General features: G+C 62.4%; 89 protein-coding genes, 1 tRNA gene and 1 riboswitch (2 of these 91 cut by a window edge). Of the genes, 47 read left to right on the forward strand and 43 right to left on the reverse strand.

Annotated elements, in window-relative coordinates:
- The 3 genes from H7C86_RS08420 to H7C86_RS08430 form a co-directional block, all read left to right on the forward strand.
- Positions 1-15,726: the 3' portion of a non-ribosomal peptide synthetase gene (locus H7C86_RS08420; RefSeq protein ID WP_182261396.1), read on the forward strand. The gene continues 963 nt to the left of window position 1, outside the view; only the last 15,726 of its 16,689 coding nucleotides appear in the window; its start codon lies beyond the left edge, outside the window; its stop codon occupies positions 15,724-15,726.
- 150 nt (positions 15,727-15,876) lie between these two features.
- Positions 15,877-17,223, forward strand: a complete 1,347-nt coding sequence (locus tag H7C86_RS08425; RefSeq protein ID WP_019747015.1) for a lysine N(6)-hydroxylase/L-ornithine N(5)-oxygenase family protein — start codon at positions 15,877-15,879, stop codon at positions 17,221-17,223.
- Entirely contained in the window at positions 17,220-17,468 is a 249-nt protein-coding gene (locus tag H7C86_RS08430) for an MbtH family protein (protein ID WP_003945538.1), read from the forward strand. Before H7C86_RS08425 ends, H7C86_RS08430 begins: the two co-directional genes overlap by 4 nt.
- 83 nt (positions 17,469-17,551) lie before the next feature.
- Here H7C86_RS08430 and H7C86_RS08435 read toward each other — a convergent pair whose 3' ends face one another.
- Positions 17,552-18,979, reverse strand: a complete 1,428-nt coding sequence (locus tag H7C86_RS08435; RefSeq protein ID WP_019747016.1) for a threonine/serine exporter ThrE family protein — start codon at positions 18,977-18,979, stop codon at positions 17,552-17,554.
- 122 nt (positions 18,980-19,101) lie between these two features.
- Between H7C86_RS08435 and H7C86_RS08440 the strand changes: the two genes are divergently transcribed.
- Positions 19,102-19,173, forward strand: a tRNA-Thr gene (locus H7C86_RS08440).
- A gap of 106 nt (positions 19,174-19,279) precedes the next feature.
- On the opposite strand, the gene H7C86_RS08445 is transcribed toward H7C86_RS08440, so the two are convergent.
- From H7C86_RS08445 to H7C86_RS37180, 4 genes are all read right to left on the reverse strand, one after another.
- Positions 19,280-20,077 (reverse strand): GAF and ANTAR domain-containing protein, encoded by a 798-nt coding sequence (locus H7C86_RS08445; RefSeq protein WP_020968516.1) that lies wholly within the window; start codon positions 20,075-20,077, stop codon positions 19,280-19,282.
- A 477-nt stretch (positions 20,078-20,554) separates the two neighbouring features.
- Entirely contained in the window at positions 20,555-21,370 is an 816-nt protein-coding gene (locus H7C86_RS08450; protein WP_182261397.1) for an ABC transporter, read from the reverse strand.
- A 47-nt stretch (positions 21,371-21,417) separates the two neighbouring features.
- Positions 21,418-21,732 carry a multidrug efflux SMR transporter gene (locus tag H7C86_RS08455; RefSeq protein WP_020906330.1) on the reverse strand — a complete coding sequence of 105 codons (315 nt, stop codon included), beginning with the start codon at positions 21,730-21,732 and terminating at the stop codon, positions 21,418-21,420.
- Between the two features lie 14 nt (positions 21,733-21,746).
- Positions 21,747-21,812, reverse strand: a riboswitch (guanidine-III (ykkC-III) riboswitch).
- Positions 21,813-21,855: 43 nt separating this feature from the next.
- The gene (locus tag H7C86_RS37180; protein ID WP_259349068.1) at positions 21,856-22,203 is read right to left on the reverse strand and encodes a hypothetical protein; all 348 of its coding nucleotides are present in this window, start codon (positions 22,201-22,203) and stop codon (positions 21,856-21,858) included.
- 650 nt (positions 22,204-22,853) lie between these two features.
- Here H7C86_RS37180 and H7C86_RS37185 point away from each other — a divergent pair.
- Complete coding sequence (locus H7C86_RS37185; RefSeq protein ID WP_259349069.1) at positions 22,854-23,087, forward strand: hypothetical protein; 234 nt, start codon at positions 22,854-22,856, stop codon at positions 23,085-23,087.
- A gap of 21 nt (positions 23,088-23,108) precedes the next feature.
- Here H7C86_RS37185 and H7C86_RS08465 read toward each other — a convergent pair whose 3' ends face one another.
- Positions 23,109-23,609, reverse strand: coding sequence for a hypothetical protein (locus H7C86_RS08465; RefSeq protein WP_070796339.1), 501 nt, complete (start codon positions 23,607-23,609; stop codon positions 23,109-23,111).
- 147 nt (positions 23,610-23,756) lie between these two features.
- On the opposite strand from H7C86_RS08465, the gene H7C86_RS08470 reads away from it, so the two are divergent.
- Together H7C86_RS08470 and H7C86_RS08475 are read left to right on the forward strand one after the other, a co-directional pair.
- The gene (locus H7C86_RS08470) at positions 23,757-24,473 is read left to right on the forward strand and encodes a response regulator transcription factor (RefSeq protein WP_007734368.1); all 717 of its coding nucleotides are present in this window, start codon (positions 23,757-23,759) and stop codon (positions 24,471-24,473) included.
- A complete protein-coding gene (locus H7C86_RS08475; protein WP_182261398.1) occupies positions 24,470-25,921 on the forward strand; it encodes a cell wall metabolism sensor histidine kinase WalK in 1,452 nt (483 codons plus the stop codon). The genes H7C86_RS08470 and H7C86_RS08475 overlap by 4 nt, the downstream gene beginning before the upstream one ends.
- A gap of 23 nt (positions 25,922-25,944) precedes the next feature.
- Here the strand turns inward: H7C86_RS08475 and H7C86_RS08480 are convergent, their stop codons facing one another.
- Together H7C86_RS08480 and H7C86_RS08485 are read right to left on the reverse strand one after the other, a co-directional pair.
- Positions 25,945-27,255: an alanine racemase gene (locus H7C86_RS08480; protein WP_182261399.1), complete on the reverse strand. Its 1,311-nt coding sequence runs from the start codon at positions 27,253-27,255 to the stop codon at positions 25,945-25,947.
- Positions 27,256-27,302: 47 nt separating this feature from the next.
- Complete coding sequence (locus tag H7C86_RS08485; protein WP_182261400.1) at positions 27,303-28,778, reverse strand: amidohydrolase family protein; 1,476 nt, start codon at positions 28,776-28,778, stop codon at positions 27,303-27,305.
- Between the two features lie 203 nt (positions 28,779-28,981).
- Here H7C86_RS08485 and H7C86_RS08490 point away from each other — a divergent pair, with 203 nt between their 5' ends.
- From H7C86_RS08490 to H7C86_RS08520, 7 genes are all read left to right on the forward strand, one after another.
- Positions 28,982-29,827: a M55 family metallopeptidase gene (locus H7C86_RS08490; RefSeq protein WP_019747026.1), complete on the forward strand. Its 846-nt coding sequence runs from the start codon at positions 28,982-28,984 to the stop codon at positions 29,825-29,827.
- A gap of 208 nt (positions 29,828-30,035) precedes the next feature.
- Positions 30,036-31,316 carry an MFS transporter gene (locus tag H7C86_RS08495; RefSeq protein ID WP_182261401.1) on the forward strand — a complete coding sequence of 427 codons (1,281 nt, stop codon included), beginning with the start codon at positions 30,036-30,038 and terminating at the stop codon, positions 31,314-31,316.
- Positions 31,317-31,330: 14 nt separating this feature from the next.
- The gene (locus H7C86_RS08500) at positions 31,331-32,188 is read left to right on the forward strand and encodes a tryptophan 2,3-dioxygenase (RefSeq protein WP_019747028.1); all 858 of its coding nucleotides are present in this window, start codon (positions 31,331-31,333) and stop codon (positions 32,186-32,188) included.
- Between the two features lie 160 nt (positions 32,189-32,348).
- Complete coding sequence (locus H7C86_RS08505; protein ID WP_020968524.1) at positions 32,349-33,443, forward strand: M20 family metallopeptidase; 1,095 nt, start codon at positions 32,349-32,351, stop codon at positions 33,441-33,443.
- A 2-nt stretch (positions 33,444-33,445) separates the two neighbouring features.
- Complete coding sequence (locus H7C86_RS08510) at positions 33,446-34,384, forward strand: GNAT family N-acetyltransferase (RefSeq protein ID WP_003945514.1); 939 nt, start codon at positions 33,446-33,448, stop codon at positions 34,382-34,384.
- Positions 34,381-35,496: an o-succinylbenzoate synthase gene (gene menC, locus H7C86_RS08515; RefSeq protein ID WP_020968526.1), complete on the forward strand. Its 1,116-nt coding sequence runs from the start codon at positions 34,381-34,383 to the stop codon at positions 35,494-35,496. Before H7C86_RS08510 ends, menC begins: the two co-directional genes overlap by 4 nt.
- A gap of 47 nt (positions 35,497-35,543) precedes the next feature.
- Positions 35,544-37,163 (forward strand): CdaR family transcriptional regulator, encoded by a 1,620-nt coding sequence (locus H7C86_RS08520; RefSeq protein WP_020968527.1) that lies wholly within the window; start codon positions 35,544-35,546, stop codon positions 37,161-37,163.
- 71 nt (positions 37,164-37,234) lie between these two features.
- Here H7C86_RS08520 and H7C86_RS08525 read toward each other — a convergent pair whose 3' ends face one another.
- From H7C86_RS08525 to H7C86_RS08535, 3 genes are all read right to left on the reverse strand, one after another.
- Positions 37,235-38,131 carry a serine hydrolase gene (locus H7C86_RS08525; protein ID WP_020906342.1) on the reverse strand — a complete coding sequence of 299 codons (897 nt, stop codon included), beginning with the start codon at positions 38,129-38,131 and terminating at the stop codon, positions 37,235-37,237.
- Between the two features lie 173 nt (positions 38,132-38,304).
- Positions 38,305-38,940 (reverse strand): ScbR family autoregulator-binding transcription factor, encoded by a 636-nt coding sequence (locus H7C86_RS08530; protein WP_019747034.1) that lies wholly within the window; start codon positions 38,938-38,940, stop codon positions 38,305-38,307.
- Positions 38,941-39,178: 238 nt separating this feature from the next.
- Positions 39,179-39,607, reverse strand: coding sequence for an HIT family protein (locus H7C86_RS08535; RefSeq protein ID WP_019747035.1), 429 nt, complete (start codon positions 39,605-39,607; stop codon positions 39,179-39,181).
- 87 nt (positions 39,608-39,694) lie between these two features.
- Between H7C86_RS08535 and H7C86_RS08540 the strand changes: the two genes are divergently transcribed.
- Both H7C86_RS08540 and H7C86_RS08545 read left to right on the forward strand, forming a co-directional pair.
- Positions 39,695-40,936, forward strand: coding sequence for a glycosyltransferase (locus H7C86_RS08540; protein WP_020968529.1), 1,242 nt, complete (start codon positions 39,695-39,697; stop codon positions 40,934-40,936).
- The gene (locus H7C86_RS08545) at positions 40,933-43,083 is read left to right on the forward strand and encodes a glycosyltransferase family 39 protein (protein ID WP_182261402.1); all 2,151 of its coding nucleotides are present in this window, start codon (positions 40,933-40,935) and stop codon (positions 43,081-43,083) included. The genes H7C86_RS08540 and H7C86_RS08545 overlap by 4 nt, the downstream gene beginning before the upstream one ends.
- Positions 43,084-43,168: 85 nt before the next feature.
- Here H7C86_RS08545 and H7C86_RS08550 read toward each other — a convergent pair whose 3' ends face one another.
- The 6 genes from H7C86_RS08550 to H7C86_RS08575 all read right to left on the reverse strand — a co-directional run bounded on the left by H7C86_RS08550 (position 43,169) and on the right by H7C86_RS08575 (position 49,581).
- Positions 43,169-44,479 (reverse strand): HNH endonuclease signature motif containing protein, encoded by a 1,311-nt coding sequence (locus H7C86_RS08550; protein ID WP_182261403.1) that lies wholly within the window; start codon positions 44,477-44,479, stop codon positions 43,169-43,171.
- 71 nt (positions 44,480-44,550) lie between these two features.
- Positions 44,551-45,198, reverse strand: a complete 648-nt coding sequence (locus tag H7C86_RS08555; RefSeq protein ID WP_182261404.1) for an ABC transporter ATP-binding protein — start codon at positions 45,196-45,198, stop codon at positions 44,551-44,553.
- A gap of 1 nt (position 45,199) precedes the next feature.
- Positions 45,200-46,117, reverse strand: a complete 918-nt coding sequence (locus tag H7C86_RS08560; protein ID WP_182261405.1) for an ABC transporter ATP-binding protein — start codon at positions 46,115-46,117, stop codon at positions 45,200-45,202.
- Positions 46,114-46,935, reverse strand: a complete 822-nt coding sequence (locus tag H7C86_RS08565) for an ABC transporter permease (protein WP_020906350.1) — start codon at positions 46,933-46,935, stop codon at positions 46,114-46,116. Before H7C86_RS08565 ends, H7C86_RS08560 begins: the two co-directional genes overlap by 4 nt.
- On the reverse strand, positions 46,928-47,962 hold the full coding sequence (locus H7C86_RS08570) for an ABC transporter permease (protein WP_020968536.1): 1,035 nt from the start codon (positions 47,960-47,962) through the stop codon (positions 46,928-46,930). Before H7C86_RS08570 ends, H7C86_RS08565 begins: the two co-directional genes overlap by 8 nt.
- The gene (locus H7C86_RS08575; RefSeq protein WP_182261406.1) at positions 47,959-49,581 is read right to left on the reverse strand and encodes an ABC transporter substrate-binding protein; all 1,623 of its coding nucleotides are present in this window, start codon (positions 49,579-49,581) and stop codon (positions 47,959-47,961) included. Before H7C86_RS08575 ends, H7C86_RS08570 begins: the two co-directional genes overlap by 4 nt.
- A 171-nt stretch (positions 49,582-49,752) precedes the next feature.
- Between H7C86_RS08575 and purD the strand changes: the two genes are divergently transcribed.
- The 4 genes from purD (at position 49,753) to H7C86_RS08595 (ending at position 54,897) form a co-directional block, all read left to right on the forward strand.
- A complete protein-coding gene (purD, locus tag H7C86_RS08580) occupies positions 49,753-51,009 on the forward strand; it encodes a phosphoribosylamine--glycine ligase (protein WP_021333105.1) in 1,257 nt (418 codons plus the stop codon).
- Between the two features lie 242 nt (positions 51,010-51,251).
- Positions 51,252-52,820: a GMC oxidoreductase gene (locus tag H7C86_RS08585; protein WP_201026968.1), complete on the forward strand. Its 1,569-nt coding sequence runs from the start codon at positions 51,252-51,254 to the stop codon at positions 52,818-52,820.
- Positions 52,821-52,930: 110 nt separating this feature from the next.
- Complete coding sequence (locus H7C86_RS08590) at positions 52,931-53,764, forward strand: AraC family transcriptional regulator (protein WP_050768575.1); 834 nt, start codon at positions 52,931-52,933, stop codon at positions 53,762-53,764.
- Positions 53,765-53,955: 191 nt separating this feature from the next.
- Positions 53,956-54,897 (forward strand): ABC transporter substrate-binding protein, encoded by a 942-nt coding sequence (locus tag H7C86_RS08595; protein WP_182261407.1) that lies wholly within the window; start codon positions 53,956-53,958, stop codon positions 54,895-54,897.
- 6 nt (positions 54,898-54,903) lie between these two features.
- Here H7C86_RS08595 and H7C86_RS08600 read toward each other — a convergent pair whose 3' ends face one another.
- Positions 54,904-55,359, reverse strand: coding sequence for a MarR family winged helix-turn-helix transcriptional regulator (locus tag H7C86_RS08600; RefSeq protein WP_021342974.1), 456 nt, complete (start codon positions 55,357-55,359; stop codon positions 54,904-54,906).
- A gap of 99 nt (positions 55,360-55,458) precedes the next feature.
- Between H7C86_RS08600 and H7C86_RS08605 the strand changes: the two genes are divergently transcribed.
- Positions 55,459-56,538 (forward strand): ABC transporter substrate-binding protein, encoded by a 1,080-nt coding sequence (locus tag H7C86_RS08605; RefSeq protein WP_228118248.1) that lies wholly within the window; start codon positions 55,459-55,461, stop codon positions 56,536-56,538.
- On the opposite strand, the gene H7C86_RS08610 is transcribed toward H7C86_RS08605, so the two are convergent.
- Positions 56,474-57,307, reverse strand: coding sequence for a phosphatase PAP2 family protein (locus tag H7C86_RS08610; protein WP_020968544.1), 834 nt, complete (start codon positions 57,305-57,307; stop codon positions 56,474-56,476). The two genes, H7C86_RS08605 and H7C86_RS08610, sit on opposite strands and share 65 nt — an antisense overlap.
- Positions 57,308-57,424: 117 nt before the next feature.
- Between H7C86_RS08610 and H7C86_RS08615 the strand changes: the two genes are divergently transcribed.
- Positions 57,425-58,099 carry a response regulator transcription factor gene (locus tag H7C86_RS08615; protein ID WP_024487527.1) on the forward strand — a complete coding sequence of 225 codons (675 nt, stop codon included), beginning with the start codon at positions 57,425-57,427 and terminating at the stop codon, positions 58,097-58,099.
- Between the two features lie 3 nt (positions 58,100-58,102).
- Here the strand turns inward: H7C86_RS08615 and H7C86_RS08620 are convergent, their stop codons facing one another.
- The 4 genes from H7C86_RS08620 to H7C86_RS08635 all read right to left on the reverse strand — a co-directional run bounded on the left by H7C86_RS08620 (position 58,103) and on the right by H7C86_RS08635 (position 66,049).
- Positions 58,103-59,491 carry a HAMP domain-containing sensor histidine kinase gene (locus tag H7C86_RS08620; protein WP_020968546.1) on the reverse strand — a complete coding sequence of 463 codons (1,389 nt, stop codon included), beginning with the start codon at positions 59,489-59,491 and terminating at the stop codon, positions 58,103-58,105.
- A gap of 106 nt (positions 59,492-59,597) precedes the next feature.
- Entirely contained in the window at positions 59,598-60,995 is a 1,398-nt protein-coding gene (locus H7C86_RS08625; protein WP_021342978.1) for a serine hydrolase, read from the reverse strand.
- A 20-nt stretch (positions 60,996-61,015) separates the two neighbouring features.
- Positions 61,016-64,384, reverse strand: coding sequence for a serine hydrolase (locus tag H7C86_RS08630; RefSeq protein ID WP_182261408.1), 3,369 nt, complete (start codon positions 64,382-64,384; stop codon positions 61,016-61,018).
- A 54-nt stretch (positions 64,385-64,438) separates the two neighbouring features.
- On the reverse strand, positions 64,439-66,049 hold the full coding sequence (locus H7C86_RS08635; protein WP_182261409.1) for an ABC transporter substrate-binding protein: 1,611 nt from the start codon (positions 66,047-66,049) through the stop codon (positions 64,439-64,441).
- A 207-nt stretch (positions 66,050-66,256) separates the two neighbouring features.
- Between H7C86_RS08635 and H7C86_RS08640 the strand changes: the two genes are divergently transcribed.
- From H7C86_RS08640 to H7C86_RS08655, 4 genes are all read left to right on the forward strand, one after another.
- Positions 66,257-67,372, forward strand: a complete 1,116-nt coding sequence (locus H7C86_RS08640; protein ID WP_179154745.1) for a pyridoxal phosphate-dependent aminotransferase — start codon at positions 66,257-66,259, stop codon at positions 67,370-67,372.
- Between the two features lie 64 nt (positions 67,373-67,436).
- On the forward strand, positions 67,437-68,045 hold the full coding sequence (locus H7C86_RS08645; RefSeq protein ID WP_024487531.1) for a TetR/AcrR family transcriptional regulator: 609 nt from the start codon (positions 67,437-67,439) through the stop codon (positions 68,043-68,045).
- Positions 68,046-68,136: 91 nt separating this feature from the next.
- Positions 68,137-69,558, forward strand: coding sequence for an adenylosuccinate lyase (purB, locus tag H7C86_RS08650; RefSeq protein WP_019747059.1), 1,422 nt, complete (start codon positions 68,137-68,139; stop codon positions 69,556-69,558).
- Between the two features lie 66 nt (positions 69,559-69,624).
- Positions 69,625-70,038 (forward strand): HIT family protein, encoded by a 414-nt coding sequence (locus H7C86_RS08655; protein WP_182261410.1) that lies wholly within the window; start codon positions 69,625-69,627, stop codon positions 70,036-70,038.
- A 15-nt stretch (positions 70,039-70,053) separates the two neighbouring features.
- On the opposite strand, the gene fes is transcribed toward H7C86_RS08655, so the two are convergent.
- A complete protein-coding gene (gene fes, locus H7C86_RS08660) occupies positions 70,054-71,289 on the reverse strand; it encodes an enterochelin esterase (protein WP_182261411.1) in 1,236 nt (411 codons plus the stop codon).
- Positions 71,290-71,355: 66 nt separating this feature from the next.
- Between fes and fepB the strand changes: the two genes are divergently transcribed.
- The 3 genes from fepB (at position 71,356) to H7C86_RS08675 (ending at position 74,435) form a co-directional block, all read left to right on the forward strand.
- Positions 71,356-72,351 (forward strand): Fe2+-enterobactin ABC transporter substrate-binding protein, encoded by a 996-nt coding sequence (fepB, locus tag H7C86_RS08665; protein WP_259349070.1) that lies wholly within the window; start codon positions 71,356-71,358, stop codon positions 72,349-72,351.
- Positions 72,352-72,498: 147 nt separating this feature from the next.
- Complete coding sequence (locus H7C86_RS08670; RefSeq protein ID WP_019747063.1) at positions 72,499-73,776, forward strand: sensor histidine kinase; 1,278 nt, start codon at positions 72,499-72,501, stop codon at positions 73,774-73,776.
- Complete coding sequence (locus H7C86_RS08675; protein WP_019747064.1) at positions 73,773-74,435, forward strand: response regulator transcription factor; 663 nt, start codon at positions 73,773-73,775, stop codon at positions 74,433-74,435. The genes H7C86_RS08670 and H7C86_RS08675 overlap by 4 nt, the downstream gene beginning before the upstream one ends.
- A 96-nt stretch (positions 74,436-74,531) precedes the next feature.
- Here the strand turns inward: H7C86_RS08675 and H7C86_RS08680 are convergent, their stop codons facing one another.
- The gene (locus H7C86_RS08680; protein WP_182261413.1) at positions 74,532-75,464 is read right to left on the reverse strand and encodes a tyrosine-protein phosphatase; all 933 of its coding nucleotides are present in this window, start codon (positions 75,462-75,464) and stop codon (positions 74,532-74,534) included.
- 250 nt (positions 75,465-75,714) lie between these two features.
- Between H7C86_RS08680 and H7C86_RS08685 the strand changes: the two genes are divergently transcribed.
- From H7C86_RS08685 to H7C86_RS08695, 3 genes are all read left to right on the forward strand, one after another.
- On the forward strand, positions 75,715-76,749 hold the full coding sequence (locus tag H7C86_RS08685; RefSeq protein WP_020906369.1) for an ABC transporter substrate-binding protein: 1,035 nt from the start codon (positions 75,715-75,717) through the stop codon (positions 76,747-76,749).
- Positions 76,750-76,904: 155 nt separating this feature from the next.
- Positions 76,905-77,798: a phosphoribosylaminoimidazolesuccinocarboxamide synthase gene (locus H7C86_RS08690; protein WP_019747067.1), complete on the forward strand. Its 894-nt coding sequence runs from the start codon at positions 76,905-76,907 to the stop codon at positions 77,796-77,798.
- A complete protein-coding gene (locus tag H7C86_RS08695) occupies positions 77,795-79,909 on the forward strand; it encodes a S9 family peptidase (protein ID WP_182261414.1) in 2,115 nt (704 codons plus the stop codon). The genes H7C86_RS08690 and H7C86_RS08695 overlap by 4 nt, the downstream gene beginning before the upstream one ends.
- A gap of 12 nt (positions 79,910-79,921) precedes the next feature.
- Here the strand turns inward: H7C86_RS08695 and H7C86_RS08700 are convergent, their stop codons facing one another.
- Positions 79,922-80,611, reverse strand: coding sequence for a response regulator (locus H7C86_RS08700; RefSeq protein WP_003945570.1), 690 nt, complete (start codon positions 80,609-80,611; stop codon positions 79,922-79,924).
- Positions 80,608-82,194 (reverse strand): sensor histidine kinase, encoded by a 1,587-nt coding sequence (locus H7C86_RS08705; RefSeq protein ID WP_019747069.1) that lies wholly within the window; start codon positions 82,192-82,194, stop codon positions 80,608-80,610. Before H7C86_RS08705 ends, H7C86_RS08700 begins: the two co-directional genes overlap by 4 nt.
- 119 nt (positions 82,195-82,313) lie before the next feature.
- Here H7C86_RS08705 and H7C86_RS08710 point away from each other — a divergent pair, with 119 nt between their 5' ends.
- Positions 82,314-83,726, forward strand: a complete 1,413-nt coding sequence (locus tag H7C86_RS08710; RefSeq protein WP_003945501.1) for a C4-dicarboxylate transporter DctA — start codon at positions 82,314-82,316, stop codon at positions 83,724-83,726.
- Positions 83,727-83,857: 131 nt separating this feature from the next.
- On the opposite strand, the gene H7C86_RS08715 is transcribed toward H7C86_RS08710, so the two are convergent.
- From H7C86_RS08715 to H7C86_RS08725, 3 genes are all read right to left on the reverse strand, one after another.
- The gene (locus tag H7C86_RS08715; RefSeq protein ID WP_021342993.1) at positions 83,858-85,081 is read right to left on the reverse strand and encodes an acyl-CoA dehydrogenase family protein; all 1,224 of its coding nucleotides are present in this window, start codon (positions 85,079-85,081) and stop codon (positions 83,858-83,860) included.
- Positions 85,078-86,355, reverse strand: coding sequence for an acyl-CoA dehydrogenase family protein (locus H7C86_RS08720; protein ID WP_020968556.1), 1,278 nt, complete (start codon positions 86,353-86,355; stop codon positions 85,078-85,080). The genes H7C86_RS08715 and H7C86_RS08720 overlap by 4 nt, the downstream gene beginning before the upstream one ends.
- A gap of 125 nt (positions 86,356-86,480) precedes the next feature.
- Positions 86,481-87,467 carry a sucrase ferredoxin gene (locus H7C86_RS08725; protein WP_259349071.1) on the reverse strand — a complete coding sequence of 329 codons (987 nt, stop codon included), beginning with the start codon at positions 87,465-87,467 and terminating at the stop codon, positions 86,481-86,483.
- Positions 87,468-87,589: 122 nt separating this feature from the next.
- On the opposite strand from H7C86_RS08725, the gene H7C86_RS08730 reads away from it, so the two are divergent.
- The 4 genes from H7C86_RS08730 to H7C86_RS08745 all read left to right on the forward strand — a co-directional run bounded on the left by H7C86_RS08730 (position 87,590) and on the right by H7C86_RS08745 (position 91,522).
- Positions 87,590-88,528, forward strand: a complete 939-nt coding sequence (locus H7C86_RS08730) for an ABC transporter substrate-binding protein (RefSeq protein ID WP_182261415.1) — start codon at positions 87,590-87,592, stop codon at positions 88,526-88,528.
- Between the two features lie 80 nt (positions 88,529-88,608).
- Positions 88,609-89,106: a glutathione peroxidase gene (locus H7C86_RS08735; RefSeq protein ID WP_003945816.1), complete on the forward strand. Its 498-nt coding sequence runs from the start codon at positions 88,609-88,611 to the stop codon at positions 89,104-89,106.
- Positions 89,107-89,229: 123 nt separating this feature from the next.
- A complete protein-coding gene (locus H7C86_RS08740) occupies positions 89,230-89,934 on the forward strand; it encodes a DUF2334 domain-containing protein (protein ID WP_019747074.1) in 705 nt (234 codons plus the stop codon).
- 226 nt (positions 89,935-90,160) lie between these two features.
- Entirely contained in the window at positions 90,161-91,522 is a 1,362-nt protein-coding gene (locus H7C86_RS08745) for an Ig-like domain-containing protein (RefSeq protein WP_182261416.1), read from the forward strand.
- Between the two features lie 8 nt (positions 91,523-91,530).
- Here H7C86_RS08745 and H7C86_RS08750 read toward each other — a convergent pair whose 3' ends face one another.
- Entirely contained in the window at positions 91,531-92,178 is a 648-nt protein-coding gene (locus H7C86_RS08750) for an MBL fold metallo-hydrolase (RefSeq protein WP_182261417.1), read from the reverse strand.
- A 165-nt stretch (positions 92,179-92,343) separates the two neighbouring features.
- On the opposite strand from H7C86_RS08750, the gene purS reads away from it, so the two are divergent.
- Positions 92,344-92,583: a phosphoribosylformylglycinamidine synthase subunit PurS gene (purS, locus tag H7C86_RS08755; RefSeq protein ID WP_003945817.1), complete on the forward strand. Its 240-nt coding sequence runs from the start codon at positions 92,344-92,346 to the stop codon at positions 92,581-92,583.
- Positions 92,580-93,257, forward strand: a complete 678-nt coding sequence (gene purQ / locus H7C86_RS08760) for a phosphoribosylformylglycinamidine synthase subunit PurQ (protein ID WP_019747077.1) — start codon at positions 92,580-92,582, stop codon at positions 93,255-93,257. Before purS ends, purQ begins: the two co-directional genes overlap by 4 nt.
- A gap of 82 nt (positions 93,258-93,339) precedes the next feature.
- Here purQ and H7C86_RS08765 read toward each other — a convergent pair whose 3' ends face one another.
- Complete coding sequence (locus H7C86_RS08765) at positions 93,340-94,560, reverse strand: pyridoxal phosphate-dependent aminotransferase (RefSeq protein ID WP_182261418.1); 1,221 nt, start codon at positions 94,558-94,560, stop codon at positions 93,340-93,342.
- A 138-nt stretch (positions 94,561-94,698) separates the two neighbouring features.
- Here H7C86_RS08765 and H7C86_RS08770 point away from each other — a divergent pair, with 138 nt between their 5' ends.
- Together H7C86_RS08770 and H7C86_RS08775 are read left to right on the forward strand one after the other, a co-directional pair.
- Positions 94,699-96,105: a PLP-dependent aminotransferase family protein gene (locus H7C86_RS08770; RefSeq protein ID WP_019747079.1), complete on the forward strand. Its 1,407-nt coding sequence runs from the start codon at positions 94,699-94,701 to the stop codon at positions 96,103-96,105.
- Between the two features lie 57 nt (positions 96,106-96,162).
- Positions 96,163-96,609 carry a hypothetical protein gene (locus H7C86_RS08775; RefSeq protein WP_097387819.1) on the forward strand — a complete coding sequence of 149 codons (447 nt, stop codon included), beginning with the start codon at positions 96,163-96,165 and terminating at the stop codon, positions 96,607-96,609.
- Positions 96,610-96,615: 6 nt separating this feature from the next.
- On the opposite strand, the gene H7C86_RS08780 is transcribed toward H7C86_RS08775, so the two are convergent.
- Positions 96,616-97,824: a macrolide family glycosyltransferase gene (locus H7C86_RS08780; protein WP_182261419.1), complete on the reverse strand. Its 1,209-nt coding sequence runs from the start codon at positions 97,822-97,824 to the stop codon at positions 96,616-96,618.
- 180 nt (positions 97,825-98,004) lie between these two features.
- Between H7C86_RS08780 and H7C86_RS08785 the strand changes: the two genes are divergently transcribed.
- Positions 98,005-98,295 (forward strand): YiaA/YiaB family inner membrane protein, encoded by a 291-nt coding sequence (locus H7C86_RS08785; RefSeq protein WP_003945505.1) that lies wholly within the window; start codon positions 98,005-98,007, stop codon positions 98,293-98,295.
- On the opposite strand, the gene H7C86_RS08790 is transcribed toward H7C86_RS08785, so the two are convergent.
- On the reverse strand, positions 98,279-99,400 hold the full coding sequence (locus H7C86_RS08790) for a cell wall metabolism sensor histidine kinase WalK (protein ID WP_134998375.1): 1,122 nt from the start codon (positions 99,398-99,400) through the stop codon (positions 98,279-98,281). The genes H7C86_RS08785 and H7C86_RS08790 overlap by 17 nt on opposite strands.
- On the reverse strand, positions 99,397-100,110 hold the full coding sequence (locus H7C86_RS08795) for a response regulator transcription factor (RefSeq protein ID WP_080908998.1): 714 nt from the start codon (positions 100,108-100,110) through the stop codon (positions 99,397-99,399). The genes H7C86_RS08790 and H7C86_RS08795 overlap by 4 nt, the downstream gene beginning before the upstream one ends.
- 215 nt (positions 100,111-100,325) lie before the next feature.
- Between H7C86_RS08795 and H7C86_RS08800 the strand changes: the two genes are divergently transcribed.
- A complete protein-coding gene (locus H7C86_RS08800) occupies positions 100,326-100,976 on the forward strand; it encodes a DUF305 domain-containing protein (protein ID WP_080908999.1) in 651 nt (216 codons plus the stop codon).
- Positions 100,977-101,088: 112 nt separating this feature from the next.
- Positions 101,089-103,167, forward strand: coding sequence for a heavy metal translocating P-type ATPase (locus H7C86_RS08805; protein ID WP_166501894.1), 2,079 nt, complete (start codon positions 101,089-101,091; stop codon positions 103,165-103,167).
- Between the two features lie 18 nt (positions 103,168-103,185).
- Here H7C86_RS08805 and H7C86_RS08810 read toward each other — a convergent pair whose 3' ends face one another.
- The 4 genes from H7C86_RS08810 to H7C86_RS08825 form a co-directional block, all read right to left on the reverse strand.
- Positions 103,186-103,956 (reverse strand): alpha/beta fold hydrolase, encoded by a 771-nt coding sequence (locus tag H7C86_RS08810; protein WP_024487536.1) that lies wholly within the window; start codon positions 103,954-103,956, stop codon positions 103,186-103,188.
- A gap of 143 nt (positions 103,957-104,099) precedes the next feature.
- Positions 104,100-104,639, reverse strand: a complete 540-nt coding sequence (locus H7C86_RS08815; RefSeq protein WP_182261420.1) for a hypothetical protein — start codon at positions 104,637-104,639, stop codon at positions 104,100-104,102.
- A 51-nt stretch (positions 104,640-104,690) separates the two neighbouring features.
- Complete coding sequence (locus H7C86_RS08820) at positions 104,691-106,292, reverse strand: ABC-F family ATP-binding cassette domain-containing protein (RefSeq protein ID WP_182261421.1); 1,602 nt, start codon at positions 106,290-106,292, stop codon at positions 104,691-104,693.
- Positions 106,293-106,510: 218 nt separating this feature from the next.
- The gene (locus H7C86_RS08825) at positions 106,511-107,065 is read right to left on the reverse strand and encodes a hypothetical protein (RefSeq protein ID WP_029254565.1); all 555 of its coding nucleotides are present in this window, start codon (positions 107,063-107,065) and stop codon (positions 106,511-106,513) included.
- Positions 107,066-107,161: 96 nt separating this feature from the next.
- Between H7C86_RS08825 and H7C86_RS08830 the strand changes: the two genes are divergently transcribed.
- From H7C86_RS08830 to H7C86_RS08840, 3 genes are all read left to right on the forward strand, one after another.
- A complete protein-coding gene (locus H7C86_RS08830) occupies positions 107,162-108,979 on the forward strand; it encodes a penicillin-binding transpeptidase domain-containing protein (protein ID WP_182261422.1) in 1,818 nt (605 codons plus the stop codon).
- Between the two features lie 107 nt (positions 108,980-109,086).
- Positions 109,087-110,766, forward strand: a complete 1,680-nt coding sequence (locus H7C86_RS08835; RefSeq protein ID WP_019747094.1) for an NTF2-like N-terminal transpeptidase domain-containing protein — start codon at positions 109,087-109,089, stop codon at positions 110,764-110,766.
- Positions 110,767-110,796: 30 nt separating this feature from the next.
- Positions 110,797-111,534: a sulfite exporter TauE/SafE family protein gene (locus H7C86_RS08840; protein ID WP_003945554.1), complete on the forward strand. Its 738-nt coding sequence runs from the start codon at positions 110,797-110,799 to the stop codon at positions 111,532-111,534.
- Positions 111,535-111,540: 6 nt separating this feature from the next.
- Here H7C86_RS08840 and H7C86_RS08845 read toward each other — a convergent pair whose 3' ends face one another.
- The 4 genes from H7C86_RS08845 to H7C86_RS08860 form a co-directional block, all read right to left on the reverse strand.
- Positions 111,541-113,013 carry a peptide MFS transporter gene (locus tag H7C86_RS08845; RefSeq protein WP_019747095.1) on the reverse strand — a complete coding sequence of 491 codons (1,473 nt, stop codon included), beginning with the start codon at positions 113,011-113,013 and terminating at the stop codon, positions 111,541-111,543.
- A 57-nt stretch (positions 113,014-113,070) separates the two neighbouring features.
- Complete coding sequence (locus H7C86_RS08850) at positions 113,071-113,448, reverse strand: DUF3054 domain-containing protein (RefSeq protein WP_021343014.1); 378 nt, start codon at positions 113,446-113,448, stop codon at positions 113,071-113,073.
- Positions 113,449-113,512: 64 nt separating this feature from the next.
- The gene (locus tag H7C86_RS08855; protein WP_019747097.1) at positions 113,513-114,061 is read right to left on the reverse strand and encodes a YceI family protein; all 549 of its coding nucleotides are present in this window, start codon (positions 114,059-114,061) and stop codon (positions 113,513-113,515) included.
- A 78-nt stretch (positions 114,062-114,139) separates the two neighbouring features.
- Positions 114,140-115,343 carry the 3' portion of a 2-isopropylmalate synthase gene (locus H7C86_RS08860; protein ID WP_182261423.1) on the reverse strand. 533 nt of this gene lie beyond the right edge of the window, so the window shows 1,204 of its 1,737 coding nt (coding positions 534-1,737); the start codon falls outside the window, past its right edge; its stop codon occupies positions 114,140-114,142.

The following is a 115,343-nucleotide window of genomic DNA, read 5'->3' on the forward strand; positions in this document are numbered from 1 at the left end:
ACTCGTCTCGATACCGCCTTGATCTCGATACTCAAGCACGGGCGGTACCGGGGAGAGGATCTCGCACGCGACGTGCGAGCAATCGATCCCGACCGCCAGGTCTTCGGTCCCGGCATCAACTCGATGATGTTCGAACACACACTCACCTTCGGCGGCTGCCCGGTGCGCGTGCGTAATTCGGTGACCGGTCGAGTCAGTGACCTGGATCTGAGTGTGCGCGGTGGTCAGGACGGGGAACCGATCGAGATCGACGTCCGCGCCCCGGCCGGATTCGACAGGGAGTTGGCCGATCACACCGCCAGAATCGAACAGTTCCTCGATCGATTCGTGGCCGAGCCGCAGCTTCCGATCTCGGCACTCGACCCCATGTCGCTCGCGGAGCGTGAACTCGTGCTCCACGGGTGGAACGACACCGCAGAACCGCAGCCCGTGACGACGGTGCCGGATTTGTTGCGCAGCAGCTTCTCGGCCGATCGGGGCGCTGTCGCCGTGGTCGACGGCAACGTTCGGCTGACCTACGGCGAGCTCGAAAGTCGGGTATCGCAGCTCGCCGCGCACTTGATCTCGCGCGGTGTCGCATCCGAAACCGTTGTGGCGATCGGCCTTCCGAGATCCGCCGAGATGGTGGTGGGGTTGTTGGCCGTCATGTGCGCCGGCGGCGCCTTCGTGCCACTGGATCCGTCCTGGCCCGCAGAGCGCCGCGAATCGGTCCTCGCCGATGCCGGTGCCACATTGGTGCTCACCTCGGACGGCGTAGACGACTCCGTATTGGTCGATCTCTCCGCGTGGGCATACGAGGACGGGCCTTCGGACCTGTCCGAGATAATGACCTCTGGCATTCGTATTCACGGTGCCCAACTCGCGTACGTCATCTTCACGTCCGGTTCGACCGGACGTCCGAAGGGCGCCATGATCCGCCACGAGGCAATCTGCGCAAGGTTGCTGTGGCAGCGGGAGCGGATTCTCGGGTTCGGGTCCGGCGATGCCTCTCTGTTCAAAGCCCCACTCTCGTTCGACATCTCGATCAACGAGATCCTGCTCCCGCTCGTCTCCGGCGGTCGATTGGTGATCGCGAAGCCAGAGGGGGAACGCGACCCGCAATACCTGCTCGACCTGATCGCCGGAGAATCGGTCACCTTCGTCTACCTGGTCTCGTCCATGCTCGACATCCTTCTGGACCTGGCGAACGAGACCGATCAGCTCGATTCGTTGAAGCACGTGTGGTGCGGCGGTGAGGTTCTCACGCCTGAACTCTTCGATCGGTTCCGTGCCCAACTGTCCACGACGCTGTATCACGGCTACGGGCCGGCGGAAGCGACTATCGGTGTCTCCCATGTGATCTACCGCGAGGACGCGGAACGAATTGCCACATCCATCGGGCGCCCGAACCCCAACACTCGCCTGTACGTGTTGGACGGCGACCTGCAGCCGGTTCCGGTCGGCACCGGCGGCGAACTCTACGCAGCGGGCTTCTTACTGGGGCGCGGATATGTGGGCGCGTCGGCGTTGACCGCGTCTCGTTTTCTCGCAGATCCCTTTGTTTCCGGTGATTTGGCCGGATCCCGGATGTATCGCACCGGTGACTTGGCTCGATGGACCGCCGACGGCACCCTCGACTTCCTGGGGCGCACGGACAATCAGGTGAAGATTCGTGGCATGCGTCTCGAACTCGAAGACGTCGAAGCCGCCGTGATCTCACACCCCGGAGTGCGCCACGTGGCAGTTCTGGTGCGTCAAGCACCCACAGGTGCAAAGTATCTCGCCGCGTACGTGAGTGCAGCGTCGGGGACGAACCTTGCGGTCGACTCACAGGACATTCGCGAGTGGGCGGCGAGCAAGCTGCCCGACTACATGGTCCCGACCACCGTCACTGTCCTCGACGAGTTTCCGCTCACGGCCAACGGCAAGCTCGACCGTCGAGCCCTACCTGAGCCCGATCTCGCCGAACTGAGTGCACACGTCGCCGCGAGAAACGAAGTCGAACAACAATTCTGCAACTTGATCGCGTCGGCGGTAGGTCTCGAATCGGTTGGCGTGACCGACGATTTCTTTGCACTGGGCGGTGACAGCATCGTCGCGATCTCGCTCGTGACCGCGGCTCGTGCAGCCGGTTTGTCGATCAGTCCACGCGAGGTGTTTCAGCTGCGCACCGCCGAGGCGATGGCGCGCGCCCAATCCGGCCGAACGGCTGAGATCGTCGATCATTCGGACGAACCGATCGGTCACGTAGCCACGACGCCCATCGCTGCCAGGGCCCTCGGGACGCCGGACGTAGCACGAACCTTCCATCAGCGAGCGCTGATTCAGACTCCGTCAGCCTTGACGTCCGAGCATGTCGAGGCGGCGCTCGATGCCCTGGTGGCACGCCACGATGGACTTCGTGCGAAGTTGACTTCCGAAGGATCGCTGCTTGTTCCGGCCACCAACGAATTGGCTGTGGTTTTCGAGACCCGTGCATTACCGGTGCCGCTCGAAGAATGCGGACCGCTGATCGTCGCCGAGACCGAGCGAGCCGTCAGGCGTCTGAACCCGGCAGACGGCACGATGGTCAGTGCTGTTCTTTTCACCACTGCGACCGGTCCCGGACGACTGTTGCTTGTCATCCACCACGCGGTCGTCGACGGTGTCTCCTGGCGCATCATCCTCGAAGACCTTGCGCGCGCGGGTATCGCAGCGATACAGGGCGACGAACCCTCACTCGCTCCGGTCGGCACGTCGGTGAGAAGGTACGCCGAACTCGTTTCGGAGGCGGTCGGAGCCGGGCGACTGGACTCGGAGATCGAGTTCTGGGACTCGGTGACTTCCGCACAACAGTCACCTCTCGGCCGTCGGGCACTCGACCCGACAGTTGACCTCGCGCGCACCGCCGCGGCGCGATCGATCACCCTGCCTCCGGAATTCGCCGATCGGTTGTTGGGCAGTGTCCCACGGGCATTCGGGGCCGACGTGAGCGAAGTGCTGATCACCGCATTGGCCGTTGCGCTGAGCAAGTGGAGCGGTGCCTCATCGGTGACGATCGACTTGGAAGGGCACGGACGCGACGAAGACATCGTTCGCGGTGACGGCGCTGCGCACGTCGACCTGACACGTACTGTCGGATGGTTCACCACGGTATTCCCGGTTGTACTCGAAATCGATACAGCCGCTCCGGATCTCGAAGCGAGCGGTGAGTTGGCGGTGGTTCTCAAGAGCGTCAAGGAGCAACTTCGACGCGTCCCGAACGCAGGCTTCGGGTACGGCGCATTGCGATACCTCGGCAGCTCGGATCAGTTGCGCAGCGTCGCAGCACCCGAGGTGGTGCTCAACTATCTGGGGCGCACTGCAGTTGCAGAGGGGGACTGGTTCCCGGTGTCGATGGACGGCGCTGCCGATCCGTCCATGCCGTTGGGTCACGCGTTGTCTGTCGACGTCGTAGCCGAGGAAGCGGCCGGTGGGCCACGACTGAGGGCCACTCTGACCTGGGCGTCGAATATCTTCCTGCGTAGCGATATCGACAGGTTTGCGCGGTTGTGGCTGGACTCGCTCAAGGCCGTGTCCGGGCTCGCAGCCTTCGGCGGCGCGACACCGTCCGACTACCCTCTGGTGGCGCTCACTCAGGCCGATGTGGACGGGTTGCCGAAGGCAGAAGAGATTCTCCCGCTCACTCCGTTGCAGGAAGGGATCTACTTCCATTCGGCTTTTGCCGATCCGGGGGCTGATCAGTATGTCGTGCAACAGGTCGTGGAGCTGACCGGCGCCGTGGACAGCGCGGCTCTGCGCCGTGCGCTGCAATCCGTCGTGGATCGACACGAGGCGCTGCGCACCGGATTCTCGGTCCTGGGCGACGGCCGGGTCGTGCAGGTGGTGCACCCGAGCGTCGTCGTGGAGATGGCAGTAGTCACGGATGCCGGCGCCGACGTGGATGAACTGCTTTCCGCCGACCGCGCGCGCGGGTTCGACGTCGCGCAGCCGCCGCTCGTCCGTTACACACTGCTCCGTGCCTCTTCGGAGAAGTACCTTCTGCTGCAGTCGATTCACCATGCGGTTGCAGACGGATGGTCGGTCCCGGTGATGCTGCGGGAGCTGATGGCGTCGTACAGCGTTGCCGATTCCGGCGTCGTGCTCCCGAACCCGGCGCCGTACCGCAGCTACCTCGAATGGTTGGCCGGCCACGATCACGAGGCTTCGACAGCGGTGTGGAGAAAAGCACTGAACTCTCCCGGGCCCGCGGTCGAACTTCCCGCGCCGAGCGCGGGCAGCAGCGGTGTCCATGCTACCCGAGTCGGGCTGTCCGACAGTGATACTCGCGCGCTGTCGACCACCGGACGCTCCTACGGTTTGACGCTGAGCACGCTCGTGCACGGCGCCTGGGGACTGGTGCTCGGCCGAATGACCGGCCGAACAGACGTGCTGTTCGGATCAACCGTATCGGGACGCGGTGGAGACCTGCCCGGCATCGAGTCCATGGTGGGCTTGTTCATCAACACTGTGCCGGCTCGGTTGCGGTTCGATCCGGCAGAGACAGCCGCGCAAGCACTTTCTCGTTGGCAGAGGGAACAATCGGAACTACTCGACCATCAGTACCTGGGGCTACCGGAACTGCGGCGGACCGGCGGACTGGAGCAGAACTTCGAATCACTGGTCGTGTTCGAGAACTATCCACTCGGTGACACGGCAATCGCTGATCCGACGAACTCGGTGAGACTGACGGGAATTCGATTCGACGAGCGACCGGCCTACCCGCTGACCCTGATCGTCGTCCCCGGCGATCAATTGGCGTTGGAGCTCAAGTACGACACTGCTCAGGTGGACGGCGATGCCGCTGCGTCGCTGGCGGAAGCTCTCGCAGTCGTGCTAGCAGAACTCTCTCGGGATCTCGACCAGGTCATCGGCCGGATCGCGCTGGCACCCGCACAGCCCGGGAGCGTCGGCAAGGCCTTGGATCGGCCGCGCGCAACGCTGACCGAGCTGCTGCAGGATCAAGCCGGGCGTACGCCCGAAGCCACCGCAGTGATTTTCCGTGAAGAGTCGTTGACCTACGCCGAACTTCACTCTCGCGCTGATCGTTTTGCGCATCTGCTGCACGAACGTGGCGTCGGACGCGAATCATTGGTGGCGGTTGCCTTGCCGCGCTCGGTCGATCTGATGGTTGCGATACTCGGCATCGGGAAGGCCGGGGGAGCATACGTTCCGCTCGACACCGGCTATCCGGCGGAGCGGCTGACGTACATGCTGGACGACGCCGATCCGGTGTGCGTCGTGGTGTCGGAAGATTCTTCACTCGATTCGGGTTCGGTTCCGCGGGTGACGGTATCGGAGTCGGCGCAGTTCCCAGCCGAACCGCTGAGCGTCCCAGGATCGCCCGCGGATGCCGCGTACATGATCTACACCTCGGGTTCGACCGGTCGTCCCAAAGGCGTTGTGGTCACCAACGAGGGTGTGGTCAACCGATTGCTCTGGGCACAGCAGATACGTCCGCTGGACTTCTCCGACCGGATGCTGCAGAAGACCCCGTCGAGTTTTGACGTCTCCGTCCCCGAATTCTTCTGGCCGTTCCTGGTGGGGGCAACTCTGGTGATGGCCGAGCCGGACGGGCACAAGGATCCGGGCTATCTGGCCGACGTCATCGTCGAACATTCCGTGACCCGAGTGCATTTTGTTCCGTCGATGCTGGAAGTTTTTCTTGCGGAGCCAAAAGCAGCACTGTGCTCTTCCCTGGAGATCGTCAACTGCAGCGGTGAGGCACTGCCCGTTCACGTTGCACGCAAGGTTGCCGAGATCCTGCCGAACGTTCTGGTGGACAACCTCTACGGCCCCACCGAGGCCGCCGTCGACGTCAGTTGGCAGCCGTCGGTGCAGGAAACTCCGGCAGACGCGGTCAGTGTCCCGATCGGCGAACCCGCCGCCAATACCGGCCTGTTCGTTCTCGATCCGTATCTGCAGAACGTTCCGGCCGGTGCCACCGGTGAGCTGTATCTGGCTGGACCACAACTGGCGCGTGGTTACAACGGACGTGGGGGATTGACCTCCGAAAGATTTGTGGCGAATCCGTACAGCGACGGCGGCTCGCGGATGTACCGGACCGGTGACATCGTGCGGTGGAATGCCGACGGCGTTCTCGAGTACCTCGGCCGTGTCGACGAGCAGGTGAAGGTTCGTGGATTCCGCATCGAGCTCGGTGAAATCGAAGCGCAGTTGGCATTGTGCCCCGGAGTCTCGGCAAGTGCCGTGATCGTCCGAACCGACGGTCCGAGTAACCGCGCACAGGTGGTCGCCTATCTGGTCGGAGATGCTGATGACGCTGCGGTTCGAGGGCAGTTGTTGTCGGTGCTGCCGGAGTTCATGGTGCCAAGCGCGTTCGTGCGGCTCGAGTCGTTGCCGCTGAGCCCGAGTGGCAAGCTCGACCGAAAAGCCCTACCGGCACCGGATTTCGCGGCACAGGTGGGCGAAACGACGGGAGTAGTTTCCTCGGGCGTTGCCGACCTGCTCGCCAGGCATTTCGCGACAGTTCTCGGCCTGCCACGCGTCGGGGCACGCGACGACTTCTTCACTCTCGGCGGCGACAGTATCCTGGCGATCCGACTGGTCAACCTGGCTCGTCGTGATTCGGTAGTACTGACCCCGCGTCAGATCTTCGAATTGCGCACTCCCGCTGCGATCGCCGCAGCGGTGGGTGATGTCGCCACGTCGGTTGCCACCGTCACGGCCGACATCGGCGTGGGTGAGCTGGTTCCGCTGCCGGTGGTGCACCGCTTGTCCGAATGGACGGGTGGTACCGATCGCTTCAACCAGGCAGTTCTGATCCACTCTCCGGCAACATCTCTCGATTCGATCACCGGCGCATTGCAGGCCGTGCTCGATCACCACGACGGACTTCGCCAAACCTTGATCCGACATGACCGCGGAATGTGGTCGGCGCGGATCGAGGAACCCGGCAGTATCCGGGCAGCGAACCTTGTCGAACGCGTTGATGCTCGGGGACTGGATGACACCGAGTTGCGGACGCTCATCACCGAACGTTCCGAGTGTGCGACCAGTCGTTTGGATCCGTCTGCAGGACGGATGGTCTCGGTGGTCTGGTTCGATTGTGGCGCTGATAATCTGGGCCGACTCGCGATAGTCGCGCACCATCTGGTCGTGGACGGGGTTTCGTGGGGAACCCTGCTCGAGGATCTCGCGATGGCCTGGGTGGCCGTCGAGGCCGGAGAGCCCGCAGCATTGGACGCCGTCGGAACTTCGCTGCGTACCTTCTCCCGCACGGTGGCCGAACACGCAAGCAGTGCTCATCGATTTGCCGAACTCGATCACTGGTTGACCGTGACCGCTCCGGGCGCGGAGTTGATCCCCGGTACCGCGAGCTATGCCGTTGTATCCGGAGGCGCGAGGCGCACGGTCACGGTGGACGGAGCAATCTCCGAGGCGGCACTCGGAACGGTTGCGGCAATGCTGGGTGCCGAGGGAACGGATGTTCTGTTGGCTGCGTTGGTGATGTCGGTCGAGCGCTGGCGTCGTTCCACCGGTCGCAGTGAGCGCGAACTGCTGGTCGATCTCGAAAGGCACGGCCGCGAGGAATTGGTACCCGGGACCGATCTGTCGCGAACAGTCGGCTGGTTCACCACGATTGCCCCGATGCGACTGCTCGGCGGAACCGACCCGGTGGACACGCTGCGCGAGGTGAAGGAGAGCCTGCGGGCGGCTCCGGACGGCGGTATCGGCTACGGGATGTTGCGGTACGTGAATGCACGTACGGCATCGAGATTGGCGGGGCGCTCCGAATCTCAGATCCTGTTCAATTATCTCGGACGTACGACGACAGCTGGATCGACAGCATGGTCCCTGGCAGCGGAATCCGAAGCCATGTCCACCGATCCCGACGCAGACATGGGAGGTCCGTATCGGCTGATCGTGAATGTCGTCAGCGTGGATTCGGAACTCCGTGCCGACTTCGCCTGGGCAAGTGAAGATTTGTCCGAGGAGGATGCGCAGTCACTCTCCGACGGCTGGGTTTCGGCGCTCGGCGATCTGGCGGCTGCGGCCGCGGAGCATGACGGGCCTCCCATCCTGACCCCGTCCGATGTGCCGTTGCTCGACCTGAGTCAGGCCGAGATCGACGCGATATCCGATGCGAGCCCGGCGGGTGTCAGTAGCATCCTCCCACTCTCACCGTTGCAGGAAGGCCTGTACTTCCAAGCCGGCTACGCAGGCAGCAGCGACAGCCGCAGTGGTATCTACACGGCACAGTTCTCGATGGACTTCGGGCACACCCTCGATGTCGACAGGTTGGCTGCGGCCGCCCGGACACTTCAACGACGAAATCCCACGTTGCGAGCGGGATTCGTGAGCGAAGGACTGAACGAGCCTGCGCAGTTCTTCAGTGCGGGACTCGATGTTCCCGTCGCCGTCCACGATCTCCGTGAACTCGACGACTCGGCTGCTCGTGAGCGCGCCGAGGCCGTCGCCGCCCAAGACAGAGTGACTCCATTCGACCTGACCGCGCCGCCGCTGTGGCGTATGAGCGTGCTGCATCTGCCCGGCGGACATGATCGACTGGTGATCAACCGGCAGTTCCTGTTGTGGGACGGCTGGTCCAACGGCCTTGTCGTCAGCCAGCTTCTGGCGCTGTACGACACCGGCGGGGACGACAGCGCATTCGGCGAACCCGAGGGGTCGTTCGAGGCCTACCTCGCCTGGTTGGCCGACCGCGACGGTGCAGCCGCCGACGCGGGGTGGCGCGGAGCGCTCGCAGGACTCGAGGAGCCGACGCTTGTTGCCGAGCCTGCGCCCGGCGTCGAACCTCAGCTTCCGGATCGCCGCGATGCGGTTCTGTCGGAATCGCTTTCGCGTGCATTGCGTGAGCGCGCTGCCGCGTCCGGCGTCACGTTCAATACGGTACTGAACGCAGCGCTGGCTCTGGTGCTGGCGTCGGCCACCGGTCGACAGGACGTCGTCTTCGGCTCCACGGTTGCCGGAAGGCCACCGGAGGTGCCGGGAATCGACACCGTGGTGGGCATGTTCCTCAACACCGTTCCCGTTCGGCTGCAACTGGATCCGAACGAGAGCGTCGAGGAACTTCTTCGCCGAACGCAGGCGGATCGTCTTTCGCTGATGCCATTTGACTACCTCGGATTGGCCTCGATCCAACGTGTTTCCGAGCATCGTCAACTGTTCGACGTGCTGATGGTCCTGCAGAACTTCGTGGACGAGAAGCAGGTCGACGCACTCAATGCCGCACACGACGTGAGCGGCAGCGACAGTATCGATCACACGCACTATCCGCTGACCGTGGTTGTCACCCCGGGTACCACCGTCAACGTCAAGTTCGAGTTCCATCCGCATCTGGTGACCGCGCGCCGAGCCGAGGACCTGCTCGGTCACTTCGTCGACCTGCTCCAGAGTTGGTCGCAGGATATGACAGGTTCGGTCGTTGCGACGCCGATTCCCGCGGTAGCGCAGCAGACGCAGATCCGAGAGTTGCCGGAGCGCACCATTGCCGACCTGTTCGAAGAGGTGGCGTCGGCGCAACCGAACGACACGGCACTCGTGTTCGGGAAGCGTCGGATGACCTACGCCGATCTCGACGGCGAGATCAATCGGATGGCGCGGTTGCTGATCAACTACGGCGCCGGGCCGGAAAAGATCGTGGCTCTTGGTCTGCCGCGCTCGGTGGACATGGTCGTCGCGCTCTTCGCCGTATTGCGCACGGGCGCTGCCTACCTACCCCTCGAACTCGACCATCCGGCCGAACGGTTGGCCGTGATGATCGACGACGCGGATCCGGTCGTGTTGCTGACAACCGTTGCCGCCGCATCGAAATTCGAAGGCGCGGACGTCCGCACCGCGGACATTCGGACCATCGTGCTCGACGAGCCGGACACTGCGGCAAGGCGACTGACGATCTCGGCGCGGGCACTCTCCGCGGCGGAACTCGGAGCATTCGCCCCGGGAGCACCGCATCGGCTCGACCACCCCGCGTACGTCATCTACACCTCCGGTTCGACCGGCAAGCCCAAGGGCGTGGTCACCGGTTACCGCGGCTTGACGAACATGCAGTTCAACCACCGCGAGGCGATCTTCGAACCGGTGATCGCCGCGACGGGCCGGCGCCTGCGGATCGCGCACACCGTGTCCTTCGCCTTCGACATGTCGTGGGAGGAACTTCTGTGGCTCGTGGAAGGTCACGAGGTCCACATCTGTGACGAGGATCTGCGTCGTGATGCCGAGGCGCTCGTTGCTTACTGCGACGCACAGGAAATCGACGTCGTCAACGTGACACCGACCTACGCGACGCACCTGATCGACAGCGGGCTGCTCGACGACGCTGTGGGACAACACCGTCCGCCGCTGGTCCTGCTCGGTGGTGAAGCCGTTCCGGATTCGGTGTGGAACAGGCTGCGCGAGACCGAGGGAACCGTGGGCTACAACCTCTACGGTCCGACGGAATACACGATCAACACTCTCGGCGGCGGAACGGCCGACAGTGACACCCCGACGGTCGGCAAGCCGATCTGGAACACCGCCGCGCACATTCTCGACGGCTGGCTGCGACCGGTCCCCGATGGAGTTGCCGGCGAACTGTACATTGCCGGAGCCGGTTTGGCTCGCGGCTACCTCGGACGCTTTGCGCTCACGTCCGAGCGCTTTGTCGCAGAACCGGCCGGGACCGGAGAACGTATGTACCGCACCGGGGATCTGGTGCGGCGACGCGCTGACGGCAACCTGGACTTCCTGGGCCGCACCGACGACCAGGTGAAGATCAGAGGTCACCGCATCGAGCCGAGCGAAATCGTCTCCGTTCTCGAATCCGACGAGCACGTGCGGCAAGCAGCGGTCGTGGTCGACGTCGGGGCGGGCGGAGTCAAGAGACTCGTCGGCTACGTGACGCCCGTGCAGCTCGGCGCCGCGCACGACTACCGCGCGCAGGCGCGAGTTCTCCTACCCGACTACATGGTTCCGGCCGTGGTGATCGAGGTGGAGTCTCTACCGATGACCGTCAACGGCAAGCTCGACGTCAAGGCACTGCCCACGGCCGATTCGGTGCTGGGGGAGCGGAGTGGGGAGTCGATTGCACCGCGTAACCACACGGAAGAGGTTCTCTGTGAGCTCTTCTCCGACGTACTCGATGTGGACGACATCGGTGTCGACGACAACTTCTTCGACCTCGGTGGGCACTCGCTTCTGGCCACCAAACTGATCAGTCGAGCTCGGATCGCCATTCCGAACAGTCTGACCATGCGTGATCTCTTCGAAGCGCCCACCGTCGCGGAACTCGCGGAACGGATTGTGGCCGAGCAGGGATCGACGCGACCGATGCTGGTAGCGAAGCCGCGGCCGGACCACCTTCCACTTTCTGCCGCTCAACAGCGTTTGTGGCTGATCGGACAGATGGAAGAGAACTCCGCGGCCTACAACTTCCCGATCGTGCTCCGCTTGGACAGTGCATTGGACGCGGACGTCTTCGCCGCGGCGCTGGGTGACGTCGTTGGACGACACGAATCCTTGCGTACGGTGTTCCGGTTGGTGGACGGAACACCGGAACAGATAATTCTCGAATCGGCGAAGGTTCCGGTCGAGACAGTTCTTTCACGGGAATCCGGTGTCGCCGGCGAAGTTGCAGTGGCAGTGGGCCGTCCGTTCGACCTTTCGAACGAGATTCCGATTCGCGCCCGTCTGATCCGAGTAGACGGTGCCGTAATCGTCGTGATCGTCCTGCATCACATCACAACGGACGAATGGTCCGATCGGCCGTTCCTGCGCGATCTGATGTCTGCCTACTCCTCTCGGATTCAGGGCGAGGAGCCAGCGTTCGAACCGCTACCGGTTCAGTACGCGGACTACACCCTGTGGCAACGGGAATTACTCGGCAGCGCCGACGATCCGTCGAGTGTCCTGAGCACGCAGTTGGACTTCTGGGCGAAGAGTTTGGACGGAGCCCCCGAAGAACTGCTGCTTCCCACCGACCGGAGCCGACCGGCCAGACCGAGTTTCTCCGGTGGCGCAGTGGTAACGCGGTTGGGTGTGGACACAACTGCCGCACTGCGAGACCTGGCGCGCGAGAGCCAGAGTTCGATGTTCATGGTCCTGCACGCGGCGTCGGCGGCGTTGCTGACTGCGCTCGGAGCGGGTGAGGACCTTCCCCTCGGCGCTCCCGTAGCCGGACGTAGTGAACAGGGGCTTGACGACTTGGTCGGCTTCTTCGTCAATACGATTGTGCTGCGCACGGATACGTCGGGTAACCCGACGTTCCGGGAGTTGGTGGAACGCGTTCGCGAGGGAGACCTCGAGGCCTTCGCCAACGCCGATGTTCCCTTCGAAACTGTGGTGGAACGCCTCAATCCGTCGCGCACCTTGGCACGCAACCCGCTATTCCAGGTCATGGTCGGCTATCACAGCCGCGAGGAGATGGGCGGGGATCCGTTCGAACTCGAGGAGTACACAGCCAAGTTCGATCTGGTGTTCAACTTCACCGAGTACCTCGCCGACGAAGGCTGCATCGACGTCCGACTCGAGTACGGCAGCGACCTCTTCGATCGCGAAACAGCACAGCGCATTTCGAACCGATTGGAATCGGTGATCGCGGCAGTCGTGGAATCGGCCGACATTGAGATCGGCGACATCGACATCTTCTTGCCAGGCGAACTCGAGCAAGTTGTCACCTCGTTCAACGACACCGCCGTCGACGTGCCGGAGGAAACGTTCTACGACGCCTTCGCGCGTGGGGTCGCTGATACACCCGAGGCGATTGCGGTGCGCGACGAGGCGGGGCAGGCCACGTACCGCGAGCTCTCCGAGCAATGTGATCGGATAGCCGGCGTGCTGTATCGGCGCGGGGTCTCGGTCGAAGACGTGGTGGGACTTGCCGTCCCGCGTTCGGTGGAGATGGTCGCCTCGGTCCTCGCCGTGCTCAAGCTGGGGGCAGCGTATCTACCCCTGGATCTGAGCCACCCGAGCGAGCGCATCGCCTACATGCTCACCGATTCTCGCACGTCGGTACTACTGTCCACCTCGGAGGAAAGCTCTCGGATCGAGGATGTGGCCGGCGTCGAGCGAATCCTCTTGGACGGTCCGCTGATACGTGCGGAACTGGAAGAGGCAGCGATCGTCGAAACTCCCAGGCCACCAGTTGGCGTCAACCACGCGGCCTATGTCATCTACACATCGGGATCGACCGGCAAGCCGAAGGGCGCCGTCCTTTCTCATGACGGTATTCCGAGTCTTGTTGCGACAGCCGAGGTTCGGATGCGACTGGTACCGGGTTCGGTGGTGATGCAGTTCGCTTCGGTCGGCTTCGACGTTGCGGTATTCGAATTGGCGATGGCTCTGTGCACGAGCAGCACCCTGGTGATCGTGCCGCAGAGCGCACGAGTGGCCGGCCCGGCGTTGACCGATTTCATGACGAGCAATCGCGTGACTCATGCAATCATCCCTCCCTCGTTGCTGGCCGCCCTGCCGGCGGGATGTGAAGTACCGCAGGGTTGCACGGTGTTGGTCGGAACCGAGACGGTTCCGCCCGAGCTGATCGGGCGATGGGCGGAGCGGCTGAATTTGCTTGCCGCATACGGACTCACCGAAGCCACGGTGAACAACACACTGTGGCAGGCGGAACCCGGTTGGAACGGTGCTGTGCCCATCGGAGTCCCAGACCCCAACGAACAGGCGTACGTGCTCGACGATCAACTGCGTCCGGTTCCGCCGGGAGTATCCGGCGAGCTGTACATCGCGGGACGCGGCCTGGCGAGAGGCTACCTGGGCCGATTCGATCTGACGGCACAGAGATTCATCGCCGATCCCTTCACCGCGGGCGATCGCATGTATCGCACCGGCGACCGAGCGCGGTGGCGCTCGGACGGAAACATCGACTTCCTCGGCCGCGTGGACGATCAGGTCAAGATTCGCGGTTTCCGAATCGAATTGGGTGAAATCATCGGAGCTCTCAGTGCCCATCCTTCGGTGAAGCAGGCAACGGTCGTCGCGGATCGGCAGGGCGAAATCACGCGCCTGGTCGGTTACGTGTCACCCGCACCCGGTGCTGTGGTGGACACGACGGCAGTGCGAAATCTCGCTGCAATGTCGTTGCCCGACTACATGGTCCCGACCATGGTTGTCGCTCTCGATGGTCCGCTGCCGTTGACGCCCAACGGAAAGCTCGACCGTAAGGCGTTGCCCGCTCCGGACTGGTCGGAGTTGGCGGGTGATGTTGCTCCTCGCTCTGCCGTGGAGTCCACGGTTGCAACTGCCTTCGCGGAGATATTGCAACTCCCGAGCGTCGGAGTCCACGACAGTTTCTTCGAACTCGGTGGGCATTCGATGGCTTCGATGAAACTGGTCGGTCGCATTCGTGAAGCGTTCGGCGTGGACGTCAGTATTCGAGACGTGTTCGACGCACCGAGCGTTGCGGAGTTGGCGGCAGTCGTTGCGCGTTCGGAGGGTGGACGCCCGGTCCTGGCGCCGGCGGCGAGGCGTCCGGAGACTATGGGTCTGTCTGCGCCGCAACGTCGTCAGTGGGAGTTGTTCCGCGCAGCCGGCGAGCACCCGCAAGCAAGCCACGCTCTGGCGCTGACCCTGAAATCGAAGATCGATCCGGAGATTCTCGGGCATGCCTTGGACGATGCGACGTCGCGGCACGAACCCCTGCGGACCACCTTCGTCGAGGTCGACGGCATCGTCGTGGCAAGAGAATCGGTGCGGCCGACTGTCGATGTGGTCGATGTCGGCGCCGGCGATGTGGGTCGAGTGGTGTTCGAACTGGCTCAACTTCCGATGGATCTGCGTGAGCAATCGCCGTTGCGGGTTCATCTGGTGCTCGGTGAAGACGGCTCTCGGACACTGCTTCTCGTCATGCACTACATCGCCGTCGACGAGTGGTCCGTAGTGCCGCTGCTGGGAGATCTGGTCTCTGCTTATGCAGCCAGGTCGCAGGGAGATCAACCGGTCTGGGACGAGCTTGCGTTGACGTACGCCGACTACACCGTGTGGTCGGACGAGCTGTTGGGAGACCCCCTGGACGTCGACAGCCGTGCGTCGAAGCAACTTGCGTACTGGCAGGATGCGCTCGACGGAATACCGACCAGTGTGAATCTTCCGTTGCCGGAAGATGACTCGGAACCTCGGGGTGACGTGGTCTCTGTCGACATCGACGCGGATCTGCACGCCAGAATCGACGCGCTGGCTGCGCGCACCGGGACGAGCATGTTCATGGTCCTTCAGGCTGCGCTGGCAGCCGTTCTCACGAAGGCTGGGGCGGGTACCGATCTTCCGATCGGTTCATTGGTTGCGGGCAGGTCGGATCCCCGTCTCGAACCGATGATCGGATCCTTCTTCAATGTTGTTCTCCTGCGCACGGATACGTCCGGTAGTCCGACGTTTGCAGAATTGCTCGGTCGGGTGAGGGAAGGCAACCTGGAAGCGCTGAGCAATCAGGACGTCTCATATGTGTATGTCGAGCAGGCTCTGGGTAATCCGGCGTCCATGAGACCTCAGGTGATGGTGATCCATCACCAACAGGCGGATTTGGACGGGCTCGGCGACTTCGGTTCTCTCGTACCGATTCCGGTGGGAGTGCCCGATGCGGATTTGACGTTGAGTTTTTACGAGCCGGTGGGCGAAGGGCCTGTTTTTGCAACTCTCGGGTTCCGCGCCGACCGCGTCGATGCGGGCGCGGTCCGTGAATGGGCAGGTCAGCTGGTCGACGTGATCGAGGCTGCGGCCATCGCCGAAGGGGATGACGTGAGTGAAGGGGCGAAACTATGACATACGTCGCATCGCTCCGCGGGGTCGACCGCTATACGGGGGCTCACAGTATTGATACCCTCACCTCATTAAGGGTAGCCTTTGCTACTTACTTCGGGACATCGATTGGCGACCTTATCAGGTCGTCCCGTCGGGGATGGACTACCTGTAATGAGTGAATCACCGAGAGACTCCAGCGCCGAACCCGCCGTGGTCGACATCGTCGGCGTCGGGTTCGGTCCGGCCAACCTCGCGTTGGCCATCGCTGTCGAAGAACACAATGCAAATTGTGCAGCCGTTGATCGGGTGAATGCGCGGTTCTTCGAAAAGCAGTCTCAGTTCGCGTGGCATCCCGGGATGCTGCTCGACGGTGCCACGATGCAGATCGCGTTTCCGAAGGACCTGGTGACGTTCCGTAACCCACAGAGCGGATACAGCTTCTTCTCGTATCTGTTCGAGCAGGGGCGGCTGGTCGACTTCGTCAACCACCAGACCTTCTTTCCCACGCGCCACGAGTTCAACGACTATCTGTGCTGGGCAGCTCGACGAGTCGACGCGGATGTGCAGTTCGGTACAACCGTCGACGGGGTCGAGGGCATCAAGAACTCCGACGGCGTTGTCGATCGCTTTGCGGTCCGCACAGCCGACGGTGAAACGGTGATCGCGCGCAACATCGTCGTCGGAGCCGGACTGAAAGAGCGGATCCCGGAATGGGCAACGCCGTCGTCCCGGTGCTTCCACAATCACCAGTTCCTCTTCCACCTCGAAGCGATGCCCGAGCCCGTGCACAACAGGTTCGTTGTTCTCGGCGCCGGTCAGAGTGCCGCGGAGATCGTCGACTACCTGCACGCGAACTACCCGAACGCCGAAGTCCACAGTGTTTTTGCCCGGTACGGCTACAGCCCGGCAGACGACAGCCCGTACGCCAATCGCATCTTCGATCCCGAAGCCGTCGATCAACTGCACGGCGCCGACGCCGCGGAACGACGTCGACTTCTCGATCTGCACCGCAGTACCAATTACTCGGTCGTCGACATCGAACTGATCAACAAGCTCTATGCCACCGAGTATCAGGAGATGGTTCGCGGGCCGCGGCGACTGTTCATGCGTCGGGCTTCGGAGATCACGAGTGCCGTGGAGACCGAATCCGGCATCGAACTGGCCGTCCGCAGCAACCTCGACGGCTTGACCGACACGCTGTCGTGCGACGCACTCATTCTGGCCACGGGTTTCACCCCGGCGCCGCTGGACAATTTGTTGGGTGAACTCGTGCCGGATTCGTCCGTTCCGCGTAACGTCAGTCGGGATTATCGACTGGCTGTAACGGAGGACGTGACAGGCGGTATCTATCTGCAGGGTGGGACAGAACAGACTCACGGATTGACGTCGTCGCTGCTGTCGAACGTGGCAGTGCGGGCGGGGGAGATTCTGGCGTCGGTGCTGAGCCACCAGAACCGAACTGGTGCGCTTGCTAGTCTGGGCGCACAAGACACGTACGTAACGAGTGAGGCGAGATGAGCACTAACCCTTTCGATGACGAAGACGGCCGCTTCTACGTGCTGGTGAACGACGAGGACCAGCACTCGCTGTGGCCCACGTTTTCCGAGGTCCCCGCCGGCTGGCGCGTGGTGTTCGGTGAAGACAGCCGCAAGGCGTGCCTCGAATACGTCGAGGCGAACTGGACCGACATGCGTCCGAAGAGCCTGCGCGAGGCAATGGAAGCCGATCAGGCTGCCGGCGGAAAGCACGCAGTCGAGAGCTGATTCTCTCGCTGCTCGGAAACCCCCGAGTGAACCGAAAGAGCTGGGCACCGTCAGGTGCCCAGCTCTTTCTGCTTGAAACTCTCTTACTTCTCGGTGACGGGAACCCGGCGCTTGCGCTTGCGGACCATCGGTCGGCGTAGCGAGTCCACGCGCATCAGGATTCGTGGACGACGCAGAGTTCGCGCTCCCCATTCGCCGAGCGTCACGCCAGCGGCCAGAGCGCAGCCGATGCCGAATGCCGACAGCAAGGCAGTCAGACCGATCAGTACCTGGTCGTTGAGCAGCGCGTACAGGCCTCGGTACAGCGACAGACCGGGGAGCAGGGGAGTGATGCCTGCGACCGCGACGACCAGTGGAGGCGTCAGGGCGCGGCGAGCCATCAGACCACCGGCAAGACCGACGACGGTCGCCGCGATCGCTGCGGCGATCACGGGGCCGACGTCGAGTGTTTGCACGAAGATCGACACACCGCTGCCGGCCGCGCCGCCCAGGAATGCCGCGGTGAGTGCACGCCGCTCGGCGTAGCAGGCAAGAGCGTAGAAGACCGACGCACACGCGCCGGAGAGCATGAGGATCGGCAACTGCGTGATGGTCGATACTTCCACGTTGATCGGTGGAAGCGTCGAACCCAGCATCCCGGTCATTCGCAGTGAGATCGCGACACCCGCGATGATGCCGCCCGTCATCATCACCACTTCGAAGAACCGCGCTACAGCCGTGATCGGAGCGCCCATGATCGCGTCCTGGACCGAGCCCACCAGCGACAGCCCGGACAGCAGAACGACCACTCCGGCCGCGATCACTAGCGACGGCCGGATACTGATCCCCAGCTGATCCTGAAAGGTATAGAGCGTCGCGGCGGGCGCAGCCGCGATGAGACCACCGACAACCTGCTGGAAGAAGAACGGCAACCCGAACCGGTTCAGTACGCGGTTGACCCGATCGATAACCATCGTCGTCAGAAACGCGACTGTGGCAACAAGGAACCCGCCGCCGAGCAGGACGGAGACCGAAGCCGCCATCGCTGCCCAGGCCATGGTTGCGGTCCATCGGTTGTACGGGTGCGGCGCCGTCGTGATGGCTGTGAGTGCGTCGTGCGCTTGGTCCGGTGTGATCGCCTCACGGCGGATACGACGCGTCAGACGGTCGACAGCCGCCAGTCGCGTGAAGTCCATCGAGCGGTAGTGGACGATGCGCATCGTGCTCGCCGGCGGTCGCGTCGGGCCACGATAGGCAGAGAGCACAATCGAGTTGTAAGTGACGTCGACGTCACACTGAGCAAGGCCGTAGGTGGCGGCGATGAACTGCACCTGCTCCGCCGTGTCCATGGCCGCGGTCCCGGAGGCGAGGAGGACTTCGCCGACCCGAACCGCCAGGTCCAGAACTTCTGCGACGACGGCGTCGTCTGTGAGGTCGATCGGTTGTAGCGGCGCGGGAGCCGACGTGACCGTGTCGACGGTGGCTTGGCGGTTTCCCGTCAGGCGTGTGAGTGCTTCGGTGAATTTCGCCATCAGGGGGCGGAGTGGGAGTTGCGCATGGGGCCCACGCTATCTAACGTGACCCGGGCGCGGCCACCGTGACGGCTTGGATATGATGGCTCCGCAAAGTCAGTCGCGGCAACGCGTCGGTCTTCGCCTCCTTAGCTCAGTGGTAGAGCACTCGCCTTGTAAGCGAAAGGTCGTCGGTTCAATCCCGACAGGAGGCTCCGAAAGTAGAGGCACTCACCTAGATTCTGGTGGGTGCCTCTGTGTTTGCCGAAGCGCTGTGGTTGCCGAAGCACTGTGTTTGCGGAGATGCTGTGTTTGCCGGGTTCAGTTGGTCTCAGGCTTGTTCGTGGCCTGGCGCGGATCGATCGCGCCGTCGATGTACTGCTGGGCGATCACTCGCAGTTTGACGTTGCTGCGCTGTGAGTCCTGGATGAGGATGCGGAAGGCGCGGTCGGCGTCGACGCGGTGGGTGCCCATGATGATGCCCTTGGCCTGTTCGATGACGCCTCTCGATTCGAGTGCACGCTCGAGGTCCATCGCGTGCTTTCTGGCGATGTCGAGGCGCTGCGAGCTGTGCAGTGCGTAGGACGAGGTGACGGCGAACAGTTGGAGCAATGCCACGTCGGCGCCGGTGAAGCCTCGGAGGTCATGGCTGTAGAGATTGAGGGTTCCCAGTGGGCGATCTCTACCGGGCAATGGCATCGACAGAAAGCTGACGGCGCCGACTGCTTTTGCCGCGCTTGCGAATTGAGGCCACCGGCTGTGGGCTTCGCTGGCATGCGCACGTACAACCGTGCCCGTGCGTGACGACGTCACACTCGGTCCGTAGTCCAGTCGGAATTGGATCGAGTCGACGGTGCGAACGAGTTGATGGGTGGCGGCTACGGTTCGGAATGTCGAATCCGAACCGCCGATGGTAATTCCGGCCATGTCGGCGTCGGCGATGAGATCGACGGCGTGTTTGCAGACCTGTTCGAGAAATTGCTCGGCCTGGGCATGTGGATCGAGGTGCGCGTACAGCGATTGCAGGGCGTCCGAGGCGGCGTCCAGGCTGTCCTGCGACGCAGAATTTCGGCCCCCGGTAGGGCCGCGGTGTTCTCTGGCAATGCGCGGCGCCGTCATTGTCTCAACCACCCTTCCCCATCACGTCGCAGGCATGTCCGATTCGTCTTATTGTTGCACCGGACTAACTGTTGTGCACTCTGTTTGGGTGGACAAGTGTCTGGTGGGGCAGACGGTTATGCGGGTGGGATACGTATGCCTAATCGTGATGTTTGGTTCAGTCATTTGCGGGTAGTGCGCCGAGTATGGAATTGCGTTGTCCTGCAACAGTTAACGCGGAAACTGCGACCGCGGTACAAGTTTTCTCCGCAATGGCGCGCAGGTCGCGAACTTGGCCTATTGTCAGCGCCAGCGCACAATCTTGTACGCGTAACCCGCAGACAGTGAAGGGGATACGACGATGAACGGACTGATCGCGGCTCTGAACAGTGGAATGACCGTTGGCTTGGCCAACACGATTCTGACTTTCGGCGGAATCATCATCAATCTCAACATCGTGATCAACAACTGACCGCGTAATCGGCGAGTAACCGTTTGTTATGCCGATTCGATCGGAAGGTCCGGCCCTGGGCGCTCGCCCTTGCTCTTGAGCCAGCGATTGGGAAGCTTGCCGGCCAGTTCTCCGAGTGGACCGACTGCAGCACTGAGGATTCCGACTGTTTCCTGCAGTACCTCGATGCTGGCGCTCATTCTCTCGAGGTTGGGGGCGAGCGAAGTCAAGGTATCGGACAGTGCAACGATCTGGTCAAGCGGGCCGCCTTCGGCGATGAGCCGTTCGAAGGCGCCGTTCTCCGCCAAGAGCGTTTCGAGGATGCCGTTCTCGGCCAGTGCGCGATCGATGACACCGTCCTTGGCAGTCAGGCGTTCGACGGCACCGTCCTGTGCGGTCAGGCGTTCCAGCGGACCGTCCTCCGCCATCATTCGGTCGAGGAGACCGTCCGGAGCGAGCAACCGTTCCAAGGCGCCGTTCTCGGCGAGCACCCGATCCAGCGGTCCGCCGGGAGCAAGAAGTCTTTCGAGTGGTCCGCCAGGAGCGAGAAGTCGTTCGAGAGTGCCGTCGGGTGCAGTCAGTTTGTCGACCGGGCCGCCGGGTGAGAGAAGGCGATCGAGCGGCCCACCGGGGGCCAAGGCTTGCCCGATGGGCCGATTGTCTGCAGTAAGCGATGACAACTGCTGGATCATCTGCATGGGTCCGCGAGGGCTGGCCAAGCCTGCTGCACCCGCCGTCACGGCACCGGTATTACCGACGGCGATACGAACTGTCGTGACCGTCAGCTCGGCGATACCCAAACTGATCTCTGCGGCTGCAATGCCCGCGCGTAGGGGAAGCGTGAGCATCTCCAGCAGTTTCATTCGTTAACTGTAACCGGTAACACACAAACACTCATCAGGATCGCCGGTCAGTGAAGGACCTTCAGACCGACCACACAACCGACGATGCCAAGGATCAGCAGAATCTTGACGACTGACGTGGACTCCGCGCCGGTGATCATCGCGTATCCGACGGTCAGGGCGGCGCCGATGCCGACCCAGACCGCGTACGCAGTTCCGATGGGAAGGGTGCGCATTGCATACGCGAGGCCGGCCATACTGACGATCAGGCCGAGGATGAAGACAACGGTGGGTGACATCTTGCTGAATCCGTCGGACTTACCCAGCGCGGTAGCCCAGACAGCTTCGAAAAGTCCGGAAATGACGAGCACGATCCATGCCATGGTGAACAACTCCCAAGGCACCGTCTTTTCGCTGGCCGGGTACGGTGCGCTCGTCCGGATGTCGTCGTTGACCACCCAACCATAGCAACAGAATTCTGCGTTCCGACCCGATCAGCTGGCGATTTAGGTCACCACAGCCGTTCGAACTCTCTTCAGATGGATGGTCGACATGGCCACCACAATCGTCGCCGTCGCAGCGAGAACAGTCAAAGGAATCGGCGTGGTCACGGCGGCCGGTCCGTGTTCCTCGAGCGGAGCGGTCGACCACCCGAATTCCTGCGAGACAGGGTCCAGGAAGGTCGCTGAAACCGAGAACAAGGTAAGAGTGAAGGGAAGTACGGACCCGCTCGCGACTGCTCCGACGGCAACAGGCATGCATGACGCGACGGCCAGTCCCAGCGCAAGCGGGAGGACGAAGACATAGGCGACCGTGGTCAGGGCGGCATCCAGCAATCCCGAGAGTGCGGTCACGGCAAGCAGTCCCAGGGGGCATTGGTCTTTTCCAGCCGACGGCGACGCCCAGCGCCAGCGCAGCACCCACCGTGGGCACCGCCCAAGTCCAGTCGGATGAAAAGGAAATCGAGCTGATCGAAACCGCGCCGATTGCGAGTCCGGCGAGTATGAAGCGGCCGTCGTGTTGCGGCAAACGCCAAGCCAGTGCGACGGTAATGGCAACTGCGATCACCACCGCCGTCACCCAGGACCCATGCGATGTCGACGTCGAGCCCAACCACGCATACAGGGCCGTGAATGCCAGGGGCAGAACAACTCCCAAAGTCGCCAGGCGTGTGTCGACGTCGTCCGTCTCTTGACCTGATCGTGCGACCGAGGCGACTCCGGCTACCAGAAGGGTTGCAGCGAGCAGTATCCAGACGGGAACCGTGGACGGCACGGGGTAGGTATCGCCCGGAAGTGTGAGCGACCACCTTGCGACGCGATCGCGCCACAAGTCTGCGCCGCCGAAGTACAGGGTCGTCGCGGTCACCCCGAGTGCGAGAGCAATTTGTGCTGCGCGGTGACTCTTCGTCGGATATGCCGCCGCCGCGAGGAAAGTGCCGGCTCCCATTGCGTTCAGGGTCACCGATATCGAGGCGGAGACAGGGACGAATGCTGGTAGCGCGATGACGAGGGCGCCAACGGCAGCGAAGACACTCGCGAGTCCGCCACGTCCCCAGCGATGTAGTAGCGCAACACCGACCGCCGCAACCACAGCGGCAGTTGCTCCCGCCCACTGCGGTGTGATCACCACCGAGGTGAGGCCGTCGTCGGAGAACGAGAAGTCGTCAACTCGGGACTCGGCCACTGCGTACGCAGCCACCACACCGCCGACCAGCGCGGACGCCACCGAACCGTAGAGCTGAGCGATTTGAACTGGGCTACGTTGCTGCATAATTCGTCGAATTTTTGCACAACTCGCCGATACGACTGATCGTCGCATCGCCGTGTGGATCCATCCACACCGGTTCCCCGTCTCGAAGTCGAGGAACAAGCAGATGGCGCCCTCGGCTCGGCCACTGAACGAAGTCGTACCCGGCCAATTTGGTCTGAACGATATCGGCGACCCACACCGCAGCGTCCGCGAATGCAGTATCCATCGACAGTGCGTTGAAGTGGCTGAATCCGCCGATGTCACGTGCGCCTTGCCAGCCGATCGTGACGTTGTAGTCGCTGTTGATCGAAAATTCCCAGATCAGACGATCGACAACAACTTCAGCTCCGAATCGCAGGCAACGCAGATCTTGGGCTACAGCCGCGAGGGCTTGTGCCCAAGACTCCGGTGGCGCGAAGCCGGGATCCTCGCCGGGATCGGAGTTGTTGGTGAACAGAGGAATACGCCAGGTCAAGCATTCCATGTTCCACAGTGGAGGAAGTGACATGCCGCATCCTTCCGGTTCGTGGGCCTGTACCCCAGCTTTTCGCCTGTACCCCAGCTTTTCACCTGCACCCGGCTTTTCACCTGCACTCAGCCGTTCACAGGAAGCTCCCAGGGAACATACAGCGAGAATCCAGTGGCAGGGGAGAAGATGGTTCTCGTGACCGACAAGACCCCCGAAGCCCGCATCCTCGTCGTCGACGACGAACCCACCATCGTGGAGTTGCTCTCCGTGAGCCTCCGATTCCAGGGCTTCGAGGTGGCAACTGCTTCGAGCGGAGCCCAAGGCCTGGACGTCGCACGGACATTTCGTCCCGACGCGATTGTTCTCGACGTCATGATGCCCGGGATGGACGGCTTCGGTCTGCTTCGACGCCTCCGTGCCGACGGTGTGGACGCACCGGTCCTGTTTCTGACGGCGAAGGATTCGCTCGACGACAAGATCAGCGGCCTGACCCTCGGCGCGGACGACTACGTGACCAAGCCGTTCAGCCTCGAAGAGGTCGTGACGAGGTTGCGGGTCATCCTGCGCCGCGCCGGCCGCGGGGTCGCACCGGAGCAGTCGCCGCGGGTGAAGTTCGCCGACATCGAACTCGACGACGACACCCGCGAGGTCTGGAAGAAGGGCGAGTTGGTTGCACTCTCACCCACCGAGTTCACACTGCTCCGATACTTCATGGTCAATGCCGGGACGGTTCTCAGTAAGCCTCGAATTCTCGACCACGTCTGGAACTACGACTTCGGCGGGGAGGTCGGAGTTGTCGAGTCCTACGTGTCCTACCTGCGGCGCAAGGTGGATACGGGGGAGACACCGCTGATTCACACATTGCGTGGGGTCGGCTACGTGATGCGTGAACCGCGGCAATGATCGCCGCCGCGGAAAACGATCAGCTTCCGAAGCGGGGTCGTTTCCGTCTCCATTCACTGCCGCTGCGCTTCACCCTGGTTGCGGCCTTGCTGGTGTTGGCGGCACTGGGTCTGTTGGCGTCTGGCGTCGCGGTCACTTCTGCTCTCGAGAATTCACTGACCCAGCGAACCGACAAAACGCTGTACGAGGCGGTCGAGGGCTGGGCAAAGCCGCACACCAGAGATTTGCAGCCACCCAGCGATGTCGGTCCGCAAACTCGTCCGCCCAGTCCCTTCTTCGTTCGGACGGTGACCCCGGACGGGAAGGTGTTCACTCTCAACGACAAGTCGACGACAACCGAACCCGACCTGTCGAAAGATTCCACCAACGGCCCGATCACCGTCGGATCGAGCGACGGTTCGGACGTGAACTGGCGAGTTCTCACGACGGTTCGCGACGACACGACCACGACTATCGGTGTGCGACTGACGGATATCGAACAGACCGTCGACGACCTGGTCGGCCTGCAACTCGGCATCGGCCTGGTTGTCCTGCTGATCCTCGGCGGCGGAGCGTATTTCGTGGTTCGTCGGAGCCTTCGTCCGCTGGTCGAGGTTGAGGAAACTGCCGCTGCCATTGCCGCCGGCGACCTTCATCGACGGGTCCCGGAGCGTGACGACCGCACCGAGGTCGGCCGATTGTCGGTGGCGCTCAACGGAATGCTCGCGCAGATTCAACACGCATTTGCCGCGACCGAGGCTTCGGAGGAATCAGCACGGCGTTCTGAGGAGAAGATGCGTAGGTTTGTCGGCGACGCGAGCCACGAGTTGCGCACACCCTTGACGACTATTCGTGGGTTCGCCGAGTTGTATCGCCAAGGCGCCATGACGGATACGGAAACGCTGATGAACCGGATCGAGGGCGAGGCGTCGAGGATGGGACTTCTGGTCGAAGATCTGCTCATGCTGGCAAGACTCGACGAACAGCGTCCACTCGAGAACAAGCCGGTGGATCTGCTTGCAGTTGCGGCGGATTCGGTACAGGCGGCACGAGCGATCGCACCGGATCGAACTGTCGAACTTCAGATGACCGGCGGCCCGGGCCTGCCCGAAGTGCAGGGTGACGAGGCCAGGCTGCGTCAGGTAGTCGCCAATCTGGTGGGCAACGCGATCAAACACACTCCGCCGGATGCGCAGGTCACCGTTCGTGTCGGTACGACCGAGAACTCCGCGGTGGTCGAGGTTTCGGATACCGGTCAGGGTTTGAGTGACGAGGATGCCGCGCGGATCTTCGAGCGTTTCTACCGCGCCGACACCTCTCGCACCCGTGAGACCGGGGGCGCCGGTCTCGGCCTGTCCATCGTTTCGGCTTTGGTTGCAGCGCACGACGGAACCGTCAGCGTCGAGACCTCCCTCGGGCAGGGGACGACGTTCCGCGTCGAATTGCCGCGTGACCCGAAGGACGACTGACGCGGATTACCGCAACCGGCTCCTCAGAAGTAGGTGTGCACCGTGCCGACGACGCGGTAATCCGAATCGACCTCGGGAATCAGTGACCACTTGTCGAACGTGGTGCAGGGATGCGAGATTCCGCAACCGAGCAGATCGCCGACCTTCACGTCGAAGTCAGCTGGAACTTCGACGTACGCGTGCTGGTCGTTGAGTGCGGTGATCGTCAGCTCTCGCGCTGATCGGTTGGATCCGTCGCGTCGGCGCCACAGGACTATGGGAAAGCCTGCGTCGGAGCCGACGTCGCGACGACCGAAACCCAGGATCGCGCGGCCGGGTTCAGGAATGGAGAGCACTACGCCCCAGACCTCTGCGGCTCCCTGCAGAGTTCGCGGACCGTCAGCCCACGGCGAAGTTTCGGCATAGAGACCGTGATCGTGAGTGATGTAGCAACCGCTGCGCAGCACGACGCGTACACCGTTGTCGAGTGCCCACCGTCCGGCCAGTTCGCGTACAACGAGATCGTGAAATGCACTGCCGCCGAAAGTGGCCAGTGGCCGGGGAGCCTTCGCGGAGTTGTTCTCGAACAGGTTCTCGGCAACACAGATTTCCGTGAAAACCCGCGCGGATTTGAGATACGAATCGACGGAGATACGGCGGGCTGCTACCGAGGCTCCGGGCATCATGCCCTCGAACCCCTCGACTCCGGTGAGAATCAACGAAGGAGCCTGCGATGCTGCGCGTGCGACGTCGAGTGCTTGCTCGACAGTGCGAGCGCCCGCGCGTCCGCTGTCGTAGCCGAGTTCGACGAGAACCCGGATACGGCTGGCTGGTGAGACTTTCGCGATCAACTGTTCCATCAGGCGGACGCTCTCGACCGAGTCCACGAGGGTGGTGACGAAGAAATCGGGGTCGGTGGCCTGGGCGTCGCAGATCCACCGAATGCCGGCGGGATCGAGCACCTGACTGGCGATGATGATGGTGTCCACACCGAACTCACGCAGAATGCGTGCCTGCGCAACGGTTGCCGCCGTCATCGCCCAAGCCCCGGCGTCGAGTTGCCGACGAACCAGTTCGGGGCTCATCGTGGTCTTCGCGTGGGGCGCCAGATCCACATCGTGATCGGAGCAGAACTGCGCCATGAGGTCGACATTGTGCGCGATCGCTGCACGATCGAGTGTCATCACGGGTAGCAGGAGGTTGCCGTCGAGCGCAGAGATCCCCAGTGGCTCCAGGTCGGAGCCGTCGCGACCTTCGAGGTCGGTGCCGAATGCCTTGTGCTGCCAACCGATCGGGGGGTTCGCGAAATCCGTCATGGCATCGATTGTGCCGTTGATTGCAGACGATGTGTTCATGTGTGGTGACTTTCTGTCAGAACTATGCAGGTCAGAACGAGATCCGGCTATGAGCGGCGTACCGGGCGACCGGGCAACGCGTCCTGGACCACGGCACCGCCTTCGACGACGGGTACGCCGCCGACCAGCACGCGGCTGATTCCGGTGGAGGGACGGATGCCGTCGATGTAGGTGGCGTTGTCGGTGATTCGCTCGGGGTCGAAAACGAGGATGTCCGCGTCGCTACCGGGGCTGATCCGACCTTTCGTCGCCATCGAGGGAACCGACTCCTCCAGAATCTGCGCGGGGATCAACGAGCAGCGCGCGATGATCTCCGACAGCGACAGCAGTTGACGCTCGCGGTACAGCGTACGAATCGCACGTGCATAGGTGCCGGCGCCGCGGGGATGGCCGAGCGCCTTCTCCGGCAGTGGCCACTGCAACGCGTCCGCTGCGGTACGACCGGGCCAGGTCAGTGGCATCGCGTCGCTCGCGATGGCGGCGCGGTCGAAAGTCATCGCTCGTTCGAGGAATTCGCGCTGCACGGTGTCGTTCTCGTCGAGGAACTCCACCAGTACCAGTCCGCCGGGGTCCGTTGCCCGAAGATGTTCCAGCTGCTTGCGGTCCGCGATACGTTCACCGGTGGGCACGAAAGTCAGCGATCGTGGTGTCAGATTCATCAGATGCAGCTTGTCTGGATCGAGAAACGCAGCTCCGACGGCCGTTGACCCTGACCCGTACGGATACGCCTCTGTCGTGACGCGAGATCCGGCTGCCTGGACCTGAGCCACCACGGACAGTGCATGGTCGACGTGCATTCCCGAGGTGCTGTTGACGTGGCAGTAGTGCATGTGCGCGCCGGTTTCGGCTGCTGCACGGGCGATTTCGACGGCGCCGTCCACCGGGCTCGACGGGTCGGCCGAGATGAGTGGGCGCGCATGGGTGTAAGTGGGAACTCCGGCTCGGGCCGCGAGATCCGCCACCTGCAGGTACTCGGCCGGATCGGATTTCGGGGCGTACCCGACCACCACGCCGATGCCGAGAGCGCCTGCAGCGAGATCGTTTTCGAGGAGTTCGAGAATGTGGGCGCGCTGGGAGGCGGTCGGTTCTCCCTGCCAGCTCGGGGAACCGACATGGTGCAGGAGAGTCCTGATGTCGCCATCGGGATCGGCGCCCGAGAGTTCGATCATGCGGGCGTGCGCCCACGACGTCGCGTAGCCGTAGTTGATCGGGCGCCCCTCGGCACCGGCACGCGCATATGCCTTCGCAACAGGAATGACGCCTGCCTCCAGTTCTAGGGCCGTCGTCACTCCGTCCAACGCCTGAAGTCGCTGCTCGGCGATTTCCTGTCCGTGGCTGTGCAGGTCGATGAATCCGGGGCAGATCACGTGACCGGTCACGTCGATCGTCTGCCGAGCCTCGATCGCGTCGTGACCCCACGCCGAGACCTTGCCGTCGGTGATCGCGATGCCCCGAACCTCGTCGGTCCCCGATGCGGGATCGACGACGCGGCCGCCGGTGAACACGATGTCGTGGACCTGCATCAGCGCTGCACTCCTGTCGTTGGTCGAACCGCCTGGCCCGGCGAATGTCCCGATGGTTTCACGGCTCGGGTATCGGATTCTGGTGTGAACGTCCCAAATGGAGGCCGACTCACCGTTCGACCGGACAAGAAACGAATGCAGTCGAGTGTGAAGGTGAAAGCGAAGTTATCAATTCAGCCGATTGAGATCGATGGAGGACAGGAATGCACGTCTATATTTCGGTGGACATGGAGGGTATCGCGGGTATCGCGACGCTCGATCAGACGATCCGCGGCGGTGGCGGCTACCACCGTGCGCAGATGCTCATGACTGCCGAGACCAATGCTGCGATCGCCGGTGCGTTCGACGCCGGTGCGACGAGCGTCCTGGTCAACGACAGCCACGGAACGATGGACAACCTGCTTCACGCCGATCTGGATCCACGGGCGCGCCTGATCTTCGGATCACCCAAGATGCAGTGCATGGCCGAAGGAATGACGTCGGATCACGACGTCGCCCTGTTTGTCGGCTATCACGCACCAGCTGGTGGACCCGGCGTCCTGGCGCACACGTTCTCGAGTTTGTTCGCCGACGTCCGCCTCGACGGCAAGTCCGTCTCCGAGACCGACGTCAACACCCTCTACGCTGCCACCCAGGGCGTTCCCGTCGGTCTCGTGACGGGTGACGACATCATCTGTGGCTTGGTGGACGCGGCCTCGCCGACAACCGAGACCGTCGAGGTCAAGAAGGCACACGGATGGTCGGCAACCAATTCGCTGCCGCCGTCGCTGGCGTGCGAGCAGATCCGAGCAGGCGCCGAGCGCGCAGTGCGCAAGGCTGACACGCTGAAGCCGGTCGAGCTGCGTGACGAATGGACCCTCGAGATCGTTCACCCCACCACGACGGGAGCTGAACTCGCCGAGGCTGTTCCCGGCTCACGACGGATTTCGGATCGTACGATTTCGCACACACTCGGCAGCGTCGACGACATTCTCGGCCTGATCACTGTCAATGCTCGGCTTGCAGCCGCAGGCGTCTCGACGATCGTGGCAGTCGCCAATCGCACGTGATGAAGTAGCGACTCTATCTCGAAATGCCGCCGACGCCGTGTGCGTCGGCGGCATTTGTCATCTACTGGGGCAGAACATGTTCCGACCGACCAAACGTTGCTTCAGGTATTGGTGAAACGGACCAATGCGGTAGACGTGTTCGCTGTCACACTTCATCAGTCTTTTCAATGTTCTAGTCCATGCGGCACAAGACAATTCGGGAGGCTTGATGAAGGCGGAACGCGTCACAGTGGAAGAACCATCGCGGGGGACCGGCGGTTCGGTTCGAAACATGTTGGACAACAAGTCGATTCGTCGCACGAGCACCGTTACGGTGGGGCTGCTCAGTACTATCTGGTTGATCGACATGGTGGATCGCGTCATGATCGGGCTTGCGCTTCCGATGATCGGCGACGAATTCTCGCTCAGCAGTACGCAGTTGGGTGGTGTGGTTTCGGTCTTCGCGATCTTCTACATGCTCGGGCAGGTTCCCGGCGGAATGTTGGCCGACCGCTTCGGACCCAGGCCACTGTTGATCGTTGCTTTGATCCTGTGGTCGGTGTTCACCGCGTTGACAGGGTTCGCGTGGGGTCTCATCTCGCTGATGGTCATGCGTGCGATGTTCGGTATCAGCCAGGGGCTCTTTCCGGCGGCGTCGTTCAAGGCTTTGGCTGAGCGGACGCGTCCGAAAACCAGAGCGACCGCGATGGGTTTCATGCTCGGCGCCAACAACCTCGGCCCCGGCGTCGCACCGCTGATCATCGCGCCGGTCCTCATGGCCGTGGGGTGGCGTGACGCGTTCTGGCTGGTGGCCATCGTCGGCGCTGTGATCGGCACGGTGGTGTGGTTGGTGCTGCCGGCACCGTTGGACACGGAAATCTCGGAAGATCCGGAGGCTGCGCTGCAACCTCTGGCGAGCGAGCACTCTCGCGCCGCGGTGTTCAAGTCCGCGTCGGTGTGGAAGTTCGCAATTCTGTTCTGCCTGGCCAACATGTCCGCGTACGGTCTGATGACCTGGGTGCCGAGTTATCTGCTCAACGACAAGGGACTCTCGCTGATCGACACGGGAATCTTTGCCGCGATCCCTTTCATCGTCACGGCGCTGGCCACGATCGTGGGCGGGCGGTTGGTGGACAAGTACTTCCACGACCGGGCTCGGATTCTTCTGGTTCCGTGTATGGCCACGTCGGCAGTCCTGTTGTTCCTGATGACCACCGCTGACACCGTCGCGATGTTCACGTTCTACGAGACGTTGGCTCTAGGCATCAGCGGTCTGTGTTCGATGTCGATCTTCGCGATGCCGTTGCGGGCACTTCCTTCCGAATTCCTCGGTTCCGGAATGGGTTTGATCAACGGTTGTGGTCAGTTCGCCGGTTTCATCACCCCGCTCGTGATGGGATGGATGGTGGACCAGTTCTCGTACATGGCTGCATTCGGAGTCCTGGTCGGAGCGACGAGCGCTGCCGCATTGGTGGCCATGATCGTTCCGCAGACCCCGGCGAAATTCTGAGAAGGAGACTGAAGATGTCGGCAACGGACGGCACACGAAAGATCGAAGACGACGTCGTCACCGATTTTTCCGAGAAGATGAGTTACGGGGCCTACCTCGGACTCGATACCCTCCTGGATTCGCAGCATCCGGTGAGTGAGCCGGAACACCACGACGAACTCTTGTTCATCATTCAGCACCAGACCAGCGAGTTGTGGCTCAAGCTGTTTCTCCACGAGATACGGGCGGCCAGAGCAGCGATCGCTGCCGACGACATTCGGGTCGCATTCAAGCGGATCGCACGCGTCAAACACATCCAAGCCACTCTGACCGAACAGTGGTCCGTGTTGGCGACACTGACGCCGGCGGAGTATGCGGAGTTCAGGGGCGTTCTCGGCAACTCGTCGGGGTTCCAGTCGTACCAGTACCGCGCCGTGGAATTCGTGCTCGGGAACAAGAACGCCGGCATGCTGAAGGTGTTCGAATCGGATCCGTCCGCCCATCGATTGTTGGAGACCCTGCTCGGAGAGCCGACGCTGTACGACGAGTTCTGGCGGTACCTGTCCCGGCAGGGTTACGACGTTCCGGCGTCGGCTCTCGAACGAGACGTCAGCGCGCCCTACGTGCGCAACGACGAGCTGATTCCGCTGGTCAAGGCAATCTACGAGAACGTCGAACAGCACTGGACGGCGTACGAGGCATTCGAGGAGTTGGTCGACCTCGAGGAGAGCTTTCAGCTGTGGCGGTTCCGGCATCTTCGGACCGTGCTGCGGGTGATCGGCATGAAGAAGGGGACCGGCGGTTCGAGTGGTGGTGCCGGGTTCCTGCAACGTGCGCTGGAGTTGAGCTTCTTCCCTGAGCTGTTTGCCGCCCGAACCGAGATCGGTACCTGACACACCTGCTTGATGACACACAGTTGCTTGTCACACCCAGCTGTTCGTGACACACGACGAATCCGAGCCCGAAGGACAGGAGTCTTGGACAAGATCCGACAGGGTCGCTTCGACCAAGCTTGACTGCGAAGTTGCAAGTCGGTGACAGGAGAGCGTCGGAGTGGACAAGAAATCAATGGTGGCGGACCTGGCGGCGCTGGTAACCGCCGAGTCGCCCAGTTCCGACCTCGGCGCAGTCGATGCATGTGCGGACGTGGTGGCCGACATCGGCGAACGCCATCTCGGAAGCGCCCCCGAACGTATCCGTATCGACGGACGCCAGCACTTGCGTTGGTCGTTCGGCGCGGAGCCGAAGGTGATGCTCCTGGGCCATTTCGACACCGTCTGGCCGCTCGGAACGCTCGCGGAGTTGCCCTGGTCGGTCACCGACAACATCGCCACCGGACCCGGAGTCTTCGACATGAAGGCCGGCATCGTCCAGCTCTTCCATGCGCTCGCATCGCTTCCGTCGCTCGACGGGGTGGTCGTGCTCCTCAATTCCGACGAGGAAATCGGCTCCCCGACCTCACGCGCACTGATCGAGGAGCAAGCCCGTCAGGTCGACGCTGTGCTGGTCCTCGAGGCCGCCGCCGACGGCGCGGTGAAGACCGCGCGCAAGGGTATGTCGCTGTACTGCGTCGACATCGAGGGACGCGCTGCACACGCCGGACTGGAACCGGAGCGAGGTGTGAACGCTGTAGTTGAGCTCGCACATCAGATTCAGGCCGTGGTGGAGCTCGCGGACCCGGCGGCGGGAACGTCGGTGGTGCCGTCCGTGATCAGTGGCGGAACCACGACCAATACCGTTGCAGCGCAAGCGCAACTGTGGTGTGACGTTCGCATGTGGTCCGCGAAGGAACAGGAACGCATCGACCGTTCGATCCGTGCACTGACACCGGCGTTGGCCGAAAGTCGAATTTCGGTGTCCGGAGGCCCCAACCGTGGACCACTGGAATCAGTGTCTTCGGAGAAGCTGTACTTTCTCGCTCACCAGGTCAGCAGTGAGAGCGGCTTGGGGATGCTTCGCGACTGCGCCGTCGGCGGTGCGTCGGACGGAAATTTCACTGCGGCAGTCGGAACTCCCACATTGGACGGCCTCGGTGCCGTCGGCGGTGGTGCCCACGCAGCGACAGAACACGTAGAGATAGATCAGATGATCCCGCGCGCCACCTTGTTGGCCGGTCTGGTGACTCGAATCCTGGAGGGAGGACTGTGACGATGACGTCGCCGAACAATGTCCAACGCAAGACCGTTCAACCATTCGGAGGTGTATCGCCTTCACGGATGCGGCAAGCAATCAGCCAGGCCGAGCAAGCCGCTCTGCTTGCATGTGTGACTATCGAAACCGTCACCGGGCATGCCGAGTTGGAACAGGTATTCGGTCTGTTCGAGAAGGTATGGCAACCGGAGAGCGGCAACCCTCCCGTCCATCGGGACATGATGAAAGCGCTCGCGCACTCCGGTAACTACGTCGCCGGCGCTTTTCGTGGCGGAGATCTGATCGGCGGCTCGGTTGCATTCTTCGAGGAACCGCAACATCGTTCGTTGCATTCACACATCACGGGGATCCTGCCGAACGTGCAGAACGGGCACATCGGCCTCGCGTTGAAACTGTTCCAGCGAGCGTGGGCACTGGAACGAGGAATTCTCCACGTGCGGTGGACTTTCGACCCGCTCGTCGCTCGCAATGCCTACTTCAACGTCTCGAAACTCGGTGCGTTCCCGATCCAGTATCTGCCGCGTTTCTACGCGCCGATGAACGACAGTCTCAACGGCGGCGCAGACAGCGACCGATTGCTGATCGACTGGGAAATCGGTAGCAGCAAGGTTTCCGACGTCGTCGCCGGTTCGGGAGAGGTCCCGACTCCCGAGTCGTTGGGAGCGAGCGAACTGTTGTCGATCTCCGAAGCCGGCCTGCCCGTGTTGAAGTCGACCAAGAATCGATTCGTCACGGTGGCTACACCGAATGACGTGTACACACTGCGTAAGTCGGACCCGGCGGCAGCGAACGACTGGCGCCTGGCAGTCCGCGAGACTCTCGGGGGTGTGCTCGCCGAGAACGGAGTGGTTCTCGCAGTCACCAGGACCGGAAAATATGTACTGGACCGTGCGCCGGGAACACAGGCAGGCAGGACAACAGCGGAGGTTACATCGTGAAGATCGACGGAGTTGAATTACGCCGGGCAGCAATGCCGTTGAAGGCGCCGTTCCGAACCTCGTTCGGCACGGAGACCACCAAGGACGTGTTGTTCGTCAAGGTCGTCACCTCGGAGTCGGCGGGCTGGGGCGAGTGCGTTGCGATGTCCGAGCCTCGCTACTGCTCCGAATACACGGACGGCGCCGCCGAAGTCCTTCGTAAGTTCCTGATTCCGTCTCTGGGTGAACTCACCGATCCCGATGTGCACGCACTGAGCGCGACGATGGAACAGTTCGCCGGACACCCCATGGCCAAAGCGGCACTGGAAACCGCATTTCTCGACGCCGAGTTACGGGCTGCCGGGACGAGCATGTCTTCGTACCTGGGTGCAGTAGTCGATCGCGTACCCGCGGGTGTTTCGGTGGGTATCAAGAATTCGATCGACGAACTGCTCGAAGAGGTAGGCGGGTTCCTCGAGGCCGGATACCTGCGCATCAAACTGAAGATCGAACCGGGCTGGGACATCGAGCCGGTTCGCGCAGTCCGCGAGAGGTTCGGCGACGACGTACTCCTCCAGGTCGACGCGAACACCGCGTACACCCTGGCTGACGCGCGCCATCTCCAGCGGCTCGACGACTTCGACCTCCTGCTGATCGAGCAGCCGCTTCCCGAAGAGGAACTGCGTGGCCACGCCAGGCTGGCCGAGATGATGCGGACGCCGGTCTGCCTCGACGAGTCGATCACCTCCGCGAAGGTCACCGCCGACGCTCTGGCAATCGGTGCGTGCAGCGTGGTGAACATCAAACCGGGACGTGTGGGCGGTTATCTGGAATCGCGTCGTATCCACGACGTCTGCAAGGCCAACGGAATTGCCGTGTGGTGCGGCGGAATGCTCGAGACCGGAATCGGCAGGGCTGCCAACGTCGCCCTTGCCGCGCTCCCCGGATTTGTCCTACCAGGCGATACGTCGGCTTCCGACCGGTACTTCGCCGAAGACATCACCGAGCCGTTCGTACTCGACAACGGTTACGTGAAGGTTCCGGAAGGGCCGGGCATCGGCGTCGAACCGATCCCTGACCTGCTCGAAGCAATCACCACGTCGGTCGAATGGATCGGCATGGATCGGCTTTGACGAATCACTATGACACACTTCGTTCACAGGACGAAGGAGTGATAGACGTGGGCACCGTACGACCTCGCATCAGTTTGGTGCGGCTTCTCGAAGACGTGGGAACTACGGTGCTGAACCCGGTTGTCGGCGACCCGGAGGCGGTCCAGGAGATCGCCTCGGTGGTCATTCACGACCCCGACGACGACTCACCCTCGACACCGGACTCCATGGTGCTGCTCGTCGGCATCACCGGAGGCGAACGTATCGCGGAGTCCGTGGCCGGCCTGGCCGAGCGCGGAGTACGCGTGGTGGTCGCGCGAGTGACCACCGAGGTCAGCGATGCCGACCGTGAATCCATCATCTCCTCCGGCGTTGTCGTATTGACCTTGGCGCGTGGAGTTTCGTGGGTTCAGCTCACAAGCCTGCTTCATTCGGTGCTCTCGGCACGGAACGAAGTCGGGCACATCCACTCGCGCGGAGGTGGACCGGCCGGCGATCTGTTCGCTTTCGCCAACGCCGTCAGCGCACTTCTGGATGCGCCGATCACGATCGAGGACCGAAGCTCACGGGTCATCGCCTTCTCCGGACGTCAGGAAGAAGGTGACGGCCCACGTATCGCGACCGTGCTGGAGCGCCAAGTTCCTGACCAGTACATTCGCGTGCTCGAAGAAGCGGGAGTCTTCGACCGGCTCTATCGCAGCGATGATCCGGTGTGGGTTTCGGCCGAGACCCTCGGTACAAAAATGGGTCGTATCGCCGTGTCCATCAGAGCCGGCGACGAGTTCCTCGGCTCCATGTGGGTGGCAACCGGTGAGCCGATGTCCGAGGACCGGATGCGTGCACTGCGCGATTCGGCCGGGTTGATTGCACTGCAGATGTTGCGGTTGCGCGGCGGCGCCGACGCCGAGCGTCGACTGCGCGCAGACCTGATCGCAACCCTTCTCGACGGTGGATCCGGTGCGGTCGACGCGATGAATCGCCTCGGCCTCGGGACCGGTCCCGCACTCGTGATGGCATTGGGCCGCAGGTCTTTCGAAGGATCGTCGAAGCCGGACGACGCAGCCCATGTGGTGCGGCTGACCGACGCTCTGGCCATGCACCTGGGCGCGGTCCATTCGCAGTCGGCTGCGGCTCTGGTCAACGGAACCGGCTACGCGGTGCTGTCGGTGCGAGGGCATTCCCCGGCAGAAGCCGAGCTACAGGCGTTCCGTGTGGCCTCGGACTTCCTGGACCGAACCGGAGCGTCCGGCGACACGATCATCGGGATCGGCCGGGTCGTGACCAGACCGGCGCAGCTGAGCCGATCGAAGCGCGACGCCGAACATGCCCTCGAAGTGTTGTTGGCGGGACGAGCGTCGGGCAGCGTCGCCACCTTCAGCAGCGTCCACGTCGATGCCATCCTGTTGGAGATCGCGTCGGAAGCTGCAGCCGAAGGGTTCTCGGACCTCGGCCCCATCGAGGCGATCGCCAGCCACGACGCAGCTCATGCGACCTCGTTCGTCGACACCCTCGATGCGTGGCTCAACGCCTTCGGTGACGTCGGTGACGCCGCGGCGTCATTGCACGTACACCCCAACACCTTTCGGTATCGTCTCAGCAAGTTGAAGGGTATGGCCGCGTTGGACCTGGACGATCCCAACGTCCGCTTCCGGTTGATGGTGCATCTTCGTCTGCGCGGTCCACGCTAGCTCGAAATCCGAAAAATGCGGGTCGCACTGATTTCTCAGCGCGACCCGCATTCTTTGTCAGTGGGTTCAGATCAGCTGTTGTTGCGAAGTGCTTCGACAGCGATGCGGCCGACGGTTCCGATGGAGGCGTCGATCTTCGGGGCGCGGTGGGTGAGCTCGTGGGACTTGGTGAAGACACCGACGGCGTAACGCTTGCCGTCCGGGTACGCCACGACGCCGGCTTCGTTTCGTACCAATCCCAGCGTTCCGGTCTTGGCGGCGACAGTGACCTCGTCGGGGAAACCGGACGAAAGGCGATGCGGCCAGACCTGCTTGCTCATGATGGTTCGGACTTCTTCACAGGCCGATGCGGGGCCGGCTTCGTCCCTCCAGATTGCAGCCAGCAACATTGTGATCTCACGAGGAGTGCTGGAGTTGGAGCGGGCCGGATCCATGACGGAAATTGTCCGAAGAATTTCGATGGGCGGCATTTCCAGCAAGGTGCCCTTGTCGACACCGAGGTCGTCGTAGACCGATTTGAACAGACCACGGCAGTCACGGACCAAGTTGGTCTTCTCCAAACCGAGCCCGCGCAGCGTTGCGACGATGTTGTCGAGTCCGAGGCGTTCGTACAAGAAATCCGTGGCGGCGTTGTCGCTGAAGCTCATCATGAGCAGAGCGAGATCTCGCCAGCTTGCGGTGACGTCGTCGGCGCAGCCGCCGATACCGATGCCGCCGGAGCGGAACTCGGCGGTCACCGTGGCGTGCTCGGTCGGATCAAGGGTGCCGGCCGCTACTTCACGGGCGTACTGCAGTACAACAGGAATCTTGAAAACGGAGGCGAGGATGACACCTTCGTCAGCGCCGTAGCCGAACTCTTCGCCGGAATCGATGTCGCGTGCGTGGACGAACGCATCGGTCTTCGCTTCGGCGAGAACAGCAGCGATCTCCTGCTGTGCGCTCTCAACGTACGTGGCGGTTTCGGTCATTCGAGAAGCCCTTTCGTCGGTATCCGTATATCTGGGTTATTCGTGGATCTGACGATAGTGAGTCGACGACGGGGGGTCTTGTACGAATCGACGAAGGTTGGCGCACGGTTCGGTGCTGATACGCCGAATCAACCGATTGTCAGGGTGTTCCGGGGGCAGGGGTGTTCCGGGGGTCAGGACGCATAAGTTTCGAGGCGACGTCCGACCAGTTCGGCGACGTCGGTCCGACGCTTGTCCGAGACCACGCCTGCCAACAGGATGGTGAACAATTCGTCGATACGGTCGTTCAAATCGCTTCGTCTGGTGAGCACGTTCGAAACCAGTTGAACGCCGGTGAATGCCGAGATCGCCACGCGACCCACCGATTCCGGCTCCACGTCGTCGCGGATGTCGCCTTCGAGCTTCGCGGCCTCGGCCAGTTTTCGAAGCTCGCGGATCCACACGACGTACGGGCCTTGCGAACCGTCGGCAGAGGCCAATTCGAGGGTAAGTCGGACTCCCGCACGAACAATCGGGTCCGCGACGAGTTGGCGACCCATCTCGTGGCACACCATGACGAGCTGCTCCAGTGCCGGTGCGCCCGTGGCTGCAACTGCGGTGAAGGCAGTGATCGACATCTGGTGCTGTTCTTCGATGACCGCCTGAGCCAATTCGTCTTTGGACGAGAAGTGGAAATAGACCGCGCCCTTGGTCATCTGCGCCGCGGACACGATGTCATTCATGCTCGTGCTGCCGTACCCCGTGACTTCGAACCGATCAGCAGCGCCTTGAAGAATCTGTCGGCGACTGATCTTGGCACGTTCCTGCATTGCTCCCTTGTCCTCCGACTGTTAACACGTGAACCAGTTTTAGGGCCCTAGGTCCCGGACCAGCGCCCCACGGTAGCAGCGAATCTCGTGCTCGCGCGACAGCGCGAAACGGACTGTTCGGTGTGCAATCGCAGGTCACGGTCGGTAGGAGCGACAAATGCGACCGCCGCAACCTCCGTTGGAGGCTGCGGCGGGGAGTCCAGTTATCGGCCAGCGAAATTCGGTCGAAGGTACGCGATCAACGAGTCGAGACAGTTGCCTCGAAGCCGAGGTCGCGTAGCGCCGACTTGAGTTTGGTCTGCGCCTCGTCGAGAGATTCGGGTGACGGCGAAGTATCGGCACCACTGATGTCGAAGTTCCCCATGTCGTATGCGGGGAAGACGTGAACGTGAAGATGCGGAACTTCCAGACCTGCGATGAGGAGACCCGCCCGAGGCGCGTCGAACGCCTTCCGCACAGCCTGACCCAGGGTGCGGGCAACCGCGGTGACCTTGGCAAAGAGTTCAGGATCCACGTCCTGCCACTGATCGACCTCGGCTCGCGGTACCACGAGTACGTGGCCCTGCGTTACCGGCGCGATGGTCAGGAACGCGACAACGTCGTCGTCCTCCCACACGAAACGTCCTGGTAGATCTCCGTTGATGATGGCGCTGAAGACTGAAGGCATACCCCGAGATTAGCCCGCGTCCGGTTGCCAGGAAACTCCCAGGCTGGACGCAGGTTCGTCGGAGCCGGCCCGACAAATCTAGGACGCATGACGACAGAAGCCATGCAGACCGCGGGCAGCACGGACGCAGGGGAGCTTTCCGCGACGACTGTAGTGCTGGACGTGGTCGTCCCGGTATACAACGAAGAGGCCGGCCTGGAGACGTGCGTGCGGCGCCTGCGCCGGCATTTACGCACACAGGTGCCATTCTCTGCACGAATTACCATCGCGGACAACGCCAGTGTCGACGGCACGTTGGCACTCGCACGTTCCCTCGCCGAAGAATTCGACGACGTCCGGGTCGTCCACCTGGATGCGAAGGGCCGTGGTCGAGCACTGCGGCAGGTGTGGAGCGACTCCGATGCCGACGTGGTCGCGTACATGGACGTCGACCTCTCCACCGATCTCAATGCCCTGATGCCGTTGATTGCTCCGCTGCTCTCCGGCCACTCGGACATCGCCATCGGTTCCCGGTTGGCACGTTCGTCGCGCGTGGTACGCGGCCCCAAGCGTGAGTTCATCTCACGTAGCTACAACCTCATCCTCCGAAGCGCACTGCATGCTCGCTTCTCCGACGCTCAGTGCGGATTCAAAGCCATGCGAGTCGATGTTGCGCGGCAACTACTTCCGCTGGTGGAGGACACCGGGTGGTTCTTCGATACCGAATTGCTCGTGCTGGCCGAGCGAGCGGGCATGCGGATTCACGAGGTCCCTGTCGACTGGGTGGACGATCCGGACAGTCGGGTGGACATCATTGCCACCGCAGTTGCCGACCTCAAAGGTGTGGTCCGCGTCGGGCGAGCACTGTCGACCGGTTCCCTTCCCTTGGCCGAGCTCAGGGCGAGTTTCGGACGTGAACCACTGGTTCCCGGAGTCCCTCGAGGAATGGTCGGGCAGCTCTCGCGCTTTGCCGTGGTGGGAGTCATTTCGACACTCGCATACGCACTGCTCTACCTCGCACTGCACTCGGTAATGGGGGCGCAGTGGGCCAACGCCGTCGCATTGCTGGTGACCGCGGTATTCAACACCGCCGCCAATCGAGCCTTCACCTTCGGGATCCGCGGGTCGGAAGGATCCGCCCGTCACCAGATGCAGGGCCTGCTCGTGTTCGGGTTCGGTCTACTGCTCACCAGCGGATCGTTGTTCGTTCTCGACGTCATGGCGCCCGACGCGTCCAAGCACGTGGAGCTTGCCGTACTCGTCATTGCCAATCTTGTTGCCACAGTGAGCCGATTCATCGCGCTGCGCTGGGTGTTTCGCACTGCACAATCCGTAGGAGCCAATCGATGACCGCCACTGCAGAGACACTCGCCGCGCCGCTGCCTGCGCCGGAACCGCAGCGTCAGGTGCGCTGGGAACCGTGGGCGCTCGGAGTGTTGTTGGTGGGTACCGGAGTCGCCTACATCTGGGGCCTGGGCGCGTCCGGATGGGCCAACTCGTTCTATGCTGCTGCGGTCCAGGCAGGTTCGGTGTCGTGGAAGGCCTTCTTCTTCGGTTCCTCGGATGCTGCCAACTCGATCACCGTCGACAAGCCGCCGATGTCCCTATGGTTGATGTCGCTGTCGGTTCGTATCTTCGGACTCAATTCCTGGGCGATGTTGGTGCCGCAGGCACTCCTCGGGGTCGGATCGGTTGCGCTGTTGTGGGGAACGGTTCGACGGTATTTCGGTGCGGCCGCCGGCCTCCTCGCCGGCTTGGTACTTGCGCTCACACCCGTAGCGGCGCTGATGTTCCGGTTCAACAACCCGGATGCCCTGCTGGTGCTCCTGATGATCGCAGCAGTGTGGGCGATGATGCGCGCCGTGCAGGACGGTCGCACCCGCTGGCTGGTGTTGGTCGGTATCTTCTGCGGATTCGGTTTCCTGACAAAGCAATTGCAGGTCATGTTGGTAGTTCCACCGCTGGCGCTCACCTATCTGATCGCCGGACCGCCGAAACTGGGTAAGCGCGTACTCCAACTGTTCGCGGCACTGGGCGGACTGATCGTCTCCGCCGGATGGTGGTTGGCAATCGTCGAACTGTGGCCAGCCGACTCGCGTCCGTGGATCGGTGGTTCGCAGAACAATTCGATTCTCGAACTGACGCTCGGCTACAACGGGCTCGGACGCTTGAGCGGCAACGAGACCGGAAGCGTCGGCGGCGGCGGAATGCGCGGTGCTGGTGATGCTGCGGCCGGTGCTGCTGCGGGAGGCTTCCCCGGAATGGGCGAGGCCGCAGGCGGTATGGCAGCGGGAGGCATGGCACCAGGTGGTGGCGCCGGTGGCGGTATGTGGGGGAGTACCGGCATTACCCGACTGTTCGAATCTGCCCAGGGCGGACAGATTGCCTGGTTGATTCCTGCTGCACTGATACTTCTGGTGGCCGGAATCGTGCTGCGAGGCAGGGCTCCCCGCGCTGACACACAGCGCGCGTCATTCATCGTCTGGGGACTGTGGCTGTTGGTGACCGGACTGACCTTCAGTTTCATGGCGGGAATCTTCCACGCTTACTACACCGTTGCGCTGGCGCCGGCGATCGCCGCACTGATCGGTTCAGGATCCGTATTCGCTTGGCGTCATCGTGACGTCCTCTGGGTTCGCCTCGTTCTGGCAGTGTCGTTGGCGGCAACCGTCGCGATGGCGTGGGTACTGCTCGGACGCTCGCCTTCGTTCGTACCGTGGCTTCGCTGGGCGATTCTGGTCGTCGGCATCGTCACTGCCGTGGCAGTGCTGATTCCGGCAGTGACGCGAGGTCGATTGGCTGTGGCAGTGATCCTCGCGGCGATCTTCACCGGTCTGGCGGGTCCGACTGCGTACGCGATCGACACGATCAACACTTCGCATACCGGTTCCATAGTTTCGGCCGGACCGAGCGTCGAAGGTGGAATGGGCGGGCCCGGCGGTGGTCGCGGAGGATTCGGAGGATTCGGCGGCATGGCTGACGGCGGTAACCGTCGGACTGACGGGGCTGGGACCGGAACGCCGGGAACGCCCCCTGCCGGAATGGGTCAGATACCCGGTGGTGCAACAGCTCCGGGTACCACCACATCGACCACCGACGGAACGCGGGGCGCAATGGGCGGCGGCGCAGCCGGTGGTTTGCTTCAGGGCAGCACACCGGGAGCCGCGGTCGTGTCCACCCTCGAAGAGAACTCCGACCAGTTCACGTGGGTAGCCGCGGCAATCGGGTCCAACAGCGCATCGGGTTATCAGCTTGCGACACAGTCACCGGTCATGGCTATCGGAGGGTTCAACGGGAGTGATCCGTCCCCGACACTCGCGCAGTTCCAGCAGTACGTGTCAGAGGGCAAGATTCACTTCTTCATCGCCGGCGGTGGGATGGGTGGCGGTATGAACGCCGAAGGCACCGCTACCGCCATCTCGACGTGGGTGACCGAAAACTTCACCGCCGTAACGGTGGACGGAGTAACCCTCTACGACTTGACGGTTGGGGGCTGACCAACATGAACGCACGCCAGGTCCGCATCGGAGGTGCTCCCCCCGATGCGGACCTGGCGTGAAGTTGTATGCCTGAGGTTCGTCCTCAGGTTTTGAATGTGGTGTTCGCGGGCCGCGGGTGCTGCTGCGGGTCGATCGAGGGTGGTGGGATGAACCAGGGTTTGTTGTCGACGCCGATGCGGATCACCCATTTTCCGACGAACCCGGATTTCCGGTGCATCAGCCGGTGATGTGAACGGCACAGCAGGACAAGGTTGTTCATCACGGTCGGGCCGCCGTTGGCCCAGTGCCGGATATGGTGCGCATCCGTCCACGCGGGCACGCATGTGCAGCCGGGGAAGGCGCAGCCTTTGTCTCTCGCGATCAACGCCACTCGCTGTTCGGCGGTGACCAACCTCTTTCCGGGTCTCGCATCGAGCGGTGCGCCGTGGTCGTCGAGCAGTACGGTGGACAGGAAGCAGTCGCAGCCGAGGAGTCTGGTCTGCGAGACGGACAGTGGCCCCAGCCAGGGCATGTGCCCGACATCGAGATCCGACACAGCCACAGCCACTCCACCACCAGGAGCAGCGGATGTTGCGGCGCAGTCCCGGTGCTCAGCCAAATCACGCGCGTTGATGTGCACGTTCACGTGCGGACGCTGGCCACCATCGACACCGGTTTTGGCGCAGTCGAGGTAACGGCGGATCAGTTCGGTGAACCCGTCCGCGGTCCGCTTCGCTGCCGACCGAGAATCCGGGGTTCCATCGGGTGCCGGGGTGGGCATCGTCAGATTCGACAGGGCGGAGAGCAGCATTTCGCCGGTGAGGGCGTCGAAATCGCCGCGCACCACCACCCGACCGTTCAGTGTCGATGCGATCCGCAACTCGTTGCGGTCGATATCTTCGGCAGGCGGAATCTCATCGGACTCGAACACTCGCTCCAAGGTCGCGATAACACTCCGCACCTTCGTGGTCGTCGCCTCCACGCCCGACGCAGCAGCGAGCAACAGGTCGATGCACTTCGGTAACGCTTCGTCCGGCATGCCCTTCGGTGGTGATTCGCAGAACGCCACGATCAACACGGCGTGCTCGAAGGAGCAGTCCCCGACATCGAACCGGGCCGCCACCGCGGGAAACGGCCGCAGCGCCGCACCCGGGGCGGCGATCTTCTTCCCGTCCCGGATTTGCAGCATCGTGTTTGCCGCCAACCAGCAACCCACCCCGCGGCTGGCAATCACCTGATCATCCGGGCGCATCGAGAGTTCGTCGACCACCGCCACACGAACGGCCTCGAGACGAAGAATCTCCGCACTCGCCTCGATAGCGGCAGCACGCAACTCAGAAGCAGACAGCTGCCACAGGCGTCCGCGCAACCCCACCGCAGAACCCGAAACCACGTCCGACAGATAGACACTCATTGAATCCCCCGATCCCCTCCCCACATCATACTCGAACATCCGTTCGAGTCAAGGGTGGATTTTCGCAGGGGCTAAGCGCTAATACTGTCGAGGTCGTGGACCATGTCGCAGCAGGCGCCGAGCAATTCGCGATCATGGCTGATGAGTAATACGCCGACGCCGGTTTCGGTGGCGCGACTCTCGATCAACCGAATGAGCGCGGCCGTCGTGGCGGCGTCGAGCATCGCCGTCGCCTCGTCACAGATGAGGTATTTCGGTTGTTGCGCCAGCGATCTCGCTAGACAGGCGCGCTGCAGTTGGCCGTCGCTCACCTGGTGGGGTCTACGGGACAAGAGATCGGGAGTGAGGCCCACTTCTGCTGCCAGTGCGACCACATCGATTGTCCTACCGGCAATATCGCCGGGTTGACCGATGATCGAGGCGAGCGTCTGCCGAGGGTCGGTTGATGCGCGAGGTGACTGAAACAGCATGGCCACCGTCCCGCGCAGTGCCGCGGGTACCGAGAATTTGGTACCCACGACGGGTGATCCGTCGATTCGCACCTCTCCTGACCACGGTGCATCCAACGAGGCGAGAATCCTTGCAAGTGTTGTTTTTCCGGTGCCCGAAGGCCCGGTCAGGCCGATCAGCCTTCCCGGCGGAATTTCGAGCGAGACGTTCTCGAGAACTGGCCGGTTGCGATGGTAACCGCTGGTGATTCCCAGAGCTTGCAGACTCATGTCAGCCCACCTTCCGCAGCGTTCGGTACGTGCGGTCACCCAGTGTGACCAGTTCGGTCGGGCCACCGGATTGTTTCGACTCCGGGCGTCGTAGGTGATAGACGCAGTCGTCGGGGAGATCGGTGAGTTGCGGTGGTGATCCGGGCATAGGAGTCAAGCCTCGGGATGGCAAGGCGCCGAGCAGGTCTCGGGTGTAGTCGTGAAGCGGATCTTGGAACACCAGAGCCGCCGGACCGGTTTCCATGATGCGTGATGCGTACATGACGGCAAGTCGATCCGCGACATCGCTGCGGGTGAGTGATGCAAGGTCATGGGTGATGAGCAGGACAGCCGCCCCGGAGTCAGCGCACTCTCGAAGTAATCCCATGACGTGGTCGGTGAGTTCGCGGTCGAGGTTGGCGGTGGGTTCGTCTGCGACGATCACCGATGGATTCCCGGCCAGCGCACCGGCAATGGCAACGCGTTGCGCCATGCCGCCCGACAGTTCGTGCGGGTAACAGTCCAGGGCCGACGGTTCGAGTCCGACGCGAAGTGCCAAGGCGTCGCAAGTGTGGTCGCTGCCGAGTGCGTCGATCGTCTCCTGTAGCTGCGATCGCGCAGTCCGGACGGGGGTGAGATGTGTTGCGGCGGATTGTGGAACGAGAGCCACGTGCCGCCCACGGAACGCGGTGCCGGAGAAGACGTCGATCTCGAGGTCCGCTGTACCGACGGTGACCGTTCCGGTTCGAGAAGCATTCGGCGGCAACATGTTCATGACCGAGGTGGCGATGATCGACTTGCCACACCCGGATTCGCCGACAAGCGCGGTCACCGTGCCGGCTGGAACGTCGAGGTCGATGTCGCTCGCAGCGTGGACTACGGATCCTCCGGGCAAAGGGATCCTGACGGTGAGGGATTTGATGCGTAGGCCGCGTTTCACAGTCGTAGCTCCGAAGGTCGAGGGGGCGTGAGCATCGACCGCAGGGCCGAACCGGCAACTGCAACAGCGACGGTGGCGATCACGAGGACTGCGGCGGGGAATGCAAGCGTCCACCAACCGCCGAGGAGTAGAGAACTGCGTGCCTCTTCAAGGAGCGTCCCGAGACTGGGTTTGTGCGGGGGAAGACCGAAACCCAGGAAGGACAATGTTGATTCGTGCCAGACGGCATGGGGCAGCAGGAGAACGACTGCGATCAAGGCCTGTGGCGCGGTCGCCGGCACGAGGTGGCGCATGATCACGTGACGTCGACTTGCTCCCGCGAGAATGGCGGCGTCGATGTAGGGACGCTCGCGCAGACTCAAGATCTCTGAGCGGATGATCCGGGCCACTTGGGTCCAGTGGGTCAGTGCGATCGAAAGCACGATGGCGGCAATGCTTCCACGGAACATCGCGACGATGACGATGCCGAGCAACAGGTGGGGGAGTGCGTTGACGGCATCGGTGCCGCGCATGACGAACCTGTCCACCCAGCCGCCGACCAGTCCGGCCGTAGTGCCGACGGCGACGCCGATCACCGTGGCGAGCAGCGCGCAGGCGAGTGCGATCAGAAGTGAGGTTCTGATGCCTGCAGCTATGCGCACGAATAGATCTCGGCCCGCCGAGTCGGTTCCGAACGGGTGATCGAACGACGGAGCCAGGCGAGCCGCCGAGAAGTCTGTGACTCGGTCGTCGACGTCGGCCAACCATGGGACCAACGCCGCGTACAGCGCAACGAGGATCAGCACGCCGAGGGCGATCTTGAAGCGTCGTTCAGCCATCGGTACCTACTCTCGGGTCGAGCACTGCAACCAGCACGTCGGCAAGCAGTGAGCCGAGCATGACCGTCAATGTCGTACCGACGGTGAGGAACGCGAGCAGTGCCATGTCTAGGTCTCGCGCAGACGACACGATGGCGCCGGCGATCCCCGGCCAACTGAACACCTCTTCCACCAGCACTGCCCCGACTATCAGCTCGGGCAACCGCACGCCGACGATGTTGACGAAAGGTGCCAGTGATGTGGGCAGTATGTGGCGCTTCGTGATGGTCGGCGTCGGGATACCGCGTGCTACCGCGCCGGCGACAAATCCCTCACTTTTCGAACCCACGACGGACTCTCGGACGGCAAGTAGGAGCCACGGCATTTGCGAAATGGCGAGCACCGTCACCGGTAGGACCAAGTGCCGGATCACCTGTCCCGGTGTGGGATCGGCGCCCCCGTCGGTCAGTCCGGCGACCGGGAGCCAGCCGAGAGTCAACGCGAAGAGCGCGATGGCACCCAGCGACAAGACAAACGGCGGAAGTCCTTGGACCACGACGCTCAGCCCGGACACGGTCTTGTCCAGGAATCCTCCACTGCGGATTCCGGCGAGAACACCGAGTGTCAGCGAGGCGAGAATCGCGATGAGGAGTGAGATCCCGACCAGCAGCAAGGTCCATGGCAGACGTTCGAAGATGACTTGGGAAACAGGCTGATTGAACGATCTGGAGATCCCGAGATCGCCGGTGAACACACCCTGGAGCCAATTCCAGTACGTGCTGTACCAGGGGTTGTCGAAACCCATCTGATCGGCGATCAACGCTTTGTCTGCGTCGCTTGTCGTCATGTATCGCGTGCCGAGGTAGCCGACCAGTGGATCGAACGGTGAGATCGCGGCGGCGGCAAAGAGTCCCGCGGACACCACGGCGATGACCGGCACGATGAACAACACCCGCCGACCGACCATCGTGAGGATGGCCTTTCGGCGGGAGTTGTCACGGTGACCCCGTGTCGGCCCCGCGTCTGGCCGAACGTCGACCGCTGTCATTGCCCTCGGGCCCACGTCTGCAGTGACCACCATGGACCCCAGGTCACACCGTGTGAGTGTGGTTCGAGTACCGGTCCGGACATCTGCCAGTCGGAATCCTTCGACACGTACGTATGGTCGAGGAACACGAGGATGACAAACCCGGGATCTTCGACGTACGCCTGCTGTACGTCGCGATACGCGGCATCACGCGTTGCCTGATCCAGGCTGCGGCGTCCTACTTCCAAGCCTGCGTCGACTGCTGGATTGGAGTAGTCACTGGCGTTGTCGTAGATGCTGCCGACCCCGGGCGCGATGTACTTCGAGTTCAGCGCGTCGTACGCCTGTGTGTCGGGGTCGAAAGGTTCGTCGCCGCCACCGAGAAGCGTCGAATCCTGGTTGATTCGAGGGTCTATGCGGTCCCAGGAGAGTGCTTCGAGGTCCACCTCGATGCCGACAGCGAGAGCGTCGGAGGCAAATGCCTGAGCGAGATCGCGTCGAACGGTGTCGACGGAGTTGTACATGATCGTGAACTGCGCCCGCTGACCGTCTTTCGAACGGATTCCGTCGGCACCTTCGATCCAGCCCGCTTCGGTGAGTATTCGCTCGGCCTGGGTCGGGTCGTAGGCGAAGGTTGCGTTCGGGTTGTACGAATCGCCGTAGACCTCGGGGATCGGAGTGGCGGCGACGCGGCCGTGTCCGCCCAGGACGTTGTCGATCATCGACTGGCGATCGGCGGCGAGGTTGAGCGCCATCCGCACGGCTTTGTCGCCTGCCACGGGATTGTTCGTCGGGAGTGAGAGCCCGCGCCAGTCTGCTGACTGATGAGCCGTCACGGACATGTTGTCCTTGCCTGAGAACGTATTGGCAAGCAGTGGAGGGAGATTGGTTCCGTCGATCTCGCCGGACACCATACGTTGGGCGCGGGTGTTGTCGTCAGGAACGTAGAGGAGAGTCAGCTTCTTGATCTCCGGCGCACCGTCCCAGTAGTTCTCGTTCGCCTCGAAGACCGCTCGATCCGGTGAGAGGTCGACGAGTGTGTACGGACCCGTACCGACCGGTGCGGTGTTCAACGGCGATTCGGCGGCAAGCCCGGGTGTCGCGAGGGACTCCGATGGAACCATGCCGATCAGCATCTTCGTCAGCAGTGGGGCATACGAGTAGGCGAGGCGGAACTCGACTGTGCTGTCGTCGACGGCCACGACGTCGCTGATCATGTCGTACGACGACCGCGCTTCGGAGGCGGAAGCTGGATCGAGGATCGCCTTGTACGTGGCAACCACGTCGGCGGCGTCGAAGGTCGACCCGTCGGAGAAGGTGACCCCGTCGCGGAGTTTGACCGTCCAGACTGTCGCGTCGGTGTTGGCCGTGGGCATCTCCGCGGCCAGAGACGGCTCGAATCCCGGCATACCGGTGCCTCCGGTGAGCCGGACGAGACCGTCGTACATCTTGGCCTCACCGGCAGCGCCGAACCCTGCGACCGGGTTGTAGCCGCCCAGTTCGTAGCCGTCGGCCAAGACCAGGCCGTCGTTGTTGCCCGAGGAGTCGGTGCCAGTCGGGCTACTGCACGACGTGATCAGAAGTGCGCCGATTGCGGCGGTTGCGGTGAGCGTCAGAACGCCTGGTTTATGGAGTTTCACGGGTGTCCTTTCCTTGGTGGACAGGTGTCCGAAAACATCTGTTCACCTATTCAGGTATTCATATGATCTCATCTCGAAACGGATATTTCGCACAAAGGTCGAACGCTGGGACCTTGGCCCCGTCAGTGGCACTCCGAGAGCGCTGTTATCGCAGGCCGTAGTCTGTTCCCCGTGCGCGTACTAGTAATCGGCTCCGGAGCCCGTGAACATGCCCTCCTTCTCTCTCTTGCTCGCGATCCAGGTGTCACGGCCCTGATCTGCGCGCCTGGCAATGCCGGGATCGCAAAAATCGCCGAGCAGCACCCCGTCGACGTCGCTTCTGGTGACGCGGTTACCGCGCTGGCCCAGAAGGTCGAAGCCGACCTCGTCGTCATCGGACCCGAGGTTCCGCTGGTTCTCGGTGTTGCAGACGCGGTGCGCGCAGCAGGTATCGCCTGCTTCGGGCCTTCGGCCGACGCCGCCCGCATCGAGGGATCGAAGGCTTTCGCCAAGGACGTGATGGCTGTCGCCGGCGTCAAGACCGCTCACAGCGAGATCGTCGACAATCCGGCCAAGCTCGACGAAGCACTCGACCGCTTCGGTCCCAACTGGGTGGTCAAGGACGACGGGCTGGCCGCGGGCAAGGGCGTAGTCGTCACGACGGATCGTCTCGCCGCGCGCGATCATGCCGCTGAACTGCTCGAGACCGGGCACCCGGTTCTTCTCGAATCCTTCCTGGACGGTCCGGAAGTTTCGCTCTTCTGTCTCGTCGACGGTGAAACCGTGATCCCACTGCTCCCGGCTCAGGACCACAAGCGCGTCGGCGACGGAGACTCCGGACCCAACACCGGCGGCATGGGCGCGTACACACCCTTGCCGTGGCTGCCCGACGAGATGGTCACGCAGATCGTCGACGACGTCGTCAAGCCCGTCGCTGCCGAGTTGGTCGCACGCGGTAGCAGTTTCTCCGGCCTTCTCTACGCCGGTCTCGCGATCGGTGTCGACGGCCCGGCCGTCGTCGAATTCAACTGCCGATTCGGTGACCCCGAAACTCAGGCCGTGCTTGCTCTCCTCGAAACGCCGCTGGGCGGTCTACTCAATGCGGCATCGACCGGAACACTCGATTCGGTCGGTCCGTTGCAGTGGCGCGACGGTTCCGCTGTCACGGTCGTGATTGCTGCCGAGAACTACCCGGCGACCCCCCGCACCGGCGACGTGATCACCGGAGCCGACGCCGACGGAGTCCTGCATGCCGGTACCAAAAAGCGTGAAGACGGAGCCGTCGTCTCGGCCGGCGGGCGTGTGCTGAGTGTTGTCGGAGTGGGCAAGGATCTGACCGAAGCGCGTGACGACGCCTACGCAAAGATCGCCGACGTCAAGCTTCCCGGCGGTCATTTCCGCACGGACATCGGACTCGGCGCCGTCGAAGGGCGCATCTCTCTTCCCTGACTCGTTCTTTCGGAGGGCCGGTGAACTTTCTGTTCATCGGCCCTTTTCATGGAAAATCAACGGTTCCTCGAAGTTACCCACGAGTATGGACTTCTCGTTCGGTTTCTCCCGGTATATCTCAGCGCGGGGGTCACGGAAAGAGAAGGGCACACTTGAGCATTCGCGCTGGATCCAACGAACGGCACGCACGTACCAATTCCACGCTCTCGCGTAGAAACTTCTTGGCAGCAACAGGATTAGCTGTGGGCGCCGCTGCGCTCTCGTCCTCGTGGACTACGGCCGCCGCTGCGCCCAGGCGAGCATTGAGCGACGGAGACCGTGTCCCTGCGCTCGTGATCGGCAGCGGGTACGGCGGAGCCGTTGCGGCACTTCGGCTGACGCAGGCCGGCATCGACACACACATGGTCGAGATGGGGAAGTCGTGGACCACACCGGGGTCCGACGGCAAGGTCTTCTGCCCGATGCTCTCACCGGACGGACGTTCCTTCTGGCTCAGAGACCGTACAGTTCAACCGGTTTCACACTTCTCCGGCGGCTCGGTGGACAAGAACATCAGCCGCTACGTCGGCGTTCTCGACGCCGAGGACTTCGGCGGGATCAAGGTCTACCAAGGCCGAGGGGTCGGCGGCGGGTCGCTGGTCAACGGCGGCATGGCCGTCACACCCAAGCGCAACTACTTCGAAGAGATCCTGCCCGGGGTCGATTCCAACGAGATGTACTCGACGTACTTCCCGCGGGCCAACGCTGCGCTCGGAGTCAACAACATCGACCCGGCCTGGTTCGAGTCGACCGAGTACTACAAGTTCGCACGAACCGGGCGAAAGACCGCTGAGAGATCCGGTTACACAACAACATTCGTGCCGAATGTTTACGACTTCAACTACATGAAGCAGGAAGCTGCTGGTCAGGTCACCAAGTCTGCCCTGGTGAGTGAGGTCATCTACGGCAACAACGCGGGAAAGAAGTCTCTGGACAAGACGTACCTCGCTGCGGCATCCGCCACCGGCAAGCTCACGATCTCGGCGCTGCACGTCGTGACCTCGGTTGCGCCGGCCGCGACCGGTGGTGGATATCAAGTGGTGATGAACCAGATCAACGAGCAGGGCAACACCGTCGGCACCAAGACGGTGACGGCGGACAAGGTCTTCTTCGCGGCCGGCAGTATCGGTACCAGTAAGCTCCTGGTCGCGATGAAAGCACAAGGGCAGCTGGCGAATTTGCCGGGTGCGGTTGGGCAGGAATGGGGGCACAACGGCAACGTGATGGTGGGTCGCGCCAATCACATGTGGGACGCCACCGGCGCGAAGCAGTCGGCGATCCCCGTGATGGGTATCGACAACTGGGCCGACGCATCTGCTCCTGTGTTCGCGGAAATCGCGCCCTTCCCAGCCGGTACCGAACTGTGGGTCAGCCTGTACTTGGCGATTGCCAAGAATCCGCAACGTGCTCAGTTCCAATTCAACTCGGCAACAGGCAAAGTCGGTTTGAATTGGCAGCGCTCGCAGAACCAGCCGTCGATCGACATGGCGAAGAAACTCTTCGACAAGATCAACAAGAAGGAAGGCACGATCTACCGGACCGACCTCTTCGGTCCGGTGCAGACGTGGGGCGACCAGTTGACGTACCACCCCCTCGGCGGTTGTGTGCTTGGCAAGGCGACCGACGGCTACGGTCGTCTGCCGGAGTACCCGGGACTGTATGTCATGGACGGATCCCTCGTTCCGGGCAATGTCGGAGTCAATCCGTTTGTCACCATCACCGCTCTGGCCGAACGGAATATCGAGAACATCATTGCGAACGACATGAACTAAGGGGCGACTCGGGGTCAGGTGCGGTGGGATCAACTTCCTGCCGCACCTGCTCTGCGTGGGCAGCGGTTACAGTCACCTGGACAGACGACGGTCGATCCAGGGATGTAGACGTGAGGCGGACAAAATCCGAGGTCGACGGTGATTGGCTCCGGTGGGGCGTGCCGTCGAGCGACGAGCTGGTGGTATCCGAACACGAATTAGACGACGAGCCCGAAGATTTGGTTCTGTGGGGTGGTGCGTCGAGTGCTGATCAACCGGTGACATGGGAAACCCACGCGCACCGATCGAACGAGATTCTGTTCCCTCGTTCCGGCATTGTGGTTGTTCGCTCGGGCGCCCAGATGTGGACATTGTTGCCGGGACGAGGGCTGTGGATACCGGCACTGCATCGACACTCGGTGCGCGTTGCCGCGGGTGCGCAGTTCCTGACGGTGTATTGCGCTGTAGGGCAGGGGCCTTCGCTCGGTGATCACCCGGTTGCGGTACACGGCACGCCGCTACTCTACGAGTTGTTTCTGCATCTGAGTGCTCGCGAGATGTCGGACGACGCGAGGCGCCGCGCCGAGCGAGTGTTCTTCGACCTCGTCGTTCCCGGCGACGAGCGCGGAGCGATGAAGATCCCCGATTCGGGCCCGGTCGGGCGGATTGCACGCGACCTGTTGTCTCATCCGGAGGACCCACGCAGTTTCGGAGACTGGGCGAACGAGATCGGCGTCAGCACCAGCACTTTGGCTCGTCGGTTCAAGGTGGACACCGGCGTGAGTTTCGGCCAGTGGCGAGTGCTGCTTCGGATGAACGTGGCGATGTCCCTACTCGGCCAAGGTGTTGCGGTCGCCGACGTGGCCGAGCAGATCGGATACTCGACGCCCAGTAGTTTCGTCGCCGCTTTCAAACAGTCCACCGGTGTCACGCCGATGGCATTTCGAAAGAACGCGGATCGTTGATCCGATTTCGACATTCTTTGACAAAACTCCGCGATTGCGTCATCCCCTGATCCGCTCTACCGTTAGCCATGTAGGCGAGGCTTACTTTACTTTCCGGGTTCGGGAGTTTCCCGAAACTCGCTCGACAGCATGGGGCAGAAGTGATCGATTTTGTTGCGCCGCGTTCGAAACGCGGTAGCAGGGCCATCTTCATGGCTGTGGCAGTGGCACTTTCGACGGTGCTGGCAGCATGTGGCACCTCGACGACCGACGCGAAGTCCGACGGTGATGCGTGGACGTATGTCGATGCGCGTGGTCAGCAGATTTCACTCGACAAGATCCCCGAACGCATTGTGGCGACGGCGGACACCGCGCCGGTGCTACTCGAATACGGGGTCGTTCCAGTCGGTATCATCGGCTTTTCCAGGCTCGACGAATCCACGTTGAATGCATTCGACTTCAGTGGAATTGCCCATGTCAGCGAGACCGACACAGATATCAGTGCCGAGAAACTCCTGGCAGTGGACCCGGATCTGGTCATCGACATCTGGAGTTCGTACAACGGCGGAAACTTCGGCAGCATCTGGGGCGACGATATCGCTCGCGTCGAAGAGGTTGCTCCCATTGCAGGTGTCGAGATCACCGACGGGGCGCAAGCGGCGTTGGACAGCTTCAGTTCGTTGGTTCAGGGTATCGGCGGCACCGACACCTCGCCGGTCTACGCGGCAAAACGGGAAGAGTTGAGTGCGCTCGGTGACCGGGTGCGTGAATTGGCCACATCGCGAACGAATATCTCTGTTGCATACGTGATTCCGTTGGAGTCGAGCCTGGACTACGCGGTGCCGGGATGGACTCCGCTCGGAAGTATTCTCGAAACGATGGGCGTCGAATTCGCGAAGCTGGACAGCGAGGACGGTTTCTGGGCATCAGCGAGTTGGGAAGAGCCGGGCGTCTTTCCGGCCGATCTCCTCCTGATTCCGCCGACGTGGTCTGACGCACCGGAGCTCAATTCGCCGACGTTCACCAGGCTTCCGGCTGTGGTTTCGGGCCAGGTTGCCTCGGTAGAACTGCGTACGGGGTACAGCCTGACGGGCATCACGGAGCAGATGAGGCGTTTTGCCGACGTTTACGAGAAGAGTGGGAAAGTCACCTGAGTGGCATCATCGCGGTGCGTGAACTCGCAGTGATCGATTGACTCGGTCGAGGATGCCGATGGCAGTGGTCAATATGTCGAGGTCACCTTCGTCGAGGGCTGTCAGTTCTTGGGCCAGGACGCCGATGCGTAGTTCGGACCGACGGTCCCGGCGCGCGCTTCGCTCGTCCTTCACGAAAAGCGTGCTCACCCGGCCGTCTGTGGGATCGGGTCGCCGCTCGATCAGGTCCTTGTCGGAGAGGATGCGCACCAGCGTGCTGACGGTGTTCGGGCGTCTGGAGAGGCGATCGGCCACGGCCCCGATGCGAGTGCCGGGATGGTGCGCGACATCGTGAAGTACCTCGGATTGTGCCTCTGGCAAAGTCGCGTCGGTACCCGACGTATCCATGTATTCACGCAGCGCTCGACGCAATTCGAACGCCGCAGCGATGAGTGATCTCGATGCTTCTTCCGCAGTGGGCACGCGATCAGAGTAGCGATCGACCTCGTGTGATCCACGCCCCAAAACTGTATCTGACACAGATATAGTTTACAGTTCCTCAAAGGGTAGGGTCACCTAACCATGACGGTAGATGAAGCTGTCATGCTTCACGACGTACGGGACACGATCATGAATTTTGGACAGAAGTCACGCAGTGTAATGCTGATCGGCGCACTGACATTGGTGGCAGCTCTCAGTGGCTGCTCGAGCGACGCCTCGCCCACAGACACTGACATCAGTGCGTCGACTCCGGCGGACTCTGCGTTTGTCGCTCCGCGAGAAGTCCCGGCTGGAATGGGGAGCGGAAAGTCGGACGGCGAATTCCCTCGTACCGTTTCACACTTCAAAGGGGACACCACGATCGAATCGCAGCCCGAAAAGGTTGTCGTCATTTCGACCGGGCAAGCAGATGCGCTTTTATCTCTCGGTGTCGTTCCTGCGGCTTCGACTCGTGGTGACGGTGCGGACCTGGTGCCGCCGTACCTGTTGGCCGCATACCCCGAATTCCGCACCCAGCTAGGTGATGTCGTCGATGCAGGTGGGCGCTTCACACCGAACTTCGAATCGATCGTCAAGCTCGATCCTGACCTGATCTTGATGAATGTTGCAGGGAAGGATGCTGATTCGCTGTACGACCAGCTTTCGGCAATTGCGCCCACCGTGGCAACGCAGGGGACCGGCGTCAACTGGAAGCAGGACTTCCTGCTGGTTGCCGACGGGGTAGGTAAGACGCAGCAGGCGAAAGCACTGCTGGATACGTTCAACGCCGACGCCGCGGCCTTGGGTGCGTCCCTTTCGTCGCCGCCGACAGTGTCGTTCACCCGCCAGAACGGAAATCGCTTGCGCATCTTCGGTATTCCTTCGTTCACCGGAAGTATCGCCCAGGATGCCGGCCTGACGCGTCCGGAGTCGCAGCAATTCGACGACACCTCCCGAGACATAAGTGAGGAAGAGCTGAACGTGGCGGACGCTGATTGGATCTTCTACGGAGTGCAAGGCGGGGACCCGGCGACGTTGACCAACGCGCCGTTGTGGGCGCAGTTACGTGGGGTGATTGCCAACCATGCCGTTGCTGTTGACGACGACGTCTTCTACCTCAATACCGGGCCGACTGCGGCTCGTGAAGTGCTGAAGGTTCTGCAGAGCGCACTGCAGCAGTAGTTGATTCGGACTGGTTGTGCGTGCCGACGAACCGGAAGACTGCTCCACCCGCAGTGACGGCAAGCGTCGCGAGGACAGCTCCGGCAACGACGTCGGTGAGCCAGTGAGCTCCCAAATAGAGGCGAGTGAGCGCGACGACAACGGTGACCGTCACGGCGAGCAGCATCAGAAGACGTTTGACGGACGGTGTTCGGTCGACGCTCACAACGAGAACCGCAATGCCGAACAGCGCTGCTGTGCCCGTGACGTGACCGGACGGGAACGAGTGGCCGGTCTCGAGAAGAACTTGGATGTTGGTCGGCGGACGTTCGCGACCGACGAGCGCTTTGATTACCGTGCTGGCGACTGCCGCACCGCCAACGGTTCCGATCACGATCAAACCCGGAACAACCGAACGCGCTCGCCACGAGATGAGCACTCCGCAAGTGATCCCGAGCAGCGCGGTGGCGACAGGACTACCGAGATCTGTGACGGCGACCGCGATCTGGTTGAGGGCGCCGCTCCGGTGATCGACCATCCAGTCGGTCACCGGCCCGTCGAAGCTCGTCAGCCACCCGTTTCGATATACCTGGATCGAGAGCGTCACCAGGGCGAGGGCGAGCCCGGACGCGCGGAGCGCTGTTGACCGAACGCTGGAGGCCCGGTAGATCGAACCGAATGCGAACAGCGCGGCTGCCACCACGATTGCGGCAACCGCAATTTCTGCGGTGGTGCTCTCGGTCAAGACTTCGGTGACCACGTTTCGCACGGTCGACACAGTTGCTGGCATGAATGCAGTGTGACGATCAGAAGCTGAAGAAACGCTGAACGTAACTCGGTCATGGGCCCACCGTCTGCTCTACTGGGTGCATCCGAACAACTGCGTGTCGACGAAACGGGGCCGGTGGTGCGAGTACTGGTTGTCGAAGACGAAGTACGCCTGGCCGAGACGATCCGGCGGGGATTGGTAGCCGAGGGATTCGTGACCGCCGTGGAACTCAACGGGGACGACGGATTCGCGATTGCCTGCAGCGACGAATTCGACGTGATCGTTCTCGACATCATGTTGCCGGGCAAACACGGATACGACATCGTGCGGGACCTACGCGCCCGGGAGGTGTGGACGCCGATCCTCATGCTCTCGGCGAAGGACGGCGAATACGACCTCGCTGATGCTTTCGATCTCGGTGCCGACGACTACCTGGTCAAGCCCTTCTCGTTTGTAGTATTCCTCGCGCGGCTTCGCGCACTGGTGCGGCGCGGCGCTCCCCAGCGTCCATCGATACTCACCGTGGGAGACCTGTCCCTCGACCCCGCCAAACATCAGGTGATCAGAGCGGGAATCGAATTGACGCTGACGCCACGTGAGTACAGCGTTCTCGAGTTCCTGATGCGCAACAACGGAGTTGTGGTCACGAAGACCGAGATCGTTCGCTCAGTCTGGGACACCAACTACGAAGGTGACGAGAACATCGTCGAGGTCTACATCGGTTACCTACGTAAGAAGGTCGACCTCCCGTTCGGAACCCACAGCATCGAAACCATTCGGGGCATCGGGTACCGCTTTGTCGGCACTGCCTGATCTTCAATCGGTCGGTAGCGGAATTGTCACCTCGAATCGACTTCCACCGCCTACCCTCTCGCTGACGGAAATGGTTCCGTGATGCGCCGCAACGATTTCCGACGCGATGGCGAGTCCGAGTCCGGAGCCACCTCCCTGCCTCGACCGCGGCTGGTCTAGGCGGACGAAGCGTCCGAAGATTCGTTCGCGTTCTGCTGCAGGGATTCCGGGCCCGTCGTCCTCGATCACGATATGGGCTTCGTGGCCGGCTTCGGAACACTCGAGATGCACGAGGGTCTCGGCGTGCCGCACTGCGTTGTCGACCAGGTTTCGCACCATGCGCGCCAACGCCCTCGGGTCTCCGGACACGCGAACCGGAGCAACGGTGGCGGTGACCGCGATCTCGGAGATACCGTCGATCCGCTTCTGCTCGGCGAACAGAATGTCGTCGAGGTCGACGTCGACGACGGTACCGATGGATTCGAGTTCGCTTTCGTCCGAGCGCGCGAGAATCAACAGATCCTCGATCAACTGCCGCATCCGTCGCGCCTCGGGAAGTAGCGCGTCTTCGATCAGTGCGTCGTCGAGGAGATCCGGGCGTCGGTGTGCCAGTTCGAGAGCCGTCGTGATCGTGGACAGTGGACTACGTAACTCGTGGGAGGCATCGCTGACGAATCGTTGTTGAGCAAGTGCGCCTTCGTCGAGGCGCGCCAGCATGTCGTTCATTGTTGTTGCCAGTCGGGCTATCTCGTCGTTCCCGGACGGGACGGGGACTCGTTCACCTTGACGCCCACTCGATATCGAGGCAACCCGAGCGCGGATGCGTTCCACGGGAGCGAGAGCCGAACCCACCAGGCGGTAAGTGGCAAACGCGGCCAGTCCAAGAACCAGGGGCCCGGCGATGGCGAGCAGAACGGCAACGGTGGTCACCACGGTTTCAACCGGTTCACGGTCGGCGCCGACGAAAACGGTGACCGGTCCGGCCGGCGTCTGAGCGCCGTGTCCGATCAGCCAGTAGTCCTCGTCGTCGGACTTCTTGACCCTTCCATAGGTGTCCGACTCGTCAGGGCCGAGAATGCGTTCGGACAGTAGGTCGCTGTCAGTTCCAGGCGATTGGGCGACGATTCGGTGATCGGCGTCGACGATCTGCACGATTCCGATCTGGCTGTCGGTGGACAGAAGCGAAGGGTCGAGATCGGCTGGGCTCTTCCCGGTGAGTTGCTGGACCAACTGTGCGGCACGGGCCTCGGAGCTGTTCAGTGCGGACAGGTGCAGGGAGTTCGCCAGTACGAAAACCAGTGCAAGCCCGGCGATCACCAAGCAGAAGGCGATCACGAGGGTCGATGCCACGGTCGTCCGGGCGCGCACGCTCCACCGGGACGGGTGCAGAATCGACTCGCCGATGACGTTCATGGCGTCCAGTCTGTACCTTCGCGGCTGTGCATATATACAAAGGCTGTGCATATACAAAGACGGGTGACGCGGCCTCGTAATCGGACCGCGTCACCCGTCTAGAGGATCAAGCCACTCGCTTGGCGGTTCGGCCGCCGAATTCGAGCATCACGGCGCGTCCGGTGTCATCGGTGACGAAGCGCCCCAACGTCCGCGTGGTGTCGGCGCGAGCAGCGAAGTCGAGATCGTTGACGAAGGCGATCGGGATCGCCGGCGGCCAGACGATGTCCTCGTATTCGCCGAGGTCCTGCGCGCTGCCCATGCGGACGCCGATTCCCTCGTCACCGGGGGCGACGGTCATGGTCAGGTTGCCGGCCTGGTACTTGCCCAGGACGGCGTCGACGGCAGAGGGTTCGGGCTCGACCACGTCGAGAGATGCCGGCGCGGGCAACTCTGCGAGGTTGGCCATGCACCAGTCGACGATCTTCTTGCCGATTCCGCCGCCGAGTGCGTTGGTCAGCACGGTGACGGCGAAGTTCTTCTCAGGCACGGTCAAGAACTCGGAGACCTGGAGGTTGCTGACGTTTCCGCCGTGCCGCACTACCTGGGTGGTTCCGTATCGAGTCAGCAGCCAGCCGATGCCGACTTCCTCGAACATCATCGCGGCGGGACGTTGCGGCTTCTGCATCAGCAACCGGGTGGACTCGTCGAGCGGCTGTCCCTCACCCGGGTGTTCGCCCGACAGTGCGTAGCGTGCCCAGACGAGCTGATCGCGCACCGAGGACCACATTCCACCGCAGGGCGTCATACCGCGGTCCAGTCCGGTCTCGTTGGACACGAACGGCTCACCCTCGCGGATGTAGTGGCCGAGTGCAAACCGGTGGGTCATCACGTCCCAGGGCAGGAACGCCGAGTTCTTCATCTCGAGTGGGTCCAGAACGCGCTGCTTGACCAGCTCTTCGAAGGTCAGTCCACTGATCTTGGCTACGACGTATCCGGCGAGAACGAATCCGGAGTTGCTGTAGGAGAAGACCTCTCCGACGGGAAATTCCTGTCGTAGTTCCTTCAGCCGTGAAATCGATCGACCCAGCGCGTCTTCACCCCAGCCTGCCGAGAGGCTGGCGTCGCCGGTGAATCCGCCGGTGTGCGTCAGAAGATGACGCATCGTGACTGTGCGGGTGGCTTCGTCGTCGGCGAGGATCAGTTCGGGGACGTACTCGACCAGTGGGGTGTCGAGATCGAGTAGGCCGTCCTCGACGAGTGCCATCGCGGCTGTTGCAGCAAAAACCTTTGTGGTGGAACCGATCATGAACATCGTCTTGTCGGTGACCGGGAGCTGGGTTTCGACGCTCTCGATGCCGCTGGTGACGACGATGTCCTTGTCGCCGTGCACGATACCGACCGAGACGCCGGGGATGTTTGCCTCGACCCTCCACTGGTCGACGAGTTCCTGAAGCTGTTCTTGCATCTTTGATTCCTCGAGTTCGCTGGCGTTCTGTGTTTCGGCGTTCGGTGTTTCCGTCATCGTATGTGTATCGGTCGTCGTCACGCGTTAACCCGTGGTAGGAAGCGGAATCCGACGTACACGCCGTCGCGGTGCGGCCGTACCGTCGTCCAACCGGCAGCCCCGGGTTGACGGGTGGTCCAGGTCCCCGGGATCTGCGACGGTACGAGAGTGGCCACCGCTGCAGGCTTCTTCGGAGCTGTTTCGTCTTCCTCGGGATTCGGGATGACGTCACCGATGACGGTGATCACAGCCTCGTCAGCGGACTCTCCACGACGGAACTCGATTGCTATTCCGCCCGAGCTGTACTTACCCAGAACCGAATCCGGAATCGACTCCACACTCGCGGGGTTCGGGGCGAGGGCTTGCGGAGGTTCGAGTCCGACCAATGCGGCCGCGGCTTCGGTGAAGAGATCACGATAGAGGCCGTCTGCTTTGCCGCCGCTGGTCAGCAGCGCGATCGCGACATTGTGGCGGGGGAAGATGCGCAGATATGCGTGCTGCCCGATGGTGCTGCCGTCGTGGCCGAAAATTTCTTCGCCCGACCAGGTTTCGTGGAACCAACCCAGACCCCAGCCCGACTTGTCCGGGAACAGTTCGCTGATATCGATTTCGGGTGTACGCATCGCGGCGGCTGATTTTTCCGACACGATCCGCACACCGTCGACGCTCTGACCTTCGAGAAGGCCGAGTTCCGCGAACGTGAGCAGATCTCCGATGCTGGCAGTGATGCAGCCGGCCGGCCCCATCGAGCGCGTGATCGGCCAGACGGGCATCACGACGGAGTTCCCTGTATGGCCCGCTGCCACAGAGTATCTCGGAGTATCTCCGGTCAACGTGAGTGTGTGCGCGAGGCCGAGTGGATCGATGATCCGCTCCTTGAGGATGTCGTCCCAGATACCGCCGCGAAGAACCTCGACGATACGAGCTGCAAGGACGTACGCGGAATTCGAGTACGCGAAGCCGTCCTCGAGTGGATGAACCTGACGGAAGTCACGCAGGCCCTCGACGTAGCGTTCGACGACGTCGTCTCCGCGACCCTTGTCGATGAAGAGGTCACCGTCGATTCCGTTGCGATGGTTCAGAAGTGCGCGAACCGTGATGCGGGCGGCTGTTTCCTCGTCCTGCAGTGCGAAGTCGGGCAGGATCGACCGGACGGTCGCGTCCAGGTCGAGCAAGCCTTCGTCGACCAGCTGCATGACCAGCATCGCGGTCCATACCTTGGTGATGGATCCGATCTGGAACAGGGAGTCGGTGGATACCTCGACCCCGGTGTCTGCATTGATCACGCCGGAAGCCACCGTCGTACGGGTGATTTCCTTGCCGCTGGAATCGAGTGTGAGAATACCGAATTGAGCACCGGTGACGCCGTAACGCTCACACAGTACGTCCAGTGAGCGCTTCCACGCGTCGGCGCCGGCAGATGCATTGGCCAGGCCGGTCTTGGGCAGCTTCGCGGAGGTGTATCGCTTCACCCACTCGATGAGCCGCGTGCTGTAGTCGATTCGGTGCGAGATCGAGCCGTTGACGAGGAACCCGTGGCTTGCACCGGGATACGCCACCAGTCGGGTGGGTACATGCTGCTGGCGAAGTGCGGCGAACCAGGCCTCGGCCTGACCCAGCGGGCACCGCTCGTCCGACTTTCCGTGCAGGATCAGCGTCGGAGTCACCACGTTCTTCACGGCGGCGAGCGGTGAGGCTGCCAGCAGCCCCGCGGAGTTCTCGGGAACAGTGGTGCCCGTGGCGAGCGACGCGAGGTGCGGACCGAAATCGCAGACTCCGGCCATAGCGTTGAAATCGCAGATCAGCCCACCGGCCACCGCCGCGGCAAAGCGATCGGTCTGCGAGGTGAGGTGGCAGGTGCTGTATCCGCCGTAGCTGTACCCAGTGATCGCCAGGCGGTCCCCGTCGACAAGTCCCTCGGCGACAAGCGCGTCGATCGGCTCGAGGAAGTCGGCTTGGTCCGAGGTACCCCAGGCGCCGTTGACGGCGTACATGAAGTCTGCGCCGTACCCGTCCGATCCACGTGGATTGAGGGTCAGGATGCGCCAGCCCTGCGCTGCGAGAACCTGGTGGGCGGGGTGATAGGTATCGGCAACGCCGGTCCACGCGTTGTGCGGTCCACCGTGAATGTCGAGCAGCAGGGGTGCAGCGCCATCAGTTTCGGGAGCGGACAGCAACCAGCCATGCACGGTACGGCCGTCGGAGATGGTGAATTCGCGCTCCTCGGCGGCAAACAGGGTCACCTCGGGGAGTGCTTCTGCGGTGAATTTTGTCAGCGTGGTGACAGCGCCGCTGTCGAGATCGACGAGTGCGACCTCGCCGAAGGACTGCTGTGTGGTGACGATGACGGAGGCGACGCGGGCGTCACGGGCAACGGAGAGCGCCGAGACGACCTCGTTGGGATTGGCGACGAGGGAGCGAGAGGTTCCGGTTTCGATGTCGGCTGCATACAGATGCGTCCATCCGCGATCGCGGAGGCAGAACACGATTTCGTCGCGAGTATTCGACAGTGCCGGTGTGCCACCGGGGTAACCGGGCGCGCCGGGCATCACGTTGCGATCGAGATGAGCTGTGAGGGTGACGTCGACCGGTGTCTCAGTTGGGCCGGGGACGGACAGACGGATCAGGTCGGCAGTTCCGACACGGACCTCGGGGGTGCCGATGGCGACGACCGAATCTCCTTGCGGGTGCCACAGTGTGGAGCCCTGCACCCCGGTGGCGTGACCGAGTCGCTGCGGCGGAACTGACAGATCGTCGACGAGGATTCGGTAAGCGCTGAACGTGAGGTTCAGATCGCTGTCCGGTTCGAGATTCGCGGTGAAGGCAAGAGCCGTGCCGTCGGGCGACCAGGACGGTACGTCCGCATTCCAATCACCGTCGGTGAGGCGTCGTACTGCCTTCGTCTCCAGATCGACGGTGTGCAGGTGTCGACGGAAGGTGCCGAGCCAACCGGCGCCGTCCACCTTGTATCCGAGTCGGTCGGTGACGATGGGCGCATTCGGATCGGTGGAGTCCGAACGTGAGATCACAGCGGCGAATGCAATGGCATTTCCGTCCGGGCTCCAGGCCGGTGCGCCGGCACCGAGGGGGAGTGATGCTGTTGTGGTGAGGGTTTCGGCCTCGCCGCCGGCGAGCGGAATCAGGTGCAGCTGGGCGGAGTCGCCGACCTTGCGGAGGAAGGCAATCGAGGTTCCGTCCGGAGAGAACCGAGGTGCCGAATCGGCGGGCCCCGCAGTGAGGCGGCGAGCCTGGGAATCGCGGGACACTGCCCAGAGCGATGTAGTTGCCTTTCCTGCAACAGTTTCCGAGCGAACGAAGACGACCACGGTGCCGTCGGGCGAGATTGCGGTTTCAGTGGGTGTGACCACGCGGTGGAGGTCGTCGAGAACAAATGGACGGTCAGTCATGTAGATCCTTCGAATCGGAGAAATAGATGCAGACGTAAAGCTTTGTCTTCCGGCTTATTTCAGAACTCGGATGCCTGGGCCCGCCAGGGTTCCACCAATCGGCGCGTACAGGGACGTCGCACCGTTGAAGAACATGAAGTTCGGCGATGTGGATACCGGAACGACGTCAGAAGAGGTGAACAGCGCCTGTTCCGCTTCCTTCCACACCCAGCAGGATTCCTGGCCGGGCAGAACAGATGCCTTCGCAGCCAGTTCGGTGTACTCGGGATTGTCGATCGATGCGAAGTTGACGCCCGCCGGAGGGGTCGGGCCGGAGAAGTACGGAACGAAGATGCTGGGAGTGTCACTCTGGACGGTCAGACCGATCGAGATCGACCAGGATGTCAGGTCCTTTGCCGCGAACGTATTGGAGATGATGAAATTGTTGTCACCACCGCGAAGCTCTACCTTCGCGCCGAGTTCCTGCCACTGCTTCATCGCGTATTCTGCTGCTGCAGAAGTGGTATCGCGGTAGTTGGCAAAGATGACCGTCAATTGCAGCGATTGACCGTCCTTGGTCAGAACGCCGTCGGATCCGGGCTTCCAGCCGGCGTCGGCGAGGGTCTTCTTCGCCGCAGCCATGTCGAACTTCGGAACTACACCGGTGACACTGTCGTAGTCACATGCCCGCGGATCGACAACGGCCAATGCCGTAGCGCGCGAACCCTTGCCACCGGTGTTGATGTCCGTGTAGTCGTCGAGATCGATTGCCTGCACGAGCGCGCTGCGCACCGCTTCGTCCTTGGTGGGAAGAGCAGAATTGTGGTTGAAGATGAACTGCCCGCTCAAGGTGTTCGACGTCATCGATTCCAGGCCGGACGCTTCCACACGTTCGATATCCGCACCGGCCACCGGTGCTGCGTTCACCGTTCCGGTGAGGACCAGGTTCGCCGTCGTCGCCGCGTCCGTCACGATCTTGATCGTGACGGCCTTGGGTACTCCGAGGGTGTCCGATGTGGTTTCGCCGTTCGGTCCCCAGTTGTATCCGTCGCGGCGTTCGAGCGTCACGTGATCGTTTGCCACTACTTCGGTGATCTTGAACAGGCCGGTTCCGTTGCTGCTGCCGCGAACACTGGCGGGGTCGTCGAGTGCTGCCTGGCATGCCAGTTTGAGAGCACCGATGCGCTCGAGCAGGAAGGGCGCAGGTTCCGCCGTCTTGATCGTGAGCTCGTCGCCATCGGCGGTTGCTACTGCAGTTTCGGGTACCGACGCTCCCAGCCACGGCGAGCCGTTCGTCTTGTCGACGACCCAGTTGATGTTGTTCGCGGCTGTCTGGGCAGTGAACGTCGTGCCGTCTTCACACGTGATCCCTTTTTTGAGGGTGAAGTTCAGCGAAGTTCCGTTCTCGCTCCATTTTTCGGCCAGATACGAGCCCGCTGCACGGGTTTTGGGGTCGATGGCCAACAACGAGTCGTTGGTATAGCTGTTGATTGCCTGCGTGGCAGTCAGGTTGGTGATCAGGGGATGAAGGTTGCCGGGGTCGGTGTTCACGATCGTCGTGAAACTCCCGTCCTTGGCGTAGTCCCCGGAGGTCCCGCCGCCAGGATCAGAGGTGCTTCCGCACGAGGCAACCGTGAGAACGCCGATCGTGACCAGAGCCGCGGTGGGCACTGAGCGAGCTTTCATCTGATGCACCTTTTGATCGAAGGATGTCGTTGATCAATGCTGCGCGAGGGACGTGGCCCAGGTCTCGTTGAATCGACTCATGCTGAGCACCTGAATCTGTCGGATCGTCACAATGGATGGTCGTCGTTTCTCACGGAAGTGTGGTTCGGCTACCGTCGGGGTGTGCGCTCAGAATCTCGTCGATCAGATATCCAGACCTTCCATGTCATGGATGTATGGAAGGCCGCGACCGAACGTCAGCGGACGCACGGTGACGTCCTGACGTTGGCTGCCGGTCAACCGTCGACCCCCGCGCCGGCACCGGTGCTACGTGCGACGCGCGAGATCCTCGGCACCGAACTACTCGGGTATACCGAGACTTTCGGGATCCTGCCGCTACGCGAAGCTATTGCGCGCTACCACAGCGAGCGATCGGGAATAGCCGTCGACGCCGAAGACGTGGTGGTGACGACAGGTTCGTCCGGGGCGTTCACCTTGCTTTTCCTGGCCGCGTTCGACGAGGGCGACACCGTGGTGGTCGCTCGCCCCGGATATCCCGCCTACCGCAACACCCTTGCCGCTCTCGGCTGCAACGTCGTCGAACTCGACTGCGGGCCGGCAACCCGATACCAGCCGACGGTGGACATGCTCGAGGCCTTGCCGTCGCCGCCTGCCGGTCTGATCGTCGCCAGCCCGGCAAATCCGACGGGCACGGTGATCTCGCCCGAGGAGCTCGCTGCGTTGGCGACGTGGTGCGAGCAGCACGGCACCCTTCTGATCTCGGACGAGATCTACCACGGCATCGGATACGGCGATCAGCACACGTCGAGTGCCTGGGAGACCTCACGCGAATCCGTTGTGATCGGCTCGGTGTCCAAGTACTTCTCGATGACGGGTTGGCGGCTCGGGTGGATGTTGGTGCCGACGTACTTGCGGCGCCCGCTGCAGCGACTCGCGTCGAACATGACGGTGTGTCCGCCCGCGATCTCTCAGTACGCCGCCATCGAGGCGTTCTCGGACGAGGCGAAGGTCGAGTTGGACGGGCACGTTCAGCGGTACGCCGTCAATCGTGAACTGCTGTTGACCGGGTTGCCGAAACTGGGCATCACCGAGCTGGCTCCCGCCGACGGTGCGTTCTACGTCTACGCGGATATCGGCCATCTGTGTGGCGACGAGGGCGCTACCGCGTGGTGTGCCCGGTTGCTGACAGATACCGGGGTCGCGTTGGCACCCGGAATCGATTTCGACACCGTCCACGGAAACCGGATGGTCAGACTTTCGTTCGCGGGCGCGACAGCCGACATCCAGGAGGCGCTGACCCGCCTCGAGAAGTGGCTCGGGTAACAAACAGCAGGGTCTTCGAGCTGTTTCGCCATGCGGAGGTGCCCTCTGCTGGCACGATGTCGTGGTGTCTTCTGCAGCTACGCCCAAGGGTGAACGACGTCGCCAAGCTCTGGTGGCGTCCGCTGCTGAACTTTTGCTGGAGGGCGGGTTCGACGCCGTTCGTCACCGAGCTGTGGCAACCAGGGCCGACCTTCCTCTGGCTTCGACGACCTATTACTTCGACTCACTCGACGATCTGATCGCGTGTGCCGTCGAGCTCAACGGCAACGCCGACATGGAAGCGATGCGCGCCAGAGTGGCTGCGGTGACCCAACGTCGGCGGGGCGCGGAATCAACCGTCGAACTTTTGGTCGAGCTGCTGCTCGGAGACGAAGAGAAGCGGCCGGAGAGCCGCGAACGATTGATCTCGCGCTACGAACGATTTGTGGCGTGTGCCCGTCATCCCGCGCTTCGTGACGTGCAGTTGCGCCTACGCGCCCAGCTCGACGACCTGTTGACCGATGCGCTTCGACGCTCGGGCCGAACGGCTCCCGAGGGGCAGTTGCGCCGTCTTGTCGCGATGGTCGACGGCGCGATGATCACGGCGCTCGGGGAGTACGACCCGGACCCACGCGGGTTGGCCAGAGGAATGCTCTTGGAATCGATCGACGTGATGGCGCCGCCGGTCGTCTAGCTCGGGGGTGACAGCTGCTCTAGCTCGGGGGTGACAGCTGCTCTAGCTCGGGGGTAACAGCACTGCTCGGCCACCGTTAGACTGAGGCCTCGTGAGCCGCATCCCGAATGTCCTTGCCAACCGATACGCCAGCCCGGAGCTTGTTGCTCTGTGGTCTCCCGAGTACAAGATCGTGCTCGAGCGTCAATTGTGGGTGGCGGTGTTGCGTGCGCAGGCAGAGCTGGGCATCGACATTCCGGCCGACGCCATCGACGACTACGAGCGTGTCATCGACAACGTCGACCTGGCGTCCATCGCGGACCGCGAGCGGGTCACCCGCCACGACGTGAAGGCACGCATCGAGGAATTCAATGCACTCGCCGGACACGAGCAGGTCCACAAGGGCATGACCAGCCGTGACCTCACCGAAAACGTCGAGCAGCTGCAGATCGTGCGTTCTCTCGAACACGTCTACAACCACGGCATCGCCGTCGCCGCCCGTCTGGGTGAGCGCGCTGCCGAGTACTCGTCCATCGTGATGGCCGGCCGCTCGCACAACGTCGCAGCTCAGGCCACCACCTTGGGCAAGCGTTTCGCTTCCGCGGCCGACGAGCTTCTCGTTGCACTGACACGTCTGCGTCAGCTGATCGACCGCTACCCGCTGCGTGGGATCAAGGGCCCGATGGGTACCGCTCAGGACATGCTCGACCTCCTCGACGGCGATGCGGCCAAGCTCGAGCAGCTCGAAGCGAAGGTCGCGGAGCACCTCGGATTCGCCCACGTACTGACCAGCGTCGGCCAGGTGTACCCGCGTTCCCTCGACCACGACGTCATCTCCGCGCTCGTCCAGGTCGGCGCGGGCCCGTCGTCGTTTGCACACACGATCCGCCTGATGGCCGGCCATGAGCTGGTCACCGAAGGCTTCCAGCCCGGCCAGGTCGGCAGCTCGGCGATGCCGCACAAGATGAACACCCGCTCGTGCGAGCGAGTCAACGGACTTCAGGTGATCCTGCGCGGCTACGGCTCCATGGCAGCCGAGCTTGCGGGTGCACAGTGGAACGAAGGCGACGTCTTCTGCTCCGTCGTGCGTCGCGTCGCTCTCCCGGACGCGTTCTTCGCGATCGACGGCATGTTCGAGACCTTCCTGACCGTGCTGATCGAGATGGGCGCGTACCCGGCCGTCATCGAGAAGGAACTGACGCGCTACCTGCCGTTCCTCGCCACGACCCGCGTTCTCATGGCAGCGGTGCGCGCGGGCGTCGGACGCGAGACCGCCCACGAGGCGATCAAGGAGAACGCCGTCGCAGTCGCGCTGGCGATGCGTGAGGAAGGCAAGGAGCCCGACCTGCTCGATCGCCTTGCCGCCGACGACCGTTTGCCGCTCGACCGCGCCGCACTCGACGAGGCACTGGCCGACAAGGCGGCCTTTGTCGGCGCCGCGTCTGCTCAGGTCGACGCCGTTGTCGCCGAGGTGCAGAAGCTTGTCGACGCCAACCCCGAAGCTGCGGCGTATGCGCCGTCGCCGATTCTGTAAGGGCTACGCCCCCGTGCGCCTTTTCGGTAGTCACCACTACCGAAAAGGCGCACAGGGTCGAAGAGCATGAACTGCATCTTCTGTTCCATCATCGCCGGTGAGGCCGAGGCCAGCGTCGTCTACGACGACGCGAATGTCCTTGCCTTCATGGATATTCGGCCGTTCACATCCGGCCATCTCCTGGTCGTGCCGAAGCGCCACGCCAGTGGATTGTCCACGCTCGATTCCGACGACGGTGCCAGGATCTTTTCCGTCGCACAGAAGATCGCCGCAGCGATGCGTACCGGACCTCTCCCCATCGACGGAGTGAATCTGCATCTCTCTGACGGAGCTGTTGCGGGGCAGGAAGTCTTCCATGTTCATCTGCACGTCATTCCGCGAAATCGCGGCGACGGCTTCGGCCTGCGTGCGCTACCTCGCACGCCCAATCGGGCAATTCTCGACAGCACGGCTGCCGTCATTCGCGGTGCACTGAACTAGCGGCACCGGCCACTTTCAGGGACTGCCGATCAGTTCGACAACGGAGTCCAGAAGGACACTGCGCCAGCACAACCAGTCGTGGCCGCCGTCGAAGATCCGATACGACATTTGCGCTCCGGCAGCCTTCAACGCCTGTGCGACCGCTGCGCTGTGCCCGACCATGTCGGACTCGTGCCTACCTACTTCGAGGACAACGCGTAAACCGTCCGGCACGCCATCGCGCTCGATGCGTGCGGCGATGTCTCCACCCGGCGGACCGTCCTCGCCGCGCTTCAAGCCTGTCGGCCACCAGAATGAACCGGACCCGCTGGCGACCAGCGCGAAGTGTTCGGGGAATTCGAGTGCTGCGAACATCGAGGCCAGGCCGCCGAAACTCTGCCCCGACACCACCGTTCGCGTTCGATCAGACGAGAAGGGTGCGACGGCGCGCACCTGCGGAAGTAGTTCGTCGACGACTGCACTCCAGTAGTCGCGGTTGCACGGCAATTCCTTCGAACGACGTTGATTGTCAACGGAATCAATGGCCAGCAGAACGCAGGACTTCAGTTTGCCGGTCTGCACTGCACGATCGAATGCGGCACCTGCTGGCATGACCTCGGCCCAGTGGCGCCCATCGAGAAGTATCACGAGCGGCCGTTCTTCGAGCGGTGTCAATCCGTCGTCCACGGTCTCGTAGATCCACACCGGCCGCTCGACGTCCAACGTCGAACTGGCCCAGGTGAGCTGTATCGACTTCCTGAAAACTGGAGCATCCCAACCGAACTGGACCGGCGCCGAGGGCATCTCAGCGACGGAACGCCTTGTGTCCACGCCTGCGGAAAGCGGATTGAGTGGGTCGGCAATTCGGTGTTCGAGCAACCCCAACCAGCGGGTGCGGCGGGTCGTGTCTTCCTTGCCTGCTCCCGGATAATCTAATTCGTCGACTACGGACTTCGGCGCCGGGATGATGCTGTAACTGCTGCGCCAGGTGTTCGAGACTTCGGCGGCGTAGAACCACACCGGACTCTCGCCGATCCGTTGCATCACGCTGAGTTGTTCCGCGTGATGGTCGGTCAACGAGTTTGCGTCGAGGTAGACGCGCTCGACTTCCGTCTCCTCGGGCTGTCGCCAGAGGAAAGTTACTCGAACTGTATGTGTGTCAACACTTTCGATGATCGGCGTGCCTTGTTGCACTATCCGGTTCCAGAAGGTGTCGATGTCGGGCGAGGCCGCGAGGGAAGCGGACAATTCTGTCACCGCCTGAGTTAGCATGAGCACAGCCTAACCTAATTTCATGGGCTTTTGAATTCGAGGAGTGGTCCGCCAGTGGGCGTCACAATGAAAAAATCGCGCGCCTTGAAGGTGCTCTCCGCAGTCTTGGTGGCAGGGTTCGCTCTCGCCGGATGTAGTTCTGCGGATGCCGATTCCGGTGCTGATTCGGCTGCATCGCAGGGTAATTGGCCCCGCACGGTGGAAACGCCGAAGGGGCCGGTGGAGATCACGTCGAAGCCGGAGAGGATCGTCTCGACCAGTGTGACGCTGACGGGCACGCTGTTGTCGATCGACGCTCCGGTGGTGGCTACCGCATCGACGGGACCGAACACCGACGTATCGGATGCGCAGGGGTTGTTCACACAGTGGGGCGACATAGCTCGAGAACGTGGACTCGCAGTGCTGCCGATGGGCGGCGCGAACGCAGAATCCGTTCTGGCCCAGAACCCGGACCTCATCGTCGTCTCGGCGACTGGAGGTGACTCCGTCGTCGATCTGTACGAACAGTTCACGGCCATCGCTCCGACAATAGTGGTGGACTACGGCGGAAGTAGTTGGCAGGAAGTGGCCGCCGTGCTGGGTGAAGCGACAGGTCTCGAAGACGACGCAGCGGCCACGGTCGCGAAATTCGACAGCGCAGTAGAGGCAGCGAAGGCCAAGATCACACTTCCCCCGCAGCCGACCACCGCGCTCGTCTACTACGAGGACGGCAGCGGCGCCAATATCTGGACGCACGAGTCCGGGCAGGCGAAGTTGCTCACGGCGATGGGTTTCACGGTCGCCGACATTCCCGAGTCTGCGAAGAGCAGTGAATCCATGGGTAAGCGCAAGGACATCATTCAGGTCTCGGCCGAGAACCTCTACGACGGTATCGCAGGCAACACCCTGATCTTGGTCAGCGCCGACGACGGTGCGGTGAAAGCGGTCGAGGCACTTCCCCTGTTGGCGCAGCATCCGGCAATTCGTGATCACCATGTCTATGCCGTGGGGCTCGATACCTTCCGTCTCGACTACTACAGCGCAACCAACATGGTGAACCGGTTGGTCGAGCAGTTCGGCTGATCCATAAGTACTAGTGCTTTCACCCCGAACTAGTCCTTTGGTTGTAGCCGAGAATCGAACATTCCCTTCACGTTCGTCGAATGTGGGACCAAGTGGTGCGCGCATGCCACCATGAACGTCAATCATCGGATGCGGAATGGGGAGTGGATGTTCGACTCGGCTGGTCAGAATGTCTCGGGGCAAGCCCTGGCATCGCGAGGGTGGGGACGTTTCAACCTGAACAACCCGGCCACGGCGGCCGTGATCGTCGGCCTGCTGAGTGTGCCGTGGGTGTTCGGTCTCGCCAGTCTCAAGACTGAACCCGAGACGAGCAATCGAGTGCTGAGCGATCCGGGAACCGTCGTCGGCATCATGGGTTTCCTGACGGTGTTGACCGTTGTGGCGTGTGCGCGCCGGCGGTACCCGATCGCGTACTACCTCCTGACGTTGGCAGGATCCGGCGGATTGATGCTCTTCCTCGGCAGTCGATCGCTGGGGGCCACGCCGCTTTTCTGGTTCGCGATCATGGCAGTGTCCATCCGGGTGAGCGGCATGCGCCTGGTCGGACTGCTGGTCCTCGGAATGGCGATGGACGTGATCTTGGCGATGTATCTCACCGAGCGGGACGGGCTGACGGTCGCAGAGGTTCAGGTGGGGGAGTTGCCCCACCTGTTCCTCGAGCCGGCGGCAAACACCGTCACGAGTTTTCTGGTCGTCGCCGCCATGGGAAAGATCGTCGCGCGTCTGCGAAAGCAAGCAATGGAGAACAGTCAGGCGGTAGCGGATCTGCACCGGGACCGCGAACGCAAGATTGCGAATGCCGTTGTCGCCGAACGGCAGGACATGGCACGTGAGTTGCACGACGTCGCGGCTCACCACATGACCGGCATGATCATCCAGGCCCGTGCCGCCGACAAGTTCTTCTCGAGCAATCCAGAACAAGCGCAAGCCCTTCTGGGCGGCGTCATCGAGCAGGGGCAGCGGGCCCTCAACAGCTTGCGGCAGATCGTGGGGATCCTCCGTCTGGGTGAGGAAGACCCCGATTTCCCGACGCCCATGGTCTCCGACATCGACGAGTTGGTGGACGACTGCAGGCGCACCATCTCGTCGATCTCGCTCGAGAAGGTCGGCCGCTTCGACGACCTGGACAGCGGAGTCCAGTTGACGTGCTACCGCATCGTCCAGGAGGCGTTGTCGAACGTCCTTCGCCATGCGCCGGGTAGCGAGTCCAAGGTATGTCTGAGCCGAGAAGCCGGTGCGGTGAGAGTCCGGGTGATCAATACGCTCGGGAATGCTCGTCCGTCCTCCGACGGGCAAAACCTCGGAATTGTGGGAATGCGCGAACGCGCGACGCTCATGGGTGGTCAACTGGACGCCGGACCGAATTCGGAAGGTGAGTGGGCTGTGCAGGCACTGGTGCCGGTGAACGGGAGGATCAACGCATGATCGACGTCCTTATTGCAGACGACCAGCAGGTGGTACGGCAGGGGTTCGAACTGTTTCTCTCCGGCCACCCCGAGATTCGCGTCGTCGGGCATGCCAAGACGGGAGTCGAGGCGTACGAGCAGGTGCGTGCACTGCGTCCGGACGTCGTACTGATGGATATCCGAATGCCTCACGGTGACGGGTTGACCGCGACCAGGGAGGTCCTTGCCGAGTTTCCGGCGACCCGCGTCGTCGTGATCACCACGTTCGATCTCGACGAGTACGTTTTCGAGGCGCTCGACAGTGGCGCCGCAGGGTTCCTGCTCAAAGACGCCGATCCCGAGGAGCTCTCGTCGGCAGTGCTGACCGTGGCCGAGGGTGGCTCGGTGCTTTCTCCGAGATTGACGTCGAGACTGATCGTGGAGTTCGCGAGGCGCAAGCCGGCACCGATGTCCACGGCGCGCTCCGGATCGGATCACGGTCTCAGCGCGCGTGAAATGGATGTGGTGCAGTTGCTGTCACAAGGCTTGGGAAACAACGACATCGCAGATTCTCTCAGCCTCGAGCAGAGCACGGTGAAGTCGCACATCAGCAACATCTGCAAGAAGCTGCAGGTGCGCACCCGTGTGCAGATCGTCATCTGGGCGTACCGAAACAACGTGATCGCCGTATCGCGCTGACGCACGGGACGCTGCGGCGCATCCGGCACGGCGCGGGCAGAGAAAGTCCACGTGCCCGGGTTCGACCCCTCGTCGAACCCGGGGCAGCTGGATCGCTCAGCCCAGCAGTTTGGCTTTGAGCGTCATGACGGTCGCCGGACTCAGACCCAAGCCCTCGGTCAGGTAACGATCGACCGACCCGTAGGTCTGGTCCAACTGGGCGAGGCCGGCATCGAGATAGCTTGCCTCGACACCCAACAGGGGCTCCATGTTGACGGCCATCTGTTCGCCCAGGCTCGCCGCGATACCCGCGCGCGTGGCCTTCATGCCTTCGGCTGTGTATTCGTTGGTCAGCAAGTAGTCATTCATGATCGCTGAGCGGTCGACACCGGCGATGCTCAGCAGCAGAAAGGACGTCCAGCCGGTGCGGTCTTTACCTGCAGTGCAATGGAAGACCTGTGCGCCTTCGGTTTCCGCGAGGCCCGTGAGCAACTGTGCGAACCCGGCTCGCTCCGTCGCTCCGGTGACGAAGGCGCGGTTCATGTCCTGCATCATCGATCGTGAGTCCTCGGGGGACTTGATCTTCGCGACCATCTCGGCGATGTTCCCGGACAGGATCGGAATGTTCTCGTACGCAACCCCGTCGGGCAGGACATCCGGCTTGCTGGCGATCTCGGGTTCCGTGCGCAGATCGTAAACCTTTGTCAGTCCCAGCTTTTCGAGAATGCTCATGTCATCGCCCTTGGGCGTGATCGCGTTCGCGCGGTAGAAGACTCCCTTGTTCACGGGCAGACCGAGAGTTCCCGAGTATCCGGCGCCGGTGCCTGCGACGTCGCGGAAATTGTCGATCCCGGTCAGCCGCGGAGCATCTGGGGTTTGCTCGGCACTGCCGAAGTTGCTGGATCCGAAATCCAGTGAGCCGAACTGTGGAGCCGAGGGGGCAGGTTCGGCGTGCGCGATCGAGGCGCCGAAACCGGTGATGAGAAAGCTGCTGGTCAACGCAATGGCCGCGGCAGACCGTAGCGAGCACGTGCGCGTGGATCGGGACATGTGTGAACCCTTCGTCGAGCGGAGAGAGTGGCTGGTCGATGAGGTATCGCGAAGGCAAGGTAGCGAGTTCACGTGTCCGATTCGAGAGGAATCTTGCTTTGCTCCCTCTCAGTGGGAGGCGTGCTGCTGTGAGCGTGAGTGACTCGGGAGGCGCAGTTCATTCCTCGAGACCTGTGTTTGTGTAAAGGTCCAGTGCCCTGATATTGGTTAGCCTCACCAAATCAATTCCGGAGCAGTCCGGTGCGTTCAGATGGAGTTCAACATGCGGGTTCAAGGTCTGTCGTGGTTTCGCCGCGCAGTGGTGATCGGCGCAGCAGCTGCGCTGGCGGTCGGCGTCGCCGGCTGCAGCAACTCCGAGGAGGCGTCGTCCGAATCGTCGACGACAGCCGCGAGCTCGCAGACCCGTGTCTTCGAGGCACAGAACGGATCCATCGAGATCCCGAGCGACCCGCAGCGGATCGTGGCCTGCGGATACGCAGTTCTGCCGCTGATTCAGGCGGGAGCGAACCTGGCAGCAGTATGTGAGTGGACCCGTGAACTCGGCAACATGGACGACAAGACCAAGGCCGCTTACGAAGCTCTGCCGAAGGTCGCGCCCGACGGCAACGTCTCCCAGCTCAACTACGAGGGAATCGTCGCTGCCGAGCCCGATCTGATCATCATGGGTGTTCCCGCTCGTGTCGAAAGCCAGCTGGACATGGCGCAGCTCAAGGCGGCCGCTCCCGTCGTCTTCCTGGGACCGACGGTTCCTGCTGATTGGCGAGTGCTGGGCGAGCAGTTCGCCGATGCCGCGAATGTCTCCGACACCTACGGCGAGTTCAAGGACGACTACGACGCCAAAACCGCCGAACTGGCCGCGAAGTACAAGGACAAGCTCGGCTCGTTGACCTTCGGCGGCGTGTGCAACGTCTGCAAGCCCGAGGCCGGCACCTTCTCACGCGAGTACGCGTCTTCGTACACGACCAATCTCTTCGACGGACTCGGACTGCAGTTCCCCGGCACCCCCGCAGACCCCGCCGACATCCACGTCGAACAGGTATCCATCGAGAAGATCGGCGAAAATCTCGGAAATGTCGACGTGATCGTCTACGGCCTCAACGCCGACGGCTCGATGTCTCCGCAGTTGCAGGAGCTGGTCAATTCCGAGCTGTGGAAGGAATTGCCCGCAGTGAAGGCCGGCAACGTCGTCCAGGTCCAGCATTCGTTGGCCGCGACCTATCAGACGGCTCTTCTGACGCTGGATTCGATCGACGAGGGCCTGTCGAAGCTGCCCGCAAACCAGTAGTTCATCGACTGTGACGGTGGCCTCTCGCCTGCTGGCGAGGGGCCACCTGCATATCCGGATGAGCAGGGCGGACAGCTCTCCGAACGGCGAGGACGCTTACCTGTCCCGGCTACCGGGGTTCTGTACGAACTGCGAACGCCCGATAGGGTGACCGGGTGCGTCCTACACTTGATTCCTACACTCATCTGGCCGGTGGCAAGGTCCGTGACCTTTACACGATCGACGACGAGCATCTGCTGCTTGTCGCGAGTGATCGGATCTCGGCCTACGACCACGTGCTCAGCACGCCGATCCCGGACAAGGGTCGCGTGCTCACCGCGATGAGCGTGTTCTTCTTCAACGTCCTCGGTGGCACCAACCACCTGGCCGGCGAGCCCGACGACGATCGCATCCCGGAAGAGGTTCTCGGCCGCGCTCTCGTGGTGCGCTCCCTCGACATGGTTCCCGTCGAATGCGTCGTTCGTGGCTTCCTCACCGGCTCCGGCCTGGTCGACTACAACAACACCGGCGCAGTGTGCGGCGTCGCGTTGCCCGAGGGCCTCGTCGAGGCGTCGCGGCTGCCCGACCCGATCTTCACCCCGGCGTCCAAGGCAGCTCTCGGGGATCACGACGAGAACATCAGCTTCGATCAGGTAGTGGAGAAGGTCGGCCAGAAGCTGGCAGTGCAGCTTCGCGAGGACACTCTCGACGTTTATGCCCGCGCCTCCAACTTCGCGGCCGATCGCGGAATCATCCTTGCGGACACCAAGCTCGAATTCGGTCTCGACTCCGGTGGAAACCTCGTGCTCGCCGACGAGGTGCTCACCCCCGACTCGTCGCGCTACTGGCCTCTCGAAGGCTACGAAGCGGGCAAGGTGCAGCCCAGTTTCGACAAGCAGTTCGTGCGCGACTGGCTCACGAGCCCCGAATCCGGCTGGGACCGTAGCTCGGACACGACACCGCCGCCGTTGCCGCAGGAGATCGTCGACGCGACTCGGGCACGCTACATCGAGGCGTACGAGCGCATTTCCGGTCTGTCCTTCGACGATTGGGTCGGTCCCAGCGCATGAGCCTGATCCCGCCGGTCGCAAAGAAGGTCCCCGCCGAACGTACCCATCACGGACACACGTTCGTCGATGACTACGAGTGGCTGCGGGACAAGGACAACGCCGAGGTCGTCGCATACCTCGAAGCCGAAAACGCGTACACCGACGAGCAGACGGCCGCGCTCGAGCCGTTGCGCGAGAAGATCTTCCAGGAGATCAAGTCGCGGACGCAGGAAACCGACATGTCGGTGCCCACTCGCATGGGTAAGTGGTGGTACTACTCGCGCAGCGTGGAAGGCAAGTCGTACACCGTCCAGTGCCGGTGCCCCATCGCCGGTGAAGACGACTGGACTCCGCCCAACCTGACGCCCGGCGTCGAGCTGGCGGGCGAGCAGATCCTCATGGACGGCAACGTCGAAGCCGAAGGGCACGAGTTCTTTTCGCTCGGCGCGTTCTCCATCAGCGAGGACGGCACGTTGCTTGCGTACTCGGTGGACATCGTCGGCGACGAGCGGTACACCTTGCGGTTCAAGAACCTCGAGACCGGTGAGATGCTCGCCGACGAGATTCCCGATACCGCGCCTGGCGCCACCTGGGCGATCGACCACAGTCACGTCTTCTACATGACGGTCGACGATTCCTGGCGTCCGGACACCGTGTGGCGTCACAAGCTGGGAACGCCGCAGAGTCAAGATGTTTCGGTGTTCCACGAGCCCGACGAGCGGTACTGGGTTTCGGTGGGGTCTACCCGCAGTGAGAAGTACCTGATGATCTGGGTCGGTTCCAAGGTGACCAGCGAAGGCTGGATGCTGGAATCGGCGAACCCGGAAGGTGACTTCCGCGTCATCATCCCGCGTCGCGAGGGCGTCGAGTACGGCGCTGAACACGCAGTGATCGGGGGAGAGGACCGGTTCCTGATCCTCCACAACGACGTCGTGGACGGAGTCAAGGCAGAGAACTTCGTGTTGGTGGAAGCTCCTGTGTCGGATCCGACGAACATGACGACGCTGATCGAGCACAGCGCAGAGGTTCGTCTGGAAGAAGCCGAAGCCTTTGCCGGACACCTCGTCCTGAGCTACCGCCGCGAGGCGCTCACTCGGGTTGCCGTGTGGCCGTTGACGGATGACGGCTACGGTGAGCGTCACGAAATCGACTTCGACGAAGAACTCTTCAGCATCGGTATGGGGTCCAATCCGGAATGGGCGCAGCCCACCATCCGACTCGGCTTCACGTCGTTCATCACTCCCGGGCAGGTGTACGACTACTACGTCGCCAGTGGTGAACTGGCACTGCGTAAGTCGCAGCCTGTTCTCGGTGACTTCGATGCGAGTAATTACGAGCAGCGTCGCGACTGGGCAGTGGCCGACGACGGAACCCGCATTCCGCTCTCGATCGTGAGGCGCGTAGGTGCGCCGGAAGGTCCCGCGCCGCTGCTGTTGTACGGCTACGGTTCCTACGAGGCGAGCATCGACCCGTCGTTCTCGGTTGCCCGCTTGTCGTTGCTCGATCGCGGCGTCGTCTTCGTGGTCGCACACGTGCGCGGCGGCGGCGAGATGGGCCGTCACTGGTACGAAAACGGCAAGATGCTCACGAAGAAGAATACCTTCACCGATTTTGTCTCGTGCGCAAAGCATTTGATCGACACCGGTGTCACGGCGGCCGATCGGATGGTTGCCGACGGCGGTAGTGCGGGTGGATTGCTGATGGGGGCTGTCGCCAATCTCGCTCCGGAACTGTTTGCCGGCATTCTCGCCAATGTTCCGTTTGTCGACCCGCTGACGTCGATTCTCGATCCGTCGCTGCCGTTGACGGTCATCGAGTGGGACGAATGGGGAGATCCGCTGCACAACAAGGACGTCTACGACTACATGCGCTCGTACAGCCCGTACGAGAACGTGGAAGCCAAGGACTATCCCGCCATTCTTGCGATCACGAGCATCAACGACACCCGCGTTCTGTACGTGGAGCCGGCCAAGTGGGTCGCGAAACTGCGCGCCACGAAGACCGGTGATGCTCCGCTACTTCTCAAGACCGAGATGAGCGCCGGACACGGCGGTGTCAGCGGTCGGTACGAGAAGTGGAAAGAGGTCGCATTCGAGTTCGCCTGGGTTCTCGACACGGTCGGCGCAAACTAGCTTCTGTGTCAATCAGGTTCTGCGGTAACGAACCTGAGGGCGCCCAGCGCGCCCGTACTCGGTCTCCCGGGTGAGCATGCCGTCGTCTGCCAGCTTTTCCAGGTAGCGCCAGGCTGTCACCCGGGACACGCCGACCGATGCTGCCACCTCTGCAGCGGTCACGGGTCCCTCAGAATCCCGGACAGACGCTGCGACGAGCCCGAGTGTTTGAGACGCAAAGCCTTTCGGTGCCGCTGCTCGATCGTCGGACGTTCGTAGCGCGGACATCGCGCGGTCGATGTCGTGTTGACTGACCGCAGACTCTCCAGCGGGAAGTGCTGCACGATATTCGAGGTAGCGCTCGAGCTTGTCGCGGAATGCTGCGAAAGTGAACGGCTTGAGAAGATAGAGGACGATCCCGCGAGCCACGGCGCTTCGGACCACCTCCAGATCGCGCGCCGAGGTAACCGCGATGATGTCCGGACTGGGCCGCAACCCGCCGAGGGCGGAAGCCACGTCGAGACCGCTGGCGTCGGGCAACCCGATGTCGAGCAGGACCAGGTCGATGGGCTGGTCGGTGGCATTGGCCGCCGTAACTGCACGCACGGCGGCGTTCCCGGAATGAACCACGCCGTGGACCACGAATTCCGGCACACGCTCGACGTAGGAACGGTGTGCCTGCGCGATCAACGGTTCGTCGTCGACTATCAGTACACGGATCATCTCGGTGCTTCCGCCTCGCGCAGCGGGATACGGACAACCAGCATGGAGCCCATCGCCGGCTCGCTGGTGAGCGTGCCGCCATGCCGTTTCACGACTTGAGAGACCAGTGCGAGACCGAGTCCGCGAGAGCCGGATTTTGTGGAGTAGCCACGGCCCTTGGCCTTTTCGAGTGCTTCGGGTGTCATTCCCGGGCCGCTGTCGGCGACGGCAACAACCATCATCGAATCCTCTTCCATTACCGTCACTTCCACCCACGGAGACTCGCTCGCGCGCGATGCGTCAATAGCATTGTCCACGAGATTGCCGACCAGCGTGACCAACTCGCGTGCATTGAGCGAAGGAACCGGACCGAGCGCGGTGTCTTCCGTGATGGTCAGGTCGACCCCGCGTTCGGTCGCTTCGCTCATTTTCCCGAGCAGTAGTGCGGCCAGCGCCGGCTCGTGGACCGCATTCATCAGACGATCGATCAGCTGTTGGGACACCCGCAATTCGTTGGTGGCGAAGGCCACTGCGTCCTCGTTTCGCCCCAACTCGACCATCGTGATGATCGTGTGCAGACGATTTGCGCTCTCGTGGGCTTGCGATCGAAGCGACTCGGCAAAACTACGTACCGAATCCAATTCCCCGAGTACGTTCTGAAGTTCGGTGTGATCGCGAATTGTCAGCACAGTGCCAATTCTGTTGCCCTCCCACTCAACCGGGTGTTGGTTGACCACCAGCACACGCTTGTCGGTGAGGTGCACTTGATCCTTCGCGGGAGAGGCGTCGTCGACCCGCATGGTCTCGGGGATGGATGAAAGTGGCACGGGCCCGTCCGGTAGATCGAGGAGGCGACGTGCTTCGTCGTTGACGATGTCCACTCTCGCGTCTTTGCTTCGGCCTTGCCCGATCACCACCAAACCCTCACCGATGCTGTGCAGTACGGCGTCGTGGTGCTCGTACATGGTGCGCAGTTCGTCCGGAGCCATTCCCAGGGTCTGTCGCCTGATGCGTCGGCTCACCAGAAGTGAACTCAGGAGGGCGGCAAGAAGACCGCCGCCGGCAACGAACAGGATGACCGGAACACTTTGGGCGAACTGCTTGCTGATCTGCTCGCGGGTGACACCGGCAGAAACCAGACCGACCAGGGTTCCGCCGGAATCGTAGACAGGAGTGACTGCGCGGATCGACGGCCCCAGCGACCCGGCGTACGTCTCCGTGAAGGTCACGCCGGCGAGTGCGCGGTCAATGTTTCCGTTGAACAGTTGACCGATCAGCTCCGGGCTCGTGTGGGTGAATCGAGTGCGATCCGGCGCCATCACCACGATGAAATCGACGCCGGTTGCCTGTCGTATTTTCTCGGTCTGTGGTTGCAGAATCGCGGTCGGGTCCGGGCTCGTCAGGGCTGCCGCCGTCGAATCCGACAGGGCGAGAGTCTGCGCTATCGAGCTCACCTGCCTGCGGATCGCGTCGTCGCTGTCTCGGCGTTCGTCGACAACTGCGAGCGCGGCCCCCACGCCGATGACCAGCGCCAACAACGCCAATTGCAGGAGCAGGATCTGCCTGGCGACGCTCATACGTCGGCCGGTCTTTCGTTCGACCATCGAGCGCCTCCTGAACGTAATGAACACAAACTTCCGGGCCCACCTGTTTGCAACAAGAATTCTCCACGACTCGAAGTGATCCCGATCACTTCACAGATATCCGATCCAAAGGACACCCCATGAGCAGCACGGCAACAGGGACAGTAGACGGTTCCCCACAGCCCGAGGGCACCAAGGCAAAGCGCGACAAGACGCATTGGCTCTACATGAGCGTCATCGTCGCGGTTATCGGCGGCATCCTCGTCGGTTGGCTCGCACCCGAGTTCGGTAAGTCCGTCGGTGTACTCGGCACGTTGTTCGTCAGCCTGATCAAGATGATGATCAGCCCGGTCATCTTCTGCACCATCGTGCTCGGCATCGGCTCGGTTCGAGCTGCGGCCAAGGTCGGCAAGGTCGGCGGCCTCGCACTCGCCTACTTCATCGGGATGTCCACCATCGCACTCGCGATCGGCCTGGGCGTCGGCAACCTGCTCAACCCGGGCAGTGGCCTGAACATCACGCCCAACGCGGCCTCCGTGGCCAAGCTTGCAGATCAGGCCCACAGCGCGGGCGGTACCTGGGACTTCATCGCGTCCATCATTCCGACGTCGATGCTGTCCTCCCTCACCGCCGGCAGCGTGCTGCAGACTCTGTTCGTCGCCCTTCTGGTGGGCTTCGCGATCCAGTCGCTCGGCAAGTCGGGTGAGCCGATTCTCAAGGCCGTCGGATACATCCAGAAGCTCGTGTTCAAGATCCTGACGATGATTCTCTGGCTCGCCCCGATCGGTGCTTTCGGCGCCATCGCCAGCGTCGTCGGCCAGACCGGTTTGAACGCCGTCGTCCAGCTCGGAACCCTGATGATCGGCTTCTACCTGACCTGCCTGATCTTCGTCTTCGGTGTTCTCGGAACGCTGCTGCGCGCCGTCACCGGATTCAACATCTTCAAGCTGGTCAAGTACTTGGCCCGTGAGTACCTGCTCATCTTCGCCACGTCATCCTCCGAATCGGCACTGCCGCGTCTGATCGCCAAGATGGAGCACGTCGGCGTCGAGCGCACCACGGTGGGCATCGTCGTTCCCACCGGCTACTCGTTCAACCTCGACGGCACCGCGATCTACCTGACGATGGCCTCGATCTTCATCGCCGACGCCATGGGACAGCCGCTCGCCTTCGGTGAACAGCTCTCGCTGCTGGTGTTCATGATCATCGCCTCCAAGGGCGCTGCGGGAGTCAGCGGCGCCGGTCTGGCCACGCTGGCCGGTGGACTGCAGAGCCATCGCCCCGAGCTGCTCGACGGCGTCGGACTCATCGTCGGAATCGACCGCTTCATGTCGGAAGCGCGAGCGATCACCAACTTCTCGGGCAATGCGGTCGCGACTCTCCTGGTCGGCGCGTGGACCAAGACGATCGACAAGGAACGCGTCATCGAGGTGCTCGACGGGAAGATTCCGTTCAACGAAGCCACGATGCTCGACGACGAGGACGAAGAAGAGCAGCACAAACTCGAAACGGCTCCGACCGGCACCAAGCAGTCATTTGTGAGCCATCACTAGATACTTCCGCTCTGCTGAACGTTTGACCGCACAGCAGGCGCGGAACCCGATCTACGATCAGTGATCCTGGTCGTAACGATGAAAGAGACCGCCGCACTAACCGTGCGACGGTCTCTTTCTGTTCGTGGGTGCTATGTGTACCAGGTGGGTTCGGGAATCTCGCCGGTCAGAAAACGACTACCGACTTCACGGCGCTTGTACGCGAGCGGATCGTGAAGGGTATGCGTCCGGATGTTGCGCCAGTAGATATCCAGGCCGACATCGTTGGACGTGGCTCTGGCACCGGTCAGTTCGAAGATCTTGTTGCTGATCTCCAAGGAGACGTCGGCGGCGCGAAGTTTTGCGGCCGCAATGCGTACGGCGAGGTCGCCGCGAGCCTGCTCGGTGAGGTTTTCGCGAGCGTCGTGGAGCACGGCGTCGGCCTCACGGCTGACCTGATCCACGAAGGCCTCCGCTGCCCACAGCTTCGATTGCAAGTCGCCGTAGCCCTCACGGAGGTACCACTCGTCGGTTGCGATTTCGCGGTTGTCACCGCCGTACGGCCATGGACGCGTACGGGTTCGGGTGTACTCGGCCGCAGTGTCCAGTGCGCCACGGGCGATCCCGAGGTAGAAGTTCGCGAACACGATCTCGATCGCGGGGAAGTTCAGCGTGTTGTAGACCAGAGGTTGGAATTCCTTGTCGACAAAGCCTGCCGCACTTGCCCAGTCGACCTCGACGTCGTTGATCTCGACACTGCCGGAATCGGTGAGGCGCTGTCCGAGATTGTCCCAGTCTCCGCGGAAGACTATGCCGTCCTGAGCAGTCGGCACGATAGCGAACACATGCGTCGCAGTTCCGTCGATGATTCCTTCGAGCACCGTGAGGTCGGTGACTCGTCCGCCGGTGGAAAACGACTTCACGCCGTTGAACACCAGGGTGTCTCCGCGATCCACGACGGTGAGGTCGGTGTCTCGAGGGTTCACCGCGCCGCCGAAGAAGAATCGGTTGCTCGTGTACAGCTCCTCGACAGCGGAGATCTGCGGATCGGTTCCGACCAATCTGGCTGCCCATGCCCACAGGTAGTGATACCCGAGCAGTTGCCCGATCGAGCCGTCGGCGCGCGCGATCTCCCGAACCACCTTGTAGGCGGTCTCCCATCGCTGCCCACCGCCGCCGAACTCGATCGGACCCAGCAGTGTCACCAGACCACTGTCCTTGAGCAGCTGGACTTCTCGGAACGGTGGTTCGCCGGCTCGGTCGCGGGCGAGTGCGTCGGCGGCAAGGACGTTGCTCACCTCGCGAGCGCGGTCGATCCAGCCTTCGGATGTGTCGGGAACGCCGACGAAGACTTCGGTTTCACTGGTCACGGTCATGCCTGTACATCCTTTTCGGTCGGTGCAGTCCCGATGGCCCACACGTAAATCGGTTCGGTTCCGTTGATTTCGTAGTCGCCGACAACTTTGGATTTGAAGACGACCGGATTATGACTGGCCACGGTGCGCGCGTTGCGCCAGAACCGATCGAGATCGAGGTCGCGGCTCACTCCGGAAGCGCCGAGTGCGTCGAAGATCTTGGCCGTGGCTGGAACGACGAGTCCGATCGAGGCGACCTGCCCTCGCCCCGAATCGATTTCGGCTGCGATGTTGGCGGCTTTCTCTTCCTCCGGCGAGCCGGAGAATGCGGCTTCGTATGCCCATTGGGACGACTGTGCTGCGTGCAGCGCCACGGCCTCGGCTGCAAAGGCAGCCGAGGACACCTCGCCGACAACTTGCTGGATCTGCGAATCCTGCGCGTATCTCGGAGCGTTGCCGTGACTGAAGGTTCGAGTACGAGAGGCGACTCGACGAGAGATCTCGGTTGTCGCAGCCTTGGCGATGCCGGCGAGAGTGGCGAGATGGAACAGTTGGTAGAACGCGGTCTGGTATTTGAAGCGCGTCGAGAAGTCGAAGATGTTCTCCGGCTGGACTATTGCGTTCTCGTAGACGGACGAGCCGGAGCCAGTCGTCTGCTGGCCGAACCCGTTCCAGTCGTCACTGTGTGTGACACCGGGTTGTCTCGCTTCGACTGCGGCGATCACGAATGCGCCGGTGTCGGTGCGCTGCGAGTACAGGTCGATCCAGTCGGCGAAAATGGAACCCGTGCTGTAGAACTTTGCCCCGTTCGCCAAGAAATGGTCGGAATCGGGTGCGGGCGAGACCTTGGTGTTGGCTTCGCCCAATGCAACGTCGCCGATTTCGGTCCACGCGTTGCCGACCAACTGTCCCTCCGCGAAGCGTCGGAGCCAGGTGTCGCGCTCAGGTCCGGGGTCGGCGACCAGTCGGTCTTCGACAAACGCGAAATGACCGCGCAGTGCCTGGGTGATGTTGGAATCGGCGCTCGACAACTCGACTAGTAACCGGATCAATTGCGGGATGCTCGCGCCGGATCCACCGTGTGTTGTCGGCACCCGAACGGCGCCGAAGCCTGCTTTCTTGAGTGCGTCGATCTGTTGGAAGGGAAGCACGTGATCGCGTTCGCGTTCGACGACGGCTTGTGCGATGTCCGCGAAGATCGGACGGAATTTTGCTGCCAGTGTTTCGTAGTCGACCTCACTCTTGATCGGATCTGCAGACCGGGAAACGGCATTCGGCGTCAGTGCGGTGGTCATGGGAAGAATGCAAGCTGTAATCACCAGGGGCGTCGATCCTTCATCGCGACCTGATTCGAAGTGTTGTCAGTCCGCGCAAATCTCGGTTCGATGGCCTGCCGGGCAGTTCTACCTGAATCGAGTGGTCAGTGCGATTGCTCGTGAAGGTGTTCTACGATCCATCCGTTCCATTCGACAGTTCCTCCGGAACCGCAATCGTGTCGGAACGGCTGTCCTGGAGAGCCGGGTCGAACGACCACGCGAAAGTCTCTCGCCTCCAATCGAAGATCGACAGTCGTATGTTCTCCGTCGACGCTCTCGGTGACACTCTCGAGTGCGTCCGTCGCGACGATGCCGGTAACGCGTCGGACTGCGTGTTCGGCGGCCTGAGCGGCCTGTGACAGTGCCGCTCGGCCGCGCAGGTGCAGCAGCTCCAATTCTCCGGCTTGGTATTTTTCGGCTGCATCGATCGCGGAGTTGCCGTCCAGTCGGCTGAAATAGACTGCGGCGGGCCACGCAATCATGTTGGCCGCGAATCGATCTCCGCCGATGTGACTGCATTCCCACACATCTGCGATCTGTGCCGCGTTCAGCGCCGAAACGACCGGGCGACCGAGTTCCGCGCAGCACGCATCCTTCTTTCCATGTGTGCAGACCGCGAAGAGCGGTTCCGTGCGGGAGCGGCCGAAGTCGGGTTCCACTCCGGTGGCCATCGATTCGAACGGCAGTACCGACAGGTCCTCGTATCGGTCGACCGACCCTTCCCGCATCCACTGACGTGTGCCGTCCGTCCAGGCGAGTACGCACATCGGGGTGAGGACTCGGCGGTTGCGGGGCCGCCGGATCACCACGAGGCGAATACGACCCTGCGCTGCGTAGATTTTTTCGGTGAGTGCGACTGGGAGAACGTCGTCAGGAGCGGACGCCGGCCAGGGGCCGGGGTGCTCGATCAACACCCACAGATGTGTCATTCCGGCGCGACCGACCATCGGTTCGCCGGCGGTCGACGACTGCCGTGTACAGGCGTGAGGGCGTCGACTGGATTGCGGATTGGCGACAAATTCCGGAAAGCACTGCATGGATGCCTTCCCCAGGACACCGTCGCTGCAGGTGTGGCAGGGAAGGGAAGACATGATGAGGCTCCAGTCTCGTAGGTTAGGCTCACCAGACTATTGGATGGTGAATCCTTTGCTCAGCCGTGGTGAATACGCGTGGCTGTGACGGTCGAAAGCAGTCGGTAACAGGAGTGTCGGGAATGAAACGCAGTAACTCGCGGGCGAAGTACGTGCTGGGTGGTTTTGTCCTCGCCGCCATCGTGGCAACGACAACGGCGTGTGGCAGTGACGACAAGACGGATACCGACAGTCAGTCCGCCGACACCGTGCACGCGGTCACCCATGCCCGCGGAACCACGGACGTACCGATGGATCCGCAGAGAGTTGTCGTGCTCGAGCCGGTTCAGCTCGACACGTCGGTAGCGCTGGGCGTGATTCCCGTGGGCACCGCGGTCCTCAGCGAGACGACCGGTGTTCCGGCGTACCTCGGTGAGAAGGCCGCGGAGATCGAGATGGTCGGCACCGTCGCGGCGCCGAACCTCGAGAAGATCGTCGCACTGAGCCCGGACCTGATCATCGGAACGGAATCGCGGCACGGTGATCTGTACGAGCAACTCGCTGCCATCGCGCCGACCGTCTACATGGCGACCCAGACCGATCCGTGGCAGGACAACGTCCAGTTCGTCGCAGAGGCGTTGAACAAGACCGATCAGGCAGGCGAACTGCTCGGTGACTACACGGCACGCTGCGAGGAAGTGGCGAGCAAACACAGCACCGAGGGCAAGACCGCTCAGCTCATCCGTCCACGCGACGACGTGCTGACGCTGTACGGACCAACGTCGTTTGCCGGAAGCACTCTCGAATGCGCGGGACTCACGATTCCCGCACGCGACTTCGAGAACTCGATCTCCGTCGACCTCTCCCCGGAATTCGTCTCCGGAGCCAACGCCGACCTCATCCTGGTCACCTCCGCGAAACCGGCCGATGCCAGCACGATGCCGAAGGCCGTGGCGGACAACGCCGGATTCTTCCCGAACCCACATCTGGTCGACATGTCCTACTGGATCACCGGCGTCGGACCGCTCGGCGGCCTCACCGTTCTGGACGACCTCGATCGCATTCTCGGAGCATCGAAGTAGCAGTAGGTGAGAACAAGCAGTAGGTGAGAACAAGTAGTGGGCGAGAACTGGCAGTCGGCAAGAGTCGCTAAGTTGGACCTATGACAACTCCAGTACAGAACATCGCGATCAACACCCTCGGTGGCGTGCCCACCTCGTTGGGTGAATACGACGGCCGTGCCGTGCTCGTGGTCAACGTGGCATCCAAGTGTGGACTGACCCCGCAGTACTCGGCGCTCGAGAAGCTGGCCAGCGAGTACGCCGATCGCGGTCTCACCGTGATCGGCATCCCGTGCAACCAGTTCATGGGGCAGGAACCGGGTACCGCCGAAGAGATCGAGACGTTCTGCTCCACTACCTACGGCGTCACGTTCCCGCTCCTCGAGAAGATCGAGGTGAACGGCGAGAACCAGCATCCGCTGTACGCCGAACTCACCAAGGCTGCCGACGCCGAAGGCGCTGCGGGCGACATCCAGTGGAACTTCGAGAAGTTCTTGATCGGACCGGACGGCACCGTCGTCAACCGCTTCCGTCCGCGGACCGAACCTGACGCTCCCGAGGTTGTCGCCGCCATCGAAGCCGCGCTTCCCAAGAATTAGTAGCTGCGCTTCCCAAGAATTAGTAGCTGCGCTTCCGAAGAATTAGTAGCTGTGCTGAAAACTGCCGCCGGATGATCATCCGGCGGCAGTGTGCTGTTCACCCACAGCTGCCAGTATCGGAGTATGTCCGCAGAACTGATCGTGTCGGTATCCGGAATCAGAGACGAGACATGTTATCTCGCTGCCGGATTCGCAGACGAGATGGACGCTCGAGGTGTCCGCCTGTCGCTCCTCGTGGCGCCGCGACTGAAGGACAAATATCGACTGGCCGACGACGCGGTGACGACGGCCTGGCTGCGTGAGCGTCGTGAGCACGGCGACGCCATCGTTCTGCACGGCTACGACCAGGCCGCGACCAAGCGTCGTCGAGCCGAGTTCGCCACTCTGTCGAAGCACGAAGCAAAACTGCGACTACTCGCTGCGGATCGGGTTCTCGAGCATGCAGGTCTTAGGACCCGGGTGTTCGCACCGCCGCGCTGGGTGGCGTCGCCTGGTGCCATGTCGGTGTTACCGGAGACCGGCTTTCGGACGATGGCAGGCCTCGGCGCAGTACACGATCTGACCCGTGGAACCTTGCAACGGGGAAGGGTTTTCGGTATCGGCGAGGGCTTCAAGGCCGAGCCGTGGTGGTGTCGCGCATTGGTTCTCGGAGCCGGGCGCGCCGCCAAGCGTGGGGGACTGGTCAGATTGTCGATTACTGCCAAGCAGTTGGGAAACGAGGGCCCACGTCAGGCTGTTCTCGACGCTGTGGACCTCGCGCTTTTTCATGAGGCCACCTCGCAGGTATACCGATGGAACTCCCCGTCGCAGGAACTCGGCGCTGCCTGAATTCGGCCATTGGCAACTATTCGATAGCTGCGAGATGGTGTCGTGTGTCCGGGTTGCCCGAGCAGGCAGACTCTTCGCATTTATCCCGTTCCTTGCAGGCAGTAGGGCCGATTAGGTCAAAGTCGCATAAAGTGGACGTTGAATTCGAGTACGGCGTCGCCCAACCTTTTCGCTGCTACAGTGCGTGCAGTTAATCTGCCGCTAGTAGACGAAGTTGAGGTTCACCATGCGCGCACGAGGGTTCTCCAAGTCGGCCGAGGGTCTTGTCGCTCTGGCTGTGGGCGCAGTCGTCTGTGCTGCAATCGTCCCGGCAGTTGCGTCTGCCGCTCCGACCGGCGTGGTTCACACGCTGCCGACGGGCGGTGTCGACGGTGGTGCGAGCGAAGGCACCCGCACCGCAACTGTCGACGACGAAGGTGAGCAACTCGCACTGCGGCTTCACAAGATGAATCTGCGGGGATCCGACTTCTCGATGGCCGTACAGGAAAGCGGCGGCGAACTGACCGATGTGGTGATCCCGGCGCCCCGTTCGTACATCGGCAGTGTGGAAGGGCATCCGGACGCAATCGTCTCGGCCATCGTCGACTCCGCCGGAACACTGCGCGGGCAGGTGATTTTCGATCGTGGTGCTTCGATCGAGTTCGTGGGATCCGACGTGGTCGGTCGCAGCACGGCGCCGATCGACGCAAAACCCAAGTGGCCGACCACCTCTATTGCGTCGGCCTCGGCCGCAAGCGTCGGCAAGACGGTGAAGCAGTTCGTGGTGGGATTGGATCTCAGTGGCGAGTGGTACTCCGCGCACGGCGCAGGCAGTCCCGCCGTCGCTCTGGATCGGGCCGAGGAATCAATGGCCCGAACCGCTGCCATCTGGATCAGAGACGTCGGAATTCGACCGATCCTGGGTCGGGTTGTCCTTCGCGCCGATGCCGCGAGTGACCCGTATTCGAGCAGTTGTGAAAACCTCGACCAGTTGGAAGGTCTGTGGTCCGATCAGGTCGGCACGAGCGTCGACCAGGCGACTGTCGTCTGCGCTTCCGGTGGCGGAAATGCCTACTACTCGAGGTTCGAACTCGATCACAGCTACGCGCAGGTCGGGGCCGAGCCCGATGGCAACTTCAGCCGCGTTCTCCGCCACGAGTTGGGCCACAACTTCTACGCCGACGACTATCACGGCGGCGGCGCCGAGGGATCGACCATCATGAACGGCAACGACCTCTCGCGCTTCGACGGCACCGAATTCGCTGCCATCGTCGATGCCGCCGACGTGGCCTCGGATCGACTCGACGACGTCGGTCGGTACACGACAAGCCCGATCCCGCCGTACGCCGCACTCGACACCGCGCAGATCCGCTCAGGTGGCACAGTCACCGTCGACGCCGCCGCGAATGATCATGACAGCAACGGAGATTCGATCAAGGTAACCGGGGTCGAGGCGACGTCACTTCTCGGTGGCACCGTAAAGCTCGAAAACGGCGAAGTGGTGTTCGAGGCCGGAACGAAGACAGGCACCGACAGGATTCTCTACTCACTCACCGACGCGGCCGGTGGGACGAGCACCGGCTGGATCGTCGTCGATGTGAGTGCGTGAGGACTGAATCAGGCGACTTCGACGCTCGACTCCTCGCCGAGAACTCGGAACTCGGTACCGTCGGCAGCCATTTCCGAGTAGCGACCGTAGAAGATGCCTGTGGCTTCGTCGCGGATGATCGCTTGATGGATGGGAACCGCGACGCGCGGCGCTACCGCACGGAGGTAGTCGATGGCCTCCGAGATCTTGAGCCACGGTGCGGCGGCGGGAAGGGCAAGAACGTCGACCTTCTGTTCGGGGACGTAGAGGGAATCGCCGGGATGCATGAACTGCGCCGGGTTGGTGGCGTCGCCGAGGAGGAACGCGGTGTTGTCGATCATCGGTAGCTCCGGATGGATGATCGCGTGCTCTCCGCCGGTCCCGGTCACCTCGACGTCGCCGATGCTGAACCGGTCGCCCGGCCGGACTCCCGTCCAGCGCCCACCGAGCTTCTCAGCCGTCTGCGGATCGCTGTACAGCACCGCGTCGGGGTTCGCTTCGGCCAGTTCGGGTAGCCGCGCCGGGTCGGCGTGATCGGGGTGTTGATGTGTCACGAGGATGGCGTCGAGGCCGGTGATGCCTTCGAATCCGTGCGAGAAGTTGCCGGGATCGAAGAGGATTTTCGATCCGTTCAACTCCACGAGCACACAGGAATGGCCAAAATGTGTCAGTCGCATGATTTCGAGTATGCGCCGCCCTGGAGTGACTCGCAGGCGGGTTTCGCGGGTGTTGGCCGTCACGCCCCGATCACTCGATGCGAACCATCTCGGGTGCGCCCGGTAAACTGGCCATCACCCGAGCGTTTCACTCCGGGTTCGCGCACTAGTACCGAGGAGCAGCACGTGGCCCGTGTCGTCGTCGAAGTCATGCCCAAGGCCGAGATTCTCGACCCCCAGGGACAGGCAATTGTCGGGGCACTGTCTCGCCTGGGCTTTGCAGGAGTATCCGATGTCCGTCAGGGCAAGCGGTTCGAGTTGGAGATCGACGGCAGTGTCGAAGACGCCGAACTCGAGAAGATCGCCGAAGGCCTGCTGGCCAACACGGTGATCGAGGATTGGACCGTCAGGCGAGTCGAGGCATGAGCGCACGTATCGGGGTTATCACGTTCCCGGGCACGCTCGACGACATCGATGCTGCTCGGGCCATCAACCTGGCCGGCGGTGAAGCTGTCGAACTCTGGCACGGCGACGCAGACCTCAAGGGTGTCGACGCGGTTGTCGTTCCCGGCGGGTTCTCCTACGGCGACTACCTTCGCTGCGGCGCGATCGCACGTTTTGCTCCCGCGATGGGCAAGGTTGTCGAAGCAGCCAAGGGCGGCATGCCGGTCCTGGGCATCTGCAACGGTTTCCAGATCCTCTGCGAAGCAGGTTTGCTCCCCGGTGCCCTGACCCGTAACCAGGGTCTGCACTTCATCTGCCGCGACGAGTGGTTGACGGTCGAAGCCAACAACACGGCTTGGTCCTCGCGTTACGAGGCCGGCGCCCAGATCCTCATCCCGCTCAAGTCGGGTGAAGGTCGCTTCCAGGCTTCCGAGAATGTTCTCGACGAACTCGAGGGTGAAGGCCGCGTCGTCTTCCGCTACTCGGAGGAGAACCCCAACGGTTCGCAGCGTCGTATCGCCGGTATCTCTTCGGCCAACGGCCGCGTCGTCGGTTTGATGCCGCACCCCGAGCACGCCACCGAGGCTCTCACCGGACCGAGCGACGACGGACTCGGCTTGTTCTACTCGGCACTCGACGCGATCGTCACTGCCTGATCGCCTGCTGATTTCACCACTGAACGCCGACCGGAAATCCGGTCGGCGTTCAGTCGTTTGTGGGGGCGTCCCGGTTCTCGGGTTACTGGCTGTAGGAACTGAGGAAGTTGCCGAGACGCTCGAGGGCGGTCGCGAGGTCGTCGGTGTTCGGCAGGGTCACCAACCGAAAGTGGTCGGGTTCGATCCAATTGAACGCGCGGCCGTGACTGACCAGAATCTTCTCCGATTCCAGTAGATCGAGAACGAACCTCTCGTCGTCGACGATGCCGAACTTGTCGACGTCGAGCTTCGGGAACAGATACAGCGCGCCGTCGGCCTGCTGACAGCTGATCCCGTCGATGCTGTTGAGCGTGCTGTGCGCGAGATCGCGCTGTGCTGTCAGTCGGCCCTGCGGGAGCAGGAGGTCCTCGATGGACTGGCGTCCGCCGAGTGCGGTCTGGATCGCGTGCTGCGCCGGCACATTGGCACACATTCGCATGTTGGCCAGCAGTTTGATGCCTTCGATGAAACTCGACGCCCGCTCGAGTGGTCCGGTGATGGCCAGCCATCCGGCTCGGAACCCGCAGACGCGGTAGGCCTTGGACAGCCCCGAGTACGTCAGACACAAAACGTCTCGCCCGGTCATCGACGCAAGGTTTGTCATGGATCGGCCGTCGTAGACGATCTTCTCGTAGATCTCGTCGGCGAAGAGCATCAGGTCATGCTTGCGGGCAATGTCGACGAAGCGTTGCAGTACCTCCGTCGAGTAGACGGCGCCCGTCGGATTGTTGGGATTGATGACGACAATCCCTCGGGTGCGCGGAGAGATCCGGGCTTCCAGATCGTCGAAGTCCGGTGCCCAGCACTGGCTTTCATCGGTGAGGTAGTGAACCGGCGTGCCGCCGGCAAGTGAAACCGAAGCCGTCCACAAGGGGTAGTCGGGAGCGGGAATCAGGATCTCGTCCTCGGGATTGCAGAGCGCCTGCATCGTCAGCGTGATCAGTTCGGAGACGCCGTTTCCGAGATAGATCTCGTCGACGGTGACGTCGGTGATACCCCGCGTCTGGTAGTACTGGACCACCGCGGTGCGCGCCGAATACAGTCCGCGAGAATCGCAATATCCCTGGGCGGTAGGGAGATTGCGGATCATGGCCATCATGATTTCGTCCGGTGCTTCGAATCCGAAGGGGGCCGGATTACCGACGTTGAGTCGCAGGATCGTGTGTCCCTGATCCTCGAGTTCTTCGGTCTTGTCGAGAATTCGCCCTCTGATGTCGTACCTGACATTCTCGAGCTTGCGGGCCTGATCGATGGGTGTGTTCACGCGGTTACGTACCTCTCCGGTTCGGGTGGGCGAGTTGTGTTTCAGATGAGAAGGGCGCCTCAGGGTTCGGTCTGGAAACGGACATTGATTCGCGATAGCGCTAGCGGCGAGAGGAGAGTAGCGCTACTATGATTCGACATGTCCAATGATAGCAGTTCAAGGATTGTCGCAGCCTTGCGCGAATGGATCGCGACGGCACCTCCAGGCGCGAAGCTTCCGTCCACTCGGTCGCTCGTGAGCCTGCACGGGGCGAGCCCGGTCACCGTGCAGAAGGCGCTGCGAACGCTGGTATCTCAGGGGGTTGTGGAGGCTCGTCCCGGTGTGGGGACCTTCGTACGCGCCGCACGCGTCGTGCGACCCAACGACTACGGGTGGCAGACAGCGGCGCTCGGATCGCCGAACTATCGTCTGCAGCTGCCTATTGCGCTGCAGTCCACCTCCAACGACGTGATCGCGCTGCATTCCGGCTATCCGGCCCGAGAGCTGTTGCCCGAAGGGCTGGTTCGTGCAGCATTCACCAGAGCGACGCGAACCGACGCCGTGTTCAATCGGCCCCTCGCCGCCGGGCTTCCGGAACTGCAGTCCTGGTTTGCCTCCGAATTGGGTTCCGCAACTCCTGCCGGCATCACTCCGCCGGGGCCGAACGACGTGGTTGTACTTCCCGGCAGTCAGGGTGGGCTTGCGACGTCCTTCCGCGCGTTGGTGGGGGAGGGGCGTCCGTTGCTCATGGAATCGCCGACCTACTGGGGTGCGATCCTGGCTGCCGCCCAGGCCGGAGTCACGGTCATTCCGATCTCCAGTGGTGCCAACGGTCCTGATCCCGAAGAGCTTTCGCGTGCATTCGAACAGACCGGTGCCCGTGCGTTCTACGCACAACCGAGCTTCGCGAGCCCGACGGGAGCGCTGTGGTCGCCGTCGTTGGCTGACAAGGTTCTCGACACCGTCCGTCGGCACGGCGCCTTCCTCATCGAGGACAGTTCGGCGCTCGACTTCGGAATCACCGCAGATCCCAGCCCCATCGCTGCACGCGACGACAGCGGACACGTCGTCTACCTTCGTGCACTGACCAAGAGCGTGTCGCCATCGGTGCGAGTTGCCGGATTGATCGCCCGAGGCCCGGCCTACGAGCGGATTCTTGCTGATACACAGGCAGATTCGATGTATGTCAGTGGGATGCTGCAAGCGGTAGCGCTCGACGTCGTGACCCAGCCGGCCTGGCGCACGCACTTGCGCCGGCTTCGTCACCAACTCGAGGCCAGACGCGACCTGCTCGTGTCGAGTCTGCGCGAGCATGCGCCGGACGCTCACCTCGACGCTGTACCGCAAGGCGGACTCAACCTCTGGCTTCGGCTCCCGGACACCACGAATCTCGAACGTGTCGTGCAGGACTGCCGGTCGGCCGGCGTCATCGTCGGGGCCGGTGACGATTGGTTCCCGGCAGAACCGACCGGAAAGTTCTTGCGGCTCAACTACGCCGGACCGAACCCGGGTGAGTTCCCCGACGCCGCCCGCATCATCGGCCGAGCAATCACACAACATATGTAGAACTTCACCTCGCTGGTGGTTGACCTGAACTTCCGTTGAGGTTTTATCGTCGTGTCCATGAACAAACAAGCGATGCAGCCACCGGCCAATCAGCCGATCGGATTCTGGACAGCGCGCGCCGGTGAAGCGATTCGCGCGCGCACGCGCGGAGCGCTCGAAGCAATCGGCGTGACCCAGCCGGGGTGGTGGGTCCTGCACCAACTTTCGCTGCACCCTGAAGGGGTGGAGCGAGCTGTCCTCCTGCGAACGATCGGTCCGAACGAATCAACCGACGTGATCGACGCGGCCGTCGACTCTGCTCTCGACCTGGGCTGGGCGCGTGAAGACGAGTCTGTCCTTCTCCCTACTGATGCGGGCTCCCAGCAGTTCGATCGCGCCGCGCGGGTACAGCAGATGCTGCAGGAAGAGCGGATGCAGGGAATCAGCGAAGAAGAATTCGTCACCACCATCACGGTTCTGCAGCGAACCATCAAGAACGTGGGCGGCGACGCCTGGCACTGGTAGCCACCACTACCGCCGCCCGCTGTCTGGCAGGGCGGCCTCGATCAACTCGACGGCACGAGATACACCGCCCGCCGCTGCGAGTTCTTTTGCCAACTCTGCACTGCGTCGGCGGAACTCGTCCGAGCTCACCCGAGTCAGCGCCTCTCGAAGCTCTACTGCCGTGACGGTGGCGCCGTCGACGCGTACTGCGACACCGGCGTCGACGAGTGAGTCGGCGTTGCCGAACTGATCGACGGCTTGCGGCACCGCGATCATGGGCGTGCCGGTCACGAGTCCCTCGCTGGATCCGCCCATACCCGCGTGGGTCACGAACGCGTCGGCCTGCTGCAGAATCGCGAACTGCGGTACCCAGCGGTGTATTTCGACGTTGTCGGGTAGTGGTCCGAGATCCGAGATCTGCACCTGCTTTCCGATCTGGAGGACGACGTGCCAGCCGTCCATCGGGCCGAAAGCCTCGACGCAGGTGCGATAGAAATCCGGATGATCGGTGAAGGCTGAACCCAGCGAAATCAACACAAGCTTGCGTTCGGGATCCGGGTTCACCCAGGGTTGGTTGCTCGGTTCGAGTGCGGGGCCGACAAACGTGTAGACGTCGCGGTTCACTCGATCGGCGTTGGGCTGCATCGATTCTGCGATCAGCACGATTGCACGGGGTGGGCGACCGGTGAACTCACGCGGATCGACCTCGACGCCTTCGGCGCGGAAGAACCGGGCCTCCCGATCGAGTAGATCGACGCCTCTCGGATCGGAACGAATCTCGTCGTACATCGGTGCGGCGTCGTCTTCGTAGCCGTCCCAGGCAACATACGTCGGCGACAACTGGATGATGGGAACGTTCCACTGCTGAGCCAGTATTCGCGCGGGGATCCCGGCGATGTCGTAGAGAAAGAGGTCGGGACGGTCGTCGTCGTAGATTTGGCGCAGCTGCGGCAGCATCGCCTCGTAGTCGTCCTGGAAAATCGTCAACTGATCGATCAGATCCCCATCCCAACTCTTCTCCGGTTCGGCGCCGTCATGGGAAGGAACGAGGCTGGGCAGCGTGGAGACGTAGGGTGCGAATTCGGCCCCGGTCGCCTCGATGACCTCGCGCATCGACTCGTCGTTGGCGTAGGTGACGCGGTGACCGGCGGCGGCGAGACGCGCGATGATCGCCAGGCTCGGATTGACGTGGCCAGGTGCCGGAATGCTCACCATGGCGATATGTCTGCGGGTCATCGATCACTCCTGTCGTCTGACTGTTGTCGAACAACAACTGTTCTGGAACAACTCCGGATACCGGACCGAGACTATCCACCAGGATGGGTAACGGCATCTGATTTTTGCCGGGGAAGTACCGTGCGCACTCGAGTAGGACTACGCATCCGAGTGCCGGGATGGGCGAGCAGACTTCGAAGCATGAGCACACCGACAACACCTTCGAAGACCACTGCCGCCTTCTATCTGCAGGCCGGAATAGCCTTTGCCGTCAGTTTTGTCGGCACCCTCCTCGGAATTGCGTATCTTCCGATCGATGCGTGGCAACGCGGATTTCTCGGAATGTCCTTGCTGTTCTTGGTCACCAGTACGTTCACGTTGGCCAAGGTGATTCGTGATCAGCAGGAGGCGTCTACCGTCAGGGTTCGAGTGGACGAGGCTCGACTCGAGAAGTTGATCGCCGAACACGATCCGTTCAAGGCAGCTGCCTGAGTCCCATCGGCACAGTGAGGACGAGCGTGCTGCCGAGCGGCTGCTCGTTGCGGCGGGCCGTCAGGTTGCCGCCATGCGCCAGCGCGAGGCTCCTCGCAATGGTCAGTCCCAAACCGGAGCCGTCGGATCGATCACCGCGATGGAAACGGTCGAAGACGGATTCGAGTTGGTCTGCGGGAATTCCGTCACCGGTATCGGTGACGGACACCGTGAGGTGATCACCTTCCCGTGCGAGTGTCACCTTCACCGAACCTCCGGTTGGAGTGTGCCGCAACGCGTTTTCGAGCAGGTTGGCGAGGATCTGTTCGATTCGTTGGCGATCGACCTCGGCCGTGACCGGTTGCGGAGGCAGGGCGGTTGTCAATTCGACTCCACGATCGGCAAAACGTGGCCCTGCCGCTGCCGTTGCGCTGCAGACGACGTCGTCGAGATTCTCGGTCCGGCGATCGAGTTCGAGAGCGTGTTCGTCGGCAGCGGAGACGTCCGCCAGATCGCACGACAGCCGACGCAGACGTTCGAGTTGATCGCGCATCACCGACCACGACGAAGGATCTGTCGGCACAACTCCGTCCTCGATACCGTCCACGTACGCAGCCAAAGTCGATACCGGAGTGCGCAATTCGTGGGCAAGGTCGGCAAGCAGTCGTTTGCGGACCCGATCCGAATGATCAAGGCGTGCAGCCATGTCGGCGAATGCCGTTTCGAGACGCGTGAAATCGGCATCTACGTCGGACCTGCCGATAGTCACGTCGAAGTTCCCGTCGGCGACGCTTTGCGCCGCCTCTGCCAGCATGGTGATCGGTGCCGTGACGCGTCGGACGATGTAGACCGCGGCGATGCCTGCGCCCACCAGCGCGACCGCGATCCCGCACAACAGTGCAATGGTCATGGTCTGAGCGAATGCTTCTTCGGTGTGGGTACGGACATTCGAGTCTTCGATGCCGGCCATCATGAGGTGGTTGTGAAAGAGCGGGGCAGCGACGGCGATGGCAACGGCGGCGATGACGAGGCAGGCGACGAACAGGACGGCGAGCTGCGCGAGCAGTAGTTTTCCGCGTAGCCCGAGTCTTTTCATGACGACCGCGTTCATGACGACCGTGTTCATGACGACCTCAGGGAGTATCCGACGCCCCTGACGGTTCTGATGAACCGCGGATCGGTCGCGTCGTCGCCGAGTTTGCGGCGTAATGCACGGACATGGACGTCGACGATGTGCTGGTCCCCGAACCAGGACGACCCCCACACCGAGGCGATGATATCGGCCCGACTCCAGGCCGCGTCGGGTCGGGATGCGAGCGCGGACAACAGGGTGAACTCGGTGGGGGTCAGATCGACCAGGTTGTCGTCGACACGGACCGTGCGCGCCAGGACGTCGATGTCGAGTCCGGGAGGCGTTGGCAGCACTTTCGGCAGCAAACTCGACGCGCGTGGCCGTCTGAGCAGAGCTTTCACTCGCGCAACCAACTCGCGGGGGCCGAAGGGTTTGACCACGTAGTCATCCGCGCCGGCCGCCAGACCCGTCACTTTGTCCGACTCTTCACCGCGGGCGGAGAGCATCAGGATGTACGCGTCCGAGAAGGTGCGGATTCGTCGGCAGACTTCCATGCCGTCGAAGCCCGGGAGCATCAGATCGAGCACGATCAGCGCGGGCTCGAATTCGCGCACCGAACGTACTGCGCTCGGCCCGTCGTGGGCGAGGCGCACGGTGAATCCTTCGCGTGTCAGATAGTTGGCGACAACCTTCGCGAGGGCAGTCTCGTCGTCGACGACGAGTACACGCCCCGGTTCCTCACCAGGTCGTAGTTCGGCGCTCATCAAACCGAGGTTAGTCGACTGTGTGTCTGCATTGCTGTCGTGTGGTGGTTTCCGCTCGACTGTGAAGATTCGATGAAGGAAGCCTGTTTGGGCCGGTTATCGGGCTTCGAGGCGGATTTTCGCCGGTAACGTCACAACTGTGCATGTGCAGCATTGTTGTCAAATCAATTGTGGTGCAGTGCATATCGAACAGAATCAATTTTCGGGAGTGAAACATGTCTTTGACGGTCAGGAAGAGCGCCGCACGGTTCGTACCGGTTGTGGCAGCGGCAGCACTGTTGATTGCCGGATGCTCGGACAACTCCGGGGAGAGCGTCAACCATTCTTCCGAAACAACCAGCGTCGCAGCACAGTCGGAGATTCCTGCGGGTGTCAATGCTGCCGACATCGAGTTTCTCGAAGGGATGTACCCGCATCACGCGCAGGCATTGGACATGGCCAGAATGGTCGACGGTCGAACCGACAATGCCGAACTTCTCTCTCTTGCAGCGCAGATAGAGGCAGCGCAAGGCCCGGAAATGGCTCAGATGACGGAATTGCTGACGAAGTGGGGACGCCCCGATCCTTCGTCGAGTTCGATGGAGGGCATGGATGATTCGGCGCATGCGGGACACGGCGTCGGGATGGCCGAGATGCCGGGCATGATGTCGGCCGACGACATGACCGCCCTCACCGACGCCAGTGGCGCGGAGTTCGACAAGTTGTGGCTGACGATGATGATCGAGCACCACAAGGGTGCCATCACCATGTCCCAGACCGAACTCGACAACGGGCTCGATCCATCGGCGGAAAAGATGGCAGAAGCGATCACTGCCGGTCAGCAGGCGGAAATCACTCAGATGCAAGCGATGTTGAAGGAGAAATGAACGGTTGACCTCGGCCGCGTGACCTTGCTCGGTGGCCGAGTCGGGCATACGTTCGAGGCTGATGGTTTGACCGCTGCAGTGCCGGAATCACACGCGAGGGGATGACCGCCACATGGATCACAGTCAGATGGACCATAGCGAGACGGACCATAGCGCGATGGACCACAGCCAGATGGAGCACGGTGCGCACGGTGGTCACGCGGATCATGTCGCACAGTTCCGGACGTTGTTCGCAGTCATGCTGGTAATCGCAGTTCCGGTTGTTGCGGCAGATGCGATGTTCGCTGATCTGGTCGGGTACACATTGCCGGAAAACTCTCTGGTGGAATGGATCTCACCGGTACTCGGCACCGTGATGTACTTCTGGGGAGGCAAGCCGTTCCTCACCGGCGCTGTCGCCGAAATACGTTCTCGGCAACCCGGAATGATGCTTCTGATTGCACTTGCCATCACCGTTGCCTTCTTCGCTTCTTGGGCTGCAAGTCTGCACTGGGTGGATCACACTCTTGATTTCTGGTGGGAGCTCGCGCTTCTGATCGTGATCATGTTGTTGGGTCACTGGATCGAGATGCGTTCGCTCAGTCAGACATCGAGCGCCTTGGATTCGCTTGCCGCTTTGCTGCCCGACGAGGCCGAACGGGTGGTGGGGGAGTCGGTGGAAACCGTGCCCACCGCAGCTCTGGCCACCGGCGACCTGGTGATAGTTCGTCCCGGCGCCCGCGTTCCCTCGGACGGAACGGTCGTCGAGGGCAGTGCCGACATGGACGAATCCATGATCACGGGCGAGTCGAAGACCGTCCGCCGGACTGTCGGAGATCAGGTGGTGGCCGGCACCGTAGCCACCGACTCGGCACTTCGGCTTCGAGTCACCGCTGTGGGAGAAGACACCGCGCTCGCCGGTATTCGGCGCCTGGTCGAACAGGCGCAGAACTCGTCGAGTCGTGCTCAGGTGTTGGCGGACAAGGCCGCTGCTCTGCTGTTCTGGTACGCACTGGGCGCGGCAGTGCTGACCGCGATCGCCTGGAGTATCTGGGGCACACCGGAGAGCGCAGTCACCCGGACGATCACCGTTCTGGTGATCGCCTGCCCGCACGCGCTCGGGTTGGCGATTCCGCTGGTCGTCTCCATCGCGACGGAACGAGCAGCTCGGGCTGGGATTCTGATCACCGACCGCATGGCCCTCGAGGCGATGCGCAACGTAGACACCGTTCTCTTCGACAAGACCGGCACTCTCACCAAGGGGGAGCCCGCAGTGGTCGGTGTGCGCGGCGTCGACGGGTACTCCGACGACGAAGTTCTCAGCGCAGCAGCTGCCGTCGAATTCGACAGCGAACATCCACTCGGGCGGGCCGTCGTCGCAGCAGCGCGGGAGTTGTCGCTCGAATTCACTTCGGGTTCCGACTTTCAGGCGCACAACGGAATCGGGGTTGCTGCGGACGTCGGCGGCGCACGCGTCGGTGTCGGCGGACCGGGGATGTTGAGATCGGTCGGGGCCACAGCGATCCCGGGGACCGAAGAGTGGCTCAGTGACGGGTCGACGGTCCTGCATGTAGTGCGTGACGAGAAGGTAATCGGCGCATTGGCATTGGCCGACGAGATTCGCCCGGAATCAGCATTGGCCGTCGACGCCCTCCACGCTCGCGGTGTTCGCGTGGCCATGGTCACCGGAGACGCGGAGGCCGTGGCTCATTCGGTCGCCCGCAGACTCGGAATTGACGAGGTCTTCGCCGAGGTGCTTCCTCAGGACAAGGGAGCGCAGGTATCTCGGCTTCAGGCTGCGGGCCACCGCGTGGCGATGGTCGGTGACGGGGTCAACGATGCGCCGGCACTCGCCCAGGCGGATGTGGGTATCGCGATCGGTGCCGGAACCGACGTGGCGATCGCGTCGGCGGGAGTTGTTCTGGCCAGCGATGATCCGCGTTCGGTGAGCTCGGTCATCGAGCTGTCCCGCGCCACCTACCGCAAGATGGTTCAGAACCTCTGGTGGGCAGCGGGATACAACGCGATCTCGGTTCCCCTCGCTGCGGGAGTACTGGCGCCCGTCGGGTTTGTGCTGCCGATGGAGGTCGGAGCAATCCTGATGTCGGTATCCACTGTGGTCGTTGCCGCGAATGCCCAGTTGCTGCGACGCTTGGACTTGCGGCAACCACCGGTGACCGCGTTCGAGTCGAGAGTGCTCACACCGCAGTAGTGAGCGGATGAAGGCGGACTACTGTCGGCTCAGGAACGGAACGAGCGCACGCAGCACAGCTTCGGAGTCCGCGACTGCGCTCGCGTGATCAGCCCCCTCGATCACAGTCAAGGCACTGTCCGGGATCAGCGACGCGAGATGCTCGGTATCCGGCAGGCGCTCGCGATCTCTCGATCCGACGAACAACAACGCCGGTGTGGTGATCCGTTGAAGCACGGCGTCGTCGATGCCCTGCTCCTTCTCGGCCCGGCGCATGTAGGCCGCGAGTGCGAGGGCATCGTTGATTCGAAAGGCAGTCGCAGTCTGTGGATCCACCGGTTTGCCGCGCCTCGCGCCCCAACCGCTCAGAAACCCCTCGATACCGCCGCTTTCGAGTGCGTCGATGCAGCCTGGGAAGAACAATGCGTCGAACGCCCCCGTCATCGGCCGGCTACTACCGCCCCCGACGGTCAGCGATCGCACCCGTTCGGAGTGCTCGACAGTCAGCGACATCACCGAGCGCCCGCCGAACGAGTATCCGAGGACGTGCGCCGGTTCGAACGGAGACTCCGTGTCGAGGATCTCCAGGAGATCGCCGACCACCAGATCCATTGCATACGAATCGGAGTCGTGTGGTTTGTCACTGCGTCCGTGACCCCGCATGTCGACGAGGATCAGACGATACTGTTCCTGGAGCGCCTTGACGTACCCGAAGCCACGCCAGATGGAGCGCGACAACGCTGTGCCGTGCACCATCAACAGGGGTGGGCCATCGCCCACGATCTGATAGGCGATCCGCGCACCGTCCACCGGATTTCTCACGTCGTGCAACACCCGTCCAGTATGGGTGCCAGCTACTGCGCACACGAACTCGAGTAGTCGTCCGGAGCCATTCCGACGGATGCCGTGAACTTTCACGACCAGTCGAGCAATCAACTCGGCCTCCCTCAGAGCTACCGGTCACTGCCCGGCCGGGCAGTACCCACTGTTCCAAGCAATGCATCGGTGAAGGGGTCTGCCGTGCTGACGCCTGCGGCTATGCCCCGAAGCAGAGCCTCGAAATCAGTGGCAACGACGGTGACCTCCTCGAACTCAGGCTCTCCTCCACGGACAACCTGACCGTCCGGTGTGAGCGCCAGGTACTCGTACCCATTGCGTACCGACAGCAGAATCGGGAGGTGAGTGGACCAGAAGGCGTTGATCGCCGCGCGCTCAGCCGGCCCGGAAGCGACCGCCAGGCTCTCGTGCCGGAACGCATTCCAAGGAAACGCCTCATCACTGACGCCGACTCCACCGGCATAGTTCTCCGCCGAGAGAAACCACACCTGGTCGTCGGAACTGGCAAGTACGGAGAACGAACTCGCCCACACGATGAGTTGATCACAAACGCTGACCAGCGGTTGCGGAACTGGGGCAGAGGCCGATCGAGTAGGTTCTCCGCGAACCCAACCTGCGATCGACAGCGCGGCGGTTGCGTCGAGGTGAAGGCACATCGCCCCACAGTAAGGCCAGACCGTCTCGCACCGATAGCGTCAACCGTCGGCCTACTCGGGATCGATGTCCTGAATACCATTCTCGTCCATGCTGATCCACCGCGTTATGCCGATGTCGCGCAGGAACGGCAGATCGTGACTCACCACCACCATGGCACCGCGGAAATCGGAAAGTGCCTGCGTGAGGTGAGCGAGACTCGGTAGGTCCAGGTTGTTTGTCGGCTCGTCGAGAAGAAGCAGCTGGGGCGCGGGTTCGGCCAGAAGGATCGTCGCTAACGCCGCGCGCAATCGTTCACCGCCGGAGAGCGCAGAAGCCAACACGTCGGAATCCGTTCCCCGGAAAAGGAACCGTGCCAACTGCCCACGAATTTCCTCGGCTGTCGCGTGTGGCGCGGCCAAAGCGACGTTGTCCGCCACCGAGAGATTCTCGTCGAACACGTCGAGACGTTGGGGGAGCGCACGAGAGGCTACGAACGGAGTCGACGCAGCGAGTGCATCGAGCAACGTTGTCTTGCCGATTCCGTTGCGTCCCAGTAGCGCAATCCGCTCCGGCCCGGTGATCTGGAGCGATACCCCTTGGCCGCTCCGCAACGTCACCTCGGCGAGCCGCGCAACCTGCTGCCCCGGATGAACCTCCGTAGCAGGAAGGTCCAGGCGAATCTCGCGATCGTCTCGAAGGAGTTCCTCTGCCTCCGACAGGGCGGACTTGGCCTCGTCCACCTTCCCGATATGGTTGAGGGCCAGCTTTCCGGCCGAAACTTGGGCTTGGCGTTTTCGTTCCTGCGCGATAATCAGTGGCACCCGCTTGTTCTCGAACATCTTCTGCCCATAGCGCTTACGTCGGTCCAGTTTTGTTCGAGCGTCGATCAGCTCGCGGCTCTGCTTCGCCAGATCGGCCTTGGCGTCGCGAACAGTGGCGAGTGCGTTTTCCTGCTCAGCGGTCACGACCTCCTGGTAGTGCGAGTAGTTGCCGCCGAACACGCGTAGATCCCCCCGACGTAGTTCGACCGTGTACTCCGAGGTGTCGAGCAGTTCCCGGTCGTGGCTGACGATCAGTACGGTTCCCGGAAACTGTTGGACTGCAGCATGAACTCGTGATCGAGCGTCGCGGTCCAGGTTGTTGGTCGGCTCGTCGAGGAGCAGCACCTGCGGATTCTTCAGCAGCGTTGCGGTCAGGCCGAGTAGGACGGTCTCTCCGCCGGAGAGGGTGCCCACGGTTCGGCTCAGTGCCGCCGTATCCGGAACTACCTTCGCGAGGCCGAGTCGATGCAAGGTGGAGAGAGCGCTCTCCTCGATATCCCAGTTGTTGTCCACGAGTGCAAAGTCGGACTCGGATCCGTCACCGGTTTCGATGCGGTGCAATGCGTTTCGTAGTTCGTGGATACCGAGGATGCCGTCCACCCGAACACTCGGATCGAGTGTGATGTCTTGGCGGAGGTAGCCGACCTCGCCGGAAGCGGTTACTGATCCGGATTCCGGTGAGAGCTCTCCCGCGATCAATCGCAGCAGAGTCGACTTTCCCGATCCGTTAAGTCCCACGAGACCGACACGGCCACTGGGGAATACAAAATTAGTGCGGGAAAAGACTGATTCGCCGTCCGGCCAGATGAAGGTGAGATCCGAGAGCGACAGAGAAGGATGGGATTGGGTCATGAGTACTCCAGAGGGTGCTTGGACTGTGCGCCCGGCTCAGCAATTGCTGATGGGTGCGAGTGCCTTCGCGTGATGAACCTCTAGAGGAGCAACGGCCCGTTTCCTGTTCTGTCGGGAATGATTCGTGTTCCAGGTTAGAACACTCGAGTGGTCCCCTGCAATCGAATTATTTTGTGCTGTCGGTCTCGTCAGTGTTCGGTGCTGAGATTTTCTGGTCCTCAGATTTTCGGGCCTTCGGACCGAAGATCGTCGACCTTCGACATTGCTTCTCGGAGTTCCGTGAGCCATTGTTCGCTGTGCTTGCCCGCCAACCGGACTGTCCACATGAGAGCGTCCGCTCGCGAGCGAGCAACTCCCGCGTCCACCAAGGTGTCGAGAACCTTGCGTTCGGGCTGACGTAGTCGTGTCATCACCGGAACTGCGAGATGTGTGAACAGGACGGTCTTTTCGTCCAGGCGTACACCCCAGGCGACCTTGCGTCCGTAGCGAGCCTCGGCCTCGTCGGCGATGCGCATCCGGTCGGCGCGCGTGGTTTCACGAAAGCGCGAGATCCTTCCGTCCGCGGCGGCCTCGCCACCGTCGACTGCCGGGAGTTCACCGATCACGACGATTTCTTCGCGGTCGACCTGGACGTCGGCGGTCCCGGTGAACCAGTCATCTGGAAGTCGACCGGCAAACCAGTCGGACGCATCACTCGCGTCCGGGACCGATGCCTGTTGCCAACCTCCGGGACGGCCGAACCTGCGGTCGCCGGAGCTTTGTGAGTTCTTCATGGCGTTCTCCTCGGAAAGCTGGTGGAGCATGACGTGCGTTTATTGCACTGATTACATGATTACACCGATAGTCGAACCGGCGCCACAAATTCGGGCATGATCGGAGTCGTGCGCCTTTCACACGCTCGTCAGAGCTTCCGAACTTTCCGTCGTCCCGTGGCCGCCGTGGCTTTGGGGGTATTGGCCGCAGGATCGGTAGTTGCCTGCAGTTCTGGCCCTGACCAGCCGAAATCAGTGGCAGAGGAGTTCGCCTCCGCGCTCACGTCGGATGACGTGCAAGCGGCGGCAGCCCTGACCACCGATCCGGCAGCGGCCTCGACTGCGATTTCGGCTCTGATCGACGGGCTGGGCAAGGACGAGGGAACATTCACCGTCTCCGACGCCACCGAGTCCGGTGATTCTGCGGGGACGTTCACACTCGATGCGGCGTGGAAGTTCGGTGAAGGTCAGGACTGGAACTACTCGACGCAGGGAAACGCGTCGAAAAGCGGGGACAACTGGCTGATCCAGTGGGACCCGGCGCTGCTGGCCCCGGACCTGACCTCGTCGACCACTCTGCGCTACACGCCCACGACCGGTGCGCCGCCGTCCGTGCTGGACGCGGCGGGTCAGCCGATCATGGAGCAGCAGGTGGTGACGCTGGTCAATCTGGATTCCGCTGCGGTTCCTCCGGTGGACACGGCAGCCGTGGCCGCCCTGCTCTCGCCCGTCGCGCCGACGATCACGGCGACATCGCTCAGCGGCGACCTTGCGTCGGCGAGCGGGAAGCGGGTCACCGCAATCACTTTGCGTGCCGAGGATCTTGCACCGATCGAGGAGCGGTTGGCGGCGATTCCCGGAGTGAGCTTGGCGCCGCAAGCGCGGTTGCTCTCGGTGGACAAAACTTTGGCGTCGCCGACGTTCAGTGGGCTGTCCGATCTGTGGCAGGAGGGGCAGGACAAATCCGCAGGCTGGGCGGTGCAGCAGGTGAAGCAGAACGGAACCGTCACCACCGTCGCCGGCCAAGACGGGCCGGTTGCTCCGAACATCGCGACCACCATTGACCGACCACTGCAACTCGCGGCCGAGAACGCGCTCGCCGGGGTGACGCAACAGGCGGCGATCGTAGCGCTACAGCCGTCGACCGGAGCGGTGTTGGCGGTGGCCCAGAATGCCCCCGCCGACGCACAGGGCCCCATTGCGTTGACCGGCCTGTACCCGCCGGGGTCCACGTTCAAGACCGTGACGACCTCCGCGGCGCTGCAAGCCGGCGTCGCTACACCGGACACCGTTCTGGCGTGCCCGGGTACCGAGAACATCGAGGGCCGTCAGATCCCCAACGACGACGAGTTCGACCTCGGATCGGTTCCGCTGCACACCGCGTTCGCGAAGTCGTGCAACACCACCATGGCCAGGATGGCCGTCGGTCTGCCTGCCGATGCTCTGCACAACGCGGCGCTGCAGTTCGGGCTTGGCGTCGACTACGTCACCCCGGGCCTCACGACGGTGACGGGCAACGTCCCCGACGCGAACACGCCCGCCGAACGCGTCGAGTCCGCGATCGGACAGGGCACGGTGACCGCCACGCCTTTCGGGATGGCTCTGGTGGCGGCCTCGATCGCCAACGGGACGACACCCGCGCCGATGTTGGTCAAGGGACAGCCCGGCGTGGCAGATCAGACCGTTGCACCGGCTCCCACCGAGGTGACCGAACAGTTGCGGGTGATGATGCGCGAGACCGTCACAGGCGGTACGGCAACGTCGCTGCAGGACATTCCGGGGCTTCTGGGCAAGACCGGTACGGCCGAAACCGAAGGTGGTCCAGCACACGGGTGGTTTGTCGGAATCAAGGGAGATCTCGCATTTGCGGTGTTCATTGCCGGCGCCGACAGCTCTTCGCCTGCGGTGCAGGTAGCGGGTACTTTTCTGCGCTGAAACCTGTTTTCCGTTGCAGTTGGATCACGCCGTCGTAGCTCAACCGTGACACGTTCGTAGGCATCCCGTGCTTGTTACTCGTGTGACAGAAGTAAAGAGTTACATGCATGGGGCCCGGAGGACAGCACAACCGTCGTGGAAAATATGTCGTTGCTTCGATAACTGCTGTCGTTCTGACAGTGGCGCTCGCGTCATGTGTCATCGGTGGGGAGAAGAAAACCGACGCCGCTTCGGTGGTGGAAGACTTCGTCACCGCCCTGAACAACCACGACGCCGAAGCTGCAGCGGCGCTCACGTCGTACCCCAACGCGGCCCGGCCCTCGATCCAGCAGATGTTCGACGGACTGGCTGCCAAGTCCACCGACTTCGACGTCGCTCAGGTCATGGATCTGGGTAGCGACTCCGGACTCTTCACCCTCGACGCGTCCTGGAACTTCGGCGAAGGCAAGGACTGGAGCTACCAGTCGCAGGGCGAGGTTCGCGATCTTTCCGTCGGCTGGCGGGTGTCCTGGGACCCGTCAGTCCTGGTTCCCGACCTCGGTAACGGGCGCACCGTCTCGTACACCCGCACCGACGCAGCGCCGCCGAAGGTCGTCGACAGCACGGGCACCCTGCTCATGAACGAGCAGACCATCAACGCGATCACTCTCGACCCGACGACCATGCCGGACCCCGTCGACACCACTCGTCGCCTCGCCGCAGTTCTCGAACCCGTCGCACCGTTGGTGACCTCGGAGTCGATGCTGGCCGACCTCGCGGCCAACCCGGGCAAGCCCGTCACCGCCGTACTGCTCCGCGATCCCGACTACGCGTACCTGGAAAGCGATTTTGCAATCCCCGGCGTCGTCGTGGTCAAGACACCCAAGCTGATCGCCTCCGATCGTCGTATCAACTCGCCGCTCCTGGACCCGCTTCGGACCGTGTGGCAGGCCAATCGCGACGCCACCGCCGGTTGGGCGGTCAACCTGGTGGAGTCCAACGGATTCCCGATCAAGCAAGCCGGCTTCCAAGGACCTCCCGGCCCCGACGTCGCCGCAACCCTCGACTCGCACGCTCAACTCGCTGCGATCGAAGCCGTCGTCAGTGCAGGTACTCCCGCCGCCATCGTCGCGATCCGCCCGTCGGACGGCGCCATTCTGGCTGCAGCACAGAACAATCAGGCCATCGAACAGGGCCCGATCGCATTCACCGGGTTGCGCCCGGCCGGCGGCGCCCTCGATCTGGTTCGCCTCGCATCGTCGATGCAGAACGGCGTCGACCCCGGATCTGTGTCACCCGAACAGTTGGCCGACACCGGGCAGCAACTCGGGCTCGGCAACGGCTTCCACATTCAGGGACTCGATCAGCAGACGGCAGTACTTGCCGCGAACCGCCCCGGCGTGGACCAGGCGATGAACAACGTCATGGCCAACAAGACGTCCAACGACGCGGACGCGCCGACAGTGACACCGTTCGGAATGGCGATGCTCGCGGCATCGATCGCCCGCGGCAGTGCCCCGCTGCCGATGATGGTCTTCGGACAACCGGCTACCGCCGACGTCACACCGACGGCATTGCCCGGCGACGTGAACAATCGTCTGCGCGACGCGATGCGAGGGGCCGGCGGACTGGCCGGGTACCCGGACATGATGGCGGCCGGTGCAGCGAGCGGTGACGATCGCTGGTTCTACGGATCGCGCGGAGACTTCGCGTTTGCAGTGTTCGTCGCAGACGCCGACGGCGGCGATCGAGCAATGCAGATGACGGACAAGCTCTTCCAAGAACTCGGCAAGCCTGCCGACAAGTAGTACCAGGCACCGCGGGTAGATTCCTGGTTCGTGAACCTGCTCGATTTCCTTTTCCTCGTCGTAGCGGGATTCTTCAGCGGTCTAGTCGGTTTTGTCACCGGTCTCGCGTCGATCGTTTCGTATCCGGCGCTGCTGAGCGTCGGGCTCTCGCCGGTCAGCGCGAACATGACCAATACCGTCGCGTTGGTGGCCGTGGGCGTCGGCGCATTGGCGAACTCGTCCCGTGAAGTTGCCGACACGGGTCCGAAACTTGTTCGCTGGTCTCTCTATTCGGCTGCCGGTGGCATCATCGGTGCCCTGATTCTGTGGCTGGCACCGGAAGGTTCGTTCGAATCCGTCGTGCCGGCAATGGTTGTGTTCGCCTCGCTCGCGTTGCTACTGCAACCGAAGATTCGTGAGTTGTCCGGCGGCGGTGACCGTCCCGGAATCTACTCGGCCGCACTGTTTGCCGTCGCGGTCTACGGCGGCTATTTCGGTGCCGGTGCCGGCGTCATCTTCCTGGCCGCGACGCTCATCCTCACTTCCGAAACGGTGTGGCGTGCAACGATCCTGAAGAGCTTCTTTCTCGGCATTGCCAATCTTGTGGCTGCACTCATCTTCGCCTTCTCCGGACAGGTGCATTGGGTGGCCGCGTTGGCGATGGCGCTCGGAGCGTTGGCCGGAGGTTGGTGTGGCCCGCCCGTAGTCAAGAAAATCCCGCCATCGGTACTGCGAGTGGCGGTAGCGATAGCGGGATTCGTGCTGGCTCTGTGGTTGTGGGTGAAGTGAGACCGCCTACTTCACGCCCTGCATCAGCTTCTTGATCCAGGGTGAGGCAAGAGCAAGAAGCACTCCGATTCCGATTGACGAGAAACCGATGATCAGGAAGAACGGACGACTGTCGTCGATGTCGAAGTAACCGGCCAAGGTTCCCGCCATCGAAGAACCCAATGCAACGGACAAGAAGAACAACGCCACCATCTGGGTGTGGAAATGCTCGGGCGCGAGTTTGGTTGCAAGGGAAAGGCCGACGGGGGACAGGAAGAGTTCCGCGAAGGTGAAGAGCAGAAGCACTCCGGCAAGGCCGAGGAGCGGTGCACTGTTCGGTCCGCCACCGGTGATCGGGATGAATGCCAGGAACGCCAGACCCATCGTGCCGGTACCGAGCGCGAACTTGATCGGCGACGACGGCTGACGGTCACCGAGTTTTGTCCACATCGCTGCAAACACACCGGCAAAGATGATGATGAACACCGGATTGATCGACTGCACCCACGTCGGCGGGAAGTCCCAACCGAAGAGATTGCGGTCCAGGAGTTTGTCGGAGATCACCGGCACGGTGGTGAACTGCTGCTGAAACAGCGACCAGAAGGCCGCGCTCGCAATGAACATCGGGATGAATGCAAAGACTCGACTGCGTTCGACCTTGGTCACCTTCTTGCTGGTGAGCATGAGGAGGAAGTAACCGACCGACGCGACGATCGTGAGTCCGACAACGACGTCGGACATGTTGTCCGCGGTGATCAAACCGGTGATCGAGGCGACCGCGACGACGACGATCGCGGCAATGCCGATCCCGATGTAGAGCGCGCGCTTGTCCGCGGGCAACGGGTTGCCGGGCTCGGCTCCGATTCCGTGAAGATGCTTCCGACCCAGCGTGTACTGGATCAGGCCGAGAGCCATGCCGACGGCGGCGAGAGCAAAACCGGCGTGGAATCCCCAGGCGTCCTGGACGGCTCCGGTGAGCAGTGGACCGACAAGACCGCCGATGTTGATGCCCATGTAGAAGATGGAGAATCCGGCGTCGCGGCGATTGTCCTGTTCGGAATATAGGTCTCCGACCAGAGAGGTCGCATTGGCCTTCAAGCCGCCGCTGCCGAAGGCGACCATGACCAGGCCGACACCCACACCCCACATGCCAGGAAGAACCGACAAGGCGATGTGGCCGGCCATCACCAGCGAAGCGCTGTAGAAGAGCGTGCGCTCGGAGCCGAGAAGTCGGTCCGCCACCCACGCGCCGAGAATCGTCGACAGATAGACGGTGCCGCCGTATGCGCCGACGATGCTGGTCGCTGCCGCCTGACTGATGCCGAGGCCGCCGTCGCTGACGCTGTAGTACAGGTAGTAGATGAGGATGCCTTGCATCCCGTAGAAGGAGAATCTCTCCCACATCTCGACGCCGAACAGGTTCGCCAGCGCAAAGGGTTGGCCGAAGAACCCCCGGTCTTCTTTCTCGCTACGTTCGACGGGCTCCGTAGTGTTGCTCATTCGAAAAGTGTCCTACGTGCTCGAGCATTTCGGGTGGTTCCGAGCCGTGGAGTTTGGTTACGACTTGGTGCGGATCCTCGCTACCAGCGGAGCGAGTGCGCGCCAACCGAGAAGGAACGCGCCGAGGACCAGCGTCGCGACGACGATGAAGCTGAACTGGGTGCCCTGGCCGCTCAACACTCGCAGGATCATGCCGACGACGACGGTGGAGAGCCAAACGACAATGCCGGTGGGAAGAAGGAGAACGGCGTTGAACTTGTCGCGGTACAGCGCGAACGTGGCAGCCCATCCGATCACCAGGCCGGTCAGGAAGGGCCACGATGTCTTCGCCAGACCGGCGAGCGCATTGGCTTCTTCGTGGGTACGGCGCCCTATCGCGCAGAAGATTATGACAAGAATGGCGTCGATCAGCAGGAATGGTGCGTACTTCTTCACGCTCACACCATACGACTGTGCGCCTTTATTAACCGCGGGCGGTTAATAAAGGCGCACAGTGCTGTTAGGCCTGGAGGCCGGCTTCGATCTCGAGGGTGATCGTGATCTTGTCGCCGACAACTGCTCCGCCGCCTTCGAGGGGCATCTCGATGGAGATGTCGAAGTCCTTGCGGTTGATGACGGTGGTGGCTTCGAATCCGGCGACGGGGCCCTGGCCCATGCCCGGGTTGACGCCGTTGAACTCGAGGTTCAGCTCGACCTCGCGGGTGACGCCGTGGAGCGTGAAGTCGCCGGCGAGGACGAAGTCGCTGCCCTTGGAGCGCACTGCGGTGGACTTGAAGGTGGCCTTCGGGAACTTCTCGACGTCGAAGAAGTCAGCGGACTTGATGTGGCCGTCGCGCTGCTCGTTCTTGGTGTTGATGGAGTCCACGGAGATCTCGGCCTCGACGGCGGGGGTTCCGTCTTCGGCGACGGTGATCGTTCCCGAGAACTCGTCGAATGTTCCACGAACCTTGGAAACCATGAGGTGGCGAACCGAGAATCCGACAGTGGAGTGGACGGTGTCGATGACCCAGGTTCCGGCGGTCAATGTGGGCAAGGTTGCGGTGGTCATGGAAGCTCCTGAATAAGTAGTTGAATGTTCAAGTTCTTGTAGCTTCAACTATGGACCCCAGGAAATCCTTCCGCAAGATCATGTGAGCTGCATCACAGTGTTTGTGCTTGCGGCATAGACGGCGTGAAGCGCCGACGCTGTCACCGACTGATGCACCGCAATGCCCCAGCGCCCTTCGCCGTTCACCACGCATTCTGCGATGGTGACTGCCGAATTCGCACTACCGGAAGACTCCGGGTTGTGGGGCAGCGAATGCTGGGTGAGCGAGACGACCTCGACGGCCGAGCCCTGTTCGGTCAGGATTTTACTCAAGGCCTCGACCGGCCCGGACGCACTCGCGGCGGCGGTGACCTCGCGTCCGTCGCGATCAATGGCGACGAACAACTGATCACCGTCGGCGGTGTGTTCCAGTGAGTACCGACGCACTCCTCCGTTGTACCCGTACTCGCGCAGCAGCAGTTTCCACAGCTGGTCGGCGGTCATTTCGGTGCCCGAGTCGTCGGTTTCGAGCTGCACCCGCGAGGCGAAGTCGATTTGCAGGCGCCGGGGGAGTTCGACCCCGTACTCGGTCTGCAACAGATAAGCGATTCCGCCTTTGCCCGACTGGCTGTTCACACGAATCACCGCCTGGTAATCGCGGCCGACGTCGGCGGGGTCGATCGGCAGATAGGGGACTGCCCACGGCGCCGATCCCGGATCGACGCCGGCAGCCTCCGCACTCTCGTAGTGATGGGCGAAGCCCTTCTTGATCGCATCCTGGTGGGTTCCGGAAAATGCCGTGTACACGAGATCTCCGCCGTACGGGTGGCGCTCGTGGACGGGAATTCGGTTGCAGTACTCCACCGTTCGACGGATCTTGTCGATGTCGGAGAAGTCGATTTCCGGATCGACGCCCTGTGCATGCAGATTCAGCCCCAGCGTGACCAGGTCGACGTTGCCCGTGCGCTCGCCGTTGCCGAACAGGCATCCCTCGACGCGCTGCGCGCCGGCCAGTACTGCCAGTTCGGCACATGCAACCCCGGTGCCGCGGTCGTTGTGCGGGTGGACCGAGAGAATCACCGAATCGCGTCGGGCCAGGTTCTGGTGCATGTATTCGATCTGGTCGGCATAGATGTTGGGGGTGGCGATTTCGACTGTGGCAGGCAGGTTGTGGATGACCGGGCGATCGGGACTGGCGTCCCAGAGTTCGGTGAGGCTGTTGCAGACCTGCAGGATGTAATCGGGTTCGGTGAGGTTGAAGACCTCGGGGGAGAACTCGAATCGCCACCCGTCGTGGCCTTCG

It is taken from the genome of Rhodococcus sp. UFZ-B548 (assembly GCF_903819475.1).
GTDB lineage: Bacteria > Actinomycetota > Actinomycetes > Mycobacteriales > Mycobacteriaceae > Rhodococcus_F > Rhodococcus_F erythropolis.

Coding starts and splice junctions, on each gene's coding strand:
- H7C86_RS08425 (WP_019747015.1), top strand. CDS start 15,877: ATGAGTGAATCACCGAGAGACTCCAGCGCCGAACCCGCCGTGGTCGAC.
- H7C86_RS08430 (WP_003945538.1), top strand. CDS start 17,220: ATGAGCACTAACCCTTTCGATGACGAAGACGGCCGCTTCTACGTGCTG.
- H7C86_RS08435 (WP_019747016.1), bottom strand. CDS start 18,979: ATGGCGAAATTCACCGAAGCACTCACACGCCTGACGGGAAACCGCCAA.
- H7C86_RS08445 (WP_020968516.1), bottom strand. CDS start 20,077: ATGACGGCGCCGCGCATTGCCAGAGAACACCGCGGCCCTACCGGGGGC.
- H7C86_RS08450 (WP_182261397.1), bottom strand. CDS start 21,370: ATGAAACTGCTGGAGATGCTCACGCTTCCCCTACGCGCGGGCATTGCA.
- H7C86_RS08455 (WP_020906330.1), bottom strand. CDS start 21,732: ATGGCATGGATCGTGCTCGTCATTTCCGGACTTTTCGAAGCTGTCTGG.
- H7C86_RS37185 (WP_259349069.1), top strand. CDS start 22,854: ATGACGAGGGCGCCAACGGCAGCGAAGACACTCGCGAGTCCGCCACGT.
- H7C86_RS08465 (WP_070796339.1), bottom strand. CDS start 23,609: ATGTCACTTCCTCCACTGTGGAACATGGAATGCTTGACCTGGCGTATT.
- H7C86_RS08470 (WP_007734368.1), top strand. CDS start 23,757: ATGGTTCTCGTGACCGACAAGACCCCCGAAGCCCGCATCCTCGTCGTC.
- H7C86_RS08475 (WP_182261398.1), top strand. CDS start 24,470: ATGATCGCCGCCGCGGAAAACGATCAGCTTCCGAAGCGGGGTCGTTTC.
- H7C86_RS08480 (WP_182261399.1), bottom strand. CDS start 27,255: ATGAACACATCGTCTGCAATCAACGGCACAATCGATGCCATGACGGAT.
- H7C86_RS08485 (WP_182261400.1), bottom strand. CDS start 28,778: ATGCAGGTCCACGACATCGTGTTCACCGGCGGCCGCGTCGTCGATCCC.
- H7C86_RS08490 (WP_019747026.1), top strand. CDS start 28,982: ATGCACGTCTATATTTCGGTGGACATGGAGGGTATCGCGGGTATCGCG.
- H7C86_RS08495 (WP_182261401.1), top strand. CDS start 30,036: ATGAAGGCGGAACGCGTCACAGTGGAAGAACCATCGCGGGGGACCGGC.
- H7C86_RS08500 (WP_019747028.1), top strand. CDS start 31,331: ATGTCGGCAACGGACGGCACACGAAAGATCGAAGACGACGTCGTCACC.
- H7C86_RS08510 (WP_003945514.1), top strand. CDS start 33,446: ATGACGTCGCCGAACAATGTCCAACGCAAGACCGTTCAACCATTCGGA.
- H7C86_RS08525 (WP_020906342.1), bottom strand. CDS start 38,131: ATGACCGAAACCGCCACGTACGTTGAGAGCGCACAGCAGGAGATCGCT.
- H7C86_RS08530 (WP_019747034.1), bottom strand. CDS start 38,940: ATGCAGGAACGTGCCAAGATCAGTCGCCGACAGATTCTTCAAGGCGCT.
- H7C86_RS08535 (WP_019747035.1), bottom strand. CDS start 39,607: ATGCCTTCAGTCTTCAGCGCCATCATCAACGGAGATCTACCAGGACGT.
- H7C86_RS08540 (WP_020968529.1), top strand. CDS start 39,695: ATGACGACAGAAGCCATGCAGACCGCGGGCAGCACGGACGCAGGGGAG.
- H7C86_RS08545 (WP_182261402.1), top strand. CDS start 40,933: ATGACCGCCACTGCAGAGACACTCGCCGCGCCGCTGCCTGCGCCGGAA.
- H7C86_RS08550 (WP_182261403.1), bottom strand. CDS start 44,479: ATGAGTGTCTATCTGTCGGACGTGGTTTCGGGTTCTGCGGTGGGGTTG.
- H7C86_RS08555 (WP_182261404.1), bottom strand. CDS start 45,198: ATGAGTCTGCAAGCTCTGGGAATCACCAGCGGTTACCATCGCAACCGG.
- H7C86_RS08565 (WP_020906350.1), bottom strand. CDS start 46,935: ATGGCTGAACGACGCTTCAAGATCGCCCTCGGCGTGCTGATCCTCGTT.
- H7C86_RS08570 (WP_020968536.1), bottom strand. CDS start 47,962: ATGACAGCGGTCGACGTTCGGCCAGACGCGGGGCCGACACGGGGTCAC.
- H7C86_RS08595 (WP_182261407.1), top strand. CDS start 53,956: ATGGCTGTGGCAGTGGCACTTTCGACGGTGCTGGCAGCATGTGGCACC.
- H7C86_RS08605 (WP_228118248.1), top strand. CDS start 55,459: ATGACGGTAGATGAAGCTGTCATGCTTCACGACGTACGGGACACGATC.
- H7C86_RS08610 (WP_020968544.1), bottom strand. CDS start 57,307: ATGCCAGCAACTGTGTCGACCGTGCGAAACGTGGTCACCGAAGTCTTG.
- H7C86_RS08620 (WP_020968546.1), bottom strand. CDS start 59,491: ATGAACGTCATCGGCGAGTCGATTCTGCACCCGTCCCGGTGGAGCGTG.
- H7C86_RS08625 (WP_021342978.1), bottom strand. CDS start 60,995: ATGACGGAAACACCGAACGCCGAAACACAGAACGCCAGCGAACTCGAG.
- H7C86_RS08630 (WP_182261408.1), bottom strand. CDS start 64,384: ATGACTGACCGTCCATTTGTTCTCGACGACCTCCACCGCGTGGTCACA.
- H7C86_RS08635 (WP_182261409.1), bottom strand. CDS start 66,049: ATGAAAGCTCGCTCAGTGCCCACCGCGGCTCTGGTCACGATCGGCGTT.
- H7C86_RS08640 (WP_179154745.1), top strand. CDS start 66,257: ATGGATGTATGGAAGGCCGCGACCGAACGTCAGCGGACGCACGGTGAC.
- H7C86_RS08655 (WP_182261410.1), top strand. CDS start 69,625: ATGAACTGCATCTTCTGTTCCATCATCGCCGGTGAGGCCGAGGCCAGC.
- fes (WP_182261411.1), bottom strand. CDS start 71,289: ATGCTAACTCAGGCGGTGACAGAATTGTCCGCTTCCCTCGCGGCCTCG.
- fepB (WP_259349070.1), top strand. CDS start 71,356: ATGAAAAAATCGCGCGCCTTGAAGGTGCTCTCCGCAGTCTTGGTGGCA.
- H7C86_RS08670 (WP_019747063.1), top strand. CDS start 72,499: ATGTTCGACTCGGCTGGTCAGAATGTCTCGGGGCAAGCCCTGGCATCG.
- H7C86_RS08675 (WP_019747064.1), top strand. CDS start 73,773: ATGATCGACGTCCTTATTGCAGACGACCAGCAGGTGGTACGGCAGGGG.
- H7C86_RS08680 (WP_182261413.1), bottom strand. CDS start 75,464: ATGTCCCGATCCACGCGCACGTGCTCGCTACGGTCTGCCGCGGCCATT.
- H7C86_RS08685 (WP_020906369.1), top strand. CDS start 75,715: ATGGAGTTCAACATGCGGGTTCAAGGTCTGTCGTGGTTTCGCCGCGCA.
- H7C86_RS08695 (WP_182261414.1), top strand. CDS start 77,795: ATGAGCCTGATCCCGCCGGTCGCAAAGAAGGTCCCCGCCGAACGTACC.
- H7C86_RS08700 (WP_003945570.1), bottom strand. CDS start 80,611: ATGATCCGTGTACTGATAGTCGACGACGAACCGTTGATCGCGCAGGCA.
- H7C86_RS08705 (WP_019747069.1), bottom strand. CDS start 82,194: ATGGTCGAACGAAAGACCGGCCGACGTATGAGCGTCGCCAGGCAGATC.
- H7C86_RS08710 (WP_003945501.1), top strand. CDS start 82,314: ATGAGCAGCACGGCAACAGGGACAGTAGACGGTTCCCCACAGCCCGAG.
- H7C86_RS08715 (WP_021342993.1), bottom strand. CDS start 85,081: ATGACCGTGACCAGTGAAACCGAAGTCTTCGTCGGCGTTCCCGACACA.
- H7C86_RS08720 (WP_020968556.1), bottom strand. CDS start 86,355: ATGACCACCGCACTGACGCCGAATGCCGTTTCCCGGTCTGCAGATCCG.
- H7C86_RS08725 (WP_259349071.1), bottom strand. CDS start 87,467: ATGTCTTCCCTTCCCTGCCACACCTGCAGCGACGGTGTCCTGGGGAAG.
- H7C86_RS08730 (WP_182261415.1), top strand. CDS start 87,590: ATGAAACGCAGTAACTCGCGGGCGAAGTACGTGCTGGGTGGTTTTGTC.
- H7C86_RS08735 (WP_003945816.1), top strand. CDS start 88,609: ATGACAACTCCAGTACAGAACATCGCGATCAACACCCTCGGTGGCGTG.
- H7C86_RS08740 (WP_019747074.1), top strand. CDS start 89,230: ATGTCCGCAGAACTGATCGTGTCGGTATCCGGAATCAGAGACGAGACA.
- H7C86_RS08745 (WP_182261416.1), top strand. CDS start 90,161: ATGCGCGCACGAGGGTTCTCCAAGTCGGCCGAGGGTCTTGTCGCTCTG.
- H7C86_RS08750 (WP_182261417.1), bottom strand. CDS start 92,178: ATGCGACTGACACATTTTGGCCATTCCTGTGTGCTCGTGGAGTTGAAC.
- purQ (WP_019747077.1), top strand. CDS start 92,580: ATGAGCGCACGTATCGGGGTTATCACGTTCCCGGGCACGCTCGACGAC.
- H7C86_RS08770 (WP_019747079.1), top strand. CDS start 94,699: ATGTCCAATGATAGCAGTTCAAGGATTGTCGCAGCCTTGCGCGAATGG.
- H7C86_RS08775 (WP_097387819.1), top strand. CDS start 96,163: ATGAACAAACAAGCGATGCAGCCACCGGCCAATCAGCCGATCGGATTC.
- H7C86_RS08780 (WP_182261419.1), bottom strand. CDS start 97,824: ATGACCCGCAGACATATCGCCATGGTGAGCATTCCGGCACCTGGCCAC.
- H7C86_RS08785 (WP_003945505.1), top strand. CDS start 98,005: ATGAGCACACCGACAACACCTTCGAAGACCACTGCCGCCTTCTATCTG.
- H7C86_RS08790 (WP_134998375.1), bottom strand. CDS start 99,400: ATGAACACGGTCGTCATGAACGCGGTCGTCATGAAAAGACTCGGGCTA.
- H7C86_RS08795 (WP_080908998.1), bottom strand. CDS start 100,110: ATGAGCGCCGAACTACGACCTGGTGAGGAACCGGGGCGTGTACTCGTC.
- H7C86_RS08800 (WP_080908999.1), top strand. CDS start 100,326: ATGTCTTTGACGGTCAGGAAGAGCGCCGCACGGTTCGTACCGGTTGTG.
- H7C86_RS08805 (WP_166501894.1), top strand. CDS start 101,089: ATGGATCACAGTCAGATGGACCATAGCGAGACGGACCATAGCGCGATG.
- H7C86_RS08815 (WP_182261420.1), bottom strand. CDS start 104,639: ATGTGCCTTCACCTCGACGCAACCGCCGCGCTGTCGATCGCAGGTTGG.
- H7C86_RS08820 (WP_182261421.1), bottom strand. CDS start 106,292: ATGACCCAATCCCATCCTTCTCTGTCGCTCTCGGATCTCACCTTCATC.
- H7C86_RS08825 (WP_029254565.1), bottom strand. CDS start 107,065: ATGAAGAACTCACAAAGCTCCGGCGACCGCAGGTTCGGCCGTCCCGGA.
- H7C86_RS08830 (WP_182261422.1), top strand. CDS start 107,162: ATGATCGGAGTCGTGCGCCTTTCACACGCTCGTCAGAGCTTCCGAACT.
- H7C86_RS08835 (WP_019747094.1), top strand. CDS start 109,087: ATGGGGCCCGGAGGACAGCACAACCGTCGTGGAAAATATGTCGTTGCT.
- H7C86_RS08845 (WP_019747095.1), bottom strand. CDS start 113,013: ATGAGCAACACTACGGAGCCCGTCGAACGTAGCGAGAAAGAAGACCGG.
- H7C86_RS08855 (WP_019747097.1), bottom strand. CDS start 114,061: ATGACCACCGCAACCTTGCCCACATTGACCGCCGGAACCTGGGTCATC.